Here is a 115343-nt window from a genome sequence, read left to right on the forward strand (position 1 = left end):
CACTCAGTGTCAGGCACATGATAGCCCCTCCAACTAAATACTTAACAAAAAAACTAGACCGCTTCAAAGACATATACATTATTCACAGATAACAGCAATCGCCATGTTTATTCATTTCAGGCATTAACCAATTGCTGCAATAAACCTTTAAGCCCTGAAAAGGTGCATTTTAGTTGATGTTGCTTTCCTTCATTCCAATCCTTTACATATTTTAACCAATTTACTTTTGAGAGGACTTTAAACCCTTTATTTCGCCTCCATATTTTTACTAAGCAAGAGCACAATAGCTGCTTGTAATTATTTATCTTTAAGGAGAATTAGATGGCCAGTTCTGGTTTATATCGCTCGAACCGACACAGCATGATCGCCGGTGTAATGGGCGGTATTGCTGAACGTTTTGGTTGGAACGTAACTTTACTACGTGTCATTTTTGTTTTGATCTCAGTTATGAGTGCGGCCTTTCCAGGAATTTTAGTTTATCTGGTTTTATGGTTAGTCATTCCGAAAAAACAGCCAGAGCATATTGAAGGCTATCGACAATCCGTTCGAACAGTAAATGAAGAACAAGTACGTTAATTAATAATTTTGGTCGCTACGGTTGCATCCCCTAATCAACCGTAGCTTTTTTTTATTCTAAAAATTATAGCTTTCGATTTAACTGTTGCTGTAAAGCCGCAATCATATCTGCACGGCTAATCATTCCTATAAGCTTGCGATCTTCAACTACAGGAATGTAGTTAAACGACTTTTCAACAAAGTATGGCACCAAATCTTGAATCGGTTGAGTTGGCAGTACCGTGACCACTCGACGACTCATAATTTGTTTTACATAGTGCTGCCAAGAGTTTCTTGGATCTGCTGCGCCCTTAAACCACTCTACAACTTCATATAACGCTAAAGTTCCTACCAAATGATTTTCTGCATTTACTACAGGTAGGCTCATCAAGTTCACTTGTTTAAACTTATCGAGCGCCTGATGAATGTCGTCATCTTCATGTAGTTTGATGACATCACGACTCATAATATCCTGACAGATATATTGATTTACCATGCGCTCATTGGCATGTTCCTGAGCTTCTAAAATAATTTTTTCTAAGTCGTATTGGCTAATATCTAAAAGTTCAGTGTGATGCCCTAATGCATACTCAATATCTTTCGGCTGAATAGATACTTTTTGAGTCGGTGTAGGGTCTTTACTACGCTCATTAAGATGAGCAGTAACCGGATAATGCCGCCCAATTAATCTATTAAAAAAGACAGCAAACCCAAGTAAAAGTAATGAGTTGAGTAAAACTGGGTAAAAAATAAAATAAAAGCCTAATTTATGAATTGCCGCCCCACCTAATACAGCCGTAATTGCCACTGCGCCACTCGGTGGGTGCAAAGAGTCGGTGGTCATCATTAAAAATATGGCAAAACCTACTGCAACACTAAAAGCCGTTGTTAAATCAGGAATCCACTGTGCACAGGCAACACCAATAATCCCAGCTAAGGTATTACCAACAATCACATTCCATGGTTGAGCCAAGGGACTGGTCGGCACAGCAAATAATAGAACAGATGAGGCGCCCATTGGTGCAATGTACCAAGCATTAATTCCACCCAGAACATACCAGCTAATTAGGGAAGAAATTGCTAAACCACACAACGCTCCAATACCGCAAAGTAATCGTTCCTTTAAAGGTAAAACCTTAAAATTTGGCTTTAAAGTCTGTAACCATTCTCGCTGTATAACACTCACAGTACACCTTTGGGGATATGCCGTTATTTATAACGGGCAAAAGTATACGCCCAAAGCGACATAAAGTGCATTTAAATTATACCTTTCAACAATAAGAAAACTGGCTGAACTATTTTTTATGATTTTAAAACTTTAATATTCCATCAATTTTTCATTTAAATAACGCCAGTAACGTTTTGGTAAATATTGCACATGAAGTTTTATATTCTGTCGTTCAGTAATATTAACGCTATTAAAATAATCTTTCCAAAGCTGGTCATATAAAACTTCCTGCTCATCAAGCTCAAGCTGAAAGCTTTGACTCATTCCATTTTTTAAATTACGGTCAACTTCAGAAGCTTCGAGTGAAACTTCATGTATTTCAATTAAATCATAATAAATTCCAAACTTACGTTTCTCATCATAAATCAGCCAGCGTTGGTCTTGATATCGCCGTTTAAAATGCGGCTGAATAAGCGGTAAAACATTAAAATCGGGACGAACTAAACTTAAAAAAAGCTCATCTTTGGTTTTCTTAAAACGAATAAAAGCTTCCATCCGATGCTTCTCTCGCCCGACTTTTTTCGTCCACTGTGCAATTGCCAGAACACTAGGATTTGAATAATCTTTTTCTATCGATGAATGACTACTAAACACATAAATACAGTAGTTAAATAAATGCTGATAGGCATCTAACGATTCAGATAAATAAGCAAAATAAAATTCTTTTAACGAAGAAGATGAAAGCTTTTTTTGCAGTGCGGACCAAACACGCTCGGCATGTTGCTCATTATTTGAAACCTCAATTTTATCAGTAAATAAGCCATGTTGAGCCGCATCATTTAAACAGAGCCTGACCTGTAATTCTTTAAATTGAAATGCACGAAAAACACAGCTCAGTAGTCCCACCATTGAACCATCAAAATAGTAAGCAACTTCCTCATTAAACATGGCCTAAAACCCAAGGCTTAATTGTGGCGAGAGTTGCTGCACATATTTCGAAGATCCCTGCGTTAAAATCTGCTGTCGAATAAAACTTGAAGAAAGTTCTTTTTGGAATTTTGGACTGTCTTCACAGCGAATAAAGAATTTTGCACGCTGGTAGGCCACGCCTAGTTTTTTAAGTAAATCGATATGGATTTTTCCAAAACAGCGAGCTTGCACAATTTTCTTGGCCGATTTCACTCCAATGCCCGGCACACGCAAAATCATTTGATAGTCGGCACGATTTAAATCTACTGGAAACTGTTCAGGATGCCTTAAAGCCCAGCTTAATTTCGGGTCTACATCAAGATCTAAGTTTGGGTGTTTTTCATTGACGATTTCATTGACCTGAAAACCATAAAAACGCATCAACCAATCGCTTTGATAGAGTCGGTTTTCCCGCAGTAATGGCGGTGCAGAACCCACTGCTGGCAAATAATTATTTTCGGTATTAATTGGAATATAGCCAGAGAAATAGACACGTTTGAGTTTAAATTCTTTATAGTGCTTGTCTGCCATAAACAAGACATCTTGGTCTGACTCTTGATGTGCTCCCACTACCATTTGAGTAGTTTGCCCTGCGGGTACATATTTCGGCACATGCTTAATGATTTGGCGTTCATCTTTAAGCTGAATGAGCCTGTCACGGACCAAACCTAAATCTTTTTGCACTTCCTGATGTGATTTTTCTGGTGCAAAAGTTTTTAGGCCAACCTCGGTAGGCATCTCTAAATTAATACTCATCCGGTCAGCATATAAACCTGCTTCATGAATCAGTTCAGGCGATGCCCCCGGAATAGTTTTTAGATGAATATAGCCATTAAAATTTTCTTCAAGGCGCAATTTCTTTACGACTTGAAGCATACGCTCCATCGTATAATCGGCTGATTTAAAAATGCCTGAGCTTAAAAATAAGCCTTCAATATAATTACGACGATAAAAATTAATGGTTAAATCTACAACCTCTTGCACCGTAAATGCTGCACGCTGGACATCATTAGAACGACGTGAAACACAATAGGCGCAGTCAAAAATACAAACATTACTAAATAGAATTTTTAAGAGAGATACACAGCGGCCATCTTCAGTATAGCTATGGCAAATTCCTGAATGACTGGCATCACCCAGACCTTTATCTTTGTTTTTACGGTCACTGCCACTTGATGAACAAGACACATCATATTTAGCAGCATCAGCAAGAATCTGTAGTTTTTCTCGAATGCGATCAGACATATCAAACGACTCATTTATGGCATCGTTTAAAAAATATCATTTTGAATGCTTAAATTTAACCTAGAGAAATACGCTCAGCGTCATGAGGTGACGTTTAAAATAATCCGTCTTAATTAACGTATTCTTCAAGTTGCTTTACACGCGCTGCATACTCTTGCATTGGGCAATATGAATACATCGGTGAGCCAATGTATGAGCCTGCATTACTACATTCCTGATCTACATAAGCTTTCCAAAGTCGCTGAGATTTTAAAATATCTTGATAACGTTCTGGCTGTTTGTATTCTTCGCTTTGTGTACGAATTTGATCGATGAGAGCAACAATTTTTTCTTCATAAATCTTTTTAGCTTGTTCAGAACAACTATGTACGACCATGTTATTAATGCTTTCAAGCTGCATTTCTTTAATGGTCTGGTCTACACATTGATTATATTCATCTTGTTCGTCAGCATCGGTCTGCGCATATAGCCATGGACTACAAAAAAAGCTGGATAACACAATGAGTTTGCAGCAAAATTTCAGCATAATTAATTCTCGATTCTATAATTTTTAATATGCTTCAATATAACAAAAATTCTATAACGGTTATCAGTATTTAGACATTATAAAAAGTCTGTTACTCGCGCCCATACCAGTACTCATTATTTTAATTTCAACAAATCCTATGCTTTATTTTTTAATCATTATATATCTGTTCTTTTTACCATTCTTTATTGCAATATCCTTACTACTAAATAGATTTAAGCTATTAAACTTTCTAACAATACTATTAACGACATTTGGGGTACTCATTTTCTTTAAAGAGCTGATTTATATACCTTTAGAATCCTTCTTTTCTGAGCTAGTTTTTAGTTGGGTTGGGGCTTCTACTTTAATCACAGCTTTTAATTTTTGGGCATTATTGACTTGGTATAACTATAAAGATAATAAGACCAAGGAGCAGAACATCAACACTGAATGAACGCTCTGCTAATTGAATATAAAATCCTTATAAGTTGAACTTTCTTCAGCAATAGAAAACTATTCATTTCTCTTATTTATGAAATAGTCCCAATCATTCTATATGGGAGCAGCTTAAAGCTTTACTGATTTTTACAGGTGTTCGGATAGGTTTCATCAACTTTAAGATCAATATTATAAACCGGCTGTATTGGTATCTCCTCTGTACGGTAAGAGCACATATCACGCCATTTCATTGCTTCCTCTTTATCCTTAGGTAGACCATTTAACCCAGAATAATAATTTTGAAACATATTTTCTTGACCATTCGCATAACCAAGATTGGCGGCTTTAATATACCACTCTGTTGAAATTTTACCATTTTCTGCTACACCTAAACCCTGTTGATAAAGGACCCCTATATTATTCATCCCTGCTGGATTACCCTGCTCAGCAGCTTTTGTATACCAATACATTGCTTTTTTATAATCTGTATCTACACCATAACCTAGATGATAAAACGTACCCACCCTGAACTGAGCATCAGCATTACCTGCTTGCGCAGCCTCTTCAGAGAGTTTGAACATCTTAGGCACAAAAGCACTTAAGTCTTCTTTCCGATAATAAAGCGTAGTCAAATTCAATTTGGCTAAAGCACTCCCTTGTTCAGCCGCTTGTTGAAAGAGCTTTTCAATTTCTAAGGTTTTTTTTACTTCAGTGACCTCATCGTCCTCTTTACTTCGAATCGAATCATTTCTATTTTTATAATATAATAATGCAGCATAATTATTCAGCTCATCTGCATTTAACTTATTGAAATTGTAGTTATATTTAGCTGAATAATAAATCCAATTATTCTTTAAATAGTAAAAACCAATAAAGCCTAAAAATAATATTAAAATTCCCAAATAATATTTTTTCAAATTCATTCTAAAATAATCTAATTCAAACTATGAAAAATTATCCTATCAAAAGATGTATTAAATACAAAAGATAATAATCTTATTTTAATGGTTCATGGACATTATCAACAGATCATTTTAGAATTTAAAAAACATAACCTACTATGATTAAGATGAATCCGACAACGCCAAATATCGAATACCAACCTAAAATTGCTCTTATTATTACCCCTCTTATTCCGATCAGCCTCTTAATTTTATTGTCCGTACTTACTGGCAAGTTTGCACTTGATCTCCTCTATATTATTGGAATCTTTGTTGGTATTTATTATATTATTTTATTCCCATTACTACTTAAGATATGCCAAGTACTCATTACTAAAAACCGCTTTATCTTTCCATTAATGTGGTTAGGTGCACATATATCATTTAGCTTGATTTATTTATTCTTAGCAATCTATGAAAATATTTCTCATAATTTACCAATATTTGACTATGTATTCCCAACTGTTGGACGTACTTTGATTTCAACCTCTACATTCACTGTAAGTTTTATTCTTAGTCTCATTTTTTGGTTTTTTGCATCATTTCAACCTCGATTAAAAGCAAAACATGCAGGAAAATCCCAGCTAAATGATAGCCAATAATTTTTATAGGTATAGAAACTAGTCTTTGCCACTCCCCCACAAAATCCTTATACTTAGGGGCAATTTTTCTCATAAATTCGTGGATGCTACATGAGTCGCGCCATCTCGCATATTGATACATTTCAGGGTTTAATTCTTGCCCTACAAAACTACTGGGCCGAACAAGGCTGCGTCGTTTTACAACCTTACGACATGGAAATGGGCGCTGGAACATTCCACACCGCAACATTCTTACGTGCTTTAGGGCCTGAGACTTGGAACGCTGCCTACGTTCAACCTTCACGTCGTCCAAAAGATGGCCGCTATGGTGAAAACCCGAACCGTTTGCAACATTACTACCAATTCCAAGTGGTACTTAAGCCAAACCCAGACAACATCCAACAGCTCTATCTTGATTCTTTAAAAGCAATCGGGATTGATACACTTACTCACGACATCCGTTTCGTAGAAGACAACTGGGAATCTCCGACTCTCGGTGCTTGGGGATTAGGTTGGGAAGTTTGGCTTAACGGTATGGAAGTGACTCAGTTTACTTACTTCCAACAAGTGGGTGGCGTTGAGTGTTACCCAGTAACAGGTGAAATCACTTACGGTTTGGAACGTCTTGCCATGTACCTTCAAGGTGTTGACTCGGTTTATGACCTTGTTTGGACCAAAGGCCAATTCGGTACTGTGACTTACGGCGACGTATTCCATCAAAATGAAGTTGAGCAATCGACTTATAACTTTGAATACGCTCCAGTTGAAAAACTATTTGAACTGTTTGATTTTTACGAATCAGAAGCAAACCGTTTAATTGAAGCAAAACTTTCTCTTCCTGCTTATGAGCAAGTTGTTAAAGCGTCTCATACCTTTAACTTGCTTGATGCACGTGGCGCAATTTCTGTGACTGAGCGTCAGCGTTACATTTTACGTGTACGTACTTTAGCGCGTGCTATTGCACAAAGTTATGTACAAGCACGTGCAGAGCTTGGCTTCCCAATGGCAGAACCACACTTACGTGATGAAGTATTGGCACAGTTAAAAGCACAAGCTGAAAGTGAAGCAGCAAAGGCGGAGAAAAACTAATGAGCAAACATACTGTTTTATTCGAACTTGGCTGTGAAGAACTTCCACCAAAAAGCTTGAAAACTTTACGTGATGCATTACAGGCAGAAACGGTAAAAGGTTTAAAAGATGCCGGCTTAAACTTCGCATCAATTGAAGCTTATGCAGCTCCACGTCGTTTAGCGCTTAAAATTGTAGATATCGATGCTGCACAAGCGGACACACAAAAACGTTTTGACGGCCCTGCTGTTCAAGCGGCTTACGATGCAGAAGGTAAACCGACTAAAGCACTTGAAGGCTTTATGCGTGGTCAAGGCATTACAGTTGATCAGCTTTCTACTTTCCAAGCAGGTAAAGTTGAAAAAGTTTGCTATTTAAAAGATGTAAAAGGTCAAAGCCTTGATGCTTTACTTCCACAGATTTTACAAACTGCGCTAGACAATTTACCAATTGCTAAGCGTATGCGTTCTGCTGCAAGCCGTACTGAATTTGTACGTCCAGTGAAATGGGTTCTTTTACTTAAAGATGACCAAATTGTTGACGCAACTATTCAAGATCACAAAGCTGGTAATGTGACTTATGGTCATCGTTTCCATGCACCTGAGGCTGTGACTTTAGCGCATGCAAATGACTACTTAGCTGCTTTAGAAAAAGCTTACGTTGTTGCAAACTTTGAAAAACGTCAAGCAACCATTCAAGAACAAGTAAAGAAATTGGCTGATGAAGTTAACGCAACTGCGATTGTTCCAGCTGACTTACTTGATGAAGTAACAAGCCTCGTTGAATGGCCAGTTGCTCTTCGTGCAAACTTTGAAGAGCGCTTCCTTGCTGTTCCTCAAGAAGCACTTATTACGACGATGCAAGACAACCAGAAGTATTTCTGTTTGATCAATGCGGAAGGTAAATTACAGCCTTACTTCATTACTGTTTCAAACATTGAGTCTAAAGACCCGACTCAAATTATTGAAGGTAACGAAAAAGTTGTTCGCCCTCGTTTGTCTGATGCTGAATTCTTCTTTTTACAAGATCAAAAGCAACCGCTTGCATCTCGCAAAGAAAAATTGGCAAACATGGTATTCCAAGCACAACTCGGTACGCTTTGGGATAAATCAACACGTATTGCTAAACTTGCTGTTGCATTATCTGCAATCACTGGTGCAAACCCAGCCGATGCTGAAAAAGCTGCATTACTTGCTAAATGCGACTTAACGTCTGAGCTTGTTGGTGAATTCCCAGAGCTTCAAGGTATTGCAGGTACTTACTACGCGCGTATTGAAGGTGAAAACACTGAAGTTTCAGAAGCTTTAGGTGAGCAATATTTACCAAAATTTGCGGGTGATGTTTTACCTAAAACTAAAACAGGTACAACGATTGCCCTTGCTGACCGTTTAGATACCCTTGTTGGTATTTTCGGTATTGGACAAGCGCCTACAGGTTCTAAAGACCCGTTTGCTCTTCGCCGTTCAGCAATTGGTATCTTACGTTTAATTATTGAAAATGAATTAGATGTAACGATTGAAGAACTAGTTAATCTTGCACTTCAAGGTTATGGCGACATCGTTAAAGACCATGACAAGACTCGTGCTGATGCTGTTGCGTTCTTGGAAGGTCGTTACCGTGCTAAGTACGAAGACCAAGGCGTTGCCGTTGACGTACTTCAAGCTGTTCAAGCACTTGCACCAAAATCTCCACTTGATTTTGACAAACGTGTAAATGCTGTAAACCACTTCCGCGCTCTACCTGAAGCTGCTGCACTTGCTGCTGCAAACAAACGTGTTGCTAATATTCTTGCAAAAGAAGCTGCACCAGAAGGTTCTGTAGTTGAAGCGAACTTGGTTGAAGATGCTGAAAAAGCATTATTCGCTGAACTTCAAGCAGTTACCCCTGCTGTTGAACCATTACTTGCAGCAAAAGACTACACTGCTGCCCTTTCTAAACTTGCAGCACTTCGCGCGCCGATTGATGCATTCTTTGATGGCGTAATGGTAATGGCAGATGATGCTGACCTGAAAGCAAACCGTTTACGTTTATTGGCTCAGTTGCGTAACTTGTTTACTGCTGTGGCTGATGTGAGTGTGTTGCAGGGTTAATTAGCTCATTATTAAATAAAGGGATCTTTTATAGATCCCTTTATTTTTTAAATTAAACAAATGCTTTAATTTCTTCTAAACTTTTCGATGGCTCAAACCACATAAAATCATAATCAGCCACATCATGAATATAAAACGGATCATTTTTCATGATTTCTTCAGCTTCTGGAATCGAAGAACTTAAAACTAAAATCACCCCACCTACTCTATTTTCCCGGCGCCCTGATGCCAGAAACTTCTTTTGCTCATAATAATGATCTAAAAAAGCAATATGCTCTTTGAGTACAGCATCAACTTCGGCTAATGGTTTTTTATAGGTCAAGCTAACAACAATCATCTCATTCTCTTAAAGCAAATAGCGCATGACTTAGCATTAATCTATAGATAGTTTAATGATCTAAAGATTATTCGATAGTACGCCTATTCCCCCAATTCATCCACATTAAAACTTTTTATAATAATGACCCTACACAGTGGCGCAGTAATTGATTCAATTACCTAACTTGTTTACGACGTTTATTGGTGTAAGTATTTTTCACACATAAGTCTTTATAATAATTTGATATTTTCAAAAAATATCGTTATAAATTAGCAGCTTTTATTAATTAAGATTATATAAATGAAAAAGAATATTTTATTACTTGTTATTTCTATCTTATCCATTGGACAAATGGCCTGTTCTATAAATCCTCATCGGATCACTTTACCTGACACTACAAACCCACCTGCTATAGAAAAGATTAATGTGGTTGGAATGTCTCGAAATGAATTTCTAAATAAATTCCATCCGCCCGTAGTAAGTAGACTCATTGGTGATAAACGGATAGATACGATCACTTATTATAAAATTAACAATAAACCAAAAGCATATGGAATGGCTTTATATAACGGCTTAATAGCGAATACAATCGTCTCAACACTACACAATGTAATGCCGAGTGAGTTATCGCTCGATTCCGTGGACGAAACAGTATCAATCTCAGACTCCGCACTTAACAAAGAGAAAGTAGTAATTGAGATTACGTATGATTCCTCTAGTCATATTGAAAAAATCGAAAGAGTAGAATAATTCAATTTTAAATCTTTATTTTTGGCTATGATCAAACTTTTCATGGTGAAATTAATTAAAGTAAATTGTAAAAACTATTGAGGCATGCTGATTTAAGTGACTTTTTAATGAAATTAATATTCTCATTTTTAAATCAGCATTCAATAACTGCCACATTATTATCTACTCAGCTTAGTACAAGAATTATTTTTTCCAATTCATCCACACCAAACTCCCCACAATAATCACTCCACCAAGCAGCACCATCATTGATGGTTTTTCATTTAAGAAAAGCACTGCCAAACTCATTGCGACAATCGGCGAACAATACAAAAAATTCGATGCAATCGTTAACGGCATATTTTTAAGTGCATATCCCCAAAGCACATACGCCATCGCACTTGGAAAAATACCCAATAAGACAACCGACATATTAGCCTGCCAAGTGGCATGTAAAATTTCACTAGGCAAATGGGCACTATAAAAAAGCAAAGGAATGGTTCCGAACCAAATGATGTAACACATCATGCTCAAAGCATCATAATTTAAAGCAAATTTTTTATATAAATTAAAATAAAGGCCCCACGCAATTGCTGCTAACACAATCAACAAACTGTAAGGGCTCGGTACACCAAAACCATGATCACCACTGACTACCAAAACGGCGCCGCAAAGTCCTAGCAAAATACATAACCATTGTTTGAAACTAATTTTTTCCTTAAAAAGCAAAGCTGAAATAATAAAAGTAAATAACGGAATAGATTGACTCAAAATACTAGATGCGACCGCAGTCACATACTGCTGCCCTGTATTTATAAGCAAATGATGCAGAGTTACAGAGAAAAATCCTAATACAGCAAGTGCAGGGACATCTTTCCACTTTAAAGGTTGAATGCCTTTTTTCATGACCAAAAGCAGTAAAAAAAACGATGCAATCAAAAAGCGGAGCAAGGCAATATGCTCCGGTGTATATGAATGCAAAGCACTATGTACGCCAATAGGTGAATAGCCCCAACAAAAGACAGTCACAGCAATACATAAATAGAGCTTGAATGCGGGAGGCTGGGTTTCGACAGCAAGAGAAATTGCCATGTTAAATCTGCACTAGTGAAATGGAACACTTTCATCATATGCGCATGGATAGTTGAATAAAATTAACTTATATTGAGTCAAATATTCATTAAAAGTGAATGATAAAACATGGATATCGCTCAGTTAAAAATATTTCAGACCGTGGTTGAATGCGGAACAATGGCAAAGGCATCAATGCAACTGCATTGCGTACCATCCAATATCACAACGCGCATTAAACAACTCGAAGAAGAACTAGGCGCACCGCTGTTTTATCGGGAAGGAAAAAGTTTAAAACTCACGCCATCAGGAGAAATTTTTCTTAATTATTGCCATAAAATTTTAGCGCTATGCGATGAAGCGAAACGAAGTATTCACCCTGATGCACCGCCCTCTGGTCCATTAAAAATTGGGGCGATTGAATCTTCTGCTACAACTCGCCTACCCAATTTACTGGCGAAATATCATCAACGTTTTCCAGAGGTTTCCATTCAAATTATTACAGGCACATGGAAACAGCTATTAGTCGATATTTCTCAGCACAAACTTGATGGTGCAATTGTCGCGGGCAATATCGAATTTCCTATGCTGAATAAACTTAGTATTTATCAAGAAGAAATGGTCTTGATTGCATCTCATTCTTTGGGAGAAATCCACAACCAAGAAGACCTAATCGGTAAAGAAATTTTTATGTGGACTGAGGGCTGTCCTTACCGAGCAGCTCTTGAAGAATGGCTTAAGCTCAAAAATATTTCACTTCCAATTACTAGCATTACCAGTTACGCCACCATTATCGGTTGCGTCAGTGCAGGCTCTGGTGTGTCTTTGGTACCGAAGAGTATTTATGAGCAATATAAAAATTTAACCAATATTCGAGGCTATAAATTTGAACACCTTGCCTTTATGCAGAATCAATTTTTCTGGCATAAAAATGTGAGCAACCATAAAGCTCGAGATATGTTTTTAGACTTAATTAAGTCTGAATTTTGTTTATGAGTCATTGGGATAATTACTTTATTGCGAACAAGTGATGATTTATCGTAATCAAATCGTATGGGTTTTATCTCATTGCAGTACAAGCTTTATTTTTAACAGTAAGATCACCACTTCATCTTTTGATTCTGGTTGGGGAGATTTATCCAAAATGAAAACCATACACATTTTATGTATTGCGACCTCTATGTTGGCTTCATCAACCTTATTTGCAGAAACAACGCAACCACAACAAGTAGGTGAAACAACATCTAAAGCACAACCTTATGGTGATAACCCAAGTTTAGGTCGTGTATTGTTGTATAAAACTGGAAAAGGCATACAAAATTTAGGAGACTCTATTCAAGGAGCTTCTGAAAAAACCTCAAATAAAATTAGCGAAAAGTGGAAAAACACCAAAGAATTTACAGCTGAAAAAGCAGAAGTCGTTCAGCAAAAAGCAGATACAGCCAAAGCTTTTACAGAAAATAAAATAGATCAAGCGAAGCAAAATATTACCAGTAGTCGAAACGGTGAAAATATCCCAATTGAACAAGGTGAGCTAAGTAAATCGAGCACAACAACTAACTAATTTGCTAGGACAGCGCGATAAATTCGCGCTTTTATAAATACAGATATTCATTTAGAACTATTGATCATCAACTATAAAGAGCTAGGAATCTGCCTTATGAATAGTCAAAAACTTCTCTTTTCAACACTATGCTGCTTAGCATTAACTGCATGTGCAACCTCTGCACCGCCTTCTTCATCTTATTCTCAGGCACAAGTTTTAGAGCAAGATACCAATATCGAAGCTTATCCATCAACTACAGGTAATGTAGCCAAACTCATTAAACAAGATAAGCAAGCTTGTATGATTGAATTTACGGGATATTTAGGGGGCGGACACGTTACTGAACACTGGGTATTTAATGATAAGGGTCTGATTTCAGCTACATCATTTACACAACAATACCCTGATGAGTCAGGCATATTAAATCAGGCAACAAACTCTACAACCAAAAGCTCAACGACTTTTAATATTCAAGATCCAGAAATTCAGAATAACTTCAAAAAACTCCAAAATAATTTTAATCCAGCAAATTTAGAAAAGTGTCATTAATACTTTTCATAAAAAGCCCGTTGCAAAAGCTATCTCCTGCAACGGGTTATAGCTATTTTAAAAATTTCTTGGACCTAATTTAAAAAATTATAAATAAGCTATTAATTAATGGTTAAACCATTTGTTGCTGCCAGTAAATCAATACGCGGGAAAACCAAGCCCGTTCTTGAATCAGTAATTGGTTTACCTGTCGTTTTTAAACGGCTGATGGTTTGATCAATACTTTCTGTTGGACTCACGCTATTCGCTCGTAATAAAGCAATTGCACCGGCCACATGTGGTGTCGCTTGAGATGTACCTCCCATAGTGTAGCCACCTGCCGTAATCATTGCGCCCGGTGCTAATAAAGTCACAAGGCTACCACCATTACTGAAGCACGCTACTTTGTCTGCTGCTGTTGTTGGGTCAGAACATTTCACAGGATTCCCCCATGACACACCACCAATATTACTGTCATAAACAGCACCAACTCTTACTGCACCAGCAACACAGGCAGGAGATGAAATTCCATCTGAAAATGCATCATTGCCTGAAGCGACTACAGGTACCACACCAGCAGCTCGTGCATTAGCAAATGCCGTTCCATAACTGCTGTCGCTACACTCCGAGGTATATTTAACACCTGGTACGCCAAGGCTTAAGTTAACTGCTTTAATATTATAGGTTTGTGCATTATTTACAGCCCAGTTAATTCCTGCGAGGATATCACTATCATAAGCTGTGCTTACCCATTTACCTTGGGATCTGACCTTTCTAAAAACATCAATGCCTATAATTTTGGTCTTGGTGGCAACCTTAGACACAATGCCTGAAACATTACTACCATGCCCATCATCATCTAAAGCGCCATCATCTGGTGCACTATCAAATGAGTAAACAACGCGACAAGTATTTGACGGTGTATTTCCTGCCGTACAACCAAAATCAGAATGAAGATAATTCACCCCTGTATCAATCACTGCCACACTAGAGCCTTCACCAGTGAAACCATTAGTATTTGCTTGTGGTTGATTAATTAAAGGTAAACTTTCATTGGTCGTGGTTTGATTAATACGATTTGGATAAACCGCTTTAACATTCGGATCATTGAGCAAAGAGACCAAAGCTTCGCGGTTACTAATCCGATAAAAAGCTAAAGGCAAATTATTGTAGTCCCGAAGTACTTGAACACCACCAGCACGGTTAAACCTTGCCTGTAAATTTTTCTTATTTGTTGCAATATAACTTCGCCGTTCTAACCCGGAAGGCACGCTCACCGAAGCAATATTGTATTCAACAATTAAATCATTCGAATCATTATTAACCAAGGCATCTAAATCGATTTTACCCTGAAATACTTTTTGTTTTGCTGCCTGATTTAATCGCTGTTTAGCACCTTTAGAATCTAAAGGAAGAGCTGATGCAGTTGTACTTAAAATCGTACATAGACCTAATAGAAATAACGTTTTACTTTGCATTATTTTTCTCCGTAGTTTTTCAACTAACAATTTACTTATTTCGCTTTTATTTCATTTGCTGGATCTTTTTCTGGATCAATCGGTTGAATTGAAGGATCACTTTTTGTGTCATAAAAAGGAACAGTATCAGCTGATACCGATTGTGGATGAGTTGAATGTTGAGATAGATTTTTAGGTTGAGTAGGCTCCTTAAGTTTAGAAAGAAAAGACGATGTGTCTGGTTGTGGCGAATTCGACTCATGTAAAGCAGAATTAAACACATCAGATGCACCACTTGTGGGCTTTAAATAGAGAACAACGGCGATCAAGCCGACGATTACAAGAAGGGAAGCAATAATTTTCATCTGTCATATCTCTGTTTTTTTGTTTATAGATATCTATTTTTATTTTTGATTATTTGAAATAAAGCATCATTTCTTAATATATTTTTCATGTGAAAAATCTATTTAATGAAATACATAACCACTAAAAAGTTAAAATAACTTTATCCCGAATAAGCAAAAATACAGTTCTGCCCTGTACGTTTATATTTCTGGCAGAAGATGGTTCAAAAAAGTGCTAAAAAGCGCCTTATTCTCATAATAAGCAATAACTATGCCGTTTACTCCAATAAATAATGAGATTTACATCACATTTTAAGATATAGAGAACAAACTCGAAAAAACGAAATGAAAAAAATAAAAGACATTTTTTAAAAACTAAATAATAAGAACTAATTTTGCTTAATTAGATTTTCTAATAAATAAATGTTCTTTTTCACTTTATTATTAATTTTTATTAATCTCCACAATTCCTCCCTAGTCTGTTTACTCAACGTAACACTGTTGTAACGTTTTGATGAAGTCAGTTCCCAAGCCCATATTCCCTTGGCTATGATTCGTTTGCGTTTATGAAATACCTCACTAAAAGGGTATATTCTTTGAAGGATATCGCAATGAAAATGATGAAAACAGCTATCGTTACTGCAAGTGTTCTTGCTTCTGCTTCTATTTTTGCACAAAGTGCGGGCGTTAATGCAGATGCTTCTGCTCAAGTAAATGTACAACCGGGTGGTCTTGTTAGTGGCGTAGCCAATACAGTCAAAAATACTGCACACACTGTAGGTAGCACAGCAAAGCATGCTGGTCATGTCGCTGCTGACACTACAGTTAAAGCAACGAAAAAAACAACAGGAAAAGTGACTGAACTTTCTTCTAAAGCGGCAAATGGTACAAAACACATAGCAACTGAAGCTGCAACGGGTACCAAACACTTTGCTACTGAAGCTGCGACAGGTACTAAAAATGTAGCGACTAAAGCTGCAACTGGTACTAAACATTTTGCTACCGAAGCAGTAACAGGTACTAAAAATGTAGCGACTAAAGCTGCAAACGGCACTAAAAACCTAGCAGTTGAGGCTAAAGCTGATACAAAAGCAGGTTTTAATGCTGTAAAAACTAAAGTTGCTGGAAACCAAGCTGACCAAAAAGAATTTACTGCTGAAAAACAAGCTAATGCTCAAGCGCATGTAGATGCAGTAAAAACTCGTGTAGCTCAAAATCAAGCTGAGCAAAAAGAATTTGTAGCTGATACTAAAGCTGATGCCCAAGCACAGTTGAATGCAGCTCAACCAGCACATGCAATTAATGCTCAAACTGGTGTAAATGTTGGTGTTAACGTTGGCCCTGTTGGAGTTAACACAAACGCAAATATAAACGCTGGTGCTCAAACGTCTACACAAAAAGCTGAAAACAAATCTTGGGTTAAAGGTCTTTTCGGTACGAACTAATATCTTATAAATAAAAAAAGGGCAATGAATTGCCCTTTTTTTATTTCTTAAAAATCAAATGTTCAGCTGGTTTCAGTTAAAACCAAACCTGCACGTAAACCAAGTTTCACATTTGGATTTGGAAATAAAATCCAGACTTGATCTTGCTCAACAATATAATTGCCAGAAGGTTGAGTCGCAATGATTTCACCTTTGGTAAAAGTCGAGAAATTTGGTGCCTCAGCCGATAAATTCATCTGAAAATCTTCGTCTTTTTTAATTAAAGAGTCCGATACTTTAAAGACCCGAATTTTTGTTTTATTACGTGGTGGCAAGGCTTGCTCAGAAACCACATGACGAATCACTTCATCAATTGCAGCAAACTGGCTCAAGTCATTTTGTCCAAATGGTAAGGCTTTGCCTAACTCTAAAGTTGCGCTCGCAGCTTTAAAATTTTCACTGGTAAAATGCGTAAAGGTTTTACCGACCTCATTGTGGTAAACCAAAGCGTCCAAGTCAGCTGCTTCGAGGCTCGCTATCAAATCTGCATCATAAGCATGTGTTTGATAGGGAAATAAAGCAAACGTTGGTAACAATGAAGCACGAATTGCGGTGTGCAAATCATAGTGATAACGTTTTGCTTGGCTTGAGCTTTCCTGAAAAAAAGTCGTGACCACTTGCTCTAAAACTTCAGCACGTTTTGATTCTTCAGTCACAGGTAGAGTTTTATACCCACCACAAAACATTCGGTTTACATCATCATGCACATAGCGTTTCCCTTGACGCATTGCATAAGGGTTACCCAATACAAACAGCAACCTCACAGCAAGGTTTAAACGTCCCGCAAATAAATCTGTGCAAAGATGAGATAACAATTCAATTGGTGCTGTTTCATTACCATGTACTCCAGCTGACAGTACGACGGCTTTGTCGTACTGTGCATTTGGTGTACATTCAAGAATCCCCTCACCCAACCAACGCCAAGAAAAATTATCTTGTTTTCCTTCGCGGGTTTTAGGCTGCTCACCTTGCAAGGTTAATGCTAGAAAATCTTGCATGTCACCTCCTCATTATTTTTGGAAAGGATAAACCGTACCCAAACCTAAAATTTTGGTCAGTTCATCGAGTGCCATACGGCTTTCCATGAGTAAATGCGGATCAGCTAAATCTTCTTGTGCTAAACGATCACGATAATGTTTATCTACCCATTGATTGAGTGTGCCAAACAATTGATCGTTCATGAGAACTTTTGGATTTACAGCATTTAACTCAGTTTCGTTTAAAGCTACGCGTAAACGTAAACATGCCGGACCACCACCATTACGCATACTTTCACGTAAGTCATATACCTGAATAGCATCAATTGGTGTACCCATCTGAACCATATCGTTCAGATAACCCCAAACTGCCTTATTCTGGCGAGACTCTTCTGGTACAACAATGGTCATTCCGCCATCTGGACGAGTCAAAATCTGGCTATTAAATAAGTAGGTCGCTACGGCATCGTCAACGGTAACACGGTTTTCAGGGACTTCAATTGAAATAAAGTCTTCACCGATGCTTGCCATTTTTTGACGAATTTCAGCAAAAGCTTGATCTTGATTTAAGAATGCATGTTGATGATGGAATAAAACCTGTTGGTTACTTACCGCAATAACATCATTATGAAATACGCCCTGATCAATTACATCCGGATTTTGTTGAACAAAAACGGTGTGCGCATCATCTAATCGATGCAAACGTGCAATTGCTTCACTTGCTTCACGCGTCTGACGAGCTGGATAGCGTTTTGGTCCCGGTAAACCATTATTTAAATGTTGTTGACCATAAACAAATACTTGAACACCGCGCTTAGCATAATCACCACCTAAACGGTTGTGATTTGCTGCACCTTCATCACCAAACAAGGCCACTTGTGGTAAAGCTTCATGGTGTACAAAGTGGCGTTCATTTTTAAAGATCGCTTGTAGGACCTGACTTGTAGTTTCAGCTTCAATTGAACGGTGAAACTTATTGTTTAGGTTCGCTGCGGTAAAATGCACGCGTTCATCTTGGCTATCTGCCGAAGGTGAAACTGTTGCCGCATTTGCAGTCCACATTGGCGAAGCTGAACTTAGCGATGATAATAGTTCAGGTGAATGACGCATTGCTTGAGCAACTACGCTAATGTCATCTCCTGTAAAACCTAAACGGCGTAACATTGGAACATGTGGGCGCTCATGCGGAACAAGCACACCTTGTTTCATTCCCATGTCAGCCAAGGCCTTCATCTTTAGCAAGCCCTGTTTAGCTGCTAATTTTGGATTCGAGGCGTTATTACGGTTTTTTGTCGATGCTTCATTACCAAACGACAAGCCCGCGTAGTGATGTGTTGGTCCCACCAAGCCATCGAAATTTACTTCATATCCTTTCATTTTTCTTTCCCTAGTGTTTAAGGCAACACAATCCCTGGAGATAATTTTTCTGGTAAGGTTAAGCTGTCACTTTCAAGTGAAGCCATTGGCCAAGCACAATAATCAGCTGCATAAAAGGCACTTGCGCGATGGTTACCAGATGCTCCGACACCACCAAACGGTGCAGCACTTGAAGCACCTGTTAATGGCTTATTCCAGTTCACAATACCGGCACGCGCTTCAATAAGTACTTGATCAAACAGTTCACGTTTTGGTGAAACCAAACCAACAGACAAGCCAAAGCGAGTTGCATTCGCAATTTTTAATGCTTCATCAAAGTTGTCATAACGTTGAATCGTCGTAAGCGGACCAAAATATTCTTCATCTGGAATATCTGTGACGCCTGTTACATCAACAATGCCTGGAGTAAGTAACGAACTATCTTCTTGTGGACGCGTCATTGGCAACAAGCTTTTTGCGCCAAGCTCAAGCAATTTTTGCTGAGCAAGCATCATATTTGATGCGGCAACTGACGAGATAACGCCCCCCATAAATGGTTGTTGCTCATCGTTCCAACGACCAACTTTTAGATTTTTTGCAACTTCAACGAAACGTTGAATAAATGCATCACCTTCTGCGCCATTTTTTACCAAGATACGGCGTGCACATGTACAACGCTGACCCGCCGAAACAAATGCAGATTGAATAGTGAGATTAACTACAGCATCGACATCAATAATTTCATCAATAATCAATGCATTATTGCCGCCCATTTCAAGCGCAAGGATTTTCTCAGGAGCACCCGCCATTTGCTTATGCAAGTGATAACCCGTGTTTGCACTTCCAGTAAACAATAAGCCATCAATTTCATGTGAAGCAGCTAGCGCTTCACCAGTGGTACGACCACCTTGCACCAAGTTCATCACACCATTTGGCAAATCCGCTTGCTGCCAAAGTTTTACAGTTTCTTCAGCAGTCCAAGGTGTTAATTCACTTGGTTTAAATACCACTGTATTGCCTGCCAATAATGCAGGAACAATATGCCCATTTGGTAAATGGCCCGGGAAGTTATATGGACCGAAAACTGCAAGCACACCATGTGGACGGTGACGTAAAGAGGCTACGCCATCAGCCATTTCTGTTGAGCTTTCACCTGTACGCTGATGATAAGCACGAATTGAAATTGCAACTTTGCCAATCATTGACTGAACTTCAGTTAAGGTTTCCCAAAATGGCTTACTGGTTTCTTGGCTAATGACTTCTGCTAAATGCTTTTTATTTTCTTCAAGCAAAGCCGCGAATTTTTCAACAATCGCTACACGTTCGGCAAGTGGTAAACGTGCCCATGCTGGAAATGCAGTACGCGCTGCCTGACAAGCTTGCTCTACATCAGCAGCAGTTGCTTCAGCACCTGACCATACAGTTTGGTTATTAACTGGATTTGTTTTTTCAAATGTTGTGCCGCTGCCTTGTAACCAGACACCGTTTATAAATAAAGATTTTGACATCAGGAAACTTCCATTGGATTTAGTGATAACACACGAACAACGTGACCTTCTTGTACACCGAGTTTTTCAGCTTGTTCATGTGTTAAATTTATAGTGTTATCAACAAGATCAAGCTTCATCAACATTGCCTTATAGTCATGATAATTATCATTGGCAACGAGATATTGGGTCTTACCGACCGCAGCATCACTTGTAATTTTGACGTTTAAAAACTGACTTTCTTTTACTGCCCGTAATTCATCAATATTGGCTTCAATGGTTGGACCCGCATCAAAAATATCGACATATCCTTGATAGCGTAAGCCTTCTGACTCAAGCACATGATAAGCAGGCAAAGTTTGTGGATGCATTTTTCCAATCACCTCTTGCGCATCTTTCGGCAAGAGATCTACATAGACTGGGAAACGTGGCATAAGCTCTGCAATAAATACTTTTTGCCCAATTCCACTCAAATAGTCTGCTGTTGAAAAATCCATATTAAAGAAATGGTGACCAATCGCATCCCAAAATGGAGAACATCCATTTTCGTCTGAGAAACCACGCATTTCAGCAATTAACTTTTTCTCGAAATATTGCTTAAAGGCAGCAATAAACATAAAACGGATTTTCGATAAGAATTTACCGTTTTGGTTTTCACGACGCTCTGGATCTAAAAATAATGTACAGAGTTCACTACTACCCGTTCTGTCATTACTCAAAAATAAGGTAGGTAGTGACTTATAAACGTTTAATGCTTTTGAAGCATGTACTTGAGTACCAACATGAAAGTTGTACCAAGGCTCAATGAGTCCTACAGCAACTTCAATTGCGCTTAAACCAATAACACGTTGAGCTTCTGTATCTTCAAGAACAAACAGATAGCCTTGTTCACTTTTATGGACATTGCCATTTAAAGTATTGCGAGTACGTGAAATTCGAGCCGAAAGTGTATCCATATTTTGTGGCAAGGAAGTCAGGCCTACACCCGACTTACCCGCTAATTTATAAATATCTTCAAGGTCTCGAAACTCGGCATGACGGACGATCATCATGGCTAGCTTTCCTTTTTTTTATTTAGCCAATTTTGCCAACGCTCTTTTTAAACGAGCAATCCCTTCATCAATATCTTGTTCAGGAATGATAAGCGACGGAGTAAAACGAACCACATTCGGGCCTGCAATTAAAGCAAGTAAACCTTCTTCACCCGCCCAAGTCGTAATATCTTTAGCTTTCCCTGCATACTCAGCTTTTAATTCACAGCCAATCAATAAACCTTGACCACGAATTTCTTCAAAAATCTGATGTTCAGCGTTTAATGCATTTAGTGCATCGAGGAAATATTGATGACGATGTTTCACACCCTCAAGTACTTCAGGCGTATTAATAAATTCGAATACTGCACCTGCAACCGCACTTGCTAACGGGTTACCGCCATAAGTCGTACCATGTGTACCCACTGAAAAATGCGGAGCAAACTTATCTGTTGTTAACATTGCACCCACTGGGAAACCACCACCTAATGCTTTTGCAGTCGTTAACACATCTGGAATAACGCCAGAGTTCATGTAGGCATACAGTGCACCTGTACGGCCAACACCAGTTTGCACTTCATCAAAAATAAGTAAGGCACCAAATTCATCACACAGTGCACGTAAACCCTTTAAAAATTCGATGTCAGCAGGAATAACGCCGCCTTCACCTTGGATCGGCTCAACAATGACTGCACATGTTTGCTCATTAATCACCGCTTTTGCAGCTTCTAAATCGTTAAAGGCAACATGGTTAATTCCGTTTGGAAGTGGTGCAAAGTCTTGTGAATATTTAGGTTGACCACCGGCTGAAACGGTAAATAAGGTACGGCCATGGAAAGCATTATTAAATGCCACAATGCCACTTTTGCCAGCAACGCCGCTGTCTAAACCAACTTTACGAGCTAGTTTTAATGCAGCTTCGTTGGCTTCTGCACCTGAGTTACAGAAGAAAACTTTGTCTGCAAATGTATTTTCGGTAAGTTGTTTTGCAAGGCGTAGAACGGGCTCATTTGTATAACCGTTACCAACGTGCCAAAGTTTTGTTGCTTGTTCTGTTAAAGCATTTACTGCCACTGGATGCGCATGACCTAATGCGTTTACTGCAATCCCGCCTGCAAAATCAATATATTCTTTATTTTCTTGATCCCAAATACGTGAACCTTCACCACGTACCGGAATGAAATTTGCCGGTGCAAAAACTGGAACCATCCAGTCGTTAAAGTTGCTTCGAGTTACAGAAATTGGCTGTTCCATGCTTACCTCAGTATTTATTTAATATATTCGATAACACTTAATTTTGAATAATTCAGAAAAAGGGGCTGAACAAATAACCCTATAACATCCTTAATATTTGCTCAGACCACTTTTCCTAAAAGTAATTTCCGCAGATTAGCCTGGGAAAATACCACGCTCTTTACGAGCTTTTAAAATACGCTCACATGCCAAGATGTAAGCTGCTGTACGTAAAGTACAAGCGTTGCTGTTCGCTGTGTTCCAAACGTCATCCATAGCTTGAACCATCAATTTGTCTAAACGCTCATTGATTTCTTCTTCAGTCCAGAAGTAGCTCGCCATGTCTTGAACCCATTCGAAGTAACTTACAGTTACACCGCCGGCGTTACATACAACGTCAGGTACTACAACAATGCCACGCTCAACTAATACGTCTTCAGCTTTAGGATAAGTCGGGCCGTTTGCGCCTTCTAAAATCAACTTAGCTTTAAGTTTTTGAGCACGCTCAACAGTGATTTGACCTTCCAATGCAGCAGGAACAATAATGTCAACTTCTGCTGTCCAGAAATCTTCATCAGCGATTGATTGCGCGCCAGCGAAGCCGCCAATACCGCCTTGATTTGCATTTACGTGATCACGTAAAGCTTCAAGATCAATACCATCAGCATTGAAAATAGTGCCTGTATGGTCTTGAACGTGTGTAACTTTCGCTTTTGATTCAACAAATAAGAAAGCAGCTTCACTACCTACGTTACCAAAACCTTGAATAGCGATTTTCGCACCTTCAATTGGTAAGTTGATTTTTGCAGCTACTTCACGACCTGTAACAAATACACCACGACCAGTCGCTTTTACACGACCTAAAGAACCACCTAAGTGAACTGGCTTACCAGTTACAACACCAGTTACTGTGTAACCTTGGCTTGTAGAATAAGTATCCATCATCCAACCCATGATATTGGCATTTGTACCAACGTCTGGAGCAGGGATATCTTTTTGAGGCCCGATAATGTGACCGATTTCAGTCGTATAACGACGAGTTAAACGCTCTAATTCACGATTAGATAATTTACGTGGGTCAACACGGATACCACCTTTTGCACCGCCAAATGGCAAGTTCAAAACAGCAGTTTTAATTGTCATCCATGCAGACAACGCCATAACTTCGTTCAAATCAACATTCGGATGGTAACGAACACCACCTTTACCTGGACCACGAGACAAGTTGTGTTGTACACGGTAGCCTTCAAAGTGCTGAATAGAACCGTCATCCATTACAATTGGCACGTCTACAATAAGTGCACGTTTTGGACGTTTTAAAGTGTCGATAAACTCAGCCAAATGGTCTAAGTACGGAGCAACACGGTCAATTTGTGCCAAGTAGGTTTGCCATGCATCGCTGTGTTCGTTTACGTATGAAAGATCTGACATCTTTTTTCCTATATACCTTCATAGACTCAGATTTGATAAATCTGTAATCTTTATTATTTAGCAACTAAAACCCTGAAATAACAGCGCCTTAGTTTATTTACTAAATCTTTTGCTCTTCTAAAGCATCAGATTTTTTAAATTCCATTTGTTGGTACGAAAAGTACGATCTACTTTTATATACCGATATCTTTTACAAGTTTTCTTTTGTCTAAATTGCTGTTTATAAAAAGAGTTTTATAAAAGCAAAAAACTAGCCACAACCCACTAAAACCAGCCGGCTGAAATATAAATACAAAAGAAGTGACATAACCGTTTGGGAGTTAAAAAGAACTATGATTTACAAAAACCATGAGTCCATAAAATTTTTTTGACTAATCGATAGATCCCTCCATTAGTCTTTTTAAAATAAACTTTGTTCAATAATCCTACAGATTAATTATTTCCACACATACTGCTTAAAATTAAGCCGCAACATAGATATAAAATCTTCCAATAAATATAGCATAGAGCAAGCTCATTTAGAACATTTTAAAATAAATAAGAAGAGAAAAAATAATCAAATCGCACTGACATTTATAATAAAAAAACAACAAATATTAAAAAATCCTTAACTTTAATAAAAAAATATTATAGAAAACACACAACCATAAATACAAAAAATGTAAATATTTTTATTAATATATAACAACAACTTAATAAATTTTAATTTTTAAAAAACTATCAAAAAATTATCTATTCTTCACATTAAATCCATATTACTCTCATTCAATCCCTATATTCCAAAAAACTAAAAACAGCTCTTTATTAAATAACAAGACTAAACATAGACTTAATCAAATATTTATAATAAATAAATATTAATAAAAATCCGATCAATGGTAAATTTATAAAACAATATTTGTTTTTATGATCAAAAATAAAAATTCATTTTTAAAAAAAATATATAAAATCCCCCTTTTCTAATTTCCTACAGGCAATAAAAAAGCCCCAAATGGGGCCTTTAGACTATGCTTCAGAAAGCATATCTTTGCTTAGCTCTACACCGCATCTTTCTTGTGATAAAAAATGAAGTAGCTCGCATAACACACAAGAATGAAAACAATACAACAGATGAAGCCAACCTGCATCGAAGGATCAAATACCATACTAATACAAGTAATAGCACAGAACAGACCACCCACGATTGGAGTCAAAGGAAATAAAGGAGCAGCAAAACGCAAATCTTTTGCAGTTTTACCAGATTTATACCACTGTCTACGGAAATTAAATTGAGATACGCAAATTGCAATCCACACTACAACCATGGTGAAGGCAGCAACACCCAATAAATTCTTAAAAATAGTTTCAGGTGCAAATTGTTCTGAAAGTAAACCTGGTATAGCACCCAGCATTGTAACCACAATAGCTACAATAGGTGTTCCTGAAGGTGTAAGTTTAGAAAAGATTTTTGGTAATTGGTTTTTTGCAGAAAGCGACCACATCATACGTGAAGCAGCAAATAAACCAGAATTTGCAGCAGAGAGTAAAGCCGTAATAATCACAAACCGAATAATATCTTCGGCATATGGGATACCAATATAATTAAACACAGTCACAAATGGACTATTACTCACCTCATTGCCACTCAAACCAGCAAGCTGAAATGGTAACAATGAACTAATTACAACAATTGTGCCGACAAAGAAAATCAGTAGTCGCCAAATAGCAGCATTGATTGCTTTAGGAACTGTCTGTGCTGGATTCTCTGCCTCCCCAGCTGCAACACCAATTAATTCTGTACCCGAAAACGCAAAATTAACAATCAGCATGGTTGCAAAAATTGGAAATAAACCATGTGGGAACCAGCCTTGGGCAGTTAAATTACTAAACAACGGCGCAGTTTCGTGCCCGTGATATGGAATAAATCCAAAAATCGCCAGCAAACCCAACCCAATAAAACAAATAATCGTGACAACTTTCACAAGTGCCAACCAAAACTCTGACTCGGCAAATAATCGCGTTGAACTGATATTAATGAAAAAAACTAAGGCACCAAAACATAATGTCCAAGCCCAAACAGAAGTAGAGGGAAACCACTCACGAACCAGCAAAGCTGCTGCGGTAAACTCTGTTCCTAAAGTCGCGGTCCAAGTTAACCAATATAACCAAGTGATCATATAGCCTGTACCCGGACCAATATAGCGACGAGCATACTCACCGAATGATCCTGATTCTGGTACATGTACCGCAAGCTCACCAAGACATAACATCACGGTATAGGCAATTAAACCGCCTAAAAAATAAGAAATAATTGCGCCAATTGGGCCAGCTTGGGAAATTACATCACCCGACCCTAAAAAAAGACCTGTACCTATGGCACCGCCAAGGGAGATCATCACCAAATGTCGAGTACTCATTGCTCGTTTCAAAGGTGCAGAACTTCCATGTTGCGATGCATCATTATTCCGATAATTTAATGATTGCATATAAAAAACTGTAACGACAATTTAGTAAAAAATCATTTTAGGAGAAAAAAATAAATATGCAATTATCTTTGAATAGTGAACTTATTTTAAGCAGCCCCATCCTCTTTAAATAAAATAAATAACAAAAACATAATCTTATAGAAATACATCATTATTTATGTATTTTAATTAACCCAACACCATTTCTATAATTTATATATTAAGAAAACCCATTTATTTCAAAATATAGTATTTATATTCACCACTGGCTATATCTACTTTTAATACAATAAATATTCGCAGAACAAATGCACTATTTATTTAAATAATGAATTTCAAATTAATATACAAATAAGTTTATGAAAAAAAATTTTTTAAGCAAAAAATAAAGCTCAAACCTAAAGGTCTGAGCTTTATTTAACCACTATAAAGTTTTAAAAGCTGATTAAGGCTAGTTGTTCAGTCGGCTGAATTGAACCTTCTATAAATTCACACATCCCGTGTTCATCACAAGATAAATTTAATTGCTTATAGCTGATTGCAAAACAATCGGAATATTTTTTGACTACAAATGGGCTCATATCAGATGATAAAGGCTCGTTGTGCTTGAACAATTTAATAACTTTGCGATCATTCATTCCCAACAAATAATTTTCATTATTTAATTCAATGTGAACTACACCAGTGTGTTCAGCCACAATTGGAATCAAATAAGATTTATTCGCCAGCAGAACATCTAGAGCATAACTTTCAAACTTTGAATTAATGAGGTTGAATACCCAAATTGTGCCAAAGCTGGTCTGCAATCCTTCTTTATAATTCGCAGCATCCTGAACTCGCGGTACTTTAATACCTAACTTTTGAAAGTCTAGCTCAGTTGCTTGCTGTGTCTTTATCAGACTACGCGTAATAGCCTGTTTAAGGGGGTTATCAAAATAACGCTCATCAAGCTGAAAATCATTTTGGCGTAATATTTTTAACAACATGTCATCATGATGGGTAAGAACATGTGCAAGTACATTACGGAAGTAAAACTTACTTTGCTTTTTGACCTTGCGAACTTGTTGATAAAAATAAATTTCGTCAAATTCATGCTCAATAAAATCATGTAATAAACTTGAACTTGCCAATACAGACAATGCTTCATGACCAGTAAATGGCAAATGAATCGTATGTAAGTTTGGTAATAGCTCTTTTATTTTTAGATAATGTTCACGGTCAGTTGAAAAATAAGGGTCATAAACAATAACGTATTCACGCGCTGCATCGACATCTTGCGGCTGGATTTGCATGTCTTTATTTGCCACAGCATCGAAAAACTCGGCATAGCGTCGATCTTCAACCTGCTCAGGATCAATTGAATATTGAGGCACAAATGCAATCACACGATTCATATTCAATAAATTAGAATATTTGATTGCTGCATAGCCGCCCATCGAACCGCCATAACCCACAATATTTTTAAAGCCTTGTAGAATAGGCGAAATCGCTTTTGCCAGCTCAATCATGCTCGCTTGCGGAAACCATGATTTTTGTTTTGGCATTACCCCAATAATATTATATTGGTATTTAATTAGGGACTTTTCAGCATTGATAGATAAGCCACTCGCTCGGGTAATCAAATCGCCAAAAGAGAGAACCAATGTATTAGAATCGCCTGGTAAAAAAATGGCTCTAATGTGTTCGTCTTCAAAAATAATTTGCTTATCCATGCTCACACCGAAAGAAAATTTACTCCCACATACAACGTCAAAAATGAAACAAAATAGGTGTTTTGCCAATTTATGATTGCGGAGTATCTTATTTTATAGATGCCAGTCAGATTAAAAAGCGCAAAATATGACACAATCCTTACATCCTGCCGCTCAAAAAGGCTTCAGCTCAGCTGCTGAACTATATCAGCAAGTTAGACCTAATTATCCCGCAGAAATAGTAAGTTGGCTGCAAAATTGCCTACAAATACAGGAAAACTCTACTGTTATCGATCTTGGATCGGGTACTGGCAAATTCTTACCCTACTTAAAACAAACACATGCAGATGTTATTGCAGTTGAGCCAATTGGCGAGATGTTACAGCAGCTTCAACAAGTTTATCCTGATATCAAAACATTACAGGCTTTTAGCCATTCGATTCCTGTAGCAGACCATGAAATTGATGCCATTATTTGTGCTCAATCTTTCCACTGGTTTGACAACCTTGATACCCTAACAGAAATGTATAGAGTATTAAAACCACAAGGACATTTAGGACTTGTTTGGAATCAACGCGACGAGCGTAGGGATTGGGTGAAAGCCTTAGCTGATTTTCTACTTCCTCTTGAAGGAAACACGCCGCGTTACCATAGTGAAAAGTGGAAACGTGTGTTTGAACAACAAGATTTATTCGTATTTGATAGTCTACAAACATTTACACAGTCGCAATGCGGTTCTGTCGAACAAGTCGTGAGTAAACGTTTACTCTCTACGAGTTTTATTGCTGCAATGACCAAAAAAGATCAGTTACAACTCAAAGCACAGTTTGAAAAAATTGTTTATGATTTTACGGGATTAGGTCCTCAAGATCAGATTGATTTTCCATATGTCACATATGCATATCACTTTCAGAAAAGTACGTTACCCGTTAAATAATTAGTGAATAGGTTTGGTTGAAAGTTATGAAGAAGAAAACACCTCAAGTCATATTAATGTCTTTGCTTTGCTCTAGCCTATTACTTACTGCTTGTAAAAAAGCGGATGAGCCTGCTAAGACGGAACAACCGTCTGCCACTTCATCTACAGATCAGGTTTTAGAAAAACTAAATGAAAGACCTGTTAAGACGTTCCCTGCCACTGCTGATGATGCACACGATATTGCACTTTTAGAGGACTATGACCACCGCTTTACAGAAATGAGCGACGAAATGGAAAATGAGTTAGCAAAAATGCATGAAGCAGGAACACTCACAACAGATTTTGAGCAACAACGTACACTCGATAATGTGCGCTCTGCTCTAACCATGTTAAAAGATTTAGATTTAAAAACTGAGCAAGGTCGTTACATTCAGGGATTACTTTATCAATATTGGGAAAACCAAGAAAAACACTATAGTGATAAGCACGCGACTAAAGATGAACAGATCAATGATCTTGCCGACTATTTACAAGCGCAAAATCAATTAAAGTATTGGAAAGCATCGCAACAGAAATAAGTATTACTTTACTTATAAAAAAGCCTTCATATTTATGAAGGCTTTTTTCAAATTATATATTTTGCTTTTCAACCCAATGAATTGCCTGAACACGGAATAATTCACATGCACCATCACCCGTGTCGGTTGGCGTAAGTGAAGATTTCCAGACTAAGTTTTTGTCTTTAATCTCGACTAGATCCCCTTTTAGATAAACGAGATCACCACGTTTAACTTGTTTAATCTGCTGAGCAATTTCAGGGTTTGCAGGAATAATGTGCATGTTAGACACCATTTGCATTGCTTGCTCTGCTGGAACAGGTAATTTAGGAATTTTCCAGTTTAAATAACGGTCATATTGTTTCACTGAAATATGACGCGCGATTTCAGGCTGTGCAAACAATCCCCAACTTACTGCATAGTCGATAGGAGAAAATTTAGCTTGTTCATCATTTTGATAAACTTTTGAACCCAAGATTCTGAAATTGCCTTGAAAAGGTTGTAATACAGAAATAGATTGATCTTTTTCTATCGGGCTTAAACCATTGGCAATATTATATTCACTTGAGGTCGATGCAAATGCTGAACTCATGCCAATAGCAGTCAGTAAGCCCATCATCAAACGTTGTTTTTTCATCGTGTTACACCTCAAATATTGCTAGATCAAAGTGAATAGATCTTCAATTTATAATAGCTTTAAGCGATGAAAAAAATATCGAAATTTAGTAACAATACAGATCAATTTCGTCTATTTTTGTGCTGAATTAAACAGCTTGTTAATCTTCGAAATCTATTCTCAACGTTTCAAAACGAACCTTACCTTGTTGGACCGCTTGTGCAATTGCCTGTTGACCTTTCGTAAGTCTAGCTCCACCACTTTTTACATCGAGCAAAATAATATTGATGTCTTCTGCCGTACCATCGCCATCGCGAAAATCGGTATATCCATCAAAGATAATATAGTCCACCGGATCGCCCATGAATTTTGCATCGCTTGGTAGATACTGAAATTCAGGTAAAACCGGAGCAAATTGTTCTGCCATTTTTCCTTTTAACACCGCACGACTTGTATTTACACTTCTCTTTTGTGCTTGAGTAAGCGCTTGTTGATGCTCTAGTTCAAGTTCAGCAATATATTGCTCATATTCAGCCTTAATTCGTCCATTACGTGTATTTGATAAAATAAGAGTAGTGATAATGATGCCAATACCAGCACCAATAAGCATGGCAAGCCATACAGACATAAATTTTCCTTAAAAAGCGCGAATTAAGATTACAGATCTAATCATATCTAAAATAACGAAACAGCTTAAACTTTTGTCAAATGTGTTCATCTCCTTCACATAAAAAGATGCTAAGGTATAAAACATAAACAAATGTGCTGCTGAAAATAATTGGATTTATGAAAACGATACTTATTGCAAATCAAAAGGGCGGATGCGGAAAAACCATGACGGCCATTACGTTGGCAACAGCATTGGCACAAAAAGGATATAAAGTAGCATTAGCAGATTCGGACAATCAAAAATCGGCTTTACAGTGGTTAAAACAGCGCCCCGATGGTGTCGCAAAAATTCAAAGCCTCGACTGGCGTCATGAAAAATCAATTGGTGACGCGCCTAAAAATCTGGATTATTTAATTATTGATGCACCTGGTGCACTTTCAGGTGAACATGCTGAGCAACTGATTAGTGAAGCTCATGCCATTATTACTCCACTTCAGCCTTCATTTTTTGATATAGACAGTACTCGTCGCTTTTTGAAGCATTTACAAGATATTAAGCGCATTCGTAAAGGCAAAGTTCAGATTTTACTTCTTGCAAATCGCGTAAAACCAAACAGTGCCAGCTCAAAAGATATTCAACAGTTTTTTGAAAAAATTGAACAGGAACCTGTTGCATGGATTGCTGAACGCACTGCATATGGCAGCTTAGCAATGCAAGGCTTAAGCATTTTTGATAAGCCTCAAAAAAACTTTATTACGATTCAAAACCAATGGCAACCTGTTCTAAACAAATTAGTTGAAGATAAAGCTGAGTGGTTTTAAATAACTTTTAGTCTCTAAAAAGAGATGTATAAGGTTCTTTACATTGCGGCCTTAAAATTTGCCTCAGGTTATTTTTCAGTTAATATGACTTTATTCTATGTAGAAAATTAGAGAAATATTGTTCGTGCATCCATACGCTCCTAATTTACAGCGCGTTTTATTGTTTGGGCTGTTTTTTATTTTGATTTTTTTAGGATTTAATATCCTGAAATATTTTATTGTTCCTGTACTTTGGGCTGCCATCATTGCTTATATGACTTGGCCTATTTATTTAAGAATTCAACGTTTTTTTGGAGAAACCCGTAATACTTTAAATGCAACTCTAATGATTAGTCTGGTCATTTTGGTTGTTGGCGTTCCTTTTACATGCGCTATTTTTATTTTGCAGCATGAAGGCCGCAACTTATATTTTGACTTACAACGTCAGGTTTTTTCAGGTCATTTAAGTGTCCCTGATTTTATTCGTGATCTTCCGTTTGTTGGAAAAGAAATCTCTCGTACACTCAATGAATTAAATAATGATCCTAATAGCACGATTCAAAATGTTGCAGCTTGGGTACAAAGCCATTTAAGTTATGGCCGTGTACTGCTCGGTGAAATTAGTAAAAATATTGTCAAACTTGGCTTTGCCGTATTTAGCCTATTTTTCTTCTACCGTGATGGTCAAATGATTTTGTCTCAGGTGAGTAAAGCCTTAGAAATGGTTATAGGCCCCCGTATTCACCATTATCTCGATACGATTTCTGAGACGACTCGTGCTGTAGTCTATGGCGTAGGTTTAACTGCAATTGCTCAAGCTGTTTTAGCTGGATTAAGTTATTTCGTAGCAGGTGTTCCTAACCCAATGGTACTTACCATTGCTACTTTCTTATTGGCTTTAATTCCATTTGGTACACCAATTTCCTATTTAGGTGTCGGCCTATGGTTGTTCTCTCAAGGACAAACTATGGAAGCAATTGGTGTAGTGGTTTGGGGTGTAGTGATTGTTAGTAGCTCAGATAATGTGATTCGACCACTTGTGATTTCTGGTGCTACAAAAATTCCATTCTTATTAATCATGTTTGGTGTGTTAGGTGGTATTGCTAGTTTTGGATTGGTAGGTTTATTTATTGGACCTGTAATTCTGGCTATTTTACTGGCAATTTGGCGTGAATGGTTACATGAAACCATTGAGCCTGAACCTATGCCTAAAACGACTATGATTTATGATTCTGAAAATGAATCTTCTAACGACAAAGATTGACGTATTTATTTAATTTAAAAATGTTTCTAGATACAAATTAACTATTTAAATTAACTTGTAGGTTAAACCTTCGTTTGTTTGAATCAAACAATCATATATATTTATAAGGACATCCGATCATGCAGATGTTTAATAAAATTGGCGCAGTCTGTGCGCTTACAGCTTTTTTTACGGTTGGCTGTAGTTCAGTCACAAAAACTGTATCAGATACAGCTCAAGCATTAACGACAATGCATACGAAAAAAGTAGTTGATGTAAATGAAGTAACCGCTAATGGTATTGGTAAAAAAATCGGTACGATTAGCTTTCAAGATAGCGATAAAGGTTTAATTATTACCCCTGCTCTTGCTGACTTACCAAGTGGTACACGCGGCTTTCATATTCATGAAAATGCCTCTTGTGAACCAGCTGTAAAAGATGGGAAACCGGGCGCTGCTTTAGCTGCTGGTAGTCACTATAACCCGAATCAAGCTCCTCATCACGGTACCCCAACAACTGGCCACTTAGGTGATTTACCTGCTTTAGTAGTCGATAATACTGGTGTTGCAACGACTGCTGTGATCGCACCTCGTTTGAAACTTGCTGATCTTCAAGGTCGAGCTATCATGATTCATGCTGGTGGCGATAACTATTCAGACTCACCTCTACCTCTCGGCGGTGGCGGAGCACGAATTGCATGTGGTGTGATTAAATAATTTATGTTTTTTTCAAATTGTGGGTATCTAAAAAGATATCCACAATTTTGTTAATTTATTGATCGTTACAACTTGATTTAAGCCTAATAAAAACTCAAAAAATGACTGACTTTTGTAGATAAACAGAATAATATTTTTGAAGTAATAAAAATTTAAAGTTACATACTGCTTTCTCACGTATTCTCTAATTTAGAACAAAAGCCGTGAACTATCTGACCCAAATATTTAATAGTTTTAAGACGAATTCCATTTTAATTTATTGCCTGCAAATTTTGATTGTACTCACAGGCACAACTTTGGGTTTACTATGGTTAGGCCATAACGAGCTCATCGTTCCTGTGACTTTAGGCGCGATTGCAGCAGCATTAACCGACTTTGATGATCGTTTAAGTATTCGATTACGTAATTTGGTTTACGTCTGCCTCCTCTTTTTTATAGTCAGTAGTATTCTTGGCTTTCTAGCTCCTTACAAAATTTTCTTTATTTTATATCTCTCAATCTCAAGTGCTTTTTTTATTTTATTAGGCGCTTTAGGACAACGTTATGCCACAATTTCGTTTGGCACTATTTTGCTTTCCATTTATAGCATGTTCGGTTTAGGAGAATATGCGCACTGGTACCAACAACCTACTTACTTTGTTTATGGGGCTTTGTGGTACGGTTTCACATCTATCTTGTTTTTTATTATTAAACCCACGCTTCCCTTACAAGATAAGCTCTCACAAATTTTTAAAGAAATTTCTGTTCTACTACAAGCAAAAGCACGTTTGTTTGATCCCGACAATAAAGAAAACGTAGAACAACTTTTATATGAACTATCCTTACAAAATACGCAAGTTGCTCAAAGTCTCAATCAAATACGAAGTTCCCTGCTCACTCGACTCAAGGCTTCTAGGGTTAGTAATAAAAGTATCTATTGGCTAAACCTGTATTTTTTTGCGCGGGACATTCACGAGCAAGCAACTTCGAATTATTTACATTACGAGCATATTCAACAGAACTTCAGCCGTAGTGATCTTATTTTCCGTTTCCAAAAAATCCTGCGCCTACAAGCACAAGCGTGCCAAGATCTAGCTCAATGTATTTTGTATAATCGGCCATCTCAGCCTTCGCAAGAAAGCCAGACCGTATTGAACCATTTGGAAAGTTCTTTAAAGGACTGGATACAGCAGCATCCACAAAACTTTGAAGTTAAAAATTTAAGACTTATTTTTGATAATTTAAAAGGGATGCATGAACAGTTTGAACAACTACAATATGCACAGCCCTTCCCTGAAAATAATACCCAAACAAGACAAGAACACTTAAATTTACTTGATGATGATATTCAAGGGTTTTCAGATCTGATCTTAAAACTCAGGCAACAACTTACACCACAGTCAGCATTGTTTAGACATGCCATACGAATTGCAGTGGTTTTCGCCGCAGGTTATGCCATTTCGTTATTACCATTTGCTCAGCATGGCTATTGGATTTTACTGACTAGTTTATTTGTCTGCCAGATCACTTATTTTGCGACTAAAAGCCGACTTAAACTAAGAACGATTGGCACCTTACTCGGTGTTTTATTAGGAATACCTATTCTATATTTTGTACCGAGTATTGAAGGTCAGCTCATCATTACGATTATTTGCGGAGTCTGCTTTTTCTACTTACGGCAAAAGAAATATGCATTGGCTACGCTTATGGCCACCCTCATGGTGCTGTTAATTTTTAACTTAAAAGGTGCTGGCTACAGCATTATTTTGCCTCGAATGATAGATACGCTATTAGGCTGTTTTATTGCATGGCTTGCCGTAAACTTTATTTGGCCTGATTGGAACTTCCGCAATATTCCTAACAATATTAAGAAAAGTAGTAAAGCGACATTAGATTATTTCAATGTAATTGTTGAGCAATATCAATATGGCAAAAATCAAGATATAGAGTACCGTCGAATTCGTCGTGCTGCCCATAATGCTCAAATCGAGCTATCGAACATGATCTCGAGTTTAAGTGCTGAACCGAATCCAAATCCTCAGCTCATTCATTACGCTTTTCGCTATTTGGTTTACAGCCATAGCCAGCTGAGTTATGTGGCAGCGTTAGGTAGCCAACGACAGAAAATTGATGAAGAGCAGATTTTACAATTATTACTCCGTTGCCAAGAAATTTTGAGCCAGAGTGTTCTTGAGCAAACCCTACCCGACCACACACTTATTTATCAAATATTACAAGAAATTCAAGACTTAACAGCTCAAGAACAGCTATCTGAGAAATACACCTTAGTCTTGAAACAAATCAGTTTATTGTTAGAAACATTACCAGAATTGCTGATGCTTAAAGACAAGCTGTTAGAGCAAGAAATTACCTAATATAAAAAATACCGGAATATAAATTCCGGTATTTTTTTATCTAGTTATTACCTTGTTGTTGCCTCTCTTGCATTTCCTGCTTTAAAGCACTTCGTGGTTGAGTAAACCAAAGAGCAATAAAAGCAAATGCAGATAATACAAAAGCCCATAAATGAAATTGCGTATAGAGGTAACGTACCAGCTCAATCATTGCAAAGAAGCTCATCATCAATAGCATCGAAACGGCCGCCGCAACAGTTCCTTTTGAAACTTCAGATGACATGAGTGCAAAGCGATATAAGACTGAAAAGCTAATTCCCTCACCAAAACAGATGAGCGTCATGCCTGTAAGCAAACAAGGAATTAAATAGGTTTGCCACACCACACCTAATATTAAAATGAGTGTCCCAATCAGCATAATCGGTAAGCCAATTAGAATAGTTTTACCTAAAGCTAGACGGTCAATAATTTTAATTAAAACAATATTGCCTACAATGAGACCAACAAATACTGGAAATTGAGCTAAACCATATTGCACACTGGTGAGCTTTAATTCATCTACCAAAATGATTGGAGATAAAGCGATCCAAAGCATTAAAGGCATGCCGACCAACGGTAAGGCCAGACTTAAGCCTAAAAAACGGCGGTTAGTAAACACTTTTTTAAAATCATCAAAAAGATAACTAAAAGGTTGTCGAGTTACACTGGCTTGCTGACTTGGCATCTGTTTTTTCAAACCGACCCAACTGAGTAATGCCAATACAGCAATGGCGACAAAGCCCCAATGCCAAGACACATAATCAATTAAAAAGGCTCCAAGTACAGGCCCCAACAAAGGTGCAAGCAACGAGATATTTGCCATGAGTGCCATAACTTTAATTGCATCACGCTCAGCAAAACTCTCTTGAATAGCGGCATAACCGACTGCGGAGATTACGGTTAAGCCAATTCCCTGCAAAAATCTTAATGCTAGAAACTGTTCTATTTGCCGCGTTAGTAAAATTAAGAAGCAGCATAGAGCAAAGAACAAAACCCCTGCTAGCAGTACTTTTTTACGTCCGAGACGATCTGACAATGGTCCAAGTAACCACGCAACTGTAGCGCCACCTAATAAATAAAATGACATTGAAGATGGAGCCCAAGTTGCACTTACACCAAAATCTTCAGTAATTGCCAACATTGCTGGCTGAATAAGGTCATTACCAATATAAACCGCAAATTCAAATAGCACTAAGGCCAAAGGAAACATCAACGTTGTACGGTTCAACGCTGTCGTTTGAATATTTTTCATGAGTTGTACACTTCAAAATAGCGGCCAGAATGTCTCAGCAACTACATATTGAAATAAATAATGTAGTCATGACAATGACAGTATGGTCTATCAATCTTTAGTTAAGTTTTTATATGCCGTGAGAGTGCATGTTTAGAATGTGAAACACCGTATTCACAAGGTGTCTAAAACGAGAAAAAATGTATGACGTGAGATTCGGTAATTTTTACCAATTGGCACAATTGCCGAGCGCAACAATAGCACTTTTTAAATTGATCAGCAATCATGCAATTTCAAGAAGCTTAAATTTTAGTTTTTTGCACTAAAAGACCCACAAATTCTGGTTGTGCACAAACCCAAAGTTATCCACATATTCGATAAAAAATTAAGCACTAAGGACAAGGATTAACTTGAAAGTCTGGGGCATCTTGTCCTTGCGTACATTGATAGCTTTGCTTTTTATTTACAATTTTCCAGACTTGTTGGTCTCGCTTTAATAAATATTCTGTACGGACTTTCGTTATTGCATCTTCGCTCGGATCTGTCTGTAAAATAGTGACTTGAGCATTAGAGGGATCATCGGCAGCATTCATTTGCTGTGAAATATCCAAATTGTTTGCATCATTTAAAAGATCGGGCTGATCAAGTAATACCGCTTGTATCGGGCTATCAGCAAGTTGAGCAGAAGAATTTTTTGCTGGGGCTCAAGCCGTTAGTGCTACAAGGCTAAAAGCAATCAGCAAACTCATTTTTCTCATACGTGATCTCTTAGATTTACCCAAACTTAATGCTAAAGACTACAAATAATTTTTTCCGTTCTACTTTGTAAAGTATGCATCTTTAATGTGGAAAAATAAAATGATGCATCAAATCAATATTAGTGACTTTTAATCAATAATATTTTTCCTATTCATGCATTTTTCAACAAGAGTAAATTCCGTAAAGTACACATCAAATTTAGGAATTTAATTAGAGTGACTCTCATGAGTAAGATTTTAGTGATTAATGGTGCCAAACAATTTGCACATTCAAATGGTGAATTAAATGACACATTAACCACACTCGCAACGACCCATCTCACGGAACTTGGCCATGAAGTTCAAATGACCCGTGCCGATAGCGATTATGATGCCGAAAATGAAGTTGAAAAATTCTTATGGGCAGATGTCGTTATTTACCAAATGCCAGGTTGGTGGATGGGTGCGCCTTGGACAGTTAAAAAATATATCGATGATGTATTTACTGTAGGTCATGGTTCACTTTATGCAAATGATGGTCGTAGCCGCTCTGATGCTTCAAAAAAATATGGTTCAGGTGGTTTAATTCATGACAAAAAATATATGCTGTCACTCACCTGGAATGCACCAATGGAAGCATTTGATGATGTAGATCAATTCTTCCACGGCGTAGGCGTAGATGGTGTTTATTTACCATTTCATAAAGCTAATCAGTTCTTAGGCATGAGCACATTACCGACTTTTATTGTAAACGACGTAATTAAAATGCCTAACGTTGATAGTTATGTTGAAGAATATAAAGCACACTTAAATAGTGTATTTGCAACAGCTTAATAAGGAGAAATCCATGCTAACCATTATTGCAGAAATTCGCACCAAATCAGCTGGGCAGCATCGTCAAAATGTGTTGGATGCTTTTCAAAAAATTATTCCAACTGTTTTAGCCGAAGATGGTTGTCATGGTTATGAACCTTTAATTGATCATATATCGGATGCCAGCTTTCAAACTAAAGAGCCTGACACGATTGTGATGTTAGAAAAATGGGAAAGTGTTGCTCATCTTGAGGCACATTTAGCTACACCTCATATGCAAGCGCATCATGCAGCCGTTAAAGACGATGTCATTGATGTCAAAATTAAAATTTTAGAAAGCGGCGTATAATTTAGCCCATAAAAAAAGACGATATATTTATCGTCTTTTTTTATATTTTAAGAACAAAGCTGTGTTTGGAACCCTCTAGAGCCTTTCCCTCTCGCACACTGATAACTTTTTTGCTTATTCTGCAACTGCCACTTTTCATCGACTAATTTAAATGCATATTCTGTTCGAATAGCAGAGACGGAGTCATCCATTAAACCTGTTTGAATAACAACGATACGAGAAACAGTTGGAGATTCTACTCGGTTAAACACTTGCTGAACTGAGGTGTTATTGTGCTCTTTTGCAATCTCTGGTTGAGCTTTAAGTACTTGTTGCATTGGGGTCTCGGAACCCACAAAAGGAATTAATTTACTGGTCGTCGCACACCCAGTGAAAAGTCCAGCACAGAGCGCTGAAATTAAAAATAAACGTTGCATTTTTATCACCAAAAACAAAAGGCATAGCTTTATGATGCTATGCCTTGCTCAGTTACTCTGTAGAAACTATGTAGTTCTAAGGATGGCTACTCTTTTACAGACCAAATAATTGTTCTTGCCCACGCAACTTTAACAACAATCGTTTGATAAAATTAATTTCTACTACACATAACAAATAGGATCATTATGCAACTGACTTATGCGGGGCAAGTTTTCTTAGTGGTCGTTGCAGTTTTGATGATTTGGTCATTTGTACTCACCAAGTTTTGGGTCAAGCGTTTAGCTAAAAATCGTAAAAGTAGTAAGTTTGAATTCGTTTATTTATTTGCCGTGGTTTTTAGTATTAGTGCTTTATTTTTCCCATTTACTTATTGGGTTTCTCAGGCAGTCTACGGCTTAGTAACTAAACCGACTTACGATGCAACTGTGATGAGTTATACTTCTGAATGGGTAGATACGGAACGTACCGACTCAAATGGGCGTAAATATAAAACTAAAACACTCATGCATACTGCTCAGGTTCAATTTAAAGATAATCAAAACAGAACTCTAACTTTAGATAATTCAGTTCGCTCTGGGGATGTGCCTGTAATTGGTGAACATATTACTGTTGTTTATAAATCAGGTGATCACACCGCGCAAGAAAAGAGCTGGCGAACAATTCTATTGTTTGCAGCCGCTTTATTTATGCTGTTTATTTTAGGTTATGTATTGCTTATGATTATTGCCTATAGTCTAAAGCGCGACATGGAACCCTACAAAACATTTGCTAGCACGTTAATTTTTAAAGTCACGCTTCCACTTGGAACAATGGCGATGTTTTCGATGTTGTCTTATTCTATTTTTGCCTATTTCTTTTTAGGTAATCCAAGGAATTTACCTCTGTGGGCCATTGCGCTTTGTAGCTTTTTTGCTCTTAGTCTTTTACCGTTGATTTATCATATTCTGACGGGTTGGAAAGCGTACAAGAAATAGAACTTTTAATAAAAAAGCGCATCTTACGATACGCTTTTAACAGAAATTCTTTTATTCAATCAAGTATTAAAGATCAAACAATTTACCTGGGTTCATCAAACCGTTCGGATCAAATACTTTCTTCAAAGCTTTCATATATTCAATTTCTTCAGGCGAACGTGAATATTCCAAATACGGCTTTTTCGTCATACCTACGCCATGTTCGGCAGAGATTGAACCATCATATTTTTTCACGGTATCAAACACATATTTATTCACAACCTGACACTTCGCAAAGAACTCATCTTTGGTTAAGTTTTCAGGTTTCAAAATATTTAAGTGCAAGTTGCCGTCACCGATATGACCGAACCAGCAAATTTCAAAATCAGGATAGTTCTCTTGAACAATTGCATCAATCTCACGAATAAACGCAGGTACATGAGTAATTAATACTGAAATATCATTTTTGTATGGAATAAACGGCGCAATTGATTCAGAGATATCTTCGCGTAAACGCCATAAACTTTCTACTTGGTCAAGGCTCTGGCTCATTACACCATCAAGTACCCAACCCTGCTCCATACAATGCTCGAAGATTTCCATTGCTTTATCGAGAATCGGCTCATATGGTGCTTCAAACTCAAGCAATACATAGAACGGACATTCAGTTTCAAATGGACGTTGTACATGCCCGTGGTCTAAAACTTTTTGCATTGCAAGTTCACCAAAGAACTCAAATGCAGTCAAATCGATATCTTTTTGGAACGCATGTAATACAGGCATTACTGCATCGAAATCTGGAACACCTAAAACTAAAACTTGTAAATTTTGTGGTTGACGCTCAAGTTTAATTTCCGCTTCAGTCACTAAACCTAATGTACCTTCACCACCAATAAACAAATGCTGCAATGCATAACCAGTTGCATTTTTAACCATGCCTTTGTTTAAACGTAAAATATCACCTTTACCAGTGACAACGGTTAAACCAAGCACCCAATTACGTGTCATGCCGTATTTAATAACTTTAATACCACCGGCATTGGTACCGATATTACCGCCAATCTGGCTAGAACCCGCTGACGCGAAATCAACCGGATAATACATACCTTGCTCTTCAGCATAGTTTTGCAATTGTTCAGTCACTACACCAGCTTGCACTCGTACCATACGATCTGCTGGGAAGAACTCAAGAATCTGGTTCATTTTGTCCATGCTAATGACAATTTCACCATTGGTTGCTACCGCACCAGCAGAGAGACCAGTACGACCACCTGACGGTGTAATCGCGATATTAAACTGGTTCGCAAGCTTTACAACTGCCTGAACTTGTTCAGTGGTCGATGGAAAAACGATGACCGATGGGTTCGGATTAAAATGCTTGGTATGATCTTTACCCCAGTTTTCGAGACTATCAGCATCGGTTTTAATACGGTTTTCACCGACGATTGCTGTTAATTGGGTGAGTAACTCAGGTGTTAAAGCGACTGGAGCATTCATCGTTTGCAGACCTAGCAAGAAGTAAACTATGGTGGGACTATGACTTCATATTTTCAGGGTTTTCACCTGAGCAAAGCCATAATGTTCAAGGAACTCCTATATTCTACATGCAACAGCTCAAGCGATAAAGTTCAGAATAGAGATACTGTCACTACAAAACATGTTTAACGTAAATAAATGCTTTTCTATAGGACTTTCAGAGAAAAATCGCATTTAAATCTCATACCAACCCTATTCTAAATGACTCACAAGCCATAAATAGAAGTGATTAGACATAGATAAAATTGCCATAAGACGATGGCGCAAACGAAATATCTATAGTACCGACCATTATGTTATGATAGCGCCACCAAATTTGGCCTTTGTAGCGGAGCCGTAATGAGCCAACATCTTTCACTACCTAAAGATAAAATCCGTTTCCTTTTGTTAGAAGGCGTTCACCAAAACGCAGTCGATACTCTAAACGCTGCGGGTTACACCAATATTGACTATCGCAAAACTGCTCTTGAAGGCGAAGCGCTAAAAGAAGCTGTTAAAGATGCTCACTTTATTGGTATTCGTTCGCGTACCCAATTGACTGAAGAAGTTTTCGAAGCTGCAAATAAATTGATCGCAGTGGGCTGTTTCTGTATCGGAACAAACCAAGTTGATCTTAAAGCAGCTATGGCACGTGGTATTCCTGTATTTAACGCACCGTATTCAAATACGCGTTCGGTTGCAGAGCTTGTACTTGCTGAAACGATTCTTCTTCTTCGCCGTGTTCCTGAAAAATCGGCGGCTTGTCATCGTGGTGGTTGGGACAAGTCTGCTGTCGGTTCTTTCGAAACTCGTGGCAAAACTTTAGGTATTGTAGGTTACGGTTCCATCGGTTCTCAGCTTTCTGTTCTTGCTGAAAGCTTAGGTATGCATGTGATTTATTATGATGCAGTAACTAAATTACCAATGGGTAATGCTCGCCAAGTTGGTTCGTTAGACGAACTTTTAGCGACTGCTGATGTAGTTACATTACATGTGCCTGATGTTCCATCTACACGTAACTTCTTCACTAAAGCACAGTTTGCAAAAATGAAAGAAGGCGCAATCTTCCTAAATGCTGCACGTGGTACATGTGTAGTGATTGAAGATTTAGCAGATGCCATCAAATCTGGTCATATTGCTGGTGCAGCGGTTGACGTATTCCCTAAAGAACCAAAAGCAAATGGCGAAGAGTTTGTTTCTCCACTTCGTGGCTTAGACAATGTGATTTTGACTCCTCACGTTGGTGGTTCAACCATGGAAGCGCAAGCAAACATCGGTTTAGAAGTTGCAGAGAAATTTGTTGCTTACTCTGACAAAGGTATGACACTTTCTGCGGTAAACTTCCCAGAAATCGCGTTACCATTAACTGCTGGCCAACACCGTTTATTGCACATCCACAAAAACGTACCGGGCGTATTGTCTAAAATCAACAACTTGTTTGCTGAGCAAGGCATCAACATTTCTGGTCAATCACTCATGACTAAAGGTGACATCGGTTACCTCGTAATGGACGTTGACGCTTCTGCTTCTCACGAAGCTTTAGATATGTTGCATGAAGTTGAAGGTACAATTCGCGTGCGCGTATTGTTCTAATACGAACTGTAAATTTAAAAGCCACAGCATTGTCTGTGGCTTTTTTATGGACATTTACATTATCATGTGAAAAGTATACCAATCGATCAAATAATAAAATGTCCAGTTCGAACCAGAAATCTCAGCTACATGCGTTAGGTTTTCTTATTCTTGCCATGTTAAGCGTTCAAAGCAGCGCATCTTTAGCTAAATTTCTGTTCCAGAGCTTTCCTACCCTTACCGTTTCAGCAATGCGCTTATGCTTAGGTGCAATTATTCTGGCCTTTATTTTTAGAATTTGGCGAATTAATTTTAGTCAGGTTCGTTGGAAAGCTATTTTAGCGTATGGCTTTGCTCTTGCAGGAATGAACGCACTTTTTTATCTGTCAATTGAACGGTTACCCATTGGTATTGCAGTTGCTTTTGAATTTATTGGCCCCTTAAGTGTGGCCTTATACCATGCACGCCAAAAATATGATTTTGTCTGGGTTAGTTTAGCAATTGTTGGCCTCATATTACTTTTCCCTTTCAATCAGGCTCATAGTCTGGATTGGATCGGAGTATTATTTGCAGTTAGTGCGGGCGCATGTTGGGCACTTTATATTATTGCTGGACAGAAACCGTCAGGTATATCAGGCAATCACACTGTGTGTTTAGGAATGAGTGTGGGCGCATGCATCTTATTACCCATTACTTTTTTCTCAGGCTCAATAGGGCAAGTTATAGAGCTCCCCTATCTTGTTTATTTTATTGGTTTGGCAATTTTAGCCAGCGCATTACCGTTTTCTTTAGAAATGCTAGCCCTACGTAATTTAACGCCCTTAAGTTTCGGAACATTGATGAGCCTAGAGCCCGCAGTTGCTGCACTTTCTGGTTTTATCTTTTTAGGTGAGTATTTGTTATGGAATCAATGGTTGGCACTTGCAACAATTATTGCAGCTTCGGTCGGTTGTACCATAACTACCCAAAAAGCACGTCAGGAACGTGAAAAAACTGTAAGTTAAATCGACTAAAACCACGAGTTTAAACATGGCATTCGCTATAATTAATCGTTGTTAGTTTTAAATAATATTAAATGAGTCCCTAGAGTATTTCCATGCAGAATCTTCCCATTATTGCTGTGCTATATATGATTCTGTCGATGGTCTCATATCAAATCAGTGCTTCATTTGCTAAACAGCTCATTGCAATATTAGACCCTCTTACCGTTACAGTTTTAAGGCTGAGTTTTGCAACGATTATTGTCGCGATCATGTTCCGCTCATGGAAAATTTGGTCACGCTTACCCTATTTAAAATGGCGTGATTTATTGATGTATTGCGCGTCTTTGGGTCTCATGAATATTTTATTCTATACGTCGCTTGGGAAGTTACCTCAAGGAATTGCCGTGGGCTTAGAGTTCATTGGTCCTTTAGGACTAGCTCTACTTTCCATTAAACAAAAGAGTGACTACATTTGGGTGGCATTTGCGATGTTAGGTATTGCATTGATGGTGCCTTGGCAAGACCCAACACAACACCACTTTTCCTATATCGGTGCTGCCTGCGCGCTAGGTGCTGGATTTTGCTGGGCATTCTATATTTATTTTGGTCAGAAAGTTGTGACCCAAAATATAGGGATGCATGCTTTAACCATTGGAATTGGATTATCTGCTCTAACCTTACTACCGATTAGCATCTGGCATAATGCTCCTGCATTACTTGAAACGCAGTATTGGGGTAAAGCTTTACTTATTGCTGTCTTAGCGACCGCTATTCCATATGCACTTGATTTAATGGCACTCAAACAGCTCACTAAATTAACTTACGGTACCCTAACGAGTTTAGCACCAGCATTGGCAGCATTAACGGGTTTCTTATTACTTCACGAAAAAATCAGCATGCTGCAATGGGTGGCTTTAGCTTGTGTAATGCTGGCATCGATTGGGGTGACTTTAAGAAGTACTAAAAAAGTAGCATAGTTAAATACTATTGCTGCTTTTTATACTTTTTATATTCCTTTAAATATTTATTACCCAGCGTTTCTTTTTCACTATCTTTAAGAATTTTTCCCGCCTGTTGAAAAAATTTATGCTCTTCTTCTTTTAAATGATGATGAACTTTTTCACTCAACTGTTTGGCAGTTGCTAACCAGCTTGGGCTACTCATATCGGTTTTTTCGAGCTGCTCAACCAACTCATCCATTTCATGATGCTCAGATAAAGCATGTCTCGTAATATCTAAACCGACATCATCAAACATTAAAGGAATATATAAATAACGGTCTTCAGCAACTGAATGGGCATAAAGTTCATTTTTTAATGCATCAAATAGTTCTTTTCTTTCTTCAGTTAAACCATGTGTCTGAATAAGTTGTTCAGAAAGGTTACGTTGATTTTCATGGCTTTCTCTTAATGCTTCGAAAATATTCATTCTCTTCCTCATTTTTTAGCTAAAAAATCTTTTTTATTTCAAGGTTTATCATACGTTGAAATTTATAATGTTTAAGTAGCTTAAAATGAGACTATTTTTTACACAGTTTTCTTTCTAGTAAACTTCTGTAATGATTTTTATATTTCTAATTTTAAATGATACATAAAAGTATGAACTGCATTTTAGGGACAGCTCATACTTTTTAATCTTATTTAACCCGTAACAAACATTTGATAGCCCAAACGGCAAATCAGAATACTCACCAAAATTAAAAAGATAATACGAACAAATCCACTACCGTATTTAAGCGCGGTACGTACTCCAACAACAGAACCAAGCACGTTTGCAACAGCCATCATTAAACCAATATGCAAAATAGCGTGACCTGTCGGAATGAGGAAACTCAAGGCAGCTAAGTTCGTCATAAAGTTACCGATTTTTGACAAAGCTGAAGCATGCAAGAAATCAACTTGTAAAAACCGGATAAAGAAGAAAATAAAGAAACTACCCGTACCTGGCCCAAAAATACCGTCATAAAAACCAATCGCTAAACTACCTATAGCGGCTAAAATCAGCATTTTATTGGTAATTTTTTGCTCAGTGTGAACCTGTCCGAAGTTCTTTTTAACTAGCGTATAAACGGCAATCACAATCAACATCACGAACACGAAAGGACGTAATACCGATTGAGGAATAAGCGATAGACAAGCTGCCCCAGCAAAAGAGCTAATCAGAGCACAAATGGCAATAACTGCTAAAAGCTTCCACTGCAATTTTACTTTCTTAGCAAATGTATAAGCAGCCGATGCAGTACCAAAAATGGATGAGACTTTATTAGTACCAATCACCGTAGCAGTCGACATGTTAGGAAAAGTGCTCATGATCCCGGGAATCTGGATGAGTCCACCGCCACCTACAGCAGCATCAATTGCTCCCGCAGTAAACGCAAAAAAGATCAAACTAAGGATAACATCCCATTCCATGCCCATGCTCTATACTCTACATCTACTACAAATTTAAGATACGCTTAGGTACCAACCGTTTTTTATCGGTAATCTCAGCTAAGCCTAAACAGCGCTCACCCGAAAAAACCAAAACTTCTGCTTCTGCAGAATGCTCAATATTGCTTTCTAAACCGTTGCAAAAATATTTTTCACGCCCTTCAGGCACCTGAATTTTGAGGAAATGGTCAACTGGAGCATAAACTGGAAGTAGTAAAGCTTCTCTTTGCTCTTCAGTTAAGCTTTCCAGATATTCAATGGTATAACTCGGAATAAGCTCAAAATGTCCTGTTTGAGTCCGGTTTAGCATCGTTAAATGCCCACCACAACCAAGTGCTTCACCAATATCTTCACCGAGTACACGAATGTATGTTCCTTTAGAACAAGTGACATCCAGAGTGATACTATTTTCAGTAAATTCAATGAGCTCTAAAGCATAAATTGTGACTGGGCGTGCTTCACGCTCAATTTCAATACCTTTTCGGGCAAGCTCATATAATGGTCTGCCTTCTTTTTTCAAAGCCGAATACATCGGCGGAACTTGTTGAATATCACCTCTAAATTTTTCTAAGGTTTGTTCAATAAGCTCTTGGTTAAGAACAGGAACGGAGCGTTCTTGTAGAATCTCACCTTCCACATCACCTGTCGTTGTGGTTTGCCCCAATCGAACAGTGGTTTGGTAGCGCTTTGTTGAGTCCAGCAAATAATGTGAGAACTTGGTAGCCTCTCCCAAACAAATCGGGAGCAAACCTGTCGCCAATGGGTCTAAAGCTCCAGTATGACCTGCTTTTTGGGCGCGGTATAACCAACGCACTTTTTGCAAAGCCGCATTTGAGCTGAGCCCTAATGGTTTATTTAATAGAAATACACCACTGATATGGCGACGAGAAATTTTTTGATTTTTTGTCGTCATTTTTACTGGAACACAAAGCTAGAAAAAAGTGCCGACATGTTAGCAAATTCGACAAGATATTTTCACAATATTTAGGTGCCTTTTCACTTATTTTATGGCACATTAATGATCGAGTAAAAAAACAACAAATTAAAACTTAAGGAAGATATCTTTATGCAAGGGATGCAGAAGAAGGTATTGTGGTGTGTGCTCGGATTTTTTATTTTGAGCCTCATTGCATGTGTCTATTGGTTAAGTCCTGACTCAAAAAACACATCAGCCCAAGTCAATGAAAACACAGCTCAAAACTTAGCATCAGCCCCATCCACAGATCATTCATCGCTAAATGAAGATGCGTATCATAGTAAAAGTCAGCAAGACACTGAAGTTAACTGCCAGTTAAAAATTGATAGTTCCCAACATTTAGTCGTTAACAGTCAAACACGCGACTGCTTTGAATATTTTATTACTCAATATGGCGAAAACGATTTAGAGCAGATCAAAAATCACTTTGGGAAATTTATTCAAGCACAATATTTAGAACCAGCACGCTCACAGATTATGGATTTATGGACCCGCTATTTAAAATATCGTGAACAGCTTGCTCAAATCCAAACACCTTCAGCAAAACAACAAGATAAAAATTATTTTCAAAAGATCTTTAATTCAATTCAAGATATAAGAAAACGTTTCTTTTCGACTTCTGAAATTGAAGGCCTTTTCTCGAGCGAAGATATCTATCAGAACTATACGCTAGATCGAATGCAGATACTTGAAGACTCCTCTCTAAGCGAAATTGAAAAAGCACGAAAACTTAAAGAACGTTTTGAAGAACTTCCAGAAGACTGGCAGCAAAACCTGCAAGAACTTTCTAAACTTGATGATTTACATACCCTGACCAAACAAATTAAAGCTCGTAAAGGTTCAGCAGAAGAGCTTAGACAAATGCGTACAGCACTCGTTGGAGCCGAGGCGACTCAACGATTAGAAACTTTAGATACAGAGCGGAATGCTTGGCAACAAAGGGTCACAAGTTATCTCGATGTTCGAGATGAAATTATTAAAAGTAACATGAGTGATAGTGCCAAAAATCAAGCTATTCAGCAGTTACGCCAACAACAATTCAATTCATCACAAGAACAACTAAGACTTCGAACTTTTGAAACGGTCCATGATCAGGGAGGTGAACTGCCATTTAATTACTAAGCCTTCCCTTTTTTGGGAATTGGCTAAACATTCACTAGCAGTAAGAAGCTGCTTTTCATACAAAATAAAAATAGTGAGTAAAAAATGAAAAGGAAGTTAATGTTTTTCTGCGCTGCAATGCTCTCAGGACTGAGTATTTCAGCGGCCCATGCAACAAATGCTGAACAAGTTAAAAGCTCGTTCGTTTATTCATCTTACGCGCAAACAAAATATCCAATGGTTTTTAATCATGGTATGGCGGGTTTTAACAGAATTGGAACAGATACGTTGGGTCTCGATTACTGGTACCAAATTCTTCCTGATCTTGCCCGCAATGGAGGAAATGTCTGGGCCACAAGGGTCTCACCATTTAACTCAACAGAAGTGCGTGGAGAACAACTTGCCCAGCAAGTAGAAGAGATTATTGCCATTACTGGTAAACCTAAAGTCAACTTAATCGGTCATAGCCATGGGGGTCCAACAATTCGCTATGTAGCCGGTATCATGCCAGAAAAAGTTGCCTCACTTACCACGATTGGTGCGCCTCATAAGGGATCACCAATGGCAGATGTCATTCTGAACGTTGAGGGTACTCCTCTGTCTGGACTGGCAACGTTAGTAAATTGGTTTTCAGCAGCGATTACTTGGGCAGGAGGTCTAGATCCGACTAGCTATCCGCATGACTCTTTAGCAGGCGCCCATAGCTTATCAACTAAAGGTTCAGCTCAGTTTAATACTCAATTCCCTATGGGTATACCAACCACTTCTTGTGGTGAGGGAGCATATCAAGAGAAAGGCATTTATATGTATTCTTTCTCTGGAAATAAAGCCTTAACCAATCCATTAGATCCATTTGATATTGCTCTTACAGGCAGTAGCTTAGTGGTCGATCCATTTGGTGATAATGATGGACTTGTTTCTCGATGCAGTGCCAAATTTGGTAAAACAATTCGTGATGATTACAACTGGAATCATTTAGATGAAGTGAACCAAGTACTTGGAATACGTTCTATTTTTGCATCAGATCCAGTCTCGGTTTACCGCCAACATGCAAACCGTTTGAAACTTCAAGGACTGTAATTTTTTAAAACAAAAAATGCGCCAAAAGGCGCATTTTTTTACTCGCTATAAGCTTACGCTTTACGAGCTGGTAATTTTTCACGAATACGTGCAGCTTTACCAGACAAGTCACGGAGGTAGTAAAGTTTAGCACGACGAACGTCACCACGACGTTTCACTTCGATTTTAGCAACAACTGGTGAGTGAGTTTGGAATACACGCTCAACACCAACACCGCTAGAAATTTTACGTACTGTGAACGCAGAGTTCAAACCACGGTTTTTCTTAGCGATTACAACACCTTCAAATGCCTGAAGACGTTCACGCTCACCTTCTTTTACTTTAACTTGGACAATAACAGTGTCACCAGGAGCAAAAGCAGGGATATCAGATTTTAACTGTGCATTTTCAACAGCTTGAACTAAAGGATGTTTACCACTCATTGTGGGAATCTCCAATATGTGCGGAGTCAGAAGAGGTCTGAAATTCCGCTGGGGATAGAGGCTAAAGCGCATATCAACCCGTTTATCTTTCCCTTTACGACAAAATGTCTATAAAGAGCCTTAGAATATACATAAAACTATTCATTAAATAGAATCATGCTTTAACTCGAAGCATTGCTTCTCGTATTTTTGCAGAACTTCCGTTCCTGAGAATAGTGGTTAAGAATTACCACCGCTCTCTTGTGCATCTTTTAGCCATTTTTTCTGCTGCTTATTCAACTCAACTTTCTCGGTCAACTCTGGTCGACGTTCTAAAGTTCGTTGATAACGCTGCAAAAAGCGCCATTTTTCGATATTGCCGTGATGTCCAGATTTTAAAACTTCTGGTACATCCAACCCTTCAAAATGGTCTGGCTTTGTATATTGTGGACAATCTAAAAGACCATCAACAAAAGAATCTTGTACTGCTGATTGTTCATCTGACATTACATTCGGCAAACGGCGAATAATACTGTCAAGTAACACCATAGCGGGCAGTTCACCACCTGATAAAACGTAATCACCAATTGACCATTCCTGATCAACATAATGCTGGATCAAACGCTCATCCACTCCCTCATAACGTCCACACAGTACAATTAAGCCGTCGTAATCAACAAACTGCTGTACTGCCTGTTCATTTAAAGTTTTGCCTTGTGGAGACATGTACACCACAGGAACATGAACATGTCCTGCTTGTGAGGCAAGCTGTTTGGCATGCGCAATTGCTTTCGCCAAAGGCTCAGCCATCATCACCATCCCAGGGCCACCACCAAATGGACGTTCATCCACTCTTCTGTAGTTTCCCTCAGCAAAATCACGAGGGTTAATACAAGTAACTTGTACGATATCTCGTTTTGCCGCACGTCCGCTGATGCCGTAGGCTGTAATCGCTTCAAACATTTCAGGAAAAAGCGTAATGACTGCAAAAAACATCACAGACTCCTCTATTTTCCTGCTGTATTAATCCTAAAAGGATTAATAATCTACGCCCCAATTGACGTAAATACGACCAGCTTCAAGATCAACACGTTGTACTACATCTTTATGCCAAGGAATCATGCGTTCTTCTGAATCAACGCTGTCTGGGGTAGCATGCACCACCATCACATCATTGGCTCCAGTTTCAAACAACTCATGAATTTTACCTAAGTTTACTTCCTGCTCTTCATCATCAAGACCAAACACTGTTAAGCCTTTTAAATCTGACCAGTAGTACTCATCTACATCTGCTTTTGGCAGTTGAGACTTAGCAATCCAGATATTAGCGCCAACCAAGTTTTCTGCTCCAGTGCGATCACTCACACCTTTCAAAGCAACAACTAGACCTTTGCCATGTGGTTTCCAACGTTTTACATCTATTGTTTGCCAACCTGCCTTGGTCTCAATGTACCAAGGCAGATAGTCAAACATGTTGCTCATAGGTTCTGTATTTGAATACACCCAGAGCCACCCATTCAATCCATAAGCTGAACGTAACTGTCCAATCTGAATACGATCTTCGGGAACATTCTGTGTTGATGTCATGGGCTACCTACTACAAAAAAATTATGCAGTAGCTTTTTTAGCTTGAGCAGCTAAAGAAGCAACACGTTCAGAAGGTTGAGCACCTTGAGAAACCCAGTGAGCAAAACGGTCTGCATCTAAACGAAGTTTTTCTGCTTGACCTTGTGCAGTCGGGTTAAAGAAACCAATACGCTCGATGAAACGACCATCACGTGCATTGCGACTGTCAGTCACAACGATTTGATAGAATGGACGTTTTTTTGCGCCGCCACGTGCTAAACGAATAACAACCATGATAAAAGCCTTATAATTCTTACGGATTATCCCTGCGCCGACCATCGGCAACACTTCAAACCCCTTTCATAGAGGGCGACATTCTACGTGATTTTCGCCCTGAAAGAAAGATTATTTTTTGAGTTATCCGCAGTTTTGAATTTAAAATTACTGTAGCCAATTTGATGCGGCAGATAACGCACAATCAGTTGCACCTTTTGCCCAAAATTTTTGTCCTTGATCATTAAGACAAATGATCCCATCATCAGCTTGAGAAGTAGTAGCAATAGGCGTAGCAGTTAACACCCAGCTTGAATCAGTTATGCTGACAAAAGCTAAGTTATATAAGGCTTGGCCTTGTTGAGGACTTACATTAGAGCCATAAATCGAATTAATAGTCGCATTTGATGGGTAACGATTGTGAACCATTTTTTCTGATTCTAATGTTTGGGCAATATTCATCATTTCAGATTGAACAGCTGTACGATGCCCTTTACGTAAATATTGCAAATATGAAGGTGTCGCTATAGCTGCTAAAATTGCAATTATTGCTACTACAATCATGAGTTCTATTAAGGTAAAACCATTCTTCATTGCCAATTCTCACTATTTGTTTCACATACATTGCAAGTGACTGTTCCACCACAGTCATTATCAACAGCCGTAGCTGTTAAACTTTGGCAACGCAAACCTGAATTCTTAGCAATAAAATTAAAGTTTCTGGAATCTGTAGTTGTCGCTTTAATGACCCATGTTTGCCCATTTGCAGCAGCATTCGTCAATAAATTTCCTGCCGTCGTATCATCACTAATTTCAATCGTATAACCACCCCGTGGCAAAGTTACAGATGTAGTCGTAAATCCTCTATAAGTAAAGTTCTTGGATTTATGTCGTTCCAACTGTTCTGCCAATTTTAGAATTTCACCTTTAGCAGCAGAGGCAGTCGCTCTGCGGCTATAACTTTGATATGAAGGGATAGCAATTGAAGCAAAAATAGCGACAATCACGATGACAACCATGAGCTCAATCAAGGTAACACCCTGATTAAAACGCAGAATATAATATTTATTCATCAGTCATCCCTTAACGATAACGCTCATACCAACGCGTAGGAACTAAATGACTCGTACATTGCCACTGTCCAGTCCCTTGCTCATTACCAGACAGCTTTAATTTCCCACAACTATTAGTCGCAGGTGGGTTATCCTCCGTTGGCACAAATGTTACGCCACGAATACCGGAGCCAATAACATTTTCATTACATTCAGAAACTCCTACTGGACAGGTATTCCCCGTTTGTGTTTCAAACCCACTGTGATTCTCTTTATTTTGATCGATTGACCCATCAGAATTAAGGCAGGCGCCAAATGGTAAACAGAACGTCTGCTGGTCAGTTTCACCTACTACACGTGGTAAACATGGGTCTGCCGCTACAATGCCTGTTCCCTGCGGATCATAAACAGGCACAATTAAAGTCCCCGTAACGGCCATAGGTTCTTCAAAAGCTTTTAGCCCTCCTTTAATACGGAAACTATTATTAGCTTTCTCTGTGCCATCGCTAATACTAGAAAGTGAGCGATACCAACCACTTTGCCCCACCCCAGTGTTTGGAAAGAAAATCTGTGCTACTCGTGTTTCCCCAGACCGTAAAATTTGTGGATTTTTTCGAAGCGTCGATCGAGTAATATCTTTTGTTTCAAGTTGGTTATCAGTTAAAGACATCAGATTCTTTTTGATAAAGTCTTTATCGATAATCCCATAGACATTGTTTACAGGTCTTCCGCTTAATGCGGTGCTCGGTGACATTCCCTCACGGCCTGTAAGGGGGTAAACATCTAACGGTGTACTGCGGTCCCCTGAAGCAATGCCTACAGTAATAAAAGTGTGGATACCATAATCGTGAATTGTCACTGTTGGTGGTTCATAAAAACGCGGCGCATTCCCAGCGGTATAATCATTCGAAGCATCATAAGTTGAGTCATTTGTTGCCAAATTGGCTAATCGAACAACTCGAATACCGAAACTGCTATAAGTTGAATTTGTTTTTGTCTGGTTATTATTAAGATCGATACGGAAAATTTGCCCGCCTAAATCACCAAAATATAAATGGTCGACTAAACCATCAGCATCTCGATCTAAGGTACTAATGCGACTAACAATACTGTGCTTCATATTAGAGTTATCTATATTAGAGCCTGTGTCACTCGTCCACCATAAGCGCTCCCCAGTTTTAGCATCAATAATATAAACAGCATTCCCTTTTGCTTTTCCATTCGTAAAGCAAGAATTGCTCAAGGTAATATTCGGGTTTTCATAACATTGGTCGTAGCCACCACCAACAATCATAACGCGTTTAATAACTCCGTTATAACGTATATTTGCAAGTACAGGTTTAGACCAACTCTGCCCCATGCGACTATAATCAGTTTGATCTGCTCCTACTCTAAACAGGAGCTGAGGTGAGACAGGATTTAAGACATTTAAGCCATAATAGCTGCTGCCCCCCATTCGCATGCCACCATAAATATTCATTTGCTTTGCAGTTACTTTTGATACTGCTGAGCTACCGCTTCCCGTTGTAGTAATACTATATGCAGGGTCAGATACCCAAGCCCCATCCATACCGTGAGCAGGAGCTGAGGCATCACTTTGGCCAACCACTAAAGCTTTTGATGCAATTGGATCATTTAATATATCAGCCGGAACGAAAGCCATTTGTTCTACACCAGTTGAGGCATCCACAATATGTAAACCACCTTCCATCGTTCCATAGAGAATGGATTGTTCACGCGCAGATGTTAAATTCCCATTTTCATCTAATGTTCCATTATAGGTAAGCTGTACCGGTAAAGAATGAATACTACCGCCCATCGATAAATAGGGTTCATTCGATGTAACTAATGACGAAGGTAAAGTCGTAGCGCTAATATCAGTTGAGTAACCTAGATAATTTAATATTTTTAATTTCAAGCCAATCGGGAAAGCTTTTAAAATATCTTGTCCAGTTGATGCATTAAATTTTCCTAAAACATAACTTGCTGTATTAGCCACACTATCAAAAGGATTAGTTCCTTCTGGGGGAGCAGCTGGAATTTTTAGCAAATTAGTTCCAGAAGTCGATATTTTCGTTAAGCTACCATCCGATGCGACGGCGGAAACATCGGTAAATAAATTGCGGATTTTAGTTTGTACTGCGTAATAATATTTTGTGATATTTCCTTCTTCATCACGTGTTTCATTTTGTCCAGCAATTGGTAAAGGAACTTTTGCATATGAACCGCCAAAAAAGACTTTACCTCCATCATTATAAGTAGAGCTATTCCAATAATCTTTTGTTCCAGTTCTAAAAGCCCCACTTGCGTTGTAAACCAGCCCACCAGCATTAGCTTCAAAAGCGCCCGCATTTGTTCCCGATAAAACAACATGGTATTTTTTTAGGTTGCCTCGCCAAGTTAAATAAGCATTTGCTGGATTTGGCTCAAAAGCACGTAAGTAACCATATTCCTGTAAATTTTTAGGATTTAGTGCATCATAAGGAACAGAGATAGCTCCTGTGGTTAAGGGTTCTAAAGGAACTTTTCCGATGTTAGTAATAAATGCGATAACGCTGTCTGTTACACCTTGCGCACTTTGGGTAGGGAAAAAACCTCCATTTCCATAACCAGGTGCAGTGACCGCATTTGTGGTCTGATTCGGCGAACAATTATCATCACTTCTACGGTCAGATTGGGTTCTCGAACTCAAACGACAGGCATTTTTTACATCAGAAGAACTTAAACTAGAAAAGTCACTACCAAAACCCACAAATGCTGTTTGAATAGAAACTCCAGCTGGGTTTTTTGTTTTATCAAATAGTCGTTTTGCAAACTCCCCCATACAGGCCCAACCAGAGTCTGCTGTCGTGTTAGATAAACCTCCAGAACAATTAAAATCAGTTCCAAAAGTACTGCCTAAGGCCGTCGACATTACAGTTGCAGAACGCGTATTTGTTGTATTGTTCGGCTCACCATCTGATAAAAAGTAAATACCTTGCCCATCACAACTCTGGCGATTGGCCACCGCAGGCAAAGGAGATTGGTAAATAGCATTTAAGTTAGAGGCATTTCTATCTACAACAATATTCGGATTGCTGGCTGTATCGTTTGATTTTGATTTTGGGATACCGCTGTCTGCATTTGCTATCGCATAATTAAAAGTGGTGTAGTAATAAGTATAAGAATAGGTCCAGTCCGATGAAGTATCATAGGCTGTTGCTGTATCTACACCTGGATTAGAGGTTGACCAACTACTCCAATAATTTGTAGAGCGACAAGGCTGCCATAGATTTGCTGTATCAATTTGTGAGTCACGATAACTAGTGCAATATGAGTATTCCGTTCTATTATCAGATTTTCGCACACGCTTTATATAACTATCTTTTCGGATAGCATAATTCGCCTCTGAATAGGTTGTTGTACCCATCAAATAAGCGGCAGCTTCTGCATAAGCATGTGCCGAAGGTGTTGACCCGCCAGCAGTTAAATTTGCAACGGCCTGTTTTAATTTATAACGCTGAGAACCCACTGTGTTTAAAGTACTTGCATCTCCTAAAGGAGCAGCAGCCACTAAAACTTGCCCACTTCGGCTATCACCATTTGCAGAGAAATTTCCCAAGCCCACACGAGTATCATTCAAAATAGGATTATTGCTGGCTAAAAAAGCATTCATACCATTTTTAAGCATGGCCAACCGGTTTTCACCATAACTATTGTTGGTCATACTTCCTGATGTATCCAACATCATCACAATGGTTTTTTTACCCGCTGTAGGTGAAGCATAAATTTGTAAATCACTCGCCTGCACGACAGAGCTTGTCACCAACCATGTAAAAGTGACCGAGCTTGAACAGATGGCATACCATAAATTATTTGGCTTAAAATTCTTCAATTTTAGTTTCACGATATTCCCCGTTATGAACCTGGTGCCGTAATTTGAGTTAATTTATTGGTATAGTTAAATTCTTGAACTTGGGTGCTAAAAGGCACGTTATGATTTGCCAAACATTCCGCCAATGTTTGTTTAGTCGCTAATGCGGTATCAAAATTGTCGCTAATTTTTGCCGAACTCGTGCTTAAGCAATCAGCTTGTAAAGTTTCAATAGAACTAGAGGCGTATGCTGGCAAAAAAGCTGTTGTAATCACTCGAATACGTTGAGTAGACAGCATACTTTTAGGCAGTTGAGTACCTTCGGAAGTGTTTGTTCCTCGAGGTAAATTTGAACCAGGAATATCGTTTGTAGCGTCTGTTGGAATACTTACAGCAACTTGCGTAACGACAGCTTGACGATTACTTCCATAGTCACTTGTTAAATCGCAGAAACCTGCGACTCCGCCATCTTCGACTACCGCATTATTGGCACTTCCTGCACGAAGTAAACTTGCACCTCTGGTCTGAGCAAAATTTGTTGCTGTAGAAACAGGCTTATAACAAAAGTTGTATTCTGCACCGGGGTTACTTTCGTGCTCTTTGAGCGCTGCCCCAATCACATTAGTAATATTAGTTAGGGTAGTAGGATTCATCTGTACAATGAGTTCTAAAGGCGTGTCAGATGACTGAAAATTTAATTGGCTAACTTGGCTATTGGTAGCAACTTTTAAAGATACAATAGCCACTCTTATTGCTAAAACACCTACAGAAATAACAACTAATAAAATAATAAGTACAACAATAAGAGTTGCCCCTTTTTCCTTAGATCTACTTTTCTGAATTAAATGGGTCATAAACTTTCCCCCATCGCATTGCGTAGAGCAATTGTTACGTTATAAGTGCGACGTAAGAATCGAGTTGTATTATCAGAAGCATGTACAGTTTGATCTAACATAAAAAAAGACTGGGCAGGATCTATTGCTCTGTTTTGGGCATTATTCGTGGAACGGGCTAGTACAGATATTTGTATTGAAAGAATTCGCGGTGCCATTACAGATGGTGTGGCATCTCTGGCAGCCTGTGCAGCAGCTCGATACTGGGGAATCGTATAGTAAGCAAAATTGCCAGCCGCTTTTTTTGCACCGAATAACACATGAAAATGGTCAATACGCGGTAATACGATTTGGCCGGCGTCACCCAAGCCAGTAATAGTGGTAGGTTGAGCTGCGGCGGCTACAGCAGAGGGAGTATTTGCATCACATGCAAGTGCATAATCTTGCTGGGAGCTACCATTACTATCAAGACGTAAGAAATAACGCTCTACAATTAAATCTCCTGCAAGGACATTCACACCTTCACAATTAGTCATATTCGTAGGCGCAATAAATTGAATCGTCAGTTGATCACTTTGCACAGCAGCATTTGAACTATTCTGTATATTTGAAAGACCTTTCCAGTGATTACTCACAGTACTTACCGTATCGCTTGCACCACGACTTAGTAATGTGTCAGCAATATAAGTATTTGTTCCAACATTAGGGACAAAATTAACAGTGTTATTATTAGTTGCTGTTGAGCCAGTTAGCACAACCCCGCCCCAAGGCGTCGTATCGGTTAATATTGGGTTGGTTACATTTCCATAATTTAGAAGGCGTATATCACGGGCAATATATTCCAAACCAAAAATACCACTATCTTGTATTTCAGCATTTGCTTTTTGTAGGTGACTTGATAAAAGTCCACCAATAAATAATTGAGTTGCTGCAGCTACTAAAATTAGGCCTAAAGCCAATGCAACCATAAGCTCAATTAATGTAAAGCCTCGTTGTTTCCAGGATACAAATGAGTGAGCCATTAATATGCCTCCATCATCAAACAATTTGAATTATTAGCATAAACACCATCTGTACTCATACAGCTCGACACATCCGCGGTAGTGACTCCCCCATTTGTTGTAATTACTGGAGAGGTTTTTCCCCAAAAAACGAACAGACATTGCCTCTGCTGGGTCATTGTGCTTGTAACCCCAGGGCAATTTGTCATTGTGATTTTCATGCCAAGTTGATCAGCATTTCTCGCTGCTTGATACGCATCAAATTGAGCAAGTTGAGAAGGCGTACAAGCGGCATTGAAACACAACGAAGGGGCTGCAGTAGTAGATGAATAATTGCTATAACTACGAACAAATGCAGGATATTGACTAGCTTGAGAACTATTTACGCGAATATTTTCTGCTAATCCTCTCATAATCATAATGGCTTGAGATTTACTTAATGCTTCTGAAGAAGCATCCATAGCCCGAATTTGCAAAGCGACATATCCTAAAATTCCTATCGCAAGTAAAATTAAGGCGACCAATACTTCTAATAAACCAACCCCAGCTTGAGTTTTTTGCTTAGAGCCCCGCATTAACATGTCTCCTCAGCTTTAAAAATTAATGTGCCAAGCTTCGTTAAAATAATAATTTTCTTTTTATTTATTTTTGAATTACAAATAGATAAAAGCGCATCTTGAGTAATATTAGTTACTACTCCATTTGCATTAAAAGTTAAAGTCGTCGCTGTTGATGAGCTCTGTGTACCATTAGCAGCGATACTTTTAAGCTCAAGAGTGCTATTGGAAGCAGCTTTCCAATTAAAAGAAGTCGGTGTATTTGAGGCTGTTGAATTCAGATTAATGGATACATCTTGTCGACCAAGTATTGCTTGGCTCTTTGATTCTGACAAAGTATTGATTAGGTCTCTTTGATTTTCATCTAGTCGTTTACTTTCTAATAAATTCGACATAGACGGTGCAGCCATCATCGCGATGATGGCCATTACTATAATCGTCACCATAAGCTCAACCAAGGTGAACCCGTCTTGCGGAATAATTCCCCTCATCCCCAGAACCCCAAATAAACTTAAGAATTTTTTATTTATTATTTAAATTTTACGGTTTAGATTTACAAAACAAATACAAAGCAGATAAAGGGTATAAAAAAACAGATAACTGTCATATCAACAATTATCTGTTTACTATTTTAAAATCAGTATGTTAAATAAGTCACACTTTATGCTTGAGTCACATGAATACGTAATTCTTTAGGAAGACTAAAAGTTATATTCTCTTCACGCCCATCTAATTCTTTAGGTGCTTGCGCGCCCCAGTCTTGTAAACGTTGAATTACTTGCTTAATTAGAATTTCTGGTGCTGAAGCACCCGCTGTCACACCAATTTTGCACGTATCATTGAACCATGACTGTTCTAACTGATCAGCATTATCTACAAGGTAAGCTGCCTTGCCCATACGCTCGGCAAGCTCGCGTAAACGATTTGAATTTGATGAGTTAGGTGAGCCTACAACCAATACCACATCACACTGTTCTGCTAAGTCACGTACAGCATCTTGTCTGTTTTGAGTTGCGTAGCAAATATCATCTTTACGCGGACCTTGAATATGAGGAAATTTTGCACGCAAAGCATCAATAACTTTAGCCGTATCATCAATAGATAAAGTTGTTTGAGTTACAAATGCAAGTTTTTCAGGATGTCTTACTGCAAGCGCAGCAACATCAGCTTCATCTTCAACCAGATAAATGTCACCACCTTTCAATTTGTCATATTGCCCCATTGTTCCTTCAACTTCTGGGTGCCCTTCATGACCAATTAAAATAGCTTCAGTACCTTCACGCGCATATTTAGTGACTTCAATATGAACTTTGGTAACTAAAGGACAAGTTGCATCAAACACTTTTAAACCTCGGCGCTCCGCTTCTTGCTGAACAGCTTTTGAAACACCATGAGCACTAAAAATTACAATTGAGTCATCCGGAACCTGATCTAGTTCATCAACAAAAACTGCCCCTCTTTGACGTAAGTCATCAACAACAAATTTATTGTGTACAACCTCATGACGTACATAAATAGGAGGGTTAAAACATTCTAAAGCCCGATTGACGATTGCTATGGCTCGATCAACACCGGCACAAAAACCACGCGGATTAGCTAACACAATTTCCATAACAGCCTCAAAATTAATAAAACAGGGGAATTTCTCTTGAATATTTGCAATTAAAACTATTCAGTTTAAACGCACGGTACACTACAATAGCGAAGATATTTTATCATATCAGGAAAAATATCATGTCGGGTCTATTGTTTGTCGTTTCTGCTGCATCAGGAACGGGCAAAACATCTTTGGTGAAAGCCCTGCTTGACCGTGTGAGCAATTTACATGTTTCAGTCTCACATACTACCCGAGGTCAACGTCCCGGTGAATTAGATGGTGTTCACTATCACTTCACTACAAAAGATGAATTTCTAGACCAAGTCAACCATGACGGTTTTATTGAATACGCTGAAGTATTTGGTAATTACTATGGCACTTCTCAAGCAACTGTAAAACAACAGTTAGCTCAAGGACACGATGTTCTACTTGAAATTGATTGGCAAGGTGCAGAGCAAGTACGCAAACTTTTTCCTGAATCCAAGCAAATATTTATTTTACCGCCAACACAATTTGATCTTCGTCAGCGTTTATCTAACCGCGGCACAGACTCAGTTGAAGTCATTGAACATCGTTTAAGCTGTGCAGTTGAAGATATGCAGCATTACACGAACTTTGATTACATCATTATTAATGATGACTTTAATAAAGCCTTACATGAGATTGAAGCTGTAATTACAGCAAACCGTCTAGTGCTCTCTCAGCAAGCGAAACGTTATCAAACATTAATTCAAGACTTGATTACTCCTCAACCAAAACAGGAATAACTTGAGTCTAGATCGAAAGCCTTTTATACTGTTTAGTCTGTTCAAATTCACCATTCCAAAACGAGAACTTTTATGGCACGCGTCACCGTTGAAGATTGTTTAGATCATGTAGACAACCGTTTTGAGCTTGTGCTCGTTGCAAGTAAACGTGCTCGTCAATTGGCACGTCAAGGCATGGAGCCAACTGTAGAATGGGATAACGACAAACCGACTGTAGTTTCTTTGCGCGAAATCGCGGCAGGGCACGTTACGAAAGAAATTCTTAAGCAACGTGAACAAGATTATCAAACTTCTAGTCTTGATCTTGCTCTTTCTACAAACAGCTTGAATTTAGAAGGTTTTTCTTTCTAATTAATTCTGTTTCATAAAAAAACCATCGTTTTTCTGCGGTGGTTTTTTATTTGGCTTTGTCTTGAATTTAAAGATATTGAAAAAAGCAATTATTTTCATTGAAAAAAAAATACACTTTTTCAAATGAAAAAATTGACAAGTTCCGCAATATGCTTTTCATTAAGAAGTAGATAGATTTAGTTTTTCAGTATTAGGAAAAAGGGTGATTTATGCCAGGCGAAGAGGTCAGCCAAGCCAAGCAACAGCTTAAATTGATTATCGACCCTTACTTATCGGTAAGTGAGGTCGAGAAAGTGCTTGCTGCCTGTGATTTTGCCGATCTAGCGCATACTGGCATTACACGTAAAAGTGGTGAACCCTACATTCTGCATCCAATTGCTGTCAGCTGTATTCTTGCAAACATGCGTTTAGATGCTGAAACCTTAATGGCAGCACTTTTGCATGATGTTATTGAAGATACTCAATATACAAAAGAAGATATTACTGAAAAATTTGGCTTGACGGTTGCCGAGCTAGTTGACGGCGTAACCAAACTTAGCCAATCAAGTGATAAAGAATATAACAAAGCCGCCTCATTCCGAAAAATCTTGCAAGCGACCCTACAAGATCCACGTGTCATTATTATTAAATTAGCTGACCGCTATCATAATATGACAACTCTAGGTGCTTTACGTCCAGATAAACGTGCCCGTATTGCTCAAGAAACTCTTGATATCTTTGTGCCAATGGCAAGATTAGTCGGCATGAATGAAATGGGTGATAATCTAGAAAATCTTTGTTATCAAAATCTTGATCTTGATATGTTTGATAACGTGCAAAATGCACTACGTCAAACCAAACCAGAGCGATGTAAATATCAAAGTATCTGGGAACAAAACCTTGCTGAACTTCTTCATAATTATCATATTCAAGGCCGCATTAAAAAGAAAAATAACAATATCGAATTATTACGCCATTTCGTTAAAAATGAGATGGATTTACAAGAGCTTACCCACAGCCATGCTTTTGAAATCGTTTTACAATCAATTGCCGACTGTGACCGCCTAGTTGATGCTTTAAGAGAAAACTTTCAGGTCATTCAATATCAGGACCATATCCGTCGTCCGCTACCGGGTGGCAACCAGTCTTTACTCATTAAGCTCAAAGGCGAAAAAACTACACTTTCTCTTACCATTCAAACCGAGCTTATGCGTAAAGCTGCTCGCTTTGGGGTAGTGCTTGGTGAAAATGCGCCACAAACTTGTCGTTCAGCTATTCAAGCCTCTATGCAAAACCTGAATACGCTTATTGATGGAGAATGTGCAAAAACGACTTTCAATGATTTATTAGATTACTTACATCAAGAAAAAATTTGGGTTTACACTCCACATGGCCAGCTCCACGAGTTACCACAAGGTGCTACCGTAGTTGATTTTGCTTATTCAGCCAGTTTATTTTTAGGTAACCATGCCGTTGGTGCAAAAGTAGATGGGGAGATTAAACCACTATCGACACCATTAATCAGCGGTCAGGTTATTGAAGTGATTACGGATGTTTTAGCAACACCAAATCCAGACTGGTTAAGTTTCATTAATACGCAAAAAGCTCGCCGTGCTTTACAGCATGTCCTTAAAGATCAAGATATTGAAGAACAACGTTTAGTCGGTGCGCAAGCACTTTCTCGAGCACTGAAACTCTTTAACCGTTCGATTAACGATCTCTCTGAATCCGACTGGTTAGATTTACTTCAATGGCGCCACATTGATAATAAAAATACATTGTTTGAACAAATTGCAGTTGGCGACCTACTACCTCAACTTGTAGCTAATCACTTATTTGCTCATGACAAGCATCCACAAGTGGAAAATTCAGATCGACTCATTCAAAGCACCGAAGGTATCGATGTTAAATATGCGCATTGCTGTAATCCAGTTTTGGGTGACCCAATTCAAGGACATTTAACACGTCGTGGGTTAATTGTGCATCGTATCCGTTGCCATAACTTGCTACATGAACAACATCTACATCCTGAAAATATTATGCCGCTTCAATGGAAAGCAGATGACGTAGACGATGTTCGTTTTACAGCCTACCTCGCTATAGAAATGACAATGAATGATGAGCAGGTATCAGACCTGATCTATCAATGTCGTAAAAATAATGCAGGGGTAGAAATGGTTCACTCAAATGAGCAAAGAACTTTCGTTAATATTGTAGTGAACAATCGTAAACATATTGCAAAAGTCATCCGTGACTTACGCATGCATTATGGTTTTCCACGCATTGAGCGTTTGGATGCGCCTAATCCACAGATGGAAATTTCAAAAGTAAGCTAAGTCTTTACAAGGGCTATTGGTCAGATTTATGTTTCTTTAACAAAATCAAACTTTCCAAATCCACTTAATCAATTAAATCGATGATACTTTTGTCCAAAGCGATCATCGATTATGATGAAATGAGATTTAATCAAGGAGAACCAAATGTCCCGCCAAGTAATTCATACTGAAAATGCCCCTGCTGCTATCGGCACATACTCTCAAGCCATTTTAGTAGATAATACATTATATCTTTCAGGGCAAATTGGTTTAGACCCATACAGTATGGAACTTGTAGAAGGTATTGAAGCTCAAATTCGCCGTGTATTTGATAATTTAAAAGCAGTTTGTGAAGCTGCCGGCGGTTCTCTAGCAGACATTGCCAAGCTCAATATTTTTCTAACTGATTTATCAAACTTCCAACTTGTAAACCAAATTATGGGTGAATATTTTGCGCAACCGTATCCTGCACGTGCAGCTCTTGGTGTAGCAAGTTTACCAAAAGGTGCTTTAGTTGAAATGGATGGTATTGTAGTTATTAATCAATAAGATATAGAAATACATTAAATATTTCCCGTTAAATTTTTAACTCTAAATCATGAACCACCTTTGTATAAAATCTGAACATAACTCAGATTTCCGCTCAGGTGGTATTTTTTTATCCAAATTCCCAATAATAATAAATGAGATTTTAAATGAATTTCATTGACAAACGATAATAATTATCAATAATATCAATTATCGCATTTATATTTGGGGATCACTCCCATGTACGTTTGCTTGTGTCGTGGCATTACCGATCAAGATATTAAAGACGCTGTTGAAAATGGCGCAGAAAGCTATCGCGAAATTCGTGATTTGCTTGATCTTGGTACTTGCTGTGGACGCTGTGCACCAGAAGCACGTGCTATTATTAATGAAGAATTAGCAGAAATCGCTGCTCGTATTTCTGTAGCTGCGTAAAAGATTTATAAAAATTTAATAGTATTTATTAGCTCCTCCACCGCTTTTTGCGGAACGTTACTAGTTCCTCATTCAAGCGGTTTTTTTTGGTTGGAAACTCTCCTTTCCTAATATTGTGTTGTTTTTGATTGCGATTTTCATTTGCTGTTCTATAAATTACTCGCCATATCACTGTTTGTTCACTAGAATGGTTTTATAGATTGCCTTAATTGAATTAAGGCAGAAATTGTTTTGGAGTAGCTACAATGAAAGGCAATCGTGATGTCATTAATCAGCTCAACCAAGTGCTGTATCATCATCTAACTGCAATTAATCAATATTTTTTACATTCACGCATGTTTAATGATTGGGGAATTGAGCAGCTTGGCTCTGCTGAATACAAAGAATCCATTCGTCAAATGAAGCATGCAGACAAAATTATTGAACGTATTTTATTCTTGGAAGGTTTACCTAATCTTCAGCACTTAGGCAAACTTTATATTGGTCAACATACAGAAGAAGTTCTGCAATGTGACATTCGTAAAGTGAAAGAAAATATAGAAGCGATTCAAAAAGCAGTTGCACTCGCTGAAACAGAACAAGACTATGTGACGCGTGATCTTGTTCAAGAAATTTTAGAAAAAGAAGAAGAATATTGGGACTGGTTAGATACCCAAATTGACCTTATCGTTAGCGTTGGCATTGAAAATTACATCCAGAGTCAGATGTAATTTCTCATAAAAAAATCCCCTTGCATGCAAGGGGATTTTTTTATTACTTTTCTTTTAATAACTCTGGTAGCGTTATTTTTTGCTTATAGAGATGCTTTAAAATTAATAATTGCTGCTCTGCTTGCTCTGGTTTTCCATTATAAGCCAGCAATTTTGCATTTTTACGTAAATTATATGGAGTTGCTTTATTCTTTACCGAGTTACCCCACTGGACTAGCTCAGCTTCAGATAATTTAGTTTTTGGATCAAGTTCAATCCATTTTAAACGCTCTTGAAACTGCGTTAAAACAAAAATTTTACTGCTTCCCATGAACTCTGCATTTGGTTTTTTATTCTTATAAAGTAAATTACTATTCAGAACATACACATTGTAATCACGTAGAATTGCAATAATAAGCAGCAAGCCTACAACCCATGTTAAACGAAGAAGATGTTTACTGAGGACAATTCCTTTAAGCACAGGAGTCTCGGCTTGTACTATACCAAGCAGGAATCCACAGGTAAGCAAGAAATAAGCGTAGCGCTGTGGAAACTCAAACATAGCATGAATAAGCACTGCGCATACCATCATAATCGCTATAATTGAGATGGTATTTTTAGCCTGTTGATTTAACCAAAGAAACCAAAAAACAAAGTAAGTAATGATTACAGCGCCTAATGGGATACCATTCCAGATGATGATATCCAGTAGCATATTATGAGCACTATTGAACCATACATGCACTGTCCCATATTGAATACTATCAACTACAGCGACACTAGTTTGACTCCATCCATATCCTAACCATGGCTGCTGAGCTATAGCATGCAATATTTGTATCCACATCCCTATACGTTCATGCCCCGACCCCGCACGCGCGACAAACGAACTTGTTTCAGTAATTTCTGTATTTGTAGAGAATTCAATAAATTGAGTGATATAAGGTAAAATTAGCCCCGCAATTAGAAAAAAAGCTAAGCACCATAAGAAGCCTTGAGTAAATCCAAATCTTTTTTGCTTCTTAAATTGCTTAATCCCCCAGTAGATGAATAGGAATGGAAAAACGATCCATGAAGTTCGAGACTGACTCAATGCAATGGTAAATAAAATAATCAATGCTGAAGGCAATAATAACCACAACGTTACTTTATTTTTTTCATATAAATATAAACATCCTAACAACCCGATAATTAAGAATGTCGCCATGTTGTTAGGTTGACCAAAATTACCGTAAGGACGATTACCAATTAGATGAAGTGTATAAATTAAATGTGATTCAATATTCAACCACTGGAAAATTGCTATAAGACTAGTTAATAGCGATGTAATAATTACTAGTAAGCTAAAACCTGAAAAAATTTGATCTCTCTTTTTTTGATCTAAAGATAGGTTGTAGCCAGCCACGACCATAAACCAAAAACCCAATAAGTAAAATGAACTTAATAAAGCCGTACTTAAATCAAAAACTAGACCGAAGCCCCACTGCGCAATAGGAATTAAGGTAAATGGCAGCAACAATATCTGTGCTCTAGGAATTTTAATATTTTGTTGAATTAGGGCAGCTAATACGCATAACCCAGCCCCAAAAGTACTGACTTCACTTGAGAACATGACCCAAGGGCTGTAGTGAAATGGAGACAACCATGCAAAACCCAACAGGATTGCAGCGAGAAATAGGAAGAATACTTGCATAGTGAGAGGTTAGAGACCAAAACTTGTGGGAATTATACATGGAAGCCTAAAAGAAAATGTATGAACTCTCTATGAAAAGATTTTGATAAAGTTTACTTCAAAAAATTAAGGGATTTGTGAAGCTGGTACCAAGTGCTCAGCAGCACCATAAAACCAGAAATTTGGTGCCATTCTTCCATCATAGCTACCACAACCCCAACACATTAAATCTTGTCCTAAATAAACGATCGTGATGTATATGAAGACAGCTCCCCATAAAGCAATTAATAGTTTCGTGAGTCTATAGGGATATTTCAAATATTCTTTAGACTGTTGGCGCTGAGAAAAAGCAAATGCTAAAAATAATATACAGGCCATTTGTGAAGCAGGATAAACCATACTTCCTGAGAACATCGCATCAACTAAAATTGCAATTAAGCCAGCTTTTGCAATAGGTAAAGCATTCTTATCTCGGAACAACTTAATAACTTGATATATCATCCAAACTAAAAAGATACATCCAACTATTCCCCATTCAAAAATTAATCTTAAATATAAGTTATGTACGTGATGTCCATATTTATATTGAATTTCTGAGAGATACCCCCCTCCCAGACCAGACCATGGTTTCTCTTTCCAGTGCTCAAAAACAAAACTCCACATTTCTGCACGCATTGATGTGCCAGCCCTTATTACGGACATAGTATTTTTATCGGCGAAATAAAGAGTAGTTTTATAAACAAAAAAAGCTAAAAAAATGTAAATACAGCTTTGCAAAATGAGCTTTCGATTTTCTCGAGAGTATATAAAGAAAATCAACAATCCTATCGCTACAGCAAGTAAAGCGGATCTAGCTCCGTCAAAAAACCACGCTAGAGCAAAAAAGAAAGTAGCAAACGGATAAAAATAATGAAAATAAGGGAAATTTTTATTTTTTAAAAAAATTAGAAAAAAGAATATAGGTACGATAACACTATCATAGATCCGAATCGTGCCAGAGTTAAACTGCCAATCAAACCATTGTTGATGGATAATAAAATTTAAAATAGAAATAAAAATAAATAAACAAGGAATAAATGCTGAAACGACGATCAATGCTAAGCCATGTGCTATATTTTTTACATTCTTTAACTCGTATGCTAAAGCAGAAAATATAAATAGTAATGCTATCGCAGACCAAATTTCTTGAAACTGAAAAATGCTATAAGCTGTTATCTGTATAGCAGTTAATATACTAATCAGAAAAAAAATAATTTGAGTGAAAGTCGAATATTCTATTTTCTTTGTAAAAATTAAAATTAATAAGGCATATAGTGCCAATGAAAATTGTAATAGACGAAGTTCATCATATTGAAAAACCGACCAGCCAATTTGATAACCTAATAATGCTGCAATTAGATAAACTGCTATTAAGAGAAATAGTATATTATTTTTTATCATATATGTTTTCATTAATAAAAAAGAGAGGATAAAACCTCTCTTTTTCTTTATTTTAATATTAAGAAGCAGCACATCCTTTAGGAGCAAGCGCTTTATTATCGGTATCTGTAATACCAGTAGTTACACAACTCCAAATTCCTGTTGTCCCATTTCTCGACCAAGTCATAATCGCACCTGTAACTTGCGAAGGAGCTTTTTGTACTGTACAGGCGATACTACCTTCACCACTGCCAGCAGCAAAGCCAGTCACAGCAATACTACAATTTGAAGTAGTAGCAGATATTCCAAGATCAGTTAATGTAACAGCTTCACCATTATTAATTCTTTCTTCAGCAACTGTTTTACCAGCTGATATCTCAGCTAAGCTTGCTGTTAATTTAGATTTAGCTTGATATTTACTATACTGTGGAATCGCAATTGCAGCCAAAATACCAATAATGGCAACTACGATCATGAGTTCAATTAATGTAAAACCTTTTTGTGCATTCATAGCCTTTTCCCCAAAGATTGTATGTATGTTTTTATATAAGCTTTTTCAGCTATCAACTATATTGCAGCATCCATGCCAACTTTTATTTTAATTAAAAAACAAATACTTATATTAAAATCAACTATTCTTAAACATTAAATCGGTGTAAGTAATTGACAAAAAATGTCATATAATTTTTTATAAAAACACTTCACGTATTAAAAAAAATAAATTACACAATTCAAAGTTCATATTTATTTATGTGAACAAAATCTCTTTAAAAATAAATAAGTAGGTGACATTTTTTGTCAGTCACCTTTGAAAGTAAAATTAAGAAAAATAGTCAAGATAGGAATACTACAAGTCAGTTTAATTCAGAATAATCGGAGCATTCCCCAATTCATTGGATTGATCAGGCATGTTTTCGTTATAAAACCGTGACATCACCTCTCCAATTTGTTGTACGCCCATCACTACAGCTTGCTGATATTCTTTTTGCTTAAGCTTTTGTACTATTACTTCACAAATCTGTTGCCAGACTTGATCGTTAGTCGCATTTCGAATGCCACGATCAAATATAATTTCTACCGTTCGTTCACATAAATTTAGGTATAACAATACGCCGCTATTTAATGCAGTATCCCAAACGCCTAGTTCTGCAAATAATTGCTGTGCTCTTAAACGCGTGTTTTGTCTATAAGCTTGTGAACATGGAATATGGCCTTCAATTACAACCTGTATTTCTCCAACATGGCCATGTTCTGCCTGCTGTACAGCATCTGCGATAGCTTGCTTATCTTGTTTTGAAAAATAACGACTACTAGCAGGTAAATAACATAGATGTTTAAACCAACGTTTTAGACTTGGCTCTACAGATTCTTCAATTTTTGGTTGAGTAATAATTTGTGTTGTTTCTGATGTTGTTACCATGAGCCTGAAGCACCTCCACCGCCAAAACGACCTCCGCCGCCACCATAGCCTCCGCCACCTCCGCCGAAGCCTCCTCCACGTCCACCGCCACCAGAACCACTTAAAATGGCCTGTAAAATAAGTTGGGCAATTGATGTAATAAGTAAAAAGAAAATACCAAAACCAAGTAGTAAGCTAGTGACTAGCCCCGCCCCATTTACAAATCCTGCTACCGCAGCAGCAACTCCTGCTGTAGATGCACTAAGCGGACGACCAACAATAAACGAACCCACAATTCCAGCAACAAGAATAAATAAAGCGATTGTCAGCGTTGTCTGCTTGGCTTGCTGTTCTTCTGCAGCTTGATGCTGACGTTCTTTTAAATCTTGGGCAGCTTGCTGTGCTACTTCTGGATCTAAATTTAAAATTCTTCCGATTTCATCAAGGCCTGCACTCAAACCTTGGGCATATTGGGCTTGTTTAAAATAAGGTGTAATTTGGTTTCGAATAATCCGACTTGCCACAATATCCGGCAACACACCTTCTAAACCATATCCCGTTAAAATTTGTATGCGACGATCATTTACCGCAACTGCAATGAGTAATCCATTGTCACGTTTAGCTGAACCTAATTGCCACTGCTCACCCACTCGTAATGCATAATCAAATATATCTTCTTGGCCCGTAGTTGGGACAATAACGACACCAATTTGCGCTTTACCTTGTTGGTATAAACTTAGAATTTTTTGGTCGAGCTGCTGTTTCTCAGCCTCACTTAAAATGTTAGCTTGATCAATAACAGGCTGATTTAAAGTTGGCAAACCACGAATTGATTCACCGTCTACCATATCGTTAGCGACTTTAGGCGAAGCAGCAACACTTGAAGCAGCTTGCCCCTCTAGTTTAGTTGCAGCAGCTTGATTTTGCTGTTTTTGAATGATTTTGCCCGCTACTATTGTGTCGGTTTCATCAGTAGCAGTTGCAATATTACTTTCACTCCATGCCGTATTCTGAAAAAGAACACCACAACAGAGCAAAATTAAGGTCGCAATAAAGACCTTAATTTGCTTAGACTGAAGCAATATAGTATTTCTCATACGGCACTCCCTTTGATTTATAAAATTAATCAAAAGAAACTTTTGGAGCCTGTTGTGCAGAAGCTTCTGCAGAGAAATTGGCTTTTGGATGCATACCAATTACTTTTGCGGTCACTGCTTGCGGGAACTGGCGTACATATCCGTTGTAATCTTGCACTGTTGTAATATAACGATTACGTGCAACTGCGATACGATTTTCTGTACCCTCAAGCTGAACTTGTAATTCTTGGAATTGAGTATTGGCTTTCAAATCTGGGTAGTTTTCAGACACAGCAATAAGTCGAGATAATGCCCCTGTTAATTGACTTTGAGCCTGTTGATATTTTTCAAGCAAAGCTGGATCTTCTAGAACTTCTTTATCAACTTTTAAACCTGCAACATTCGAGCGTGCCTGTGTTACTTCGGTTAATACTTGCTCTTCATGTTTAGCATAACCTTTTACCACATTGACAAGGTTTGGCACCAAATCTGAACGACGTTGGTATTGGTTTTGTACTTCAGACCACGCTGCTGTCACAGCCTCATCTTTTACTTGTAGAGTATTATAGCCACATCCCGAAAACAGTAAGGTGCTGGCAAGTGTTGTTGCGATCGCTAATTGTTTCAACGTTTTCATCGTCACATTATCCTCAAGTTTTTCTTTATATTTTTGACCTCTTTACCCGATTGTATGATGAATTTGGCATTATTGTGTTGCTTTTATTTTATTGATTTTTAAAAACCGGATTTTTAAATCCGGTTTTCTATTAATTTAATCTTTGATCTTTTTCTTGTTGAAAACTTGTCATTTGATATTCTTCTGCTAAAGAACTTTTCCAGTAATCGACCATCTTGTCGTAATCTTTTTGACTAGGATGAAAATCTTTTTTGTAATATGCAAAGTATTCAGGCATTAATTGGACAAGCATCTTTATCAGCAAATATGACCCAAATAAATTACCTCCGATTTTAGGTAAGCTATTCCACTTATCTTGCCAAAATAAACGCGTTGTCCCATAAAAAGCCAGACTCGCAAACCCAGTCGTGACGCTACGCATGAGTAAACGACGAATACGGTCATCTCCATATACATGTTGATAGACATCGAATGCGACTGAACGATGCTCAATTTCTTCAATCGCATGCCATACCCAAAGTTTTAGCGCATCTTGATCTAACGTTTTTAACAACTCTGGATGTTGTAAAACATATGCTCCAAGGAGAGCTGTAAAATGTTCAAAAGCACAGGTAAGAGCTAATTGCAGCTTAGGTGGAATCGTTCTTAAGTATTTATCGCGCTCATTTAACCAGTTTTGAAAACTATCCAGATTATAATCATCACGGCGCCAAGCTTCATTAAACTCGCCATGCGCTTTGGAATGCATAGCCTCTTGTCCAATAAAAGCTGCAATTTGCGCTTGTAATTGAGGGTCTGAAACTTTATCACGCACATTACGTACGCTATTTACAAAAAATTGCTCACCTACTGGAAACGTCGATGAAAGTGCAGTTAAAAAATGAGACATGAGGGGTGAATTTGCAAAATAGTGACGCTTGATCGCCTTTGGATTAAATTCAAGACGACGCACTGTAATACCCAACGCTTTTCGACGATTTAAATATGATTTTTCTGCCGTCATACCTGCGATGTTCATACTCAACACCTATTGTATTGAAGAAGGAAGTTTTGAGTATGTCGTGAGCTTAAAAAGCTAAAAAGGGCAAAAAAGCTTATTATATTTGCCAAAAACATCAAAGTGACTAATGGTAGTCAATAAAAAAGCCTACTTGATGTAGGCTTTTTTGAGTGTTTTAACAAATTAATTCATTAAACACCTAGGTAATCCAAAATGCCTTCAGCAGCTTGACGGCCTTCCCAGATCGCTGTCACAACTAGGTCTGAGCCACGCACCATATCACCACCAGCAAAGATTTTCGGGTTTGATGTCTGGAATTTGAATTCTTGTTTTTCAGCTGCAACAACACGGCCTGAACCATCAAGATTAATATTCGCGTTACCAAACCAATCCGCTGGGCTTGGGCGGAAACCGAATGCAAGTAAAACTGCATCAGCTGGTAATACTTCTTCAGAACCTGGAACTGGTTCAGGACTACGACGGCCACGACTATCTGGTTCACCCATTTGTGTCGTTACCACTTTTACGCCTGTCACTTTGCCATTTTCACCAATGATTTCGATCGGTTGACGATTGAATAGGAATTTTACACCCTCTTCATAGGCATTTTTTACTTCACGTGCAGAACCTGGCATGTTGCTTTCATCACGACGGTATGCACACGTTACATCATGAGCGCCTTGACGTAATGAAGTACGGTTACAGTCCATCGCTGTATCACCACCACCAAGTACAATCACCTTTTTACCATCTAAGCTGATGTACTCACTTGGATCTTTTTCCCAACCTTGACAGCGGTTCACATTAGAGATTAGGAAATCAAGAGCATCATAAACACCATTAAGATCTTCACCCGGGAAACCACCCTTCATGTAGGTATAAGTTCCCATACCCATGAACACCGCATCATATTCTGCAAGTAATTCATCAATGGTTACATCTGTACCAATTTCAGTATTCAAACGGAATTCGATGCCCATACCTGTGAAAATTTCACGGCGGCGTTTCATCACATCTTTTTCCATTTTAAATTCTGGAATACCAAATGTAAGTAAGCCACCAATTTCAGGACGCTTATCGAATACAACTGGTTTAACACCACCGCGAGCTAGAATATCTGCACAGCCTAAACCAGCAGGACCAGCCCCAATAATGGCAACTTTTTTGTCAGTCCATTTCACGCCTGACATATCTGGACGCCAGCCCAAAGCAAAGGCTGTATCGTTGATATATTTTTCAGCATTACCAATGGTTACTGCACCAAAACCATCGTTTAAGGTACAAGCACCTTCACACAAACGGTCTTGTGGACATACGCGACCACATACCTCAGGTAGTGTATTCGTTTGATGACAAAGCTCAGCAGCTTGGAAAATTTGGCCTTCAGCGATGAGTTTTAACCAGTTTGGAATGTAGTTATGTACAGGACATTTCCATTCGCAATATGGGTTACCACAACCTAAACAACGGTGAGTCTGATTAGTGACAGTTTCCGATGTAAAAGGCTTATAAATTTCCACAAATTCTGCTTTGCGGACAGTAATATCTTTTTTCTCTGGATCTTGGCGTGCTACATCCAGAAATTGAAAGTCATTATTTAGGCGTTCTGCCATGTCTCTCTCCGTGGGTAGGCGCGGTTTTCACTGTTGTCCGCACCTGCCTATGTCGTTGCAGTCGTGGAATTATTGTGGATCAGCTTGTGTTGTTTTCAAAAGCGTTTGTAAATTAGCAGCCTTTGGTTTCACAAGCCAGAATTTACGGCTGTAGAAATCGAACTCATTGCGGATCTTATAAGCCCAGGCACTACCTGTTTCTTTAATATGCTCATCGATAATACGCAACAAGAACTCTTTATGATCTTCCATAGATTCTGTTGAAATACGATTTAAATCAATCAATTCGTGGTTGTAGTAATCTACGAAGTCATTGTCAAGGTCAAGTACATAAGCAAAACCACCGGTCATGCCTGCGCCAAAGTTATGGCCTACTTTACCAAGTACAGTCACAACACCACCTGTCATATATTCACAGCAGTGATCGCCAGCACCTTCAATTACAGCAAACGCACCAGAGTTACGAACTGCAAAACGCTCACCCGCTGTACCCGCTGCAAAAAGCTTACCGCCAGTTGCGCCATACAAACAGGTATTACCAATAATTGCTGTGTTTTGAGTTTGGAAAGGTGAACCTTTTGGTGGGAAGATTGAGATACGACCACCTGCCATACCTTTACCCACATAGTCGTTTGCATCACCTTCAAGACGGATGTGTAAACCACCCGCGTTCCATACACCAAGTGACTGACCAGCTGTACCAGTTAAGTTCATCACAACTGGGTGTACTTCCATGCCTAAATTGCCATAGCGACGAGCAATTTCACCTGACACACGAGCACCGATCGAACGGTCACAGTTCACAACATTGAAGTTGAACTGACCACCTGCACTTGATTCAATTGCAGGAAGCATTTCAGCAACCATTTTCTCAGCTAACACACCTTTATCAAATGGTGCGTTCCCTTGTACTTCACAATACTGTGCTTTACCGTCAGCAGATGGATGAGAAGTTAACAATGCACTTAAATCAAGATGAGCATGTTTTTCAGTTTCACCCGGCAATACTTCGAGTAAATCAACACGACCGATCAAGTCTTTCAATGAAGACACACCTAATGCTGCCAACCATTCACGTGTTTCTTCCGCAATGAAATGGAAGAAATTGATGAGCATTTCTGGCTCGCCAATATAGTGCTCTTGACGTAAGTGATCTTGTTGAGTTGCAACACCAGTCGCACAGTTATTCAAGTGGCAAATACGTAGATATTTACAACCTAACGCAATCATTGGTGTTGAACCAAAACCAAAGCTCTCAGCACCCAAAATTGCTGCCTTGATCACATCAAGACCGGTTTTTAAGCCACCGTCAGTTTGTACACGTACTTTGCCACGTAAGTCGTTTACACGCAGTGCTTGATGCGCTTCACTTAAACCTAACTCCCATGGAGAACCCGCATGATGAATTGATGAAAGTGGAGATGCAGCAGTACCACCGTCATAACCAGAAATGGTAATGAAGTCTGCATATGCCTTAGCAACACCTGCGGCAATTGTACCCACACCCGGTTCAGATACCAGTTTTACTGACACCATTGCTTTCGGGTTAACTTGTTTCAAGTCAAAAATTAACTGAGACAAATCTTCAATTGAGTAAATATCGTGATGTGGTGGAGGTGAAATCAGCGTTACACCCGGTACAGAGTAACGTAAACGTGCAATTAAGCCATTTACTTTACCGCCCGGTAACTGACCGCCTTCACCTGGTTTTGCACCTTGAGCAACTTTAATTTGCAATACTTCAGCAGAAGTTAGGTACGCAGGTGTTACACCAAAACGACCAGATGCGATCTGTTTGATTTTCGAGTTACGAATTGTGCCGTAGCGAACAGGATCTTCACCACCCTCACCAGAGTTTGAACGACCACCAATTGTATTCATCGCGATTGCAATTGCTTCATGTGCTTCTGGAGAAAGAGCACCTAAAGACATACCTGCCGAGTCAAAACGAGGCAAGATCTCTTCAACTGATTCAACTTGCTCAACTGGAATCGAATTCGTTGTTTTTAACTTGAATAAGTCACGAATAGTCGCTACTGGACGGTTATTTACCAACTCAGCATATTCTTTAAAGTGTTCGTATTTACCAGAGCGAACCGCTTTGTGTAATGAGTTAATCACATCTGGGTTAAACGCGTGATACTCTTTATCAAACACAAATTTAAGCAGACCACCTTGATCAATTGGTTTACGATTTGACCATGCTGTAGCAGCTAATTTTTTCTGGTCTTTTTCAAGATCAACAAATGTTGCACCCTGAATACGACTTGGAACACCCAAGAAGCACTGATCTACAACTTCAGATGATAAACCCACTGCTTCAAAAAGCTGACCACCACGATACGAAGCAACTGTAGAGATACCCATTTTTGAAAGAACTTTTAATAAGCCTTTCTCAATACCTTTACGGAAGTTCGCCTGAGCATGGATTGGATCACCTAAAAGCTCACCTTTCGCAATCAAATCATTAATTACGTCATATGCAAGGTATGGATAAACTGCTGTAGCACCAAAACCAAGTAATACCGCAAATTGGTGTGGATCACGTGCAAAACCAGTTTCAACCAAAATGTTTGCATCAGTACGCAAACCCGTCTTAATGAGGTAATGGTGTACCGCACCTGTTGCAAGTGCTGCATTTGCAGGTAAAAAACCTTGACGAATATTTTTGTCAGTTAAAATAATTAAGGTTTTACCATCACGAACAGCTTGTGCTGCTTCTTCACAAATGCGTGTAATCGCAGCTTGCAAACCTTCTTCTTCAGCATAGTTTAAATTGATGTCAACAGACTCATAGCCTGCACGATCAATAGTACGAATTTGCTGTATTTTTGAGTTAGACAGAACAGGACTCGAAATAATGAGTCGATCTGCGTGCTCTGGCCCCTGCTCAAATACATTCTGCTCACGGCCTAAACAGGTTTCGAGCGACATTACAATCGATTCACGTAACGGGTCAATTGGCGGGTTTGTTACTTGCGCAAATTGTTGACGGAAATAATCAGTCACATGGCGTACTTGACGAGACAATACAGCCATTGGCGTATCATCACCCATTGAACCTACAGCTTCCTGACCACTTTCAGCAATCGGACGCAACAACTGGTCGCGCTCTTCAAATGTCACCATAAACATTTTTTGAGCTGCTTTTAAAGCATCACCAGTTAAGCCTTGATCAACTAATTGTTCTTCAAGTTCAGGATTAGCATTTAAGCGAATTGCATGATCACGCAACCATTCACGGTACGGACGCATGTTTTTAAGATGTGTATTTACATCTTTTGTATCAAGTACTTTGCCAGTTAAAGTATCAACTACTAAAATTTGGCCAGGGCCTACGCGACCTTTAGAAATAACATCTTCAGGTTCATAACCCCAAACACCAATTTCAGATGCCAAGGTGATGTAATCATTTTTGGTAATGACCCAACGTGCAGGACGTAAACCATTACGGTCAAGCATACAGATGGCATGACGACCATCTTGAATTACTAAACCTGCTGGACCATCCCAAGCTTCCATATGCTTAGAGTTGAACTCATAGAATGCACGTAAGTCTGCATCCAAAGTTTCAACGTTTTGCCAAGCTGGTGGTACGAGCATACGTAACGCACGGAATAAATCCATACCACCACCCACCAAGATCTCAAGCATGTTATCTAAGCTTGAAGAGTCTGAACCAGTACGGTTCACAATCGGATTAAGCTCAGTTAAGCCCGGTAACAATGGATTTTCAAATTTAGGCGTACGCGCTAATGCCCAGTTACGGTTTGCTGTAATAGTATTGATTTCACCATTATGCGCAAGGTAACGGAATGGCTGCGCCAAAGGCCAACGCGGTAAAGTGTTGGTCGAGAAACGTTGGTGGAATACCACGATATGTGATTTTAAACGCTCATCTGCTAAGTCTGTATAGAACTCAGCAATCGCAGCCGGCATCATCAAGCCTTTATAGCTAATTACTGTCGAACAAAGCGTAGTCACATAGAATGATGGATCATTTTGTAATTGTTGTTCTGCACGACGACGTGCCAAGAATAGTTTACGGTTAAACTCAACTTCAGTTACACCCATTGGACAGTTCACAATGACCTGTTCAAAAGCAGGTAAAGATTGAAGTGCAATTTCACCTAGTGCATCGTTATTTGTAGGGACAACACGCCAAGCCAATACGCGTAAGCCATCAGCCTCAATTTCTTTAGTTAAAATATTTTTAGAGTGCTGTGCTAATGCCGGATCGACATTTAAAAATACCGTTCCTACAGCAAAAACTTCGCTAAGTGTAATATCGCTTAGTTTTTTTGCTTCATCACGGAAAAATTGCTTTGGCATCGCCAATAATAAGCCGCAACCATCTCCCGTCTTGCCATCTGCGGCAATACCACCACGGTGCGTCATGCAACTTAAACTGTGAATCGCGGTTTCTACAAGATGATGACTTGATTCACCCTTCATATGGGCAATCAGTCCAAAACCACAGTTATCCTTAAACTCATCAGGTTGATATAAACCTTGAGCGGGAGCTACAGTATTAGGCGATGGCATGTGCATAGCGTACCCTTCTTTCAATAAGGCTCTTTCGAGCGTCAAACAAACAACTTATTTCTGCGATATTGCCTACGGACGATAGTTAGCTCAATGTTTCGCAAAAAAAAATTTTGGGCTGATAAGCCAATATACGCTGTTCCATTTTTACGTACACTGGTTTTTGCTAGAAAAATGTTTTGACTTATTTCGCACTCTTTTAAAGCAGCTCGACCCCACGACTCTGCATAGACTTCACTCTTTAGAGCGCCAAAATAGTTAGCAGTACATTAATAAGCACAAGAATAAAGCAAAAACTATGCCAATATAATTTTCTTAGCTTAAGTGTTTATATTTCTTAAAAATAGATCAGTTTTATTCAGGCTATCATTTTAATAAATGACCAAATATGCACCACACTTGATCAAAAATTATATATATCTTTTGTTATTGCACTATATTTGTGCACATTATTCTTATCCTTAGTTCCCTCTTGTGCCCTCATTTGTTGCATTTTTAGAAGGGGCTTCAATTTCACGATTTTGTTGAACCTTTTTAGAGGCATCTGTAGAATTGGACTGGTGTACATCCACAACATTACCCTCAGCATCCCGACGAATAATAGTTGTCCGAGTTGTAGAATTCGTTGTTGGAGCAGTCACTTTCGGCTGCGTACTTATCGCACCGTTTACACCTGCACCCATGAGCAAAGACTCATCAATTTTAGGCAATGCGGCTGGACGTAATCGCACTTCATAAGTTTGACTCATCCCACCTTTCATTTCGTCCGCCCCTAAATCATTTACTAATGATGCATAGGTTGAAAATTGTTGTGGTTGAGGTTTGATTGACTCAGGCAAATCAAGATTCAGTTGAGTTAATTCTTGAATCGCATCTTCAGAACGTTTAAATACACCATAGCTCAATACATATTGTTCAGATTGCTTATCTCCGCTTAAACGGAAATAGATAAATTTATTACGATCAGTACGATTTTTTAAAAAGTTTTTAATAATATCTTCGTCAGATGCACGAAATAGCTCAAGCGTCCACTGTTTCTTGTTTTCGTTAATAAATTTTGTACCGCGGAACTCTGCCTCATGCTGACCTGAAGCAACCGTACGAGTCGTTAAATCAAGAGGCCTAACTTCATCAGCTAAAGCCCCTAAATTAGCAGTTGTTGCTACTTTTTCTGGTTGAATTTGCACTGGCGTATCTGAATCAGTCGATTTTTCAACTTCAACCAGCTTCTTACTATCGGTCATGACCCAGAAAAGAAAAGCGAGAAACAAGCAGACGATACCACCCACCAACCAGATATATTGTTGAACATTCTGCCAAAGTGTACGTGATACAGTCATGTGTTACCTTAATTTATTATCCGTGTTGATTTGCCAAAATAGCTTGTTTCATGAGTTCAACATCAAAGTCTTTAGTAATTACTGCTCGTCCAAGTTGCTTTAACAACACTAAGCGTAATTGACCATTGAGGACTTTTTTATCATGAGCCATATATCCAAGGAATTCATCCAATGGAATTTTCGGACATGATATCGGCAAATTAGCGCGTTGAATAATTTTTTTTGTACGCTCTACATCATCGCTTGAAATCCAACCTAAACGTTGTGATAAATCCGCTGCCATGACCATGCCTGTAGCTACTGCTTCACCGTGCAACCAATTTCCATAACCTAAGTAAGATTCAATCGCATGACCAAAAGTATGACCTAAGTTGAGTAAGGCTCTTTCGCCTTGCTCTTTTTCATCGTTTGCAACAATACGGGCTTTATGAGCACATGAACGGTAAACAGCTTCTGCTAAAAGGTCAGCATCTCGTCCAATTAACCCATCCATATTTTGCTCTAACCAAACAAGAAAGTCAGCATCACCTAACAAGGCATATTTAATGACTTCTGATAATCCAGCAGACAACTCTCGATCCGGCAAAGTATTGAGTTGAGCCATATCAGCCAAAACAACTTGAGGTTGCTGAAATGCACCAAGCATGTTTTTACCCAGTGGGTGATTAATACCAGTTTTACCGCCTACACTTGAATCTACTTGTGAAAGAAGCGTAGTTGGAACCTGAACAAAATAAACACCACGCTGAAAACATGCTGATGCAAAGCCAGCCATATCACCAATAACACCGCCACCTAAAGCTAAAACCGTACAATCTCGGTTAAAACCAGCTTCAAGGAGTGCATCAAAAATTAAATTTAAATGTTGAATATCTTTATATTTTTCACCATCGGGCAAAATACATGTAGCTACAGTTTTACCCAAACTTTTTAATGCGTCTTGATAGTGAGATAAATATAAAGGTGCGACCGTTTCGTTACTCACAATCATGACCTGTTGACCATGAATATAAGGTTCAAGCAACTGTTTAGGATCAAGTTGACTGCCAATAAAAATAGGATAACGGCGTTCGCCTAATTCAACATGTAAAGTTTGCATGAGTTTATTAAACCACGAGTAAGTTTGGCTATTTTAGCGTGTTAGACAAAATAAGTTGCAGAATCTTTTGAGCAAGATCGCGTGCAGCACCCTGATTGGTTTCAATCGTGTAATGAGCAACTTCACGATATAAAGGATCACGTATTTTTAACAAATCTCGCAATTTTTGTTCAGGGTTTTCAACTTGTAATAGAGGTCTGTTTTTATCGCGATAAGTTCGTTGTAATTGTAGTTCCACAGGAGTGTAAAGATAAACAACTATACCACGCTGCTTTAGAAACTCACGATTGGGTGCTTGAGTAATCGCACCACCGCCTGTTGCCAAAACCAAAGCCTTACGGGAAGTTAACTCATTCAACACTATGGTTTCACGAGCACGAAATCCGAATTCCCCTTCTTTTTCAAAAATCCAAGGAATAGTAGCCCCTGTTTTGCGTTCAATTTCATGATCACTATCTAAAAATTCACGCCCTAATATTTCGGCTAAATGACGTCCAACGGTTGTTTTTCCTGCCCCCATGGGCCCCACCAAATAAATATTTGGCAGGGTTTCAAACGCTTTGCTTGGCAAGGCGCCACCTATTTCAATTGCTTTCATTAAAAAATATATTAATGATTTCTCACCAAAGTGTCATTAACAATTCGTGGAGTAACGAAAATCAGTAACTCTTGTTTATCATCAGATTTCACATCTTTTCTAAATAAATGCCCAAGTACTGGAATATCACCAAAGAAAGGAACCTTAGTTTGTGAGTTAATTGTAGTCTGCTCAAACACCCCCCCTAAAATGACTGTTTCACCGTCATTAACCAGCACATTGGTGTTAATCTGATTTTTATTTAAAATTAACTCTCCATTAGGAGCAGCACCAGCAACGGAATCTTTCGAAATATCTAATTTCATTTGGATCTTACCGTCAGGCGTAATACTTGGTGTTACGTTTAGGCTTAGCAGCGCATCTTTAAATGATGTACTTGCTGTAGCACCCGCAGCGGAATTAGTCGTGGTCTGATAAGGGACCTGCTGACCTGTCGCAACTTTCGCTGGTTGTTTATCTGCTGTCATCACTTTAGGTGTAGAAATAACCTCACCATAGCCATCGGCTTGTAATGCGGAAAGTTCAAGATCAAGCATAAAATCAGACATACTAATTAAACCAAAGGCAATACTTCCAGCCGGATTGGTTACCCCTAAATCGACATTTAAGTTATCTGGACGTTCAATCGTGTATTTATATCCTCCCGTAGTCTCATCTTTTTTGGGTTCTCGTAAATTCCATAAAGTTGTTTCACTACCACCAACCAGCAAGTTATTATTATTGGTAATTCCTTGAGATAAGATCCCCCACTTAACGCCAAGCTCTTTGGTAAAAGAAGTAGATGCTCTAACAATACGTGCCTCAACCATGACTTGCTTAACTTGCACATCTAGTAAATCAATCATTTTACGAATTTGATCAATCGACTGAGCTGTATCGTTAATAATCAAGGTATTGGTGCGATCATCTTGAGTAATTGTTCCACGTGGACTCAATAAACTTCCTACGTTATTCCCTAAACTATCAACACCCGTATTTAAGTTAGTAGAAGTTGAAGTACCTCCACCCGAAGTATGCTGCAAACCATTGCCATTATTTGAACCTTGAGTAATTAAACCCATAATATCACCAGCTTTAGCATATTTAAGTTGAATATACTCAGTTTGTAAGGGAGCCAGTTTGACACTCTGTGCGACAGCTTTTGCTTCTTCTTCTTCAGCCTTAATCAATTCCGCAACAGGCGCAATCCAAATAACGTTACCATTTCTACGTTTATCCAGATTTTTAGTCTTTAGAATAATATCAAGTGCCTGATCCCACGGAACATCTTTCAAGCGCAAAGTAATATTACCCTGAACACTATCAGCGGCTACCATATTAATGCCAGTAAAATCGGCAAGTAATTGTAAAACGCGACGGACTTCAATATCTTGGAAATCAAGAGAAAGCTTATTACCAGAGTAATTAGGTGTCTTATATAAAGAAGTTACGTTTTTATCCTGAGGACGCTTTAAGCTAATGGTGAGTTTATTTTCCGCTTGATAAGCCATATATTCATAGCTACCAGTAGATTGAATCGTAATAACGCCATTGCCTTTTTCGTTATAAGATTCAATGGTAGAAACAGGAGTTGCAAAATCATTCACATTTAAACGTTTAGCTAAATGTGTGGGAATTTTAGAGCCCAGAGTTCTCACTACGACTTTGCTACCTTGTTGCTGAACATCAACAGGGGTATTACTTCCCAGCAAGTCAATAACAATAAGACCTTCACCTTGACTACCGCGCTGGAAACCAATATTTGAAACACCTTGGGGTTGCACGACACTTGTTGGTACGGGTTTGGTTACAGCTTGAGCTGAATTAATCTTTAGAATAAAAGTATTGCCTTCAATACGCGTTGTAAACGCACCTGCCTCTTTTAAATTTACAGTTAAACGTGAGCGCTGATCATCAGAACTTACATCAACTGAGCTTGCTTCATTTGTACCAATTGCCACTTTTGACTGTGTTAAAGTCTGCTGAGCTTTATTAAAATCTAAAATCAAACGTGAAGGATTTTCAAGTTGATATGCCTGTGGTTGTGGTGGCAAACCATTAAACATAACTCGAATTTCTGTACCCTGACCTGCAATTTGCGTTGGTACAATATTGGTCATGCTGACCTGTGCAGAGGCAACCTGCATAAGTGCAATGGCTACAGCCCCCATAGAAAACTGACGGAATACGTGATTCATTGTCTGACCATCCCCAATTAAATAATCTTTAAAAATACTTTTTCTTTGTTATTCCCTAAATTTTAGGGTGCGGGTCCAATTAACACTAAGGTTCTTGGTCTCTCCACATAGCCTTCGCGCCCATCAGGGACAATCTCCACCAGATCAATCTGGGTTGGACCAATATGGGTAATACGCCCTTGGTTCATCCCGATATAGTTCCCCACCTGTACCCGTTCAATTTGCTGATCGGGTGATTGGATAAGAGCCAATACTTGCCCACGGTTATTACGCATGCTTCCTTTCATGTTTAAGGATTCTAATGCATAACTTTCTAGAGGCTGAGGTGCACGTGAGAAATTTGGATATACCCGTTTTCCTGCCATAATTTTGAGCTCAGCAGCAAGTGAGCTTGGTAAAAATGGACTCTTTAGCTGATGAGCCGCATAGTTAAATTGTGGCACAGGCGTGAAAACAGGTGCTGGATCTATCGGCTGTGGTGGCTGATTACGTATATTTGCCATTTGCTGATTTACAGCATCAATTCTCGAGTCACATCCAACTAAAACTAAACATGCCAAAATAGAAAAAGAAATTTGCTTAAGTTTCATTGTAATGCTCCTATTTCGACTGTTTATTAGCAGTAGAGGAAACAGGTGCTACAGAAGCCGAAGCGTTGTTTTCCGGATGTTCAGCATTTTCTACGGCGCCCATATAGCGATAAGTTTTTGCTTTAATAGAATAATTAAGTACAGGAATATCTGACTTACTATCTTTAACAGGTGCAGCTTCTACAACAAAGTCATGCATCGTTACAATACGTGGTAATGCCGCAATACTACTCACAAAAGCACCAAAAGCGTGATAATCGCCAGTTGCTTCCATCGCAATGGGCTGTTCAATAAAGATTTCCTGCTTCACTTCATCTTCTAAACGAATATTTTTAAACTTCAGACCAGAGCTCACACCGGTTAAGTTAATATCCTCAACCAAGCTTGGAATCTCGGTTTCTTTTGGGAGTTGTTCTAACTGCTGATTAAAGTTTGCTTGCATCTCTTGAAGTTGAAGTTGATATTGCTGCAAGTTACGTAATTTTGAATCCTTTTCGCGAAACTCATTCAACAAATTACTTTCTTGCGCCTGTGCATTATCAATTGCTTGTAACTTTGGCTGAATAACAACAAAGTATCCTAAAGCCAATACAGCAAAGAAAATAAAAACCCAGCACGTAATTTTCACAGATAATGGCCAGCTACCATAACTGTTCATATCTAGTGTGTTAAATTGCTGAAGAAATTTTTCTAAAGTAATCTGTTTTTTCTTAGATGGAGCTTGTTCTAACGACAACTCATGAAGTTCATCTGGACTCATTTAACCGCCCCCTTATCCGCACTTACAGACGTATTGGCGGTTTCATCTGTTGTAGTCACCCCCATTTCTCCTAAATCAACAGTCACAACAAAACTGCCATAACTATCTTCTACTCTAGGAAGCAGCGAACTTGCCGTCTTATCTTTTTTCTCTTCGGTCGCCAAGAAAGAGTTCATAAAAGCATTGCGATACCATGGTGATGCCTCGAGATTACGTAATAACTCCGCGACCGTATTTGGACTTTCTGCTTTACCTTCAATGGTAAATTTATCTCCAGTTCTGCTAAATTTAGTCAAATACATCGCTGCCGGAGTCACCCGCACCAATTCATCCACCAAACGCACAACAACAGGACGTTGACTTTGTAACCCCTGAATAAGTTTCATACGTTCGATAATGGCATCGCGCTGTTCTTGTAAGCCATTTAAGGTTTTAAGCTGTTGATCTAGACTCTGGTTTGTACTGGTGATGAGTTGATTAGCTTGTTCTTGATCATCTAATTTTTGATTTAAATAAAACCACCCAGAAGATACAGTGGTAATCCCCAGCACAACGACCCCAAAACAGAAAATAATAAATTGTTTTTTGCGCTGTTCCCTAAGCCCATCACGCCAAGGGAGTAAATTAATTGTTGCCATTAATCAAAACTCCTTAAAGCCAAACCACATGCCACCATTAACGATGAGGCATCATTTTCAAGTTTTTGAACGTTGACTTGAGGAGAAAAACCCATTTGTAAAAATGGATTGGCAATGGTCACACGGTAACCAAGTTTTTGCTGCAACAATTTGGCAAGCCCAGGAATATTGGCATTACCACCTGCTAATAAAATATGATCTATTTCATTAAATTGTGACGAAGAAAAGAAGAATTGTAGAGATCTGGCTGCTTGCTGCACGACCGCATCTAAAAATGGCTCTAAAACTTCGATGTCATAGTCATCTGGTAAAGAGCGTTCTTTTTTAGCTCGTCCCGCTTCTTCTAATGACAAACCATAACGGCTTTGAATTTCCAGAGTAAGCTGCTTGCCGCCGAAGACTTGTTCACGGGTATAAATGATTTTGCCACTTTGCATAACCGATAATGTAGTCATGGTATGGCCGATATCTAAAATACCAATGGTATTTGCACCCATGGGCAAACTATCAGCAAATACACTAAAAGCACGCTCGACAGCATAACTTTCAACATCAGCAAGCTTAGGCGTTAGATCTACCAGTTCCAGCACTTCTACTCGTGTTTCAACATTTTCTGTTCTTGTTGCAACTAGAAGTACATTTACACGGTTTGGATTAGGCAGTCGATCTGGTAAAACCTCAAAATCAAGACTCACTTCATCCAAAGGGAACGGTATATACTGCTCCGCATCTAAACGAATCTGAACTTCTCGTTCATCATCATTCATATCTGCATCCATTTCGATGGTTTTATGAATAACCGTCGATGTTGGAACAGCAATTGCAGCGTTACTGGTTTGGGGATTTGCTAAATTCATCGCCCGTTCCAAAGCTTCTGCTACTGCCTCTGGATTCAAGATATTTTTTTCAACTACACTGTTCTCGGGTAAAGGCATCAAAGCATAGCTTTCTACCCAATATTTACCGTTCTTAACAGAGAGCTCTAACAACTTAACAGAAGTCGAACTAATATCGACACCCATTAACCCCTTATTCGGTTTACGATATAACCTGAGCACACTATTGTCCTATTATTTTTTTATCCCCAAAAAAAATTACAAACCAATAATCTAGGTCTTTATTTTTACACGGATACAATATCTCATCTAACAATCCGCATGTCTAAAGGATATACTGACCACAATTAGTTTGTATTCGATCTTATTAAAGCTTACTTATCATGAAAAAGCTATCCAGTTTGGGCTTCGTGCGTCCAATTTTTTTGATCATTATTATTATCTTAGTCTCACTTCCGATGGGCTTTTATGGCATGTATCTCTATATCGCCCCATCACTCCCTGAAATGAGTTCACTAAAAAAAGCTCCGCTTTTAAAACCTCTACAGGTCTATACCTCGGATAATCAACTGATTGCCGAGTATGGTGGTAAGCTTTCTATTCCAGTTGAATACAAACAAATTCCTCCTGCTTTTATTCATGCATTTTTAGCAGCAGAAGATTCTTCTTTCTTTGAACATAGCGGGATCAGTTTTAAAGGTTTAGGGCGTGCTTTAAGTGAAAGTGTAACTGGTTCTGATGTGCAAACTGGTGGTTCAACCATTACCATGCAGGTTGCAAAGAACTATTATTTAAGTCCAGAAAGAACCTTAAAACGCAAAATAACCGAGATCTTTTTAGCTCGAAAAATTGAGCAAAATTTATCTAAAGAAGAAATTCTCAGTCTTTATGTGAATAAAATCTTCTTAGGAAAAAATGCCTACGGTATCGCAGCAGCAGCCAAAATTTATTACAACAAAAGTATTAATGAGCTCAGCATTGCTCAAATGGCAATGATTGCGGGTTTGCCAAAAGCACCTTCTAAATACAATCCTGTGGTTAATCCTGAACGTGCACTTGAACGCCGCAACTGGATTTTAGGCCGTATGTTACAGCTGGGTTATATCTCTCAAACAGAATATCAAAAAGCTGTAGCTGAACCGATTAATCTAAACATGCCCAATCGGGATTTAAATAATATTCACCCGTATGCGGGTGAAATGGTTCGTTCAGAGCTTGTAAAGCATTTTGGTGAACAAGCTATTGATTCTGGCTATAAAGTCTATACAACCATCAATGCTAAACGCCAAGCGATTGCAGAGAAATCTGTACAAGATGGTCTTGAAGCTTACGATCGTCGTCATGGCTGGCGTGGTGCGGAAGCACACGATAAACCATTAAATGAATTTAGAGCATATGCTAATACCTACCCTGCACAAGTTACCAAGGTAAATAGCAGCTCTTTTGACGCATTAATGCAAGATGGTACAACCGTTACTGTACAGTGGTCAGGTATGTCATGGGCTCGTCCCTATCGCAATGCGAATAGTGTAGGTGGTGCTCCTTCACGTGCATCTCAAATTGTTCAAGTTAAAGATATTGTTCGCTTACGTCCAAATGATGCAAAAACAGCATGGTCTTTAGTTCAGGTTCCAAAAGTTCAAGGTCAACTTATTGCGATTAACCCGAATGATGGTTCAATTGAAGCAATTGTAGGTGGTTATAACTTCTATCAATCGAAATTTAACCGTGCCTTACAAGGCTGGCGCCAACCTGGTTCAACGATCAAACCGTTTGTCTATGCACTGGCACTTGAACGCGGTATGACGCCGTACAGCATGGTGAATGATAGTCCTATCACAATTGGTAAGTGGACACCGAGAAACTCAGACGGTCGTTATTTAGGGATGATTCCATTACGTCGTGCTTTGTATTTGTCTCGTAATACCGTGTCGGTACGCCTTTTACAAACGGTGGGAATTGAACGTACTCGCCAATTATTCATGGATTTTGGTTTACAAGAAGATCAAATTCCACGTAACTACACCATTGCTCTAGGTACACCTCAAGTTTTACCAATTCAAATGGCAACTGGATACGCAACTTTTGCAAATGGTGGTTATCGCGTTCAACCACACTTTATTCAGCGTATTGAAGATGCATACGGTAAAGTGATTTATCAAGCTAAGCCAGAATATGCATGTATTCCATGTATTAATGCGCCAGACACAACTGATGACGAACAGAAGGCTACGACAACAGATGATGAAGTGATTGAGGTTACTAACAAAGACGTAGAGCAGAAAGAAAAGGCAGCTAAGCAACTTAATCTTAAACAAACTGATAAAGCGAATAGCGAATATCGCCAAGCTCAACGTATTTTAAAATCAAGCTCTGCTTACGATATGGCGAACATTTTACGTGATGTAATTGAGCATGGTACAGGCCGTGCCGCACTTAAAATTGGCCGTAGTGATTTAGGCGGTAAAACAGGTACAACCAACGATGCAAAAGATGCATGGTTTGCAGGCTTTAACGGCAAATTAGTGACTGTAACATGGGTTGGATTCGACCAACCGACAACATTAGGTCGACGTGAGTATGGTGGTATTGCTGCATTACCAATCTGGATTAACTTTATGGGTCAAGCATTGCAAGGTACGCCAGCATCTTGGGTTCGTTTAGATAAAGATGCTCAAGGTCCTATTTCACGTGACAAACAACAAACTACTACTGAGACTGAGGTAGGCGATAAGAAAACTTATCGTGCAGCTCCACCATTAGCACGCCCGCTATATCGCCCAGCACCACCCCAACCAAAACTAAGCAATGACAATGACTTTTCCGATTTACCAGGTGAGGAAATTGTTATTCCATCAAAAGCTGCACCTCCTGCCATGAAACCGTCACAGGGAGCAGCGCCGAAGCGTGAGAAAGATGAACTAGAAAATCTAATTAATCAGATTGAATAGCAAAAAAGAAGCCATCATCAGATGGCTTCTTTTTTGCGCTCTTAAAAACAAATCATCAGATGGCTTTTTACGCTTTTAAAAATGTACGGTTAGCTAGTTGTTTTATTACGTTTCCGAAAAACATAGATTTGAAAAGATGCCGTTACCTCTAATTGCAACTGCTGCTCTAACTGCAAACGACGCTCAGGAGAGGCTTTATAAGCATAAGGTGTCATAGCAATCAGATTTTTTAAAGCCTGTTGATCAAGCACAAAAGGAGCATTAATAATTTGCTCTTTTTTGAGTTCAAACAAATCTTGCAACTGCTCTACAAACTTTTCTGGTGTATGAGGGTTAACCTGCTCAAATAGAGCCTCACGCATTGCATACAGATGCTCAGATGCAGGAGTGACAACAATTAAATATCCATCATCTTTTAAAACACGAGCAATTTCTGCTTGTGGAATTGGGCTAAACAAACTGGTACATGCATCCATGCTGTGATCAAGCACAGGCAAAGTCGCACCAGTTCCCACAACCCAAGTCACCTCAGCATTAAGCTTTGCTGCGCGCTGTACCGCATTTTTTGCAATATCAACACCAACACATTGCTCAACGACTTGCTGCATAGCACTGGTGTAATAGCCTTCACCACACCCAATATCAAGTACGGTTTTTACATCTAATTGTTTTAATAAAGCGACTACAGCATGTTGTAAAGGCTGATAATAACCACCTTGTAAAAAAGCTCTTCGTGCATCGACAGACTCTGGGGTATCTCCAGGATTTTTACTATGTTTATGTTGCACAACATGTAAGTTCACATAACCTTGTTTAGCGACATCATAACTATGCCCTTGTCCACATCGCCAAGTTTTTTCATTTAAATCGAGAGACTGACGACACACAGGACACATTAAAATTTGCTTAGTCACTTTTAATTATTCTCTTGTTCTTTATGTTGTAAATAAGATTTTGCATGCATTCCCACAAATGTACGCCCTGCATTTGTTCCCTTAATCCATTCATCTACATGAAATAAATCAAATAGCCCCACTTTGACTAAAGTTGGAATAGCAATCTTTAACTCTTCCTCAATCTGGCCTCTTTGGCCTGCATTATATAATTCAATATTATGCAGCATTGTAGCGACAGTTCCTGTTTGCACCTGACTTCCATCTTTAAGCACAACTTGAGGTAATACTTCGCCCTCTCCAACTACTTTCTGATTAATTACAGATAATTGGTCTAGACCAGCAACTTTTGTCATTCATCTCTCCAATAAAAAAAGCCAGTAGAACTGGCTTTATATTGACACTAAAATAAGATCTATCGCAATTTTAAAGTCATTAGACCTAAAACTACTAATATAATTGTAATAATCCAAAAACGAATCACAACTTGGGTTTCTTTCCAGCCCTGCTTTTCATAGTGATGATGTAACGGCGCCATTAAGAACACGCGTTTATTACGCATCCGCAGCGATCCAATTTGCAAGAAGACAGATACAGCCTCCATTACAAATACACCACCCATAATCGCAAATACGATTTCTTGGCGTACCATAACAGCAATTGTTCCAAGCATCGCGCCTAAAGCTAATGCGCCAACATCACCCATAAAGATTTGAGCAGGGTGTGCGTTATACCAAAGAAATGCCAAGCCCGCACCAATCATCGCAGAGCAGATTACAACAAGCTCAGAGGTATATTTCACATATGGAATATGCAAATAGTTAGCGAAACGGATGTCACCTGACAAGTAAGCAAATACGCCTAAGCCCGTAGCTACCATTACAACAGGCATGATTGCCAAACCATCTAAACCATCAGTTAAGTTAACGGCGTTAGAGGCACCATTAATAACCAGATAGGTAAATACAATAAATGCCAAGCCTAAAGGAACCATAGAGAGTGGAATTGAAAGATTCTTAAAGAATGGAATCAATAAATCCAGCATGTTTGCAGTATGTTCAGCATTCGACTGTTGGGTTGCAATTAAATATAAAGCAATACCGGCCCCAAGCGATGCAACAGAAGTCCAGAAAAACTTCTTACGGGCAGGTAAACCAGCATTGTCTTTATAGCGGATTTTAATCCAGTCATCTGCCCAGCCCACAGCACCGAACACAACCATTACACCAAGCACAATCCAAACATAAGGGTTAGATAAATCAGCCCAAAGTAAAGTACTAATACCAATTGAAAGCAGAATTAAAATCCCGCCCATGGTTGGTGTACCCATCTTTTTAGCATGATTTTCAGGAGCAAATGAACTTACTGCCTGACCGTATTTTAACGCTTGTAATTTACGAATCATGATCGGTCCAAGGACCAAACCAATGGTCAGTGAAGTTAATACACTGAGTAAAGAACGTAATGTTAAATAACGAACGACCTGAAACGAACTGTGATAGCCCGCAAGTTGTTCAAACAACCATAACAGCATTTAAAGTTTCTCCATCAAATCAGCCATCAACGTTTCCATATGAGTAAAGCGAGAACCTTTAAACAGGAAACTCATGGACTGTGGTTGATGTGTTTGGATTAGATTGATTAGAAATGGAAGCGCCTCAGCTTGTGTCTGAAATGCTTTCACTTTATTGGAATGAGAGTGTGCACCCTCGAGAGCGGCTGGAGCAAACTGCCCAACTGCAATAATATGATCTAAATGAAGCTCAGCAAGATCACGGCCTAAATCGTGGTGTTCTTGCCAACTGCTATCACCTAACTCACCAATATCTCCCATGACCATCACTTTTACGCCTTGTTGTTGCAACAACACTTGTGCAGCAGCGCGCATTGAAGTCGGATTGGCATTATAGGTATCATCAATAAATAAGTAAGGTGACTTTTGAATAAAGTTAAGGCGACCTTTAGCTCCCTGAGCTTGCTCTAAGCCTTGGACAATATCTTCTAGTCCAATACCAATTGCTAAAGCAAAAGCCACAGCTGCGGTTGCATTCTGAACATTATGCTCACCTGCAAAAGGGAGTTTAACGGCACTGACGCCTTGCGGCGTATGTAGCGTAAAATTTGTTGATTGAGGTAATAATTCAATATCTGTTGCATACACATCGCCACCTACACCAAATGTAGAAATACGATGCGCTTTTGCAGCGTCAAGAATCTCAGCAGTGAAATCATCTTGTTGCGGTACGATTGCAACGCCATTTGGCAAAATATGACGATAAATTTCCGATTTAGCTCGGCAAATACCTTCACGTCCACCAAATTCGCCCAGATGAGCTGTACCAATATTTAAAATGCCTGCAACATGAGGCTGAACTAATTTAGAAGTATAGTCAATTTCACCTTGATGGCTTGCACCCAACTCCATCACCGCATATTGATGTTCCTTACGAAGCTCTAGCAGCATCATGGGCACACCAAGGTCATTATTTAAATTACCACGGGTAATTAATGTCGGAGCTAAGCGTGATAATATACTTCCCAACATTTCTTTAGTTGTGGTTTTACCGCTACTGCCTGTTAAAGCAATCACTTTTAATTGGGTATTTTGCTCACGGCGATAAGCGCCAAGTTGCCCCAAAGCCAAGCGAGTATCGGCAACAACTAACTGTGCAATTTCTATATCTAAAGGACGTTCAACAATGGCGATTTGACAACCATTCGCGGCAACCTGAGCTACAAAGTCGTGTGCATCAAAACGCTCACCTTTTAGTGCTAAAAAGGCATCCCCAGTTTCCGCATGACGAGAGTCCGTCAAAATACGTTTAATTTCAGTTTGAGGGATCTGGTCTTTATGCCAATAACCCTGCGTTGCCTGTTGTAATTGTTGAGCTGTCCACGGTTCCAAAGGCACGGTACTGGTGGTTGAAGTATGCATAAATAATCCTATTGTGCAGGGTAAGCAGCGTCTACAGTATGGTGTTGCGCAGCAATTGCTGATTGTACTTCGACAACATCATCAAACCAGTGGCGCACACCATTAATTTCTTGATAATTTTCATGACCTTTACCAGCAATAACCACAATATCACCAGCTTGAGCTTGCTGTGCAACAAATTTAATTGCTTCACGGCGATCATGAATTTCCTGCATGCGATGCCCAGAGAAATCAATTCCTTGCTTCATATCAGCAAAAATTTGTTCAGGGTCTTCAGTTCTTGGATTATCCGAAGTCAGAATAATCGGATTCGCTCCATCCAATGCTGCTTGAGTCATGAGTGGACGTTTACCGCGGTCACGATCTCCACCACACCCAAATACGGCCCAAAGCTGATTAGATACATGACGTTTTAAAGTTTTAAGCACCTGAATTAAAGCATCAGGTGTATGCGCATAATCCACAACAAATAAACGTTCACCATCACGAATGACCTGCATTCGTCCCGGCGCACCAATGAGCTTAGGAACAAAAGCGACTAAAGCTTTTAAATCAAAACCTGCTTGCTCAGCAGCAATAAGTGCTGCAATCAGATTTTCAACATTGAAATGCCCCAATAATGGACTCTGTACAGCAAAAGAACCTTGCGAGCTGACTAAATTAAAAGTAGCCCCTGCCAAAGAATAACTTAAGTCACTAATATAATAATCAGCCGTATTTTGGGTAAGTGAATACGTCAGAATCTTTGGCTGAGCAGGATTTTGTTTTGCTGCATTTATCATAAGAGCAGCATGTTCATCATCAAGATTAATAACAGCTACTTTTAAAGAATTAAAACGGAATAAGAGAGCCTTTGCTTCTGCGTAAGCCTCTAAAGTGCCATGATAATCCAGATGATCACGACTCAAATTACTATAAACAGCAATTTCAATCGCACAACCATTTAAACGGCCTTGCTCTAAGCCATGTGAGCTTGCTTCCAAAGAAGCGAAAGTTGCACCTTGTTTAGCATAATCATGTAATGCATTTTGTAGTTGTAAAGCATCGAGCGTAGTATGAGTTGATGGCGTCAGATCCGGCAAAATACCATTACCTGTTGTTCCCATCACCGCACAGCGCTGTTGTTGTGAACTAATTAATTCAGCAACTAAACGTGAAATTGTCGTTTTACCATTTGTGCCTGTTACTGCAACAATACGTACTGGCGTAACAGGATCAATATGTTGCAAATAACGCTCTTGCCATTCGCCTATGCGCTGACGTACATCAGGGCATACCCATTCATTTGCCACACCCAGCTCCGTCTCGCTAATGATGGCAAGTGCGCCATTAGCTAAAGCTGACTCTGCAAAAGCACGTGTTTTTTCAGGTTGGCTATAACTGGTCAAAGCAATAAAAATTTGGCCTGACTCAACCTTACGACTGTCCAGACTAAAGCCATGAAAAGGCTGCTGAGACCACTGTGCATTAATCTCGACTGGATTAATTTCTTGAAAAGAAACAGACATAGCTTACCTGCGAATAGGATTTACTGAAGTATCAAGGGGCTTATCAAGCGGTACATTCATTAAACGTAATGATTCTTGCATAATGCGTGCAAAAACAGGGGCCGCAACCAAACCACCGTAATAACGGCCTTGTGGGTTTTCAACAACGACAATAACAGCTAAACGTGGGTCACTAATTGGCGCAACACCAGCAAATAAAGCACGGTATTCATTATTTGAATAACCTTTACGGTCTGCACGAAGTTTATGAGCCGTACCTGTTTTACCACCAACGCGATAACCCGGAATATTAGCTTGCTTTGCAGTACCACCAGGCATCGTAACCTGCTCTAACATAAGCAAAACCTGATCAGCAATTTTTGGAGCAAGAACTTGTTCCCCTTTAGGTGCTTGATCGAGTTTATGCAAGCTTAGAGGCATTTTTACGCCATGATTTGCAAGCATTGCATAGCCTTGCGCCAACTGAAGAATAGTTGCGTTTAGGCCATAACCATAAGCCATGGTACCAATTTGAGAAGAGTTCAATTTACTTACTGGAAGCACTAAACCTGAACTTTCCCCCGGAAACTTCACAGCCGAGCGTTTACCAAAACCTGCACGATTAAAGAAGCTTGGTAGTGTTTCTTTTGGAAGTGACAATGCAATTTTTGCAGAACCCACGTTTGAAGATTTGATAATGACGCCACTAACAGTTAAAGCACCATAGTTGTGGGTATCACGAATCGTATGCCAACCTAAACGCATTGAACCTGGAGAAGTATTTACAATCGTGTTAGGCGTATATTGCCCAGTTTCTAATGCAGAAGAAATTGTAAATGGCTTCATGGTTGAACCCGGTTCGAACATATCAATCGCACCGCGGTTACGCATGGCATCTTTATTAGACAAACCGTTTTTATCATTCGGGTTATATGACGGCCAACTGGTCATTGCCAGAATTTCACCAGTCTTAACATCTACAGCAATTGCCGTTGCCGAACGGGCATTATTTGCAACACCAGCTGCGGTCAACTCTCTATACATAATGTATTGCAAACGAGAGTCGATACTTAAAGTGATATTTTCGCCTGGCTCCCCCTCACGGATAACCTCTGAAACTTTTAAGCGATTTCCGCGTTTATCACGAATAATTTTTTGCTCACCATCCACACCTGACAGCTGTTTATTGAGCTGCATTTCCAAGCCTTCAATCCCTTGGCCTTCACTGTTGGTTAAACCAATAATCTGGGCATTTGGCTGCGGTTGAGGATAATAACGCTTATAGGTTTTCTCGGCATACACGCCTTGAAAGTTACCCTTCGTAATAAGGTCTGCCTGTTGCGGTGGTATTTCTTTTTTCAGAACCAGATAACGAGAACGCGGTCGTGCATTCATCTGCTTTTTAAGATCAGCACGGTCTAAACCAACGACATCCGCCAACTCATCAAGATTCAAGTTTTTATCAGGTAATTGTCGTTTTAATTTACGATTATTCGGATCTTTCTTTAATTCCGCTGTAATTTGGTCATATAAATGCTTTGTATCAAAATAATCACGCGGATCCATTACGATTTTCATGATCGGTGTACTAATTGCCAAAGGCACACCATGGCGATCACTAATCACGCCACGCATAGCTTCCACACGCTCAGTACGCAAAATATTGGCATTGGCCTTGTTTTGTAAAAAATCCTTATTAATTACCTGTACATAAAATGCACGTGCAATTAAAACAACAAAACAGAGTAACACTACTGCCCAGAGCAGATAAAACCGCCACATATCAAAGGCAAGAGTTGGTTTTTCCGAAATAGACTGCTGTTTTTTCCGTGTTTGTTTTGTTCGCTTATCTACCATACAGCAAGGCCTTACTTATTTTGCTCTGAGGTCATTGGTAAAGAAATTACCACCGTTTCTGCAGCCGGTGGAGAAAACATCCGTAGCTGAGTTACAGCACGTGTACCAATCTGTGCCGTTGCACCAAAGGTTTGTTGCTCAATGAGCAAACGCCCCCATTCAGCATTGAGATCATCACGTTCACGCATATAAGAGCTAAGCTCTCTATAATCATGACGATATTCAAATACTTGAAATACCACCATCATGGCACTTATAAAAACAAGTGCCACCAAGACTGTATACACCACAACTTTTTTCACCACTTTGTTTTCTGTGGTTGCGATTTCATCACTGCTTTTCATTACGCGCCTTTTTCTTCCAAGCGTTCAGCAACCCGAAGCCATGCACTACGTGATCGAGGGTTCGCTTTTACTTCTTCTTCACTCGCACGAACCCGTGAAATTTTCTTTAATCTTCTTGTATCTACCCGCTGCTCTGGCATTCCCCAACCGAAATCTTCTGCTAACGTAGATTCTTTTTGAATAAACTGCTTAATTAGTCGGTCTTCAAGAGAATGGAAACTAATAACAGACAAACGTCCTTCCGGTTTGAGTAAGTCTACAGCTTGCGGCAAAAACACTTCAATATCTTCGAGCTCTTTATTAATAGCAATACGAATAGCCTGAAATGTACGTGTCGCTGGATGTTTATGTTTTTCCCATTTTGGATGAGCTGTTTTTACAAGTTCCGCCAATTGAGCAGTTGTATCTAGTTTTCCAGCATTTTTAATGGCTTTAGCAATACGTCGACTATAACGCTCTTCACCATATTGATAAATAATATTTGCTAATTGTTCTTCTTCAATTTCAAGTAACCACTCAGCCGCAGTTAAACCCTTAGAATTATCCATTCGCATGTCCAACGGACCATCTTGCATGAAACTAAAACCACGTTCTGCCTGATCAAGTTGAGGAGATGACACTCCCAGATCAGCCATAATGCCATCAACACTCATCACGCCAATTTCCTGCATCTTCTCTTTGATATCAGCAAAACTCGCATGAATGATTGTAAATCTTGGATCTTCTTGTGCCAAAGCAGCAGCAACTTCCAGTGCTTGAGGGTCTTTATCAAATGCATATACTCGTGCATTTTCATCAAGTTTAGAGAGCAATAAACGTGTATGCCCACCTCTTCCGAAGGTTGCATCGATATACACCCCTGTTGTGCGATCTGCCAATAAGCTCTCAACGGTCTCAAAAAGTAAGACAGAAATATGCGACATAGGTGTTAAATCATTGCGTAAAAATGTAACTGCACATTATCACCTTGTTTATGATCAACACCAAACGGCTTTTTGTAGGAAAATATTAATTTTTCATAGATAAAACCGTTTTGTTAGCATTTTTTAAGCAAAAAAAGAAAGCAAGCTCACTTTTTTAAGTTTGCTTGCTTTCTCTATAAATATTTAGTTTTTAAGTTTTCTATTTGGTCTACTGTTTTTAAAACATTTTATTTACTGCTTTCCATCGTAAATTTGATCAAAAACGGCCCCATTTGCAAAATGAGTTTTTTGAGCTTTAGCCCAGCCACCAAAAACATCATTAATGGTAAATAATTTAATTTTTGGGAATTGTGCTGCATATTTAGCAGCCACTTGTGCATTGCGTGGTCGGAAATAATGTTTAGCCGCCAACTCTTGCCCCAACGGTGAATATAAGAAGTTCAAATAGCCTTTTGCTAAAGTTCGATTGCCATCTTTATCTACGGTTTTATCTACAATTGCGACGGAAGGCTCTGCCAAAATTGAAATTGATGGATAAACGATTTCATATTTATCTTTATCAGGTCCTTTAGTCGCCAATAAAGCTTCGTTTTCCCATGATAATAAAACATCACCAATTCCACGCTCAGCAAATGTTGTTAGCGAACCACGTGCTCCCGAATCAAGTACTTTTACATTGTGATAAAGTTTTTTAACTAGTTCACGAGCTTTTGCATCATTTCCGCCCGGTTGTTTTAAAGCATAACCCCATGCCGACAAATAAATCCAACGCGGTGCGCCCCCTGTTTTAGGATTAGGGGTGATAATTTCCACACCTGGTTTTGTTAAGTCATTCCAGTCACGTATATTTTTTGGATTACCTTTTCGCACGAGGAATACAACAGTCGAAGTATAAGGTGCAGAATTATTTGGAAATTCTTTTTGCCAATTCGGTTGGATAAAACCTGCTTTCACAATCTCATCAATATCATTCGCTAGCGCTAACGTTACAACATCGGCTTCAAGACCCGTAGCTACTGCCCGAGCTTGTTTACCAGATCCACCATGCGACTGTTTAAACTCAACATCCTGACCTGTACGCTGTTTCCAGAACTTCCCAAAAGCCTGATTATATTCTTGATAAAATTCTCGAGTCGGATCATAAGAAACGTTTAAAAAAGAAGTAGCTGCCTGAGCCGCTGTTGCCATTCCCAAGTACACCGCTACAGCCATTATTGATATTTTTTTCATTTACAAAATCCATCATTGGTTTTAGTTTTACTATATTTTTAATTTTATAATTTACAATCAATTACTTATATTAATATATTTTTTATTAATCTCTTTAAAATATATAGCTTAAGATGCCTAAATCACTTCATTTTTGAAATTTTTTGTAATTATTCTTACAACTTAATCAGGGCCTTCACTTTATCTACACATTAATTTGTTAAATAATGAAGCGTAAAGGATACATATGACCTACATTGGGGTCGACCAGATTAAAATATAGATAATTTTTGTAAAAAGTGTGACACAGTTCCACTTTTTTATTAAGATTTATGTTTAAATCGTAGCATTACCGTAATTTTACATTTCGTTAAACTCAAAAAATAGTTGAAATGTAATGAACAGAGGGGATGATTAATAATGAAAATTCATTATGGAAAAGCGTTAAGCTTAAGTTTGGTGCTGGGTTTAGCATCACAATTTTCTGCAGCAGCAGTACTTAAAGATACCCCAAATAAAACCGGGTCAGATAAGCAGACTTCGCTTATTGAAAAAGCTTTAGATCAACAGAAACGTAATCCTATTGTATTACCTTCTTCAGATGATGAGCTTAAGGTACTCAATACTATTCGCGTTACACCGACTCAAAATTTTCTTGCTGCACAACACGAACGTTTTTCACGTTTTGTTCAGGCAATCTTCCAGCCGCATGCTTCTTAAAATCTGAAACACCCCCTCTTCGTTTCAGTTTTAGCCCAGACTGACGTTAAATAAAACGTCAGAATACTGGGCTTTTTCGTTATAATAGTTTCAATTTTTATTTTGACCCATTACCTATGAAAGTTCGTACTCGTATTGCACCTTCTCCTACCGGTTTTCCTCATGTCGGCACTGCCTACATCGCTTTATTTAACATGTGTTTTGCGAAACAACATGGCGGAGAATTTATTTTAAGAATTGAAGATACAGACCAACTTCGCTCTACACCAGAATCTGAAAAAATGATTTTGGATTCATTGCGTTGGTTAGGTTTAAACTGGTCTGAAGGTCCAGATATAGGTGGTCCTCATGCCCCGTATCGCCAATCTGAACGTATGGGAATTTATAAGCAATACGCATTAGAACTTGTTGAAAAAGGTCATGCTTTTTATTGTTTCGCTACTGCTGAAGAACTAGACCAGATGCGTGCTGAACAACAAGCACGCGGTGAAACACCCAAATATGACGGTCGCGGGTTAAAACTTTCTCAAGAAGAAGTGACTCGTCGCTTAGAAGCGGGGGAACCCCATGTCATCCGTATGAAAGTACCTGAAGAAGGTATTTGTAAATTTAATGACTTATTACGCGGGGAAGTTGAAATTCCTTGGGCACAAGTCGACATGCAAGTTCTTCTTAAAAATGATGGCTTACCGACTTATCATTTAGCGAATGTTGTAGATGACCATTTAATGGAAATCACTCATGTATTGCGTGGTGAAGAATGGCTTCCATCTGCACCGAAGCATCAATTGCTTTACCAATATTTTGGTTGGGAAATGCCGACACTTTGCCATATGCCGTTGTTACGTAACCCAGATAAATCAAAATTATCTAAACGTAAGAACCCGACATCAATTAACTACTACCGCGATATCGGCGTTTTACCAGAGGCCTTATTAAACTATTTAGGCCGTATGGGCTGGTCAATGCCAGATGAAAGAGAAGTTTTCACATTACAAGACATGATGGATAGCTTTGATATTCAACGTGTTTCACTAGGTGGGCCAATTTTTGATGTTGAAAAACTGAATTGGTTAAATGGTCAATGGATCAAAGGTTTAACACCTGGCCAATTATTAGACCGTTTATTAACATGGAAAAGTGATCGCAGCACTTTAGAAGATATTGCAGCTGCCATTCAACCGCGTATTAATTTACTTTCAGAAGCTGTGAATTGGGCTGGTTTCTATTTTAACCATATGCCACAAATTACTGCTGAAATGTTTGAAAGCAAAAAATTGACTCAAGAACAGGTTCGTCAAAGTCTGCAATTTGCAATTTGGCGTCTTGAAGGCCAGTTTACTTGGAACAATGACACTGTTAGCCAAACCCTAATGGATCTTGCGAACCAGATGGAGATTAAATTACGCGATTTCATGCCAGCGTTCTTTATCGCAATTGCAGGTTCAACTAGTTCAACACCTGTAATGCAGTCGATGGTCACCCTTGGACCTGATTTAACTTTTGCTCGTTTACGCCGTGCCTTAGAAGTTGTGGGTGGACCAAGCAAGAAAGAAGTTAAAAATTGGGAAAAACTCAATGAGAGCCTAAAATTGCCTAAAAATGAAGCAACTAGCGAAGCTTAATTCATTTTTTTGTTGACGTGTGAGCGCATCCCCCCTAATATTGCGCTCACACAAACTGGGGTCATAGCTCAGTTGGTAGAGCGCTACAATGGCATTGTAGAGGTCAGCGGTTCGATCCCGCTTGACTCCACCACGCTCCTTTGTGTTTGCCTCATCAAGTCCCTATCGTCTAGAGGCCTAGGACATCGCCCTTTCACGGCGGTAACCGGGGTTCGAATCCCCGTAGGGACGCCATATTCTGCTTTAAAAAATTATAAAAAGACTCTATCGTCACCTTACTGTTTATTCTTTATCTCTTTCTAGATTGCACATTTGTCTATTTTATCTAAAATAGCGTCTTTCTTAATTCTCTCAATGTGTAATATGCAGCCATCTGACAATCAACTAGATGCTCATCAGCATCAGAACAGTACTGCACCTTTAAAAAGAGCCATGAGTACTCGCCATCTTGTGATGTTATCACTAGGCGGAGCTATCGGAACTGGTCTCTTTTTAGGTTCAGGGGAAGTCATTTCACAAACTGGAGCTATTGGCGCAATTATTGCCTACATTCTTGGTGGCGCGATCGCTTATATGGTCATGCTTTGCCTAGGAGAGCTTGCTGTACACATGCCTGTTTCAGGCTCTTTTGGTGCTTATGCCAAAAAATATATTAGTCCTAGTACTGGCTATATGATTTCTTGGATGTACTGGCTGACCTGGACTGCAACGCTTGGAACTGAGTTCACAGCTGCAGCATTACTCATGCAGGAATGGTTCCCACATATTTCAATGTGGATCTGGACAATTGTTTTTGCAATTACTATTTTTGGTTTAAATATTAGTTCAACTCGCATTTTTGCTGAGTCTGAGTTCTGGTTAGCTCTTGTTAAAGTCATTACCGTTATTGCTTTTATTGTGCTCGGCCTTTTAGCAATTTTTGGTTTAATTCCTTTTCATGGTAGCCAAACTGCACCGCTGTTTAGCAATCTTACTGCTCAAGGCTGGTTCCCACATGGCTTAATTCCTATTTTTACTACCATGCTGATTGTTAACTTTGCTTTCTCAGGCACAGAATTAATTGGCGTAGCAGCAGGTGAAACTAAAGATCCGGCTCAGAATGTACCTAAAGCAATTAATGCTGCGATTTGGCGTCTTCTTATTTTCTTTGTCGGGACCATTATTGTTATTAGCGCTTTGCTTCCTTTTCAGCTTGCAGGTTTAGGCGGTGAAAGCGTAAGTAGTAGTCCTTTCGTTACTGTATTTAATTATATTGGCATTCCATATGCGGATGACATTATTCGATTTGTAATTATTACAGCTCTGCTTTCAGCAGCAAACTCAGGACTTTATGCCGCTTCACGTATGATGTGGTCACTGTCGGAACAAAAATTACTGCCTAGCGTATTTGCCACTCTATCAAAAAGTGGAACACCGATTGTAGCTCTAGTGGTAACGATGTTCGGTGCAATTCCGGGTTTATTGTCAGAGCAATTTGCACCAGAGACTATTTTTAAGAATCTACTCGGTGTAGCTGCTTTTACCATGGTTATTGTCTGGATGAGCATTTGTTTAAGTCAGTTCAATTTCCGCCGCCAATGGTACAAATCTGGTCATACTGTTAAAGACTTGCAATATGCCGCTCCATTATTTCCTATCGTTCCAATTTTAGGTTTTATTTTCTGCTTTATTACTTGCTTAAGTATGGCTGCAGACCCTGAAATGCGTGCTGGTTTTGTGGGCTGTCTGATTTTTACAGCTTTATGTTATGTCAGCTATTTTATTTTTTACCGCAATAAAGTCTAAATCGTTTTGATTGTTTTAAAGTGTAGCAAAAAGCTACACTTTTTTTTACCTAGATACTGGCTTTATAGAATCTACCGTTGTAGATTAAAATTTATATTAAAAACAATTCTTTGCCTACAATGAAAATTATATTTATCCATGGGATGAATCAACAGAATTACACAGCACATCGTTTAAAGGAGCATTGGCTAAAAGTATTTAAACTGGGCTTAAAACAATTACATTGTAGAGTTAATTTAAGAGATCTACATATACATATGCCATTTTATGGCGATTTAATGACGAAATATCAATTATCTAATCAATTAGACCTCAACACCTTACTTCCAAAATCTTTTAACTTTCATTTACCTATCCACTTAAACCAGCAATCCCCTACACCTAAGGAACACACTCCTTTTGTACCCCATCTTCCTCTTTCTCCTGACCAACCTGCAGAAAGTTTATCAGAACGCTTATATCTGACTTCACAGTTAGTAAAAGATCGTGTTCTTAAAGAAATGGTTATGCTTTTAAATAACTTTCCCAAACTACATGAGAGCTTAATTCAACAATTCTTGATTGAAACGTACATGTACTTATCTAATCCTGATTTTATGTACGAAGTTCACCAAAGAATTTTAAAACAAATGCATGATGATGAAGACTGCATTGTAGTCGCACACTCTTTAGGTTCTGTGATCGCATTTCACTTGCTATCAGATCCCTCTTATCATTTTGCAGTACAACGCTTTGTTACCTTAGCTTCACCACTTTCTTTTCGGGTGATTCAAAGTAAACTTCCCATTCCGATTGAACGACCAAAATGCCTCAATGGTGATTGGTATAATTTCTACTCAAAAGATGATTTTTTAACTGCTTTTCCGTTAAGTGAAGCACCTTTTAATTTTACTCCGCCCATCATTAATCAAGAGATTTTTACTTTTGCTAACCAGCCGCATGAGATTTTAGGGTATCTACAACATCCGTCCGTTATAAAGGCAATTATTGAGCCTTTTCAGAAAAATGAAGGATAAATGTATATATTTTCTACAATTAGAGTTATTTTTAATCGGTTGACTCTTTTTTTTAATATTTCTTCAGAAAACTATTTGACACTTTTATTAAATCGACCTAATATACGCCCACCTCTGAAACGTCCCTATCGTCTAGAGGCCTAGGACATCGCCCTTTCACGGCGGTAACCGGGGTTCGAATCCCCGTAGGGACGCCAATAATTTTTCAGATGTATGCCTCACATATTGTCCCTATCGTCTAGAGGCCTAGGACATCGCCCTTTCACGGCGGTAACCGGGGTTCGAATCCCCGTAGGGACGCCAAATTCTAAAAAGCCACTGCAAATGTCAGTGGCTTTTTTCTTGCCTAAAAAATAAAAAGCCAATCAATGATCAGCTTTTCCTACGCTCTATGAGCTTGCAATTCCCACTTGTACTTCGAGGCGACCCGACTGTACCCGTAGTCCTCTAATTTCAAATTGATCTACCAATTGCTGGACCAACTCTCGACTTTCTCTCAAAATATTCAAACCAGGTAAAATACTAAAATCAGTCAAGCTCAAAAGCTTTTCAACCATCCAAGAGCGGTTATTAATAAAGTCAATAAATCCCGCCTGCTCTAGGTCAATAAACCACATACGGTGACCATCACGTTGGATACCCGGAATATCACCAATCAAATGATTAATAAGTGAGGGAATGGGTAACATATTTACGACCTCAAAACCAACCCGACCAATACGGCGCACAGCCCAATTTGACAGTGTTCCTCCATGACGAATCTGGACATCAAGACTTTCATCCATTTGACGTAGGCGCAAAAATTTTTCCTGCCCAATACGACATTCCAATACTTTAAAATCTAAACTTAAACGGTACATGAACCGATGATAATGCCCGTCAATTTCGACTTGAAAACTATCATTCCCACATTTAATTTTAATATCATCAATTTCAGAGCGATCAATGCGCTTACGAATTTGATTATTTAATAACATTTCAGGTAAGTACAACGTTAAGGTACTCTTCCCCAAAAATGTACGCGCCATTATCAATGCGACTTGGCGTGCGGTTTCACTGGTTTCAGACACCATATCTCTTACAGTGCCGGCCGCCAGATTTGTCATTCCAACAACTCCACGTCTGGTGTGGGTAGTCACTTGATCGAGCGCGTCTAAAGCCGCGTCAGCAACCTCTGCAATATTACGTGTGGTGTCGCTAGCAAACCCGACTGCATCTTGGGCATGTTGCAATGTCTTATGCAGTAATCGACGAGATAATGACGGTTTTGCGGTATCTGGGGTAGCTAAAACCGATGCTGTCGTTGTAGGCTGCGACTTATTGTCATCTTGTTGACCCAAGTCCCTCTCTCCTTTTTATATTTATTCCACGTCCTATTTACGAGTATTTAAGCTCATTTATAGTGCTAATCACACTTCATTTTTCTGTAGATTAGCATGCTCTACAATATTATTTTAATTTTTATGTGTACGGATAAATCATCAGTTTTTTATATTTCTTTGTTTATTCATAAGTAATTTTTTGCTAACTCACAGCGCTTCATCGATATCTTACAAATTTTTTTCTTTTCCGACATTTCCGTTAGAATAGATTCAAACTAAATGTGGAGTTCTCATGCAATATCGTTGCCCTCAATGTCAGAGTGTTAAAATTATGCCTGTAAGCCAAGGCATTAACAGCGTAAAACCAGCAGTTCCTAAAAGCCTTGCTATCTTGATTCCTGCACTTTTTGTACTTTTGCTCTTGGTTGTGATTAGCATTTTTATGTGGATTTTTGGCAATGGTGCAGGTAGCACTCTTCAAATTGCAACAGTAGTTGTTTTTGTTGTGACTGTAGGAGCAGGTTTTATGTTTTGGCGTGATTTGCCAGACTTTAAACTGTCTATGCAAGCATTTATGCAGTCACAAAAACATTGGAAATGCCGTGACTGCAATCACGAATGGGAAATTTAAAAAAAGTGTTCACATCAGCTTAATGCTGATGTGAATGTTCTTTGTCATTGTCATCATGCTCGTGTGAAGCATGTTGAGCAATATGCTGACAATTAATCTCAGCATCGTCTTCAATTTGCAATGTCACTTCGCCAATACCATGTTCATGAGAAAGCATTTCAACAGCATCTTGATAGAGCTTGGTACGGTCCGCTTGAGGCGCAAATAAGTGCACCGTTAAATGGATATTTTTAGAAGTAATCGCCCATACTTTAAGTTGGTGAATACTCTCCACACCGTTTAAAGAAAGTAGATCTGTACGTAACTTCTCAATATCCACTTCTTCCGGCACACCTTCGAGCAAAATATTAATACTTTGTTTAAGTAAAACCCATGTTCTTGGTAATACCCAAAAGCCAATCAATACCGCAATAATCGTATCGACCCAGTACCAGTTGGTGAAGTAAATGATGAGTGCCCCAATAATAACGCCGACTGAGCCTAGCGCATCACTCAATACCTCTAGATAAGCACCTTTAACATTTAGGCTACTATTAGCACTCGACATGAGAATTTTCATTGAGATGAGATTAATCACCAAACCAATGGTCGCCACAATGAGCATTCCCATACTTTGAATTTCAGGTGGCTTAGAGAAGCGGATATAGGCCTCATATAAAATATAAATTGCCACCACAAAAAGCATGAGTGCATTAAATAAAGCAGCCAGAATTTCAAAGCGCTGATAACCGAAAGTGCGTTTATTATCGGCAGGACGTTTGGAAATTTGAATGGCGACCAAAGCAATTGCCAAAGCAGCTGCATCTGTAAACATATGCGCAGCGTCAGAAAGCAATGCCAAACTTTGTGTGATTAAACCTGCAATGACCTCAACAATTAAAAACGTTGTCGTAAGCGCTAAAGCAATCGTTAATTTCTTAGCATTACCTTCAGTCACTACAGCATGACTATGATCATGACCATGATGTCCACCCATTTTGCGGACTCCTTTTTATTTATCTTTATGGTGAGTTAAAAGTAACGATGAAGACACCATTACCTTTAACTCTTTCAAACACTTTTTTGAGTTGACTCTGTCATCAAAAAAGATATCTCAAATCGATGACATTATGAATGCTCAACACTTTTCGTCTTGCCTTCATTCATCCATCGATAAATGACCGGTAATAAAACCAGAGTTAATATCGTAGATGAAATAATGCCACCGATTACTACAGTTGCCAAAGGTCGCTGTACTTCTGCACCAGTTCCAGTTGCCAAAGCCATTGGAATAAAGCCAAGAGATGCGACACAAGCCGTCATGAGTACAGGTCTTAAACGTAAGATTGCTCCATTCCATGTTGCAGTTTGAATATCAAATTTTTCTCTAAGCTCTTTAATAAAGCTCAGCATCACCAGACCATTCAAAACAGCAACACCCGACAAAGCAATAAATCCAACACCAGCCGACATAGACAGCGGAATATCTCTTAACCAAAGGGCAATAAGACCACCTGACAAAGCAAACGGCACGCCACTAAAGACCAACAGGCTTTCTTTAACATTATGAAATACAGCCATGAGTAAAATAAAAATCATAGCAAGCGCCAATGGAACAACAATTTTCATTCTGGCAGCAGCTGAGGCTAAATTTTCAAATTGACCACCATATTCCAACCAATAACCTGCTGGCAGTTGTTCTTTTGCGAGTGTTGCTCTTAATTCTTGAACAAATGATCCTAAGTCACGGCCTTCTACATTTGCAGTAATAATGACACGGCGCTTACCATTTTCACGTCCCACCTGATTTAAACCTGAGGTACGTTCAACTTTAGCGACATCTTGAAGCTGGATCAGTCCACCATTTGGTAGCTGAATCGGAAGTTGAGCTAAGTTTTGGATGGTACGCTGCTGGTCTTCTAGGCGAATTTCAAAATCAAATCGTCTATCCCCTTGTAAAATCTGCCCAACATTTTGTCCACCAACACTTGCTGCCACAATATCTTGAATAGCTTTTGCAGATAATCCGTATTGCGCAGCCAGAGGTCGGTTAATTTCAACACTCAGCACCGGTAAACCGCTCGTTTGTTCTACCTTAACCGCTGTGGCACCTGAAATTTTTTGTACTTTCTGAGCGAGTGCTTGAGCCTGCTCATTAAGTACTTGCATATCATCGCCAAAAATCTTGACACCAATATCACTCCGGATCCCTGAAATTAGCTCATTAAAGCGTAGCTCAATCGGTTGAGAGAACTCACTGTTATTACCGGGTAATGTCGCTAAAAAAGCTTCCATACGTGAACGCAGCTCAGCTAACGTCTCTTTAGAGTTTGGCCATTGATCATGTGGTTTAAGTAAAATAACTGCATCAGATATATTAGGCGGCATCACATCCGTTGCAACCTCAGCCGTTCCTGTTCGTGCAAAAACAGCTTTTACCTCGGGAAAGTTTTTCAAAATGAGTTTTTCAGTATTTTCCTGCATTCGTAGTGATTGCTCGAGCCCAGTACTCGGTGAACGCATTTGCTGCAAGGCAAAATCACCTTCGCTGAGTTGCGGTGCAAATTCACTGCCCATTTGGGTAGCTAACACGCCTGTGAGCACTAAAATACTTAATGCAAAACTAACAACCACAATCTTAAGTTGATAAGCATAATTGAGGACATCTCGGTATTTCTGCTTTAAAAGCAACATCCAACGCGTTTCTTTTTCTTTCACTTCACCTGTAACAAAAAGAGCAACTGCCGCAGGTACAAATGTCACAGAAAGAATCATGGCACCCAATAATGCCATCACCACAGTCATCGCCATTGGATGGAACATTTTGGCTTCAACACCAGATAAAGCAAAAATAGGTAAATAGACCACCAAAATAATCATTTGCCCAAAAATAAGTGGTCGACGGGCCTGTTTTGCTGCAAGGAAAACTTCTTTAAATCGCTCAGCTCGTGTAAGAGGTCGGTATAAAGCATGCTGTGCTTCTGCTAGACGTCGAATACAGTTCTCTACAATAACAACTGCACCATCTACAATAATCCCGAAATCAAGCGCTCCTAAGCTCATTAGGTTGGCACTAATGTTTTGTTCAGCCATACCTGTCAGGGTAAATAACATCGAAAGTGGAATAACGCAGGCTGTGATTAAAGCAGCTCGAAAATTACCTAGGAAAATAAACAAAATCACAATAACCAGAATTGCACCTTCAACAAGGTTCTTCTGTACGGTTGCAATTGCTTTGTTTACTAAACTTGTTCGGTCATAAACCGTTTCGATTTCCACACCTTTAGGTAAGGTAGGCTGAATTTCCTTAATTTTGGTATCAACCGCCTGAGCAACGGTACGGCTATTTTCTCCCATCATCATCATGGCAATGCCAAGAACCGTTTCCTCACCGTTGTAAGTTGCAGCTCCTGTTCTTAAATCATGCCCAATAGAAATATTTGCCACATCGGTCACACGAATTGGTAACCCATTTTTGGTGCTCACAGTAATGTTTTGAATATCTTGAACACTACTTAGCATGCCTGGCACACGAACGGTGAGTTGCTCTCCATTTTCTTCAATGAAACCAGCACCACGGTTTTCATTATTTTCTTGCAGAGCAGTTTGAAATTCATTGATTGAAATCTGAAGCTGCTGCAAACGTTTTAAATCAGGTGACACAATATAGGTTTTATTGTAGCCACCAATACTGTTAATCTCTGCTACGCCTTTCACACGCTGCAATTGAGGACGCACAATCCAGTCCTGAATTTCACGTAAATCCATGGCTGTATATGTTGTACCATCTGCTTTCTTAGCGCCTGATTTTGCTTTTACCACCCATTGGTAAATTTCACCTAAACCTGTAGAAACAGGAGACATGACTGGATCGACTGATTCGGGCAGTTGCCCGTCAGCCTCTTGTAAACGTTGGTTAATCAGTTGTCTTGCCCAATAAATATCGGTTCCATCTTTAAAAATGATGGTGACTTGGGATAGCCCATAACGTGAAATAGAGCGGGTTTGTTCCAGATTAGGAATACCAGCCATCGCATTTTCAATAGGATAGGTAATCCGCTGTTCAACCTCTAAGGCGGTATACCCATTGGCTTGAGTATTAATCTGAACTTGCGTATTAGTAATATCTGGAACTGCATCAATAGGAAGCTTTTGATAACTCCAGATCCCAACTCCAATCCAAGTCAGTACAAATAACATGACCCAAATAGCATTTTGAATAGCAAACTGAATAACTCTATCAAACAACCCTTCTGGTTTAGGTAGCTCTGGTTTATTAATGTCCATGCTCCGCCTCTCCTTTTTCCAGTTCGGATTTCAGCAAGAAGCTACCTTCTGCCACATAGCGCTGGCTTGGATTAATACCTTTTACAACTTCGACCCACTGGCCATCTTTAGAACGTTGCCCCAACTGCACAGTGACAGGTTCAAACTCAAAACCTGTTTTGACCATTTTTGGAGTAAAGATAACGTCTTTACCTTCAACTTGTTGAATCGCCTGAGCTTTTACACGGGTCACTTTTTGCGTTGTGCCTGAAGAATTCAGCTCAACATTAACCATTAAGTTTGGACGCAATTCACTACTATTTGCCAAGACCTTGGCACGTACTTGTAAACGCCCCGTTTGAGCATCGGCTTCAGTTGTTAAACTTTGAACTTGAGCGTTAAATGCATTCCCAGTTTGTAAAGATTTAAATTCAATCTGCTGATTTGGCTGTAAATTCAGATTTGCGGTGCTTGGTAAAATAAACTCCAGCCACAACTGATCAAGCTGATTAATAATAAAAAGTTGGTCTGCTAACTGTACGTTTTCACCCACCACAATATCTTTATTACTCACCATCCCAGCAATTGGCGCTGTTAAGGTATAGCGCCCTCCTGAGCCGGAACCCGCCCCGAATGCACTTAGACGTGAGCGAGCTGCTTTCACTTGAATTTGGGCCTGCTGGTAAGCGTTATAAGCTCGTTGATAATCTTGTTTGGCAGAAATTCCTTGAGACCATAAGCTACGCTCACGTTCATAGTCCTGACGCGCTAAATCAAGATTAGACTGGGCAATTTGCAAATTGGCTTGTTGATCGACCAAATCTGGAACTAATAAGCTTGCAAGAGCCTGCCCTTTTTTAACCTGTTGCCCCAATTCAACATATACCGCTTCGACACGACCACTAAAGCTTGGCGAGACATGGGCTTGTCGGTCTGTATTCACAACCAGTTTTGCTGGATAAGTTTGAAGTTGAGGAACTTCACCTAGTTCAGCTTGTTCAATTTTTAAATTTTGTTCCTGCATTTGCTGAGCAGTGAGTAGCAGTGGTTTTTCACCTTCTTCATGGTGTTCTTCACCCTCTTCTTCAGCATGCCCGTGACCTTCCGATGCTTCAGAAGAATTAGATTTATTTTTTGAATTTAAAACCAGTAAACCAATTAAGATTGCAGTGATTGCAGCAATCACCCCTACCCAGAGCCATTGAGAATTTTTCTTTAAATTTGTCGACATTATTATTCTCCTGCCTGAGTTGGGAATGTTTGACTTTGTTGCCAAGCACGTTGATTGAGTTGCATTAAGGCATCTTTCGCCATGATCTGTTCTGGTTCTAACCCAAGACGCAAACTTTGAATTTCAATTGAGTTTTGCCAAGCCTGTTTTAATAGCTCGACTTTACGTAAGCGCACGTCTTGCAATTGCATGGTGGCTTGCTGAACATCGGTAACGGCGAACTTACCCAAACGGAAACCTTGCAATGTTTTTTGCTGAACTTGAATAGCAAGAGGAACTTGCTGATCATTCAATTGTTTAAACTGGATACGTAAACCTTTTAACTCTGACATTAGGGTTTCAATATCAACCTGATTTTGCTGTCGATAAAAGCTTTGCTGGCGTTGAGATAACTCTTGTTTGGCCTGAGCAATCTTGATTCCGTATTGCTGGCGATTAAAAAGATTTAAAGGAATTTCCACACCTAAACGAATTTGGTTATCCGTACTCTGTTCTGGAGAACGAGTGTTATTAACACCTAAAGTTACAGTAGGCTGCGGTCTTGCTTTTGCTTTAAGCTGTTGAATATTGGCTTGCTGCGCAAGAGCATCTAACTGGAAAGAACGCTCTAATAAATTATTTTGCGCATCTTGGCTTGGTTCTACATTCGCTGCCAATGCCCATAACTGATTTGGACTTTGGAATAGCTGAAACTGACTTGAACCACCTCCCCATAAGTTCACCAATTGCTGTTTCGCAACTTGAAGTTTTAAATCAACTTGTTGGTATAAACGCTGATTTTCCAAGTGAGACATCCGCACTCGATCTACATCCACTTGCGCAATACTTCCTGCTTGATAACGCTTTTCCGATGCCAACAAATTTTCTTGGCTGACTTCTAGCTGCTCTGCAATAAGAGACTTTTCAAGCTCAAGCAAAGCCACTTGTGACCAGAAATATTTAACGATTAATCCAAGTTCAGCTTGATAACGCTGCTCGGCCAAATCAATTTTTGATATTTCCACTTTTGCCAAGTTTTGCGCAGCCTTACGTTGTCCAAAAATATCTAAAGGCTGAGAAATGCCTATCGCAAGTTCTTTTTCTTGATCACTTTGGAAACCAGTTTGTTCAATAGAAAGACTTGGGTTGGCCCATAAACGACTTTGCTTTAAATTGGCCTCAGCCATTTGCTGCTGTGCTTGCCAAACACCTTGCTGACTTTGATATTTTTGTACCTGCTCTAAGGCTTGGTCAAAAGTAAACGCTGCTTTTTGAATATAACGTTCTTGTTGAATCTCAGACTGAGCCATTGTTACTTGTCCAGCCAATAGCATGGCAACAGATAGGCTTGAGATTGTTAAAACTTTTTTTAACGTTATCTTAACGTTATTCTCTAAGTGAGAAGTAGAACTCACTCGAGTTGAAAAAATAGAAGACATGTTTTTGCCCCGCAATAAATAAGAGATGCGGTGGGCTCGTTTTGGCTACCCCACCTATAGCGGGGATAAAACAGGAGGAGGTTTTAAAGCAGTAAGATGGGGCGACTGGTAAGAATTAGACCAGTGATAAATTTGTGAGAGTTCCTGCACATGCACTACAGGTGTTTCAGCTTGCTTTGCAACTTCAGTCATCACCACATGAAAACATGAAGGCAAATGATCATGATGATCTTGCAAATTTAAAGGCGGTTTATGAGAGGTGTTTCCGGCATCTTTCTGTTCAGTATGAGCTTGATGTGAAGGTTGGTATACATCTAAAGCTGCGTGATGCCCGAAATGATGCAATGCTTTTTCCTGATTTTCATGCGCGCAAAATGCAGCTGCCACATTCCATAAACTCTGGAATATGAGCAAACTAAACAAGACGGACATAAAAATTGCGGAACGTGGCAAAAGCACACCATTGAACTAAAAA

General features: G+C 38.8%; 105 protein-coding genes, 4 tRNA genes and 2 pseudogenes (1 of these 111 cut by a window edge). 40 read left to right on the top strand and 71 right to left on the bottom strand.

Annotated elements, in window-relative coordinates; all coding sequences use genetic code 11:
• On the bottom strand, positions 1–73 hold the 5' end (the start) of the coding sequence (locus ACS125_RS01965) for a hypothetical protein (protein WP_443270253.1). 575 nt of this gene lie to the left of the window's left edge; 73 of the gene's 648 nt are visible here — the first part of the coding sequence; it begins with the start codon at positions 71–73; the stop codon falls past the left edge of the window.
• Between the two features lie 248 nt (positions 74–321).
• Here ACS125_RS01965 and ACS125_RS01970 point away from each other — a divergent pair, with 248 nt between their 5' ends.
• Positions 322–576 carry a PspC domain-containing protein gene (locus tag ACS125_RS01970; RefSeq protein ID WP_004789692.1) on the top strand — a complete coding sequence of 85 codons (255 nt, stop codon included), beginning with the start codon at positions 322–324 and terminating at the stop codon, positions 574–576.
• 64 nt (positions 577–640) lie between these two features.
• Here ACS125_RS01970 and ACS125_RS01975 read toward each other — a convergent pair whose 3' ends face one another.
• The 5 genes from ACS125_RS01975 to ACS125_RS01995 form a co-directional block, all read right to left on the bottom strand.
• Complete coding sequence (locus tag ACS125_RS01975; RefSeq protein ID WP_004789693.1) at positions 641–1741, bottom strand: HPP family protein; 1101 nt, start codon at positions 1739–1741, stop codon at positions 641–643.
• A gap of 132 nt (positions 1742–1873) precedes the next feature.
• Positions 1874–2671 (bottom strand): TIGR03915 family putative DNA repair protein, encoded by a 798-nt coding sequence (locus tag ACS125_RS01980; protein ID WP_312824268.1) that lies wholly within the window; start codon positions 2669–2671, stop codon positions 1874–1876.
• A 3-nt stretch (positions 2672–2674) separates the two neighbouring features.
• A complete protein-coding gene (locus ACS125_RS01985) occupies positions 2675–3937 on the bottom strand; it encodes a putative DNA modification/repair radical SAM protein (protein ID WP_443270258.1) in 1263 nt (420 codons plus the stop codon).
• 109 nt (positions 3938–4046) lie between these two features.
• Entirely contained in the window at positions 4047–4463 is a 417-nt protein-coding gene (locus ACS125_RS01990) for a lysozyme inhibitor LprI family protein (RefSeq protein ID WP_151963899.1), read from the bottom strand.
• A 557-nt stretch (positions 4464–5020) separates the two neighbouring features.
• Positions 5021–5806 (bottom strand): tetratricopeptide repeat protein, encoded by a 786-nt coding sequence (locus ACS125_RS01995; RefSeq protein ID WP_151963897.1) that lies wholly within the window; start codon positions 5804–5806, stop codon positions 5021–5023.
• A gap of 137 nt (positions 5807–5943) precedes the next feature.
• Between ACS125_RS01995 and ACS125_RS02000 the strand changes: the two genes are divergently transcribed.
• The 3 genes from ACS125_RS02000 to glyS all read left to right on the top strand — a co-directional run bounded on the left by ACS125_RS02000 (position 5944) and on the right by glyS (position 9563).
• Positions 5944–6426 (top strand): hypothetical protein, encoded by a 483-nt coding sequence (locus ACS125_RS02000; RefSeq protein WP_443270261.1) that lies wholly within the window; start codon positions 5944–5946, stop codon positions 6424–6426.
• Between the two features lie 90 nt (positions 6427–6516).
• On the top strand, positions 6517–7494 hold the full coding sequence (gene glyQ, locus ACS125_RS02005; RefSeq protein ID WP_002044989.1) for a glycine--tRNA ligase subunit alpha: 978 nt from the start codon (positions 6517–6519) through the stop codon (positions 7492–7494).
• On the top strand, positions 7494–9563 hold the full coding sequence (glyS, locus tag ACS125_RS02010) for a glycine--tRNA ligase subunit beta (protein ID WP_443270264.1): 2070 nt from the start codon (positions 7494–7496) through the stop codon (positions 9561–9563). The genes glyQ and glyS overlap by 1 nt, the downstream gene beginning before the upstream one ends.
• Before the next feature lie 52 nt (positions 9564–9615).
• Here the strand turns inward: glyS and ACS125_RS02015 are convergent, their stop codons facing one another.
• Positions 9616–9900 carry a YciI family protein gene (locus tag ACS125_RS02015; RefSeq protein ID WP_107881991.1) on the bottom strand — a complete coding sequence of 95 codons (285 nt, stop codon included), beginning with the start codon at positions 9898–9900 and terminating at the stop codon, positions 9616–9618.
• Between the two features lie 282 nt (positions 9901–10182).
• Here ACS125_RS02015 and ACS125_RS02020 point away from each other — a divergent pair, with 282 nt between their 5' ends.
• Positions 10183–10632, top strand: a complete 450-nt coding sequence (locus tag ACS125_RS02020) for a hypothetical protein (protein ID WP_107881989.1) — start codon at positions 10183–10185, stop codon at positions 10630–10632.
• 183 nt (positions 10633–10815) lie between these two features.
• Here ACS125_RS02020 and ACS125_RS02025 read toward each other — a convergent pair whose 3' ends face one another.
• Positions 10816–11703: a DMT family transporter gene (locus ACS125_RS02025; RefSeq protein ID WP_443270266.1), complete on the bottom strand. Its 888-nt coding sequence runs from the start codon at positions 11701–11703 to the stop codon at positions 10816–10818.
• A 108-nt stretch (positions 11704–11811) separates the two neighbouring features.
• On the opposite strand from ACS125_RS02025, the gene ACS125_RS02030 reads away from it, so the two are divergent.
• The 3 genes from ACS125_RS02030 to ACS125_RS02040 all read left to right on the top strand — a co-directional run bounded on the left by ACS125_RS02030 (position 11812) and on the right by ACS125_RS02040 (position 13777).
• Complete coding sequence (locus tag ACS125_RS02030) at positions 11812–12678, top strand: LysR family transcriptional regulator (RefSeq protein ID WP_443270268.1); 867 nt, start codon at positions 11812–11814, stop codon at positions 12676–12678.
• Between the two features lie 148 nt (positions 12679–12826).
• On the top strand, positions 12827–13246 hold the full coding sequence (locus ACS125_RS02035) for a hypothetical protein (protein WP_013196750.1): 420 nt from the start codon (positions 12827–12829) through the stop codon (positions 13244–13246).
• A 96-nt stretch (positions 13247–13342) separates the two neighbouring features.
• Positions 13343–13777, top strand: coding sequence for a hypothetical protein (locus ACS125_RS02040; RefSeq protein ID WP_013196749.1), 435 nt, complete (start codon positions 13343–13345; stop codon positions 13775–13777).
• A gap of 101 nt (positions 13778–13878) precedes the next feature.
• On the opposite strand, the gene ACS125_RS02045 is transcribed toward ACS125_RS02040, so the two are convergent.
• Both ACS125_RS02045 and ACS125_RS02050 read right to left on the bottom strand, forming a co-directional pair.
• Complete coding sequence (locus tag ACS125_RS02045; protein ID WP_443270271.1) at positions 13879–15234, bottom strand: S8 family peptidase; 1356 nt, start codon at positions 15232–15234, stop codon at positions 13879–13881.
• Between the two features lie 35 nt (positions 15235–15269).
• Positions 15270–15578 (bottom strand): hypothetical protein, encoded by a 309-nt coding sequence (locus tag ACS125_RS02050; RefSeq protein ID WP_049837410.1) that lies wholly within the window; start codon positions 15576–15578, stop codon positions 15270–15272.
• Positions 15579–16168: 590 nt separating this feature from the next.
• Between ACS125_RS02050 and ACS125_RS02055 the strand changes: the two genes are divergently transcribed.
• The gene (locus tag ACS125_RS02055; RefSeq protein WP_443270273.1) at positions 16169–17002 is read left to right on the top strand and encodes a hypothetical protein; all 834 of its coding nucleotides are present in this window, start codon (positions 16169–16171) and stop codon (positions 17000–17002) included.
• 62 nt (positions 17003–17064) lie between these two features.
• Here the strand turns inward: ACS125_RS02055 and astE are convergent, their stop codons facing one another.
• The 8 genes from astE to ACS125_RS02095 all read right to left on the bottom strand — a co-directional run bounded on the left by astE (position 17065) and on the right by ACS125_RS02095 (position 28712).
• Positions 17065–18039, bottom strand: a complete 975-nt coding sequence (gene astE / locus ACS125_RS02060) for a succinylglutamate desuccinylase (protein WP_443270275.1) — start codon at positions 18037–18039, stop codon at positions 17065–17067.
• Positions 18040–18051: 12 nt separating this feature from the next.
• On the bottom strand, positions 18052–19395 hold the full coding sequence (astB, locus tag ACS125_RS02065) for an N-succinylarginine dihydrolase (RefSeq protein WP_174731400.1): 1344 nt from the start codon (positions 19393–19395) through the stop codon (positions 18052–18054).
• 17 nt (positions 19396–19412) lie between these two features.
• Entirely contained in the window at positions 19413–20882 is a 1470-nt protein-coding gene (gene astD, locus ACS125_RS02070; protein WP_443270277.1) for a succinylglutamate-semialdehyde dehydrogenase, read from the bottom strand.
• Positions 20882–21913, bottom strand: coding sequence for an arginine N-succinyltransferase (gene astA, locus ACS125_RS02075; RefSeq protein ID WP_004789727.1), 1032 nt, complete (start codon positions 21911–21913; stop codon positions 20882–20884). Before astA ends, astD begins: the two co-directional genes overlap by 1 nt.
• 18 nt (positions 21914–21931) lie before the next feature.
• A complete protein-coding gene (locus ACS125_RS02080; protein ID WP_005301100.1) occupies positions 21932–23146 on the bottom strand; it encodes an aspartate aminotransferase family protein in 1215 nt (404 codons plus the stop codon).
• Positions 23147–23281: 135 nt separating this feature from the next.
• A complete protein-coding gene (locus ACS125_RS02085) occupies positions 23282–24556 on the bottom strand; it encodes a Glu/Leu/Phe/Val family dehydrogenase (protein ID WP_004789729.1) in 1275 nt (424 codons plus the stop codon).
• A gap of 1037 nt (positions 24557–25593) precedes the next feature.
• The gene (locus tag ACS125_RS02090) at positions 25594–27021 is read right to left on the bottom strand and encodes an amino acid permease (protein ID WP_004789730.1); all 1428 of its coding nucleotides are present in this window, start codon (positions 27019–27021) and stop codon (positions 25594–25596) included.
• A 413-nt stretch (positions 27022–27434) separates the two neighbouring features.
• Positions 27435–28712 carry a hypothetical protein gene (locus ACS125_RS02095; protein ID WP_443270281.1) on the bottom strand — a complete coding sequence of 426 codons (1278 nt, stop codon included), beginning with the start codon at positions 28710–28712 and terminating at the stop codon, positions 27435–27437.
• 127 nt (positions 28713–28839) lie between these two features.
• Between ACS125_RS02095 and ACS125_RS02100 the strand changes: the two genes are divergently transcribed.
• On the top strand, positions 28840–29628 hold the full coding sequence (locus ACS125_RS02100; protein WP_443270283.1) for a class I SAM-dependent methyltransferase: 789 nt from the start codon (positions 28840–28842) through the stop codon (positions 29626–29628).
• Positions 29629–29654: 26 nt separating this feature from the next.
• Positions 29655–30188, top strand: coding sequence for a hypothetical protein (locus ACS125_RS02105; protein WP_151822873.1), 534 nt, complete (start codon positions 29655–29657; stop codon positions 30186–30188).
• A gap of 52 nt (positions 30189–30240) precedes the next feature.
• Here ACS125_RS02105 and ACS125_RS02110 read toward each other — a convergent pair whose 3' ends face one another.
• Both ACS125_RS02110 and ACS125_RS02115 read right to left on the bottom strand, forming a co-directional pair.
• Positions 30241–30804, bottom strand: coding sequence for a hypothetical protein (locus tag ACS125_RS02110; protein WP_312823152.1), 564 nt, complete (start codon positions 30802–30804; stop codon positions 30241–30243).
• Positions 30805–30943: 139 nt separating this feature from the next.
• On the bottom strand, positions 30944–31411 hold the full coding sequence (locus ACS125_RS02115) for a Holliday junction resolvase-like protein (RefSeq protein WP_002116954.1): 468 nt from the start codon (positions 31409–31411) through the stop codon (positions 30944–30946).
• 158 nt (positions 31412–31569) lie between these two features.
• Here ACS125_RS02115 and ACS125_RS02120 point away from each other — a divergent pair, with 158 nt between their 5' ends.
• From ACS125_RS02120 to yccS, 4 genes are all read left to right on the top strand, one after another.
• Positions 31570–32214: a ParA family protein gene (locus ACS125_RS02120; RefSeq protein ID WP_013196737.1), complete on the top strand. Its 645-nt coding sequence runs from the start codon at positions 31570–31572 to the stop codon at positions 32212–32214.
• Positions 32215–32338: 124 nt separating this feature from the next.
• Positions 32339–33457, top strand: coding sequence for an AI-2E family transporter (locus ACS125_RS02125; protein WP_144732873.1), 1119 nt, complete (start codon positions 32339–32341; stop codon positions 33455–33457).
• Between the two features lie 125 nt (positions 33458–33582).
• Complete coding sequence (sodC, locus tag ACS125_RS02130) at positions 33583–34152, top strand: superoxide dismutase family protein (RefSeq protein WP_081399460.1); 570 nt, start codon at positions 33583–33585, stop codon at positions 34150–34152.
• Positions 34153–34355: 203 nt separating this feature from the next.
• Positions 34356–36506 carry a YccS family putative transporter gene (yccS, locus tag ACS125_RS02135; RefSeq protein WP_443270287.1) on the top strand — a complete coding sequence of 717 codons (2151 nt, stop codon included), beginning with the start codon at positions 34356–34358 and terminating at the stop codon, positions 36504–36506.
• A gap of 40 nt (positions 36507–36546) precedes the next feature.
• On the opposite strand, the gene craA is transcribed toward yccS, so the two are convergent.
• A complete protein-coding gene (gene craA, locus ACS125_RS02140; RefSeq protein ID WP_443270289.1) occupies positions 36547–37776 on the bottom strand; it encodes a chloramphenicol efflux MFS transporter CraA in 1230 nt (409 codons plus the stop codon).
• A 371-nt stretch (positions 37777–38147) separates the two neighbouring features.
• Positions 38148–38513, bottom strand: a pseudogene (locus ACS125_RS02145) (hypothetical protein).
• 225 nt (positions 38514–38738) lie between these two features.
• Between ACS125_RS02145 and ACS125_RS02150 the strand changes: the two are divergent.
• Complete coding sequence (locus tag ACS125_RS02150) at positions 38739–39326, top strand: NAD(P)H-dependent oxidoreductase (RefSeq protein ID WP_443270291.1); 588 nt, start codon at positions 38739–38741, stop codon at positions 39324–39326.
• A gap of 13 nt (positions 39327–39339) precedes the next feature.
• Positions 39340–39654 (top strand): putative quinol monooxygenase, encoded by a 315-nt coding sequence (locus ACS125_RS02155; RefSeq protein ID WP_443270293.1) that lies wholly within the window; start codon positions 39340–39342, stop codon positions 39652–39654.
• A 47-nt stretch (positions 39655–39701) separates the two neighbouring features.
• On the opposite strand, the gene ACS125_RS02160 is transcribed toward ACS125_RS02155, so the two are convergent.
• Positions 39702–40070, bottom strand: a complete 369-nt coding sequence (locus ACS125_RS02160) for a hypothetical protein (protein WP_174745578.1) — start codon at positions 40068–40070, stop codon at positions 39702–39704.
• Between the two features lie 186 nt (positions 40071–40256).
• Here ACS125_RS02160 and ACS125_RS02165 point away from each other — a divergent pair, with 186 nt between their 5' ends.
• A complete protein-coding gene (locus ACS125_RS02165) occupies positions 40257–41045 on the top strand; it encodes a xanthine permease (protein ID WP_443270296.1) in 789 nt (262 codons plus the stop codon).
• Positions 41046–41111: 66 nt separating this feature from the next.
• Here ACS125_RS02165 and ACS125_RS02170 read toward each other — a convergent pair whose 3' ends face one another.
• Positions 41112–42521, bottom strand: coding sequence for an FAD-binding oxidoreductase (locus ACS125_RS02170; RefSeq protein ID WP_004789757.1), 1410 nt, complete (start codon positions 42519–42521; stop codon positions 41112–41114).
• Positions 42522–42899: 378 nt separating this feature from the next.
• Here ACS125_RS02170 and serA point away from each other — a divergent pair, with 378 nt between their 5' ends.
• From serA to ACS125_RS02185, 3 genes are all read left to right on the top strand, one after another.
• Positions 42900–44132 carry a phosphoglycerate dehydrogenase gene (serA, locus tag ACS125_RS02175; RefSeq protein ID WP_004789759.1) on the top strand — a complete coding sequence of 411 codons (1233 nt, stop codon included), beginning with the start codon at positions 42900–42902 and terminating at the stop codon, positions 44130–44132.
• A gap of 98 nt (positions 44133–44230) precedes the next feature.
• Positions 44231–45115, top strand: a complete 885-nt coding sequence (locus tag ACS125_RS02180) for an EamA family transporter (protein ID WP_151988669.1) — start codon at positions 44231–44233, stop codon at positions 45113–45115.
• 92 nt (positions 45116–45207) lie between these two features.
• The gene (locus ACS125_RS02185; RefSeq protein ID WP_443270299.1) at positions 45208–46071 is read left to right on the top strand and encodes an EamA family transporter; all 864 of its coding nucleotides are present in this window, start codon (positions 45208–45210) and stop codon (positions 46069–46071) included.
• Between the two features lie 7 nt (positions 46072–46078).
• Here the strand turns inward: ACS125_RS02185 and ACS125_RS02190 are convergent, their stop codons facing one another.
• From ACS125_RS02190 to truB, 3 genes are all read right to left on the bottom strand, one after another.
• Positions 46079–46522, bottom strand: coding sequence for a hemerythrin domain-containing protein (locus ACS125_RS02190; RefSeq protein ID WP_001019905.1), 444 nt, complete (start codon positions 46520–46522; stop codon positions 46079–46081).
• 212 nt (positions 46523–46734) lie between these two features.
• Positions 46735–47511, bottom strand: coding sequence for a sulfite exporter TauE/SafE family protein (locus tag ACS125_RS02195; protein WP_005301047.1), 777 nt, complete (start codon positions 47509–47511; stop codon positions 46735–46737).
• Between the two features lie 19 nt (positions 47512–47530).
• Positions 47531–48436 carry a tRNA pseudouridine(55) synthase TruB gene (gene truB / locus ACS125_RS02200; protein WP_151826477.1) on the bottom strand — a complete coding sequence of 302 codons (906 nt, stop codon included), beginning with the start codon at positions 48434–48436 and terminating at the stop codon, positions 47531–47533.
• Between the two features lie 153 nt (positions 48437–48589).
• Here truB and ACS125_RS02205 point away from each other — a divergent pair, with 153 nt between their 5' ends.
• Together ACS125_RS02205 and ACS125_RS02210 are read left to right on the top strand one after the other, a co-directional pair.
• Positions 48590–49621: a lipase secretion chaperone gene (locus ACS125_RS02205; RefSeq protein ID WP_443270304.1), complete on the top strand. Its 1032-nt coding sequence runs from the start codon at positions 48590–48592 to the stop codon at positions 49619–49621.
• 117 nt (positions 49622–49738) lie between these two features.
• Positions 49739–50680: a lipase family alpha/beta hydrolase gene (locus ACS125_RS02210; protein ID WP_081399246.1), complete on the top strand. Its 942-nt coding sequence runs from the start codon at positions 49739–49741 to the stop codon at positions 50678–50680.
• A gap of 53 nt (positions 50681–50733) precedes the next feature.
• On the opposite strand, the gene rplS is transcribed toward ACS125_RS02210, so the two are convergent.
• The 12 genes from rplS to ispH all read right to left on the bottom strand — a co-directional run bounded on the left by rplS (position 50734) and on the right by ispH (position 61828).
• Positions 50734–51102: a 50S ribosomal protein L19 gene (rplS, locus tag ACS125_RS02215; RefSeq protein WP_004789772.1), complete on the bottom strand. Its 369-nt coding sequence runs from the start codon at positions 51100–51102 to the stop codon at positions 50734–50736.
• 219 nt (positions 51103–51321) lie between these two features.
• Entirely contained in the window at positions 51322–52077 is a 756-nt protein-coding gene (gene trmD / locus ACS125_RS02220) for a tRNA (guanosine(37)-N1)-methyltransferase TrmD (protein WP_005301033.1), read from the bottom strand.
• Between the two features lie 42 nt (positions 52078–52119).
• Positions 52120–52668 carry a ribosome maturation factor RimM gene (gene rimM / locus ACS125_RS02225; RefSeq protein ID WP_004789777.1) on the bottom strand — a complete coding sequence of 183 codons (549 nt, stop codon included), beginning with the start codon at positions 52666–52668 and terminating at the stop codon, positions 52120–52122.
• Between the two features lie 21 nt (positions 52669–52689).
• Positions 52690–52941 carry a 30S ribosomal protein S16 gene (gene rpsP, locus ACS125_RS02230; protein WP_000260334.1) on the bottom strand — a complete coding sequence of 84 codons (252 nt, stop codon included), beginning with the start codon at positions 52939–52941 and terminating at the stop codon, positions 52690–52692.
• A 147-nt stretch (positions 52942–53088) separates the two neighbouring features.
• A complete protein-coding gene (locus ACS125_RS02235) occupies positions 53089–53514 on the bottom strand; it encodes a type IV pilin protein (protein ID WP_440203189.1) in 426 nt (141 codons plus the stop codon).
• Positions 53511–53993: a type IV pilin protein gene (locus tag ACS125_RS02240; protein ID WP_004789780.1), complete on the bottom strand. Its 483-nt coding sequence runs from the start codon at positions 53991–53993 to the stop codon at positions 53511–53513. The genes ACS125_RS02235 and ACS125_RS02240 overlap by 4 nt, the downstream gene beginning before the upstream one ends.
• Positions 53994–54003: 10 nt before the next feature.
• Positions 54004–57858: a PilC/PilY family type IV pilus protein gene (locus ACS125_RS02245; RefSeq protein WP_443270310.1), complete on the bottom strand. Its 3855-nt coding sequence runs from the start codon at positions 57856–57858 to the stop codon at positions 54004–54006.
• 11 nt (positions 57859–57869) lie between these two features.
• Positions 57870–58679 carry a PilX N-terminal domain-containing pilus assembly protein gene (locus ACS125_RS02250; RefSeq protein ID WP_004789782.1) on the bottom strand — a complete coding sequence of 270 codons (810 nt, stop codon included), beginning with the start codon at positions 58677–58679 and terminating at the stop codon, positions 57870–57872.
• Complete coding sequence (locus ACS125_RS02255; protein WP_443270312.1) at positions 58676–59680, bottom strand: PilW family protein; 1005 nt, start codon at positions 59678–59680, stop codon at positions 58676–58678. The genes ACS125_RS02250 and ACS125_RS02255 overlap by 4 nt, the downstream gene beginning before the upstream one ends.
• The gene (gene pilV / locus ACS125_RS02260) at positions 59680–60240 is read right to left on the bottom strand and encodes a type IV pilus modification protein PilV (RefSeq protein WP_081399447.1); all 561 of its coding nucleotides are present in this window, start codon (positions 60238–60240) and stop codon (positions 59680–59682) included. The genes ACS125_RS02255 and pilV overlap by 1 nt, the downstream gene beginning before the upstream one ends.
• Positions 60234–60707, bottom strand: a complete 474-nt coding sequence (locus ACS125_RS02265; protein WP_174729123.1) for a pilus assembly FimT family protein — start codon at positions 60705–60707, stop codon at positions 60234–60236. Before ACS125_RS02265 ends, pilV begins: the two co-directional genes overlap by 7 nt.
• A gap of 170 nt (positions 60708–60877) precedes the next feature.
• The gene (ispH, locus tag ACS125_RS02270) at positions 60878–61828 is read right to left on the bottom strand and encodes a 4-hydroxy-3-methylbut-2-enyl diphosphate reductase (RefSeq protein WP_003653781.1); all 951 of its coding nucleotides are present in this window, start codon (positions 61826–61828) and stop codon (positions 60878–60880) included.
• Positions 61829–61950: 122 nt separating this feature from the next.
• On the opposite strand from ispH, the gene gmk reads away from it, so the two are divergent.
• The 7 genes and pseudogenes from gmk (at position 61951) to bfr (ending at position 66898) form a co-directional block, all read left to right on the top strand.
• A complete protein-coding gene (gmk, locus tag ACS125_RS02275) occupies positions 61951–62580 on the top strand; it encodes a guanylate kinase (protein ID WP_004789787.1) in 630 nt (209 codons plus the stop codon).
• A 72-nt stretch (positions 62581–62652) separates the two neighbouring features.
• Entirely contained in the window at positions 62653–62931 is a 279-nt protein-coding gene (gene rpoZ, locus ACS125_RS02280) for a DNA-directed RNA polymerase subunit omega (RefSeq protein ID WP_002116990.1), read from the top strand.
• An 80-nt stretch (positions 62932–63011) separates the two neighbouring features.
• Positions 63012–63101, top strand: a pseudogene (locus ACS125_RS02285) (hypothetical protein); the annotation flags it as partial.
• Positions 63102–63140: 39 nt separating this feature from the next.
• The gene (locus ACS125_RS02290) at positions 63141–65246 is read left to right on the top strand and encodes a RelA/SpoT family protein (protein ID WP_174742132.1); all 2106 of its coding nucleotides are present in this window, start codon (positions 63141–63143) and stop codon (positions 65244–65246) included.
• Between the two features lie 144 nt (positions 65247–65390).
• Positions 65391–65774 (top strand): RidA family protein, encoded by a 384-nt coding sequence (locus ACS125_RS02295; protein WP_004789789.1) that lies wholly within the window; start codon positions 65391–65393, stop codon positions 65772–65774.
• A gap of 219 nt (positions 65775–65993) precedes the next feature.
• The gene (locus ACS125_RS02300) at positions 65994–66188 is read left to right on the top strand and encodes a bacterioferritin-associated ferredoxin (protein WP_004789790.1); all 195 of its coding nucleotides are present in this window, start codon (positions 65994–65996) and stop codon (positions 66186–66188) included.
• 245 nt (positions 66189–66433) lie between these two features.
• Positions 66434–66898: a heteropolymeric bacterioferritin subunit Bfr gene (bfr, locus tag ACS125_RS02305; protein ID WP_443270317.1), complete on the top strand. Its 465-nt coding sequence runs from the start codon at positions 66434–66436 to the stop codon at positions 66896–66898.
• A gap of 43 nt (positions 66899–66941) precedes the next feature.
• Here bfr and ACS125_RS02310 read toward each other — a convergent pair whose 3' ends face one another.
• From ACS125_RS02310 to ACS125_RS02390, 17 genes are all read right to left on the bottom strand, one after another.
• Positions 66942–68570, bottom strand: a complete 1629-nt coding sequence (locus ACS125_RS02310) for a Wzy polymerase domain-containing protein (RefSeq protein WP_443270319.1) — start codon at positions 68568–68570, stop codon at positions 66942–66944.
• Positions 68571–68675: 105 nt separating this feature from the next.
• Positions 68676–69989 (bottom strand): O-antigen ligase family protein, encoded by a 1314-nt coding sequence (locus ACS125_RS02315; protein ID WP_443270321.1) that lies wholly within the window; start codon positions 69987–69989, stop codon positions 68676–68678.
• Positions 69990–70047: 58 nt separating this feature from the next.
• A complete protein-coding gene (locus ACS125_RS02320; protein ID WP_086394117.1) occupies positions 70048–70479 on the bottom strand; it encodes a pilin in 432 nt (143 codons plus the stop codon).
• 348 nt (positions 70480–70827) lie between these two features.
• Positions 70828–71388 carry a TPM domain-containing protein gene (locus ACS125_RS02325; RefSeq protein WP_443270324.1) on the bottom strand — a complete coding sequence of 187 codons (561 nt, stop codon included), beginning with the start codon at positions 71386–71388 and terminating at the stop codon, positions 70828–70830.
• Positions 71382–72464: a TPM domain-containing protein gene (locus ACS125_RS02330; RefSeq protein WP_443270326.1), complete on the bottom strand. Its 1083-nt coding sequence runs from the start codon at positions 72462–72464 to the stop codon at positions 71382–71384. The genes ACS125_RS02325 and ACS125_RS02330 overlap by 7 nt, the downstream gene beginning before the upstream one ends.
• A 25-nt stretch (positions 72465–72489) precedes the next feature.
• Complete coding sequence (locus ACS125_RS02335; protein ID WP_003653797.1) at positions 72490–73080, bottom strand: LemA family protein; 591 nt, start codon at positions 73078–73080, stop codon at positions 72490–72492.
• A gap of 130 nt (positions 73081–73210) precedes the next feature.
• Positions 73211–74098, bottom strand: coding sequence for a metal-dependent hydrolase (locus ACS125_RS02340; protein WP_174727853.1), 888 nt, complete (start codon positions 74096–74098; stop codon positions 73211–73213).
• A 173-nt stretch (positions 74099–74271) separates the two neighbouring features.
• Positions 74272–75693, bottom strand: a complete 1422-nt coding sequence (locus ACS125_RS02345) for an FAD-dependent oxidoreductase (protein ID WP_151963858.1) — start codon at positions 75691–75693, stop codon at positions 74272–74274.
• 69 nt (positions 75694–75762) lie between these two features.
• Positions 75763–80238, bottom strand: coding sequence for a glutamate synthase large subunit (gltB, locus tag ACS125_RS02350; protein WP_174727850.1), 4476 nt, complete (start codon positions 80236–80238; stop codon positions 75763–75765).
• A 461-nt stretch (positions 80239–80699) separates the two neighbouring features.
• On the bottom strand, positions 80700–81578 hold the full coding sequence (locus ACS125_RS02355; protein WP_443270329.1) for a hypothetical protein: 879 nt from the start codon (positions 81576–81578) through the stop codon (positions 80700–80702).
• Positions 81579–81594: 16 nt separating this feature from the next.
• Complete coding sequence (gene aroB, locus ACS125_RS02360; RefSeq protein ID WP_353155720.1) at positions 81595–82677, bottom strand: 3-dehydroquinate synthase; 1083 nt, start codon at positions 82675–82677, stop codon at positions 81595–81597.
• Between the two features lie 28 nt (positions 82678–82705).
• A complete protein-coding gene (gene aroK / locus ACS125_RS02365; RefSeq protein WP_004789808.1) occupies positions 82706–83275 on the bottom strand; it encodes a shikimate kinase AroK in 570 nt (189 codons plus the stop codon).
• Positions 83276–83286: 11 nt separating this feature from the next.
• The gene (gene pilQ, locus ACS125_RS02370; RefSeq protein ID WP_443270332.1) at positions 83287–85452 is read right to left on the bottom strand and encodes a type IV pilus secretin PilQ; all 2166 of its coding nucleotides are present in this window, start codon (positions 85450–85452) and stop codon (positions 83287–83289) included.
• A gap of 62 nt (positions 85453–85514) precedes the next feature.
• Positions 85515–86042 (bottom strand): pilus assembly protein PilP, encoded by a 528-nt coding sequence (locus tag ACS125_RS02375; RefSeq protein WP_004789813.1) that lies wholly within the window; start codon positions 86040–86042, stop codon positions 85515–85517.
• Positions 86043–86052: 10 nt separating this feature from the next.
• Positions 86053–86802 carry a type 4a pilus biogenesis protein PilO gene (locus ACS125_RS02380; protein WP_004789816.1) on the bottom strand — a complete coding sequence of 250 codons (750 nt, stop codon included), beginning with the start codon at positions 86800–86802 and terminating at the stop codon, positions 86053–86055.
• Positions 86799–87440 (bottom strand): PilN domain-containing protein, encoded by a 642-nt coding sequence (locus tag ACS125_RS02385; RefSeq protein ID WP_312823078.1) that lies wholly within the window; start codon positions 87438–87440, stop codon positions 86799–86801. Before ACS125_RS02385 ends, ACS125_RS02380 begins: the two co-directional genes overlap by 4 nt.
• A complete protein-coding gene (locus tag ACS125_RS02390) occupies positions 87440–88498 on the bottom strand; it encodes a pilus assembly protein PilM (RefSeq protein ID WP_443270336.1) in 1059 nt (352 codons plus the stop codon). The genes ACS125_RS02385 and ACS125_RS02390 overlap by 1 nt, the downstream gene beginning before the upstream one ends.
• Positions 88499–88659: 161 nt before the next feature.
• Between ACS125_RS02390 and ponA the strand changes: the two genes are divergently transcribed.
• Complete coding sequence (ponA, locus tag ACS125_RS02395; RefSeq protein WP_443270338.1) at positions 88660–91227, top strand: penicillin-binding protein PBP1a; 2568 nt, start codon at positions 88660–88662, stop codon at positions 91225–91227.
• Positions 91228–91316: 89 nt separating this feature from the next.
• Here ponA and ACS125_RS02400 read toward each other — a convergent pair whose 3' ends face one another.
• From ACS125_RS02400 to ACS125_RS02440, 9 genes are all read right to left on the bottom strand, one after another.
• Positions 91317–92141, bottom strand: coding sequence for a putative RNA methyltransferase (locus ACS125_RS02400; protein WP_174727828.1), 825 nt, complete (start codon positions 92139–92141; stop codon positions 91317–91319).
• Between the two features lie 2 nt (positions 92142–92143).
• Positions 92144–92476, bottom strand: a complete 333-nt coding sequence (locus tag ACS125_RS02405; protein WP_174727825.1) for a DUF7709 family protein — start codon at positions 92474–92476, stop codon at positions 92144–92146.
• 59 nt (positions 92477–92535) lie between these two features.
• A complete protein-coding gene (gene mraY, locus ACS125_RS02410) occupies positions 92536–93654 on the bottom strand; it encodes a phospho-N-acetylmuramoyl-pentapeptide-transferase (protein WP_004789827.1) in 1119 nt (372 codons plus the stop codon).
• A complete protein-coding gene (locus ACS125_RS02415; protein ID WP_443270341.1) occupies positions 93655–95055 on the bottom strand; it encodes a UDP-N-acetylmuramoyl-tripeptide--D-alanyl-D-alanine ligase in 1401 nt (466 codons plus the stop codon). It abuts the gene before it with no gap.
• An 8-nt stretch (positions 95056–95063) separates the two neighbouring features.
• Positions 95064–96563, bottom strand: coding sequence for a UDP-N-acetylmuramoyl-L-alanyl-D-glutamate--2,6-diaminopimelate ligase (locus tag ACS125_RS02420; RefSeq protein ID WP_443270343.1), 1500 nt, complete (start codon positions 96561–96563; stop codon positions 95064–95066).
• 3 nt (positions 96564–96566) lie between these two features.
• Positions 96567–98399, bottom strand: coding sequence for a penicillin-binding protein PBP3 (gene ftsI / locus ACS125_RS02425; RefSeq protein ID WP_005300944.1), 1833 nt, complete (start codon positions 98397–98399; stop codon positions 96567–96569).
• A gap of 11 nt (positions 98400–98410) precedes the next feature.
• The gene (ftsL, locus tag ACS125_RS02430; protein WP_004789835.1) at positions 98411–98743 is read right to left on the bottom strand and encodes a cell division protein FtsL; all 333 of its coding nucleotides are present in this window, start codon (positions 98741–98743) and stop codon (positions 98411–98413) included.
• Positions 98743–99666 carry a 16S rRNA (cytosine(1402)-N(4))-methyltransferase RsmH gene (gene rsmH, locus ACS125_RS02435; RefSeq protein ID WP_005300940.1) on the bottom strand — a complete coding sequence of 308 codons (924 nt, stop codon included), beginning with the start codon at positions 99664–99666 and terminating at the stop codon, positions 98743–98745. The genes ftsL and rsmH overlap by 1 nt, the downstream gene beginning before the upstream one ends.
• A gap of 231 nt (positions 99667–99897) precedes the next feature.
• The gene (locus ACS125_RS02440) at positions 99898–100896 is read right to left on the bottom strand and encodes a sulfate ABC transporter substrate-binding protein (protein WP_005044064.1); all 999 of its coding nucleotides are present in this window, start codon (positions 100894–100896) and stop codon (positions 99898–99900) included.
• Between the two features lie 399 nt (positions 100897–101295).
• On the opposite strand from ACS125_RS02440, the gene ACS125_RS02445 reads away from it, so the two are divergent.
• The 8 genes from ACS125_RS02445 to ACS125_RS02480 all read left to right on the top strand — a co-directional run bounded on the left by ACS125_RS02445 (position 101296) and on the right by ACS125_RS02480 (position 106324).
• Positions 101296–101595, top strand: coding sequence for a hypothetical protein (locus ACS125_RS02445; protein WP_005300933.1), 300 nt, complete (start codon positions 101296–101298; stop codon positions 101593–101595).
• Positions 101596–101711: 116 nt separating this feature from the next.
• Positions 101712–103220 (top strand): glutamate--tRNA ligase, encoded by a 1509-nt coding sequence (gltX, locus tag ACS125_RS02450; RefSeq protein ID WP_443270347.1) that lies wholly within the window; start codon positions 101712–101714, stop codon positions 103218–103220.
• 57 nt (positions 103221–103277) lie between these two features.
• Positions 103278–103353 (top strand) — tRNA-Ala (locus ACS125_RS02455).
• Between the two features lie 25 nt (positions 103354–103378).
• Positions 103379–103454: transfer RNA gene (locus ACS125_RS02460), tRNA-Glu, on the top strand.
• Positions 103455–103583: 129 nt separating this feature from the next.
• Complete coding sequence (locus ACS125_RS02465) at positions 103584–105005, top strand: amino acid permease (RefSeq protein ID WP_004789844.1); 1422 nt, start codon at positions 103584–103586, stop codon at positions 105003–105005.
• A gap of 119 nt (positions 105006–105124) precedes the next feature.
• Complete coding sequence (locus tag ACS125_RS02470) at positions 105125–106021, top strand: hypothetical protein (RefSeq protein WP_151963844.1); 897 nt, start codon at positions 105125–105127, stop codon at positions 106019–106021.
• Between the two features lie 121 nt (positions 106022–106142).
• Positions 106143–106218 (top strand) — tRNA-Glu (locus ACS125_RS02475).
• Positions 106219–106248: 30 nt separating this feature from the next.
• Positions 106249–106324 (top strand) — tRNA-Glu (locus ACS125_RS02480).
• A gap of 86 nt (positions 106325–106410) precedes the next feature.
• Here the strand turns inward: ACS125_RS02480 and ACS125_RS02485 are convergent.
• Positions 106411–107361, bottom strand: coding sequence for a hypothetical protein (locus ACS125_RS02485; protein WP_005300925.1), 951 nt, complete (start codon positions 107359–107361; stop codon positions 106411–106413).
• Between the two features lie 274 nt (positions 107362–107635).
• Between ACS125_RS02485 and ACS125_RS02490 the strand changes: the two genes are divergently transcribed.
• The gene (locus tag ACS125_RS02490) at positions 107636–107974 is read left to right on the top strand and encodes a hypothetical protein (protein WP_004789850.1); all 339 of its coding nucleotides are present in this window, start codon (positions 107636–107638) and stop codon (positions 107972–107974) included.
• 19 nt (positions 107975–107993) lie between these two features.
• Here ACS125_RS02490 and ACS125_RS02495 read toward each other — a convergent pair whose 3' ends face one another.
• From ACS125_RS02495 to ACS125_RS02515, 5 genes are all read right to left on the bottom strand, one after another.
• Complete coding sequence (locus tag ACS125_RS02495; RefSeq protein WP_004789853.1) at positions 107994–108950, bottom strand: cation diffusion facilitator family transporter; 957 nt, start codon at positions 108948–108950, stop codon at positions 107994–107996.
• A 131-nt stretch (positions 108951–109081) separates the two neighbouring features.
• Positions 109082–112240, bottom strand: a complete 3159-nt coding sequence (locus tag ACS125_RS02500; RefSeq protein ID WP_443270350.1) for an efflux RND transporter permease subunit — start codon at positions 112238–112240, stop codon at positions 109082–109084.
• Positions 112230–113450: an efflux RND transporter periplasmic adaptor subunit gene (locus tag ACS125_RS02505; protein WP_347925657.1), complete on the bottom strand. Its 1221-nt coding sequence runs from the start codon at positions 113448–113450 to the stop codon at positions 112230–112232. The genes ACS125_RS02500 and ACS125_RS02505 overlap by 11 nt, the downstream gene beginning before the upstream one ends.
• A gap of 2 nt (positions 113451–113452) precedes the next feature.
• On the bottom strand, positions 113453–114868 hold the full coding sequence (locus tag ACS125_RS02510) for a TolC family protein (RefSeq protein ID WP_174738996.1): 1416 nt from the start codon (positions 114866–114868) through the stop codon (positions 113453–113455).
• 54 nt (positions 114869–114922) lie between these two features.
• Positions 114923–115321, bottom strand: a complete 399-nt coding sequence (locus ACS125_RS02515; RefSeq protein ID WP_443270353.1) for a cation efflux protein, CzcI-like — start codon at positions 115319–115321, stop codon at positions 114923–114925.
• Positions 115322–115343 lie beyond the last annotated feature (22 nt).

This window comes from Acinetobacter sp. PFS20 (assembly GCF_052261015.1).
Classification (GTDB): domain Bacteria; phylum Pseudomonadota; class Gammaproteobacteria; order Pseudomonadales; family Moraxellaceae; genus Acinetobacter.

What these genes read in the sequence shown, in the direction of transcription:
- ACS125_RS01970 (WP_004789692.1), top strand. Translation starts at nt 322, where the DNA reads ATGGCCAGTTCTGGTTTATATCGCTCGAACCGACACAGCATGATCGCC.
- ACS125_RS01980 (WP_312824268.1), bottom strand. Translation starts at nt 2,671, where the DNA reads ATGTTTAATGAGGAAGTTGCTTACTATTTTGATGGTTCAATGGTGGGA.
- ACS125_RS01985 (WP_443270258.1), bottom strand. Translation starts at nt 3,937, where the DNA reads ATGTCTGATCGCATTCGAGAAAAACTACAGATTCTTGCTGATGCTGCT.
- ACS125_RS01990 (WP_151963899.1), bottom strand. Translation starts at nt 4,463, where the DNA reads ATGCTGAAATTTTGCTGCAAACTCATTGTGTTATCCAGCTTTTTTTGT.
- ACS125_RS01995 (WP_151963897.1), bottom strand. Translation starts at nt 5,806, where the DNA reads ATGAATTTGAAAAAATATTATTTGGGAATTTTAATATTATTTTTAGGC.
- ACS125_RS02000 (WP_443270261.1), top strand. Translation starts at nt 5,944, where the DNA reads ATGATTAAGATGAATCCGACAACGCCAAATATCGAATACCAACCTAAA.
- glyQ (WP_002044989.1), top strand. Translation starts at nt 6,517, where the DNA reads ATGAGTCGCGCCATCTCGCATATTGATACATTTCAGGGTTTAATTCTT.
- glyS (WP_443270264.1), top strand. Translation starts at nt 7,494, where the DNA reads ATGAGCAAACATACTGTTTTATTCGAACTTGGCTGTGAAGAACTTCCA.
- ACS125_RS02015 (WP_107881991.1), bottom strand. Translation starts at nt 9,900, where the DNA reads ATGATTGTTGTTAGCTTGACCTATAAAAAACCATTAGCCGAAGTTGAT.
- ACS125_RS02020 (WP_107881989.1), top strand. Translation starts at nt 10,183, where the DNA reads ATGAAAAAGAATATTTTATTACTTGTTATTTCTATCTTATCCATTGGA.
- ACS125_RS02025 (WP_443270266.1), bottom strand. Translation starts at nt 11,703, where the DNA reads ATGGCAATTTCTCTTGCTGTCGAAACCCAGCCTCCCGCATTCAAGCTC.
- ACS125_RS02030 (WP_443270268.1), top strand. Translation starts at nt 11,812, where the DNA reads ATGGATATCGCTCAGTTAAAAATATTTCAGACCGTGGTTGAATGCGGA.
- ACS125_RS02035 (WP_013196750.1), top strand. Translation starts at nt 12,827, where the DNA reads ATGAAAACCATACACATTTTATGTATTGCGACCTCTATGTTGGCTTCA.
- ACS125_RS02040 (WP_013196749.1), top strand. Translation starts at nt 13,343, where the DNA reads ATGAATAGTCAAAAACTTCTCTTTTCAACACTATGCTGCTTAGCATTA.
- ACS125_RS02045 (WP_443270271.1), bottom strand. Translation starts at nt 15,234, where the DNA reads ATGCAAAGTAAAACGTTATTTCTATTAGGTCTATGTACGATTTTAAGT.
- ACS125_RS02050 (WP_049837410.1), bottom strand. Translation starts at nt 15,578, where the DNA reads ATGAAAATTATTGCTTCCCTTCTTGTAATCGTCGGCTTGATCGCCGTT.
- ACS125_RS02055 (WP_443270273.1), top strand. Translation starts at nt 16,169, where the DNA reads ATGAAAATGATGAAAACAGCTATCGTTACTGCAAGTGTTCTTGCTTCT.
- astE (WP_443270275.1), bottom strand. Translation starts at nt 18,039, where the DNA reads ATGCAAGATTTTCTAGCATTAACCTTGCAAGGTGAGCAGCCTAAAACC.
- astB (WP_174731400.1), bottom strand. Translation starts at nt 19,395, where the DNA reads ATGAAAGGATATGAAGTAAATTTCGATGGCTTGGTGGGACCAACACAT.
- astD (WP_443270277.1), bottom strand. Translation starts at nt 20,882, where the DNA reads ATGTCAAAATCTTTATTTATAAACGGTGTCTGGTTACAAGGCAGCGGC.
- astA (WP_004789727.1), bottom strand. Translation starts at nt 21,913, where the DNA reads ATGATGATCGTCCGTCATGCCGAGTTTCGAGACCTTGAAGATATTTAT.
- ACS125_RS02080 (WP_005301100.1), bottom strand. Translation starts at nt 23,146, where the DNA reads ATGGAACAGCCAATTTCTGTAACTCGAAGCAACTTTAACGACTGGATG.
- ACS125_RS02085 (WP_004789729.1), bottom strand. Translation starts at nt 24,556, where the DNA reads ATGTCAGATCTTTCATACGTAAACGAACACAGCGATGCATGGCAAACC.
- ACS125_RS02090 (WP_004789730.1), bottom strand. Translation starts at nt 27,021, where the DNA reads ATGCAATCATTAAATTATCGGAATAATGATGCATCGCAACATGGAAGT.
- ACS125_RS02095 (WP_443270281.1), bottom strand. Translation starts at nt 28,712, where the DNA reads ATGGATAAGCAAATTATTTTTGAAGACGAACACATTAGAGCCATTTTT.
- ACS125_RS02100 (WP_443270283.1), top strand. Translation starts at nt 28,840, where the DNA reads ATGACACAATCCTTACATCCTGCCGCTCAAAAAGGCTTCAGCTCAGCT.
- ACS125_RS02105 (WP_151822873.1), top strand. Translation starts at nt 29,655, where the DNA reads ATGAAGAAGAAAACACCTCAAGTCATATTAATGTCTTTGCTTTGCTCT.
- ACS125_RS02110 (WP_312823152.1), bottom strand. Translation starts at nt 30,804, where the DNA reads ATGAAAAAACAACGTTTGATGATGGGCTTACTGACTGCTATTGGCATG.
- ACS125_RS02115 (WP_002116954.1), bottom strand. Translation starts at nt 31,411, where the DNA reads ATGTCTGTATGGCTTGCCATGCTTATTGGTGCTGGTATTGGCATCATT.
- ACS125_RS02120 (WP_013196737.1), top strand. Translation starts at nt 31,570, where the DNA reads ATGAAAACGATACTTATTGCAAATCAAAAGGGCGGATGCGGAAAAACC.
- sodC (WP_081399460.1), top strand. Translation starts at nt 33,583, where the DNA reads ATGTTTAATAAAATTGGCGCAGTCTGTGCGCTTACAGCTTTTTTTACG.
- craA (WP_443270289.1), bottom strand. Translation starts at nt 37,776, where the DNA reads ATGAAAAATATTCAAACGACAGCGTTGAACCGTACAACGTTGATGTTT.
- ACS125_RS02150 (WP_443270291.1), top strand. Translation starts at nt 38,739, where the DNA reads ATGAGTAAGATTTTAGTGATTAATGGTGCCAAACAATTTGCACATTCA.
- ACS125_RS02155 (WP_443270293.1), top strand. Translation starts at nt 39,340, where the DNA reads ATGCTAACCATTATTGCAGAAATTCGCACCAAATCAGCTGGGCAGCAT.
- ACS125_RS02160 (WP_174745578.1), bottom strand. Translation starts at nt 40,070, where the DNA reads ATGCAACGTTTATTTTTAATTTCAGCGCTCTGTGCTGGACTTTTCACT.
- ACS125_RS02165 (WP_443270296.1), top strand. Translation starts at nt 40,257, where the DNA reads ATGCAACTGACTTATGCGGGGCAAGTTTTCTTAGTGGTCGTTGCAGTT.
- ACS125_RS02170 (WP_004789757.1), bottom strand. Translation starts at nt 42,521, where the DNA reads ATGAATGCTCCAGTCGCTTTAACACCTGAGTTACTCACCCAATTAACA.
- serA (WP_004789759.1), top strand. Translation starts at nt 42,900, where the DNA reads ATGAGCCAACATCTTTCACTACCTAAAGATAAAATCCGTTTCCTTTTG.
- ACS125_RS02180 (WP_151988669.1), top strand. Translation starts at nt 44,231, where the DNA reads ATGTCCAGTTCGAACCAGAAATCTCAGCTACATGCGTTAGGTTTTCTT.
- ACS125_RS02185 (WP_443270299.1), top strand. Translation starts at nt 45,208, where the DNA reads ATGCAGAATCTTCCCATTATTGCTGTGCTATATATGATTCTGTCGATG.
- ACS125_RS02190 (WP_001019905.1), bottom strand. Translation starts at nt 46,522, where the DNA reads ATGAATATTTTCGAAGCATTAAGAGAAAGCCATGAAAATCAACGTAAC.
- ACS125_RS02195 (WP_005301047.1), bottom strand. Translation starts at nt 47,511, where the DNA reads ATGGGCATGGAATGGGATGTTATCCTTAGTTTGATCTTTTTTGCGTTT.
- truB (WP_151826477.1), bottom strand. Translation starts at nt 48,436, where the DNA reads ATGACGACAAAAAATCAAAAAATTTCTCGTCGCCATATCAGTGGTGTA.
- ACS125_RS02205 (WP_443270304.1), top strand. Translation starts at nt 48,590, where the DNA reads ATGCAAGGGATGCAGAAGAAGGTATTGTGGTGTGTGCTCGGATTTTTT.
- ACS125_RS02210 (WP_081399246.1), top strand. Translation starts at nt 49,739, where the DNA reads ATGCTCTCAGGACTGAGTATTTCAGCGGCCCATGCAACAAATGCTGAA.
- rplS (WP_004789772.1), bottom strand. Translation starts at nt 51,102, where the DNA reads ATGAGTGGTAAACATCCTTTAGTTCAAGCTGTTGAAAATGCACAGTTA.
- trmD (WP_005301033.1), bottom strand. Translation starts at nt 52,077, where the DNA reads ATGTTTTTTGCAGTCATTACGCTTTTTCCTGAAATGTTTGAAGCGATT.
- rimM (WP_004789777.1), bottom strand. Translation starts at nt 52,668, where the DNA reads ATGACATCAACACAGAATGTTCCCGAAGATCGTATTCAGATTGGACAG.
- rpsP (WP_000260334.1), bottom strand. Translation starts at nt 52,941, where the DNA reads ATGGTTGTTATTCGTTTAGCACGTGGCGGCGCAAAAAAACGTCCATTC.
- ACS125_RS02235 (WP_440203189.1), bottom strand. Translation starts at nt 53,514, where the DNA reads ATGAAGAATGGTTTTACCTTAATAGAACTCATGATTGTAGTAGCAATA.
- ACS125_RS02240 (WP_004789780.1), bottom strand. Translation starts at nt 53,993, where the DNA reads ATGAATAAATATTATATTCTGCGTTTTAATCAGGGTGTTACCTTGATT.
- ACS125_RS02250 (WP_004789782.1), bottom strand. Translation starts at nt 58,679, where the DNA reads ATGACCCATTTAATTCAGAAAAGTAGATCTAAGGAAAAAGGGGCAACT.
- ACS125_RS02255 (WP_443270312.1), bottom strand. Translation starts at nt 59,680, where the DNA reads ATGGCTCACTCATTTGTATCCTGGAAACAACGAGGCTTTACATTAATT.
- pilV (WP_081399447.1), bottom strand. Translation starts at nt 60,240, where the DNA reads ATGTTAATGCGGGGCTCTAAGCAAAAAACTCAAGCTGGGGTTGGTTTA.
- ACS125_RS02265 (WP_174729123.1), bottom strand. Translation starts at nt 60,707, where the DNA reads ATGAGGGGAATTATTCCGCAAGACGGGTTCACCTTGGTTGAGCTTATG.
- ispH (WP_003653781.1), bottom strand. Translation starts at nt 61,828, where the DNA reads ATGGAAATTGTGTTAGCTAATCCGCGTGGTTTTTGTGCCGGTGTTGAT.
- gmk (WP_004789787.1), top strand. Translation starts at nt 61,951, where the DNA reads ATGTCGGGTCTATTGTTTGTCGTTTCTGCTGCATCAGGAACGGGCAAA.
- rpoZ (WP_002116990.1), top strand. Translation starts at nt 62,653, where the DNA reads ATGGCACGCGTCACCGTTGAAGATTGTTTAGATCATGTAGACAACCGT.
- ACS125_RS02290 (WP_174742132.1), top strand. Translation starts at nt 63,141, where the DNA reads ATGCCAGGCGAAGAGGTCAGCCAAGCCAAGCAACAGCTTAAATTGATT.
- ACS125_RS02295 (WP_004789789.1), top strand. Translation starts at nt 65,391, where the DNA reads ATGTCCCGCCAAGTAATTCATACTGAAAATGCCCCTGCTGCTATCGGC.
- ACS125_RS02300 (WP_004789790.1), top strand. Translation starts at nt 65,994, where the DNA reads ATGTACGTTTGCTTGTGTCGTGGCATTACCGATCAAGATATTAAAGAC.
- bfr (WP_443270317.1), top strand. Translation starts at nt 66,434, where the DNA reads ATGAAAGGCAATCGTGATGTCATTAATCAGCTCAACCAAGTGCTGTAT.
- ACS125_RS02310 (WP_443270319.1), bottom strand. Translation starts at nt 68,570, where the DNA reads ATGCAAGTATTCTTCCTATTTCTCGCTGCAATCCTGTTGGGTTTTGCA.
- ACS125_RS02315 (WP_443270321.1), bottom strand. Translation starts at nt 69,989, where the DNA reads ATGATAAAAAATAATATACTATTTCTCTTAATAGCAGTTTATCTAATT.
- ACS125_RS02320 (WP_086394117.1), bottom strand. Translation starts at nt 70,479, where the DNA reads ATGAATGCACAAAAAGGTTTTACATTAATTGAACTCATGATCGTAGTT.
- ACS125_RS02325 (WP_443270324.1), bottom strand. Translation starts at nt 71,388, where the DNA reads ATGGTAACAACATCAGAAACAACACAAATTATTACTCAACCAAAAATT.
- ACS125_RS02330 (WP_443270326.1), bottom strand. Translation starts at nt 72,464, where the DNA reads ATGAGAAATACTATATTGCTTCAGTCTAAGCAAATTAAGGTCTTTATT.
- ACS125_RS02335 (WP_003653797.1), bottom strand. Translation starts at nt 73,080, where the DNA reads ATGAAAACGTTGAAACAATTAGCGATCGCAACAACACTTGCCAGCACC.
- ACS125_RS02340 (WP_174727853.1), bottom strand. Translation starts at nt 74,098, where the DNA reads ATGAACATCGCAGGTATGACGGCAGAAAAATCATATTTAAATCGTCGA.
- ACS125_RS02345 (WP_151963858.1), bottom strand. Translation starts at nt 75,693, where the DNA reads ATGGCAGAACGCCTAAATAATGACTTTCAATTTCTGGATGTAGCACGC.
- gltB (WP_174727850.1), bottom strand. Translation starts at nt 80,238, where the DNA reads ATGCCATCGCCTAATACTGTAGCTCCCGCTCAAGGTTTATATCAACCT.
- ACS125_RS02355 (WP_443270329.1), bottom strand. Translation starts at nt 81,578, where the DNA reads ATGACTGTATCACGTACACTTTGGCAGAATGTTCAACAATATATCTGG.
- aroB (WP_353155720.1), bottom strand. Translation starts at nt 82,677, where the DNA reads ATGCAAACTTTACATGTTGAATTAGGCGAACGCCGTTATCCTATTTTT.
- aroK (WP_004789808.1), bottom strand. Translation starts at nt 83,275, where the DNA reads ATGAAAGCAATTGAAATAGGTGGCGCCTTGCCAAGCAAAGCGTTTGAA.
- pilQ (WP_443270332.1), bottom strand. Translation starts at nt 85,452, where the DNA reads ATGAATCACGTATTCCGTCAGTTTTCTATGGGGGCTGTAGCCATTGCA.
- ACS125_RS02375 (WP_004789813.1), bottom strand. Translation starts at nt 86,042, where the DNA reads ATGAAACTTAAGCAAATTTCTTTTTCTATTTTGGCATGTTTAGTTTTA.
- ACS125_RS02380 (WP_004789816.1), bottom strand. Translation starts at nt 86,802, where the DNA reads ATGAGTCCAGATGAACTTCATGAGTTGTCGTTAGAACAAGCTCCATCT.
- ACS125_RS02385 (WP_312823078.1), bottom strand. Translation starts at nt 87,440, where the DNA reads ATGGCAACAATTAATTTACTCCCTTGGCGTGATGGGCTTAGGGAACAG.
- ponA (WP_443270338.1), top strand. Translation starts at nt 88,660, where the DNA reads ATGAAAAAGCTATCCAGTTTGGGCTTCGTGCGTCCAATTTTTTTGATC.
- ACS125_RS02405 (WP_174727825.1), bottom strand. Translation starts at nt 92,476, where the DNA reads ATGACAAAAGTTGCTGGTCTAGACCAATTATCTGTAATTAATCAGAAA.
- mraY (WP_004789827.1), bottom strand. Translation starts at nt 93,654, where the DNA reads ATGCTGTTATGGTTGTTTGAACAACTTGCGGGCTATCACAGTTCGTTT.
- ACS125_RS02415 (WP_443270341.1), bottom strand. Translation starts at nt 95,055, where the DNA reads ATGCATACTTCAACCACCAGTACCGTGCCTTTGGAACCGTGGACAGCT.
- ACS125_RS02420 (WP_443270343.1), bottom strand. Translation starts at nt 96,563, where the DNA reads ATGTCTGTTTCTTTTCAAGAAATTAATCCAGTCGAGATTAATGCACAG.
- ftsI (WP_005300944.1), bottom strand. Translation starts at nt 98,399, where the DNA reads ATGGTAGATAAGCGAACAAAACAAACACGGAAAAAACAGCAGTCTATT.
- ftsL (WP_004789835.1), bottom strand. Translation starts at nt 98,743, where the DNA reads ATGAAAAGCAGTGATGAAATCGCAACCACAGAAAACAAAGTGGTGAAA.
- rsmH (WP_005300940.1), bottom strand. Translation starts at nt 99,666, where the DNA reads ATGTCGCATATTTCTGTCTTACTTTTTGAGACCGTTGAGAGCTTATTG.
- ACS125_RS02440 (WP_005044064.1), bottom strand. Translation starts at nt 100,896, where the DNA reads ATGAAAAAAATATCAATAATGGCTGTAGCGGTGTACTTGGGAATGGCA.
- ACS125_RS02445 (WP_005300933.1), top strand. Translation starts at nt 101,296, where the DNA reads ATGAAAATTCATTATGGAAAAGCGTTAAGCTTAAGTTTGGTGCTGGGT.
- gltX (WP_443270347.1), top strand. Translation starts at nt 101,712, where the DNA reads ATGAAAGTTCGTACTCGTATTGCACCTTCTCCTACCGGTTTTCCTCAT.
- ACS125_RS02465 (WP_004789844.1), top strand. Translation starts at nt 103,584, where the DNA reads ATGCAGCCATCTGACAATCAACTAGATGCTCATCAGCATCAGAACAGT.
- ACS125_RS02470 (WP_151963844.1), top strand. Translation starts at nt 105,125, where the DNA reads ATGAAAATTATATTTATCCATGGGATGAATCAACAGAATTACACAGCA.
- ACS125_RS02490 (WP_004789850.1), top strand. Translation starts at nt 107,636, where the DNA reads ATGCAATATCGTTGCCCTCAATGTCAGAGTGTTAAAATTATGCCTGTA.
- ACS125_RS02495 (WP_004789853.1), bottom strand. Translation starts at nt 108,950, where the DNA reads ATGGGTGGACATCATGGTCATGATCATAGTCATGCTGTAGTGACTGAA.
- ACS125_RS02500 (WP_443270350.1), bottom strand. Translation starts at nt 112,240, where the DNA reads ATGGACATTAATAAACCAGAGCTACCTAAACCAGAAGGGTTGTTTGAT.
- ACS125_RS02505 (WP_347925657.1), bottom strand. Translation starts at nt 113,450, where the DNA reads ATGTCGACAAATTTAAAGAAAAATTCTCAATGGCTCTGGGTAGGGGTG.
- ACS125_RS02510 (WP_174738996.1), bottom strand. Translation starts at nt 114,868, where the DNA reads ATGTCTTCTATTTTTTCAACTCGAGTGAGTTCTACTTCTCACTTAGAG.